This is a genomic window from Chryseobacterium sp. KLBC 52 (genome assembly GCF_003347605.1).
In the GTDB taxonomy this organism is placed as follows: domain Bacteria; phylum Bacteroidota; class Bacteroidia; order Flavobacteriales; family Weeksellaceae; genus Chryseobacterium.
This window is the reverse complement of the sequence record NZ_QDFZ01000002.1, coordinates 57,672-173,014: the sequence shown is the minus strand read 5'-3', so window position 1 is coordinate 173,014 and position 115,343 is coordinate 57,672. Positions and strand designations below refer to the sequence as shown.

The 115,343-nt window shown below is 36.0% G+C and carries 86 protein-coding genes and 1 tRNA gene (2 of these 87 cut by a window edge); 51 read left to right on the top strand and 36 right to left on the bottom strand.

What is annotated here, in order from left to right:
- Position 1, top strand: a 1-nt sliver of a protein-coding gene (locus tag DDF69_RS02335) for a LytR/AlgR family response regulator transcription factor (protein WP_114819364.1). It extends 698 nt beyond the left edge of the window; a 1-nt sliver of its 699-nt coding sequence is all that appears in the window; its start codon lies off the left edge, out of view; its stop codon straddles the left edge of the window (only 1 of its three bases is visible, at position 1).
- Between the two features lie 157 nt (positions 2 to 158).
- Here DDF69_RS02335 and DDF69_RS22375 read toward each other — a convergent pair whose 3' ends face one another.
- The 4 genes from DDF69_RS22375 to DDF69_RS02320 all read right to left on the bottom strand — a co-directional run bounded on the left by DDF69_RS22375 (position 159) and on the right by DDF69_RS02320 (position 3,975).
- The gene (locus DDF69_RS22375) at positions 159 to 293 is read right to left on the bottom strand and encodes a hypothetical protein (RefSeq protein WP_262497574.1); all 135 of its coding nucleotides are present in this window, start codon (positions 291 to 293) and stop codon (positions 159 to 161) included.
- A 234-nt stretch (positions 294 to 527) separates the two neighbouring features.
- Entirely contained in the window at positions 528 to 665 is a 138-nt protein-coding gene (locus DDF69_RS22160) for a hypothetical protein (protein WP_185144305.1), read from the bottom strand.
- A 276-nt stretch (positions 666 to 941) separates the two neighbouring features.
- The gene (locus DDF69_RS02325) at positions 942 to 3,329 is read right to left on the bottom strand and encodes a M1 family metallopeptidase (RefSeq protein WP_114819362.1); all 2,388 of its coding nucleotides are present in this window, start codon (positions 3,327 to 3,329) and stop codon (positions 942 to 944) included.
- A gap of 67 nt (positions 3,330 to 3,396) precedes the next feature.
- Complete coding sequence (locus DDF69_RS02320) at positions 3,397 to 3,975, bottom strand: HupE/UreJ family protein (RefSeq protein ID WP_047435205.1); 579 nt, start codon at positions 3,973 to 3,975, stop codon at positions 3,397 to 3,399.
- Between the two features lie 151 nt (positions 3,976 to 4,126).
- Here DDF69_RS02320 and DDF69_RS02315 point away from each other — a divergent pair, with 151 nt between their 5' ends.
- The 3 genes from DDF69_RS02315 (at position 4,127) to DDF69_RS02300 (ending at position 10,234) form a co-directional block, all read left to right on the top strand.
- Positions 4,127 to 7,345, top strand: coding sequence for a S8/S53 family peptidase (locus DDF69_RS02315; RefSeq protein WP_114819361.1), 3,219 nt, complete (start codon positions 4,127 to 4,129; stop codon positions 7,343 to 7,345).
- Positions 7,346 to 7,423: 78 nt separating this feature from the next.
- Positions 7,424 to 7,939: a DUF6702 family protein gene (locus DDF69_RS02310; protein ID WP_114819360.1), complete on the top strand. Its 516-nt coding sequence runs from the start codon at positions 7,424 to 7,426 to the stop codon at positions 7,937 to 7,939.
- 516 nt (positions 7,940 to 8,455) lie between these two features.
- Positions 8,456 to 10,234, top strand: coding sequence for a hypothetical protein (locus DDF69_RS02300; RefSeq protein ID WP_162800854.1), 1,779 nt, complete (start codon positions 8,456 to 8,458; stop codon positions 10,232 to 10,234).
- A 136-nt stretch (positions 10,235 to 10,370) separates the two neighbouring features.
- Here the strand turns inward: DDF69_RS02300 and DDF69_RS02295 are convergent, their stop codons facing one another.
- Both DDF69_RS02295 and radA read right to left on the bottom strand, forming a co-directional pair.
- The gene (locus tag DDF69_RS02295) at positions 10,371 to 10,964 is read right to left on the bottom strand and encodes an ACP phosphodiesterase (protein ID WP_114819357.1); all 594 of its coding nucleotides are present in this window, start codon (positions 10,962 to 10,964) and stop codon (positions 10,371 to 10,373) included.
- Positions 10,965 to 11,096: 132 nt separating this feature from the next.
- Positions 11,097 to 12,446 carry a DNA repair protein RadA gene (gene radA, locus DDF69_RS02290; protein WP_047435193.1) on the bottom strand — a complete coding sequence of 450 codons (1,350 nt, stop codon included), beginning with the start codon at positions 12,444 to 12,446 and terminating at the stop codon, positions 11,097 to 11,099.
- A 140-nt stretch (positions 12,447 to 12,586) separates the two neighbouring features.
- Between radA and DDF69_RS02285 the strand changes: the two genes are divergently transcribed.
- From DDF69_RS02285 to yidC, 3 genes are all read left to right on the top strand, one after another.
- The gene (locus DDF69_RS02285) at positions 12,587 to 13,156 is read left to right on the top strand and encodes a YceI family protein (RefSeq protein ID WP_114819356.1); all 570 of its coding nucleotides are present in this window, start codon (positions 12,587 to 12,589) and stop codon (positions 13,154 to 13,156) included.
- 226 nt (positions 13,157 to 13,382) lie between these two features.
- Positions 13,383 to 14,990 carry a CTP synthase gene (locus DDF69_RS02280; protein ID WP_079243182.1) on the top strand — a complete coding sequence of 536 codons (1,608 nt, stop codon included), beginning with the start codon at positions 13,383 to 13,385 and terminating at the stop codon, positions 14,988 to 14,990.
- Between the two features lie 178 nt (positions 14,991 to 15,168).
- Entirely contained in the window at positions 15,169 to 16,968 is a 1,800-nt protein-coding gene (gene yidC, locus DDF69_RS02275; RefSeq protein ID WP_114819355.1) for a membrane protein insertase YidC, read from the top strand.
- A gap of 132 nt (positions 16,969 to 17,100) precedes the next feature.
- On the opposite strand, the gene DDF69_RS02270 is transcribed toward yidC, so the two are convergent.
- Positions 17,101 to 17,685 (bottom strand): ribonuclease HII, encoded by a 585-nt coding sequence (locus DDF69_RS02270; RefSeq protein ID WP_114819354.1) that lies wholly within the window; start codon positions 17,683 to 17,685, stop codon positions 17,101 to 17,103.
- A gap of 296 nt (positions 17,686 to 17,981) precedes the next feature.
- On the opposite strand from DDF69_RS02270, the gene DDF69_RS02265 reads away from it, so the two are divergent.
- The 7 genes from DDF69_RS02265 (at position 17,982) to argS (ending at position 30,164) form a co-directional block, all read left to right on the top strand.
- Positions 17,982 to 20,963, top strand: a complete 2,982-nt coding sequence (locus tag DDF69_RS02265) for a SusC/RagA family TonB-linked outer membrane protein (protein WP_114819353.1) — start codon at positions 17,982 to 17,984, stop codon at positions 20,961 to 20,963.
- 13 nt (positions 20,964 to 20,976) lie between these two features.
- Positions 20,977 to 22,590, top strand: a complete 1,614-nt coding sequence (locus DDF69_RS02260; RefSeq protein WP_114819352.1) for a SusD/RagB family nutrient-binding outer membrane lipoprotein — start codon at positions 20,977 to 20,979, stop codon at positions 22,588 to 22,590.
- A gap of 405 nt (positions 22,591 to 22,995) precedes the next feature.
- Positions 22,996 to 25,992, top strand: a complete 2,997-nt coding sequence (locus DDF69_RS02255; RefSeq protein ID WP_114819351.1) for a SusC/RagA family TonB-linked outer membrane protein — start codon at positions 22,996 to 22,998, stop codon at positions 25,990 to 25,992.
- 10 nt (positions 25,993 to 26,002) lie between these two features.
- Complete coding sequence (locus DDF69_RS02250; protein ID WP_114819514.1) at positions 26,003 to 27,430, top strand: SusD/RagB family nutrient-binding outer membrane lipoprotein; 1,428 nt, start codon at positions 26,003 to 26,005, stop codon at positions 27,428 to 27,430.
- Positions 27,431 to 27,616: 186 nt separating this feature from the next.
- Positions 27,617 to 27,916: a lipocalin family protein gene (locus DDF69_RS22470; protein WP_162800853.1), complete on the top strand. Its 300-nt coding sequence runs from the start codon at positions 27,617 to 27,619 to the stop codon at positions 27,914 to 27,916.
- Between the two features lie 181 nt (positions 27,917 to 28,097).
- Positions 28,098 to 28,247: a hypothetical protein gene (locus tag DDF69_RS21985; protein WP_162800852.1), complete on the top strand. Its 150-nt coding sequence runs from the start codon at positions 28,098 to 28,100 to the stop codon at positions 28,245 to 28,247.
- Positions 28,248 to 28,403: 156 nt separating this feature from the next.
- Positions 28,404 to 30,164 carry an arginine--tRNA ligase gene (argS, locus tag DDF69_RS02240; RefSeq protein ID WP_114819349.1) on the top strand — a complete coding sequence of 587 codons (1,761 nt, stop codon included), beginning with the start codon at positions 28,404 to 28,406 and terminating at the stop codon, positions 30,162 to 30,164.
- Positions 30,165 to 30,463: 299 nt separating this feature from the next.
- Here argS and DDF69_RS02235 read toward each other — a convergent pair whose 3' ends face one another.
- The 5 genes from DDF69_RS02235 to ccoN form a co-directional block, all read right to left on the bottom strand.
- Positions 30,464 to 31,405, bottom strand: coding sequence for a YihY/virulence factor BrkB family protein (locus DDF69_RS02235; protein WP_114819348.1), 942 nt, complete (start codon positions 31,403 to 31,405; stop codon positions 30,464 to 30,466).
- 1 nt (position 31,406) lies between these two features.
- The gene (locus DDF69_RS02230) at positions 31,407 to 33,734 is read right to left on the bottom strand and encodes a BamA/TamA family outer membrane protein (protein WP_114819347.1); all 2,328 of its coding nucleotides are present in this window, start codon (positions 33,732 to 33,734) and stop codon (positions 31,407 to 31,409) included.
- A complete protein-coding gene (locus tag DDF69_RS02225; RefSeq protein ID WP_114819346.1) occupies positions 33,734 to 38,761 on the bottom strand; it encodes a translocation/assembly module TamB in 5,028 nt (1,675 codons plus the stop codon). The genes DDF69_RS02230 and DDF69_RS02225 overlap by 1 nt, the downstream gene beginning before the upstream one ends.
- A gap of 290 nt (positions 38,762 to 39,051) precedes the next feature.
- Positions 39,052 to 39,939, bottom strand: a complete 888-nt coding sequence (locus tag DDF69_RS02220) for a cbb3-type cytochrome c oxidase N-terminal domain-containing protein (RefSeq protein WP_114819345.1) — start codon at positions 39,937 to 39,939, stop codon at positions 39,052 to 39,054.
- A 19-nt stretch (positions 39,940 to 39,958) separates the two neighbouring features.
- The gene (ccoN, locus tag DDF69_RS02215) at positions 39,959 to 42,238 is read right to left on the bottom strand and encodes a cytochrome-c oxidase, cbb3-type subunit I (RefSeq protein WP_114819513.1); all 2,280 of its coding nucleotides are present in this window, start codon (positions 42,236 to 42,238) and stop codon (positions 39,959 to 39,961) included.
- Positions 42,239 to 42,422: 184 nt separating this feature from the next.
- Between ccoN and DDF69_RS02210 the strand changes: the two genes are divergently transcribed.
- From DDF69_RS02210 to DDF69_RS02180, 8 genes are all read left to right on the top strand, one after another.
- Entirely contained in the window at positions 42,423 to 42,716 is a 294-nt protein-coding gene (locus DDF69_RS02210) for a helix-turn-helix domain-containing protein (RefSeq protein WP_114819344.1), read from the top strand.
- Positions 42,717 to 43,003: 287 nt separating this feature from the next.
- Entirely contained in the window at positions 43,004 to 45,970 is a 2,967-nt protein-coding gene (locus DDF69_RS02205; protein WP_114819343.1) for a sensor histidine kinase, read from the top strand.
- Positions 45,967 to 46,581, top strand: coding sequence for a response regulator transcription factor (locus tag DDF69_RS02200; RefSeq protein ID WP_114819342.1), 615 nt, complete (start codon positions 45,967 to 45,969; stop codon positions 46,579 to 46,581). The genes DDF69_RS02205 and DDF69_RS02200 overlap by 4 nt, the downstream gene beginning before the upstream one ends.
- Before the next feature lie 193 nt (positions 46,582 to 46,774).
- Positions 46,775 to 47,599 (top strand): hypothetical protein, encoded by an 825-nt coding sequence (locus DDF69_RS02195; RefSeq protein ID WP_114819341.1) that lies wholly within the window; start codon positions 46,775 to 46,777, stop codon positions 47,597 to 47,599.
- A gap of 189 nt (positions 47,600 to 47,788) precedes the next feature.
- Positions 47,789 to 49,207 (top strand): amino acid permease, encoded by a 1,419-nt coding sequence (locus DDF69_RS02190; protein ID WP_114819340.1) that lies wholly within the window; start codon positions 47,789 to 47,791, stop codon positions 49,205 to 49,207.
- A 234-nt stretch (positions 49,208 to 49,441) separates the two neighbouring features.
- Complete coding sequence (locus DDF69_RS21980; protein WP_162800851.1) at positions 49,442 to 49,639, top strand: hypothetical protein; 198 nt, start codon at positions 49,442 to 49,444, stop codon at positions 49,637 to 49,639.
- Positions 49,640 to 49,678: 39 nt separating this feature from the next.
- On the top strand, positions 49,679 to 50,785 hold the full coding sequence (locus DDF69_RS02185; RefSeq protein ID WP_114819339.1) for an agmatine/peptidylarginine deiminase: 1,107 nt from the start codon (positions 49,679 to 49,681) through the stop codon (positions 50,783 to 50,785).
- Between the two features lie 235 nt (positions 50,786 to 51,020).
- The gene (locus DDF69_RS02180) at positions 51,021 to 51,653 is read left to right on the top strand and encodes an HdeD family acid-resistance protein (protein WP_114819512.1); all 633 of its coding nucleotides are present in this window, start codon (positions 51,021 to 51,023) and stop codon (positions 51,651 to 51,653) included.
- A 66-nt stretch (positions 51,654 to 51,719) separates the two neighbouring features.
- On the opposite strand, the gene DDF69_RS02175 is transcribed toward DDF69_RS02180, so the two are convergent.
- Positions 51,720 to 53,144 carry a tetratricopeptide repeat protein gene (locus tag DDF69_RS02175; RefSeq protein ID WP_114819338.1) on the bottom strand — a complete coding sequence of 475 codons (1,425 nt, stop codon included), beginning with the start codon at positions 53,142 to 53,144 and terminating at the stop codon, positions 51,720 to 51,722.
- A 601-nt stretch (positions 53,145 to 53,745) separates the two neighbouring features.
- Between DDF69_RS02175 and DDF69_RS02165 the strand changes: the two genes are divergently transcribed.
- From DDF69_RS02165 to DDF69_RS02155, 3 genes are all read left to right on the top strand, one after another.
- Entirely contained in the window at positions 53,746 to 55,041 is a 1,296-nt protein-coding gene (locus DDF69_RS02165) for a hypothetical protein (protein WP_114819336.1), read from the top strand.
- A gap of 2 nt (positions 55,042 to 55,043) precedes the next feature.
- Entirely contained in the window at positions 55,044 to 55,604 is a 561-nt protein-coding gene (locus DDF69_RS02160) for a hypothetical protein (RefSeq protein WP_114819335.1), read from the top strand.
- 222 nt (positions 55,605 to 55,826) lie between these two features.
- A complete protein-coding gene (locus DDF69_RS02155) occupies positions 55,827 to 56,849 on the top strand; it encodes a hypothetical protein (protein ID WP_114819334.1) in 1,023 nt (340 codons plus the stop codon).
- Between the two features lie 186 nt (positions 56,850 to 57,035).
- Here DDF69_RS02155 and DDF69_RS02150 read toward each other — a convergent pair whose 3' ends face one another.
- Positions 57,036 to 58,574, bottom strand: coding sequence for a T9SS type A sorting domain-containing protein (locus DDF69_RS02150; RefSeq protein ID WP_114819333.1), 1,539 nt, complete (start codon positions 58,572 to 58,574; stop codon positions 57,036 to 57,038).
- Positions 58,575 to 58,664: 90 nt separating this feature from the next.
- Positions 58,665 to 58,735: transfer RNA gene (locus DDF69_RS02145), tRNA-Gln, on the bottom strand.
- 98 nt (positions 58,736 to 58,833) lie between these two features.
- Between DDF69_RS02145 and DDF69_RS02140 the strand changes: the two genes are divergently transcribed.
- From DDF69_RS02140 to DDF69_RS02120, 5 genes are all read left to right on the top strand, one after another.
- Positions 58,834 to 59,862: an AMP-binding protein gene (locus DDF69_RS02140; RefSeq protein WP_114819332.1), complete on the top strand. Its 1,029-nt coding sequence runs from the start codon at positions 58,834 to 58,836 to the stop codon at positions 59,860 to 59,862.
- A 38-nt stretch (positions 59,863 to 59,900) separates the two neighbouring features.
- Positions 59,901 to 60,293, top strand: coding sequence for an alternative ribosome rescue aminoacyl-tRNA hydrolase ArfB (gene arfB, locus DDF69_RS02135; protein ID WP_114819511.1), 393 nt, complete (start codon positions 59,901 to 59,903; stop codon positions 60,291 to 60,293).
- A 48-nt stretch (positions 60,294 to 60,341) separates the two neighbouring features.
- Positions 60,342 to 60,983: an outer membrane beta-barrel protein gene (locus DDF69_RS02130; RefSeq protein ID WP_162800850.1), complete on the top strand. Its 642-nt coding sequence runs from the start codon at positions 60,342 to 60,344 to the stop codon at positions 60,981 to 60,983.
- 296 nt (positions 60,984 to 61,279) lie between these two features.
- Entirely contained in the window at positions 61,280 to 61,660 is a 381-nt protein-coding gene (locus tag DDF69_RS02125; protein ID WP_114819330.1) for a GreA/GreB family elongation factor, read from the top strand.
- Between the two features lie 422 nt (positions 61,661 to 62,082).
- Positions 62,083 to 63,054, top strand: a complete 972-nt coding sequence (locus DDF69_RS02120) for a deoxyhypusine synthase family protein (RefSeq protein ID WP_034673009.1) — start codon at positions 62,083 to 62,085, stop codon at positions 63,052 to 63,054.
- Positions 63,055 to 63,434: 380 nt separating this feature from the next.
- Here the strand turns inward: DDF69_RS02120 and DDF69_RS22155 are convergent, their stop codons facing one another.
- Positions 63,435 to 63,581 (bottom strand): hypothetical protein, encoded by a 147-nt coding sequence (locus tag DDF69_RS22155; RefSeq protein WP_185144304.1) that lies wholly within the window; start codon positions 63,579 to 63,581, stop codon positions 63,435 to 63,437.
- A gap of 73 nt (positions 63,582 to 63,654) precedes the next feature.
- Here DDF69_RS22155 and DDF69_RS02110 point away from each other — a divergent pair, with 73 nt between their 5' ends.
- Entirely contained in the window at positions 63,655 to 63,951 is a 297-nt protein-coding gene (locus DDF69_RS02110; RefSeq protein WP_114819328.1) for an MGMT family protein, read from the top strand.
- A gap of 300 nt (positions 63,952 to 64,251) precedes the next feature.
- Here DDF69_RS02110 and DDF69_RS02105 read toward each other — a convergent pair whose 3' ends face one another.
- On the bottom strand, positions 64,252 to 64,644 hold the full coding sequence (locus tag DDF69_RS02105) for a helix-turn-helix transcriptional regulator (RefSeq protein ID WP_114819327.1): 393 nt from the start codon (positions 64,642 to 64,644) through the stop codon (positions 64,252 to 64,254).
- Between the two features lie 557 nt (positions 64,645 to 65,201).
- A complete protein-coding gene (htpG, locus tag DDF69_RS02095) occupies positions 65,202 to 67,094 on the bottom strand; it encodes a molecular chaperone HtpG (protein WP_114819510.1) in 1,893 nt (630 codons plus the stop codon).
- A 151-nt stretch (positions 67,095 to 67,245) separates the two neighbouring features.
- Between htpG and DDF69_RS02090 the strand changes: the two genes are divergently transcribed.
- Together DDF69_RS02090 and DDF69_RS02085 are read left to right on the top strand one after the other, a co-directional pair.
- Positions 67,246 to 70,140: an alpha/beta hydrolase family protein gene (locus DDF69_RS02090; RefSeq protein WP_114819325.1), complete on the top strand. Its 2,895-nt coding sequence runs from the start codon at positions 67,246 to 67,248 to the stop codon at positions 70,138 to 70,140.
- A 141-nt stretch (positions 70,141 to 70,281) separates the two neighbouring features.
- The gene (locus DDF69_RS02085) at positions 70,282 to 71,715 is read left to right on the top strand and encodes a hypothetical protein (protein WP_114819324.1); all 1,434 of its coding nucleotides are present in this window, start codon (positions 70,282 to 70,284) and stop codon (positions 71,713 to 71,715) included.
- Between the two features lie 272 nt (positions 71,716 to 71,987).
- Here the strand turns inward: DDF69_RS02085 and recA are convergent, their stop codons facing one another.
- The 7 genes from recA to DDF69_RS02050 all read right to left on the bottom strand — a co-directional run bounded on the left by recA (position 71,988) and on the right by DDF69_RS02050 (position 78,857).
- Complete coding sequence (gene recA / locus DDF69_RS02080; RefSeq protein WP_034694853.1) at positions 71,988 to 72,989, bottom strand: recombinase RecA; 1,002 nt, start codon at positions 72,987 to 72,989, stop codon at positions 71,988 to 71,990.
- 465 nt (positions 72,990 to 73,454) lie between these two features.
- A complete protein-coding gene (locus DDF69_RS02075) occupies positions 73,455 to 74,639 on the bottom strand; it encodes an oxygenase MpaB family protein (RefSeq protein ID WP_228411908.1) in 1,185 nt (394 codons plus the stop codon).
- Positions 74,640 to 74,748: 109 nt separating this feature from the next.
- Positions 74,749 to 75,375, bottom strand: a complete 627-nt coding sequence (locus DDF69_RS02070) for a hypothetical protein (protein WP_114819322.1) — start codon at positions 75,373 to 75,375, stop codon at positions 74,749 to 74,751.
- Positions 75,376 to 75,458: 83 nt separating this feature from the next.
- Complete coding sequence (gene gap / locus DDF69_RS02065; RefSeq protein WP_047096698.1) at positions 75,459 to 76,463, bottom strand: type I glyceraldehyde-3-phosphate dehydrogenase; 1,005 nt, start codon at positions 76,461 to 76,463, stop codon at positions 75,459 to 75,461.
- 32 nt (positions 76,464 to 76,495) lie between these two features.
- Positions 76,496 to 77,482 (bottom strand): 6-phosphofructokinase, encoded by a 987-nt coding sequence (gene pfkA, locus DDF69_RS02060; RefSeq protein ID WP_062676282.1) that lies wholly within the window; start codon positions 77,480 to 77,482, stop codon positions 76,496 to 76,498.
- 83 nt (positions 77,483 to 77,565) lie between these two features.
- Positions 77,566 to 78,444: a DUF4846 domain-containing protein gene (locus tag DDF69_RS02055; protein WP_114819321.1), complete on the bottom strand. Its 879-nt coding sequence runs from the start codon at positions 78,442 to 78,444 to the stop codon at positions 77,566 to 77,568.
- A gap of 62 nt (positions 78,445 to 78,506) precedes the next feature.
- Entirely contained in the window at positions 78,507 to 78,857 is a 351-nt protein-coding gene (locus tag DDF69_RS02050) for a winged helix-turn-helix transcriptional regulator (RefSeq protein ID WP_114819320.1), read from the bottom strand.
- Positions 78,858 to 78,951: 94 nt separating this feature from the next.
- On the opposite strand from DDF69_RS02050, the gene DDF69_RS02045 reads away from it, so the two are divergent.
- The gene (locus DDF69_RS02045) at positions 78,952 to 79,752 is read left to right on the top strand and encodes a DNA alkylation repair protein (RefSeq protein ID WP_114819319.1); all 801 of its coding nucleotides are present in this window, start codon (positions 78,952 to 78,954) and stop codon (positions 79,750 to 79,752) included.
- Between the two features lie 424 nt (positions 79,753 to 80,176).
- Here the strand turns inward: DDF69_RS02045 and DDF69_RS02040 are convergent, their stop codons facing one another.
- Together DDF69_RS02040 and DDF69_RS02035 are read right to left on the bottom strand one after the other, a co-directional pair.
- The gene (locus DDF69_RS02040) at positions 80,177 to 80,935 is read right to left on the bottom strand and encodes a TIGR03915 family putative DNA repair protein (protein WP_114819318.1); all 759 of its coding nucleotides are present in this window, start codon (positions 80,933 to 80,935) and stop codon (positions 80,177 to 80,179) included.
- A gap of 357 nt (positions 80,936 to 81,292) precedes the next feature.
- Positions 81,293 to 82,552, bottom strand: a complete 1,260-nt coding sequence (locus tag DDF69_RS02035; RefSeq protein ID WP_114819317.1) for a putative DNA modification/repair radical SAM protein — start codon at positions 82,550 to 82,552, stop codon at positions 81,293 to 81,295.
- Positions 82,553 to 82,708: 156 nt separating this feature from the next.
- Here DDF69_RS02035 and DDF69_RS02030 point away from each other — a divergent pair, with 156 nt between their 5' ends.
- The 5 genes from DDF69_RS02030 (at position 82,709) to sucC (ending at position 88,264) form a co-directional block, all read left to right on the top strand.
- A complete protein-coding gene (locus DDF69_RS02030) occupies positions 82,709 to 84,037 on the top strand; it encodes a hydroxymethylglutaryl-CoA reductase, degradative (RefSeq protein WP_114819316.1) in 1,329 nt (442 codons plus the stop codon).
- Between the two features lie 166 nt (positions 84,038 to 84,203).
- The gene (locus DDF69_RS02025) at positions 84,204 to 85,274 is read left to right on the top strand and encodes a hypothetical protein (protein WP_114819315.1); all 1,071 of its coding nucleotides are present in this window, start codon (positions 84,204 to 84,206) and stop codon (positions 85,272 to 85,274) included.
- A 1-nt stretch (position 85,275) separates the two neighbouring features.
- On the top strand, positions 85,276 to 85,662 hold the full coding sequence (locus DDF69_RS02020; RefSeq protein ID WP_114819314.1) for a DUF423 domain-containing protein: 387 nt from the start codon (positions 85,276 to 85,278) through the stop codon (positions 85,660 to 85,662).
- 2 nt (positions 85,663 to 85,664) lie between these two features.
- Positions 85,665 to 86,942 carry a chloride channel protein gene (locus tag DDF69_RS02015; protein WP_114819313.1) on the top strand — a complete coding sequence of 426 codons (1,278 nt, stop codon included), beginning with the start codon at positions 85,665 to 85,667 and terminating at the stop codon, positions 86,940 to 86,942.
- Between the two features lie 131 nt (positions 86,943 to 87,073).
- Positions 87,074 to 88,264 carry an ADP-forming succinate--CoA ligase subunit beta gene (gene sucC / locus DDF69_RS02010; protein WP_114819312.1) on the top strand — a complete coding sequence of 397 codons (1,191 nt, stop codon included), beginning with the start codon at positions 87,074 to 87,076 and terminating at the stop codon, positions 88,262 to 88,264.
- Positions 88,265 to 88,496: 232 nt separating this feature from the next.
- On the opposite strand, the gene DDF69_RS02005 is transcribed toward sucC, so the two are convergent.
- On the bottom strand, positions 88,497 to 89,384 hold the full coding sequence (locus DDF69_RS02005; RefSeq protein WP_114819311.1) for a mechanosensitive ion channel family protein: 888 nt from the start codon (positions 89,382 to 89,384) through the stop codon (positions 88,497 to 88,499).
- A gap of 94 nt (positions 89,385 to 89,478) precedes the next feature.
- Here DDF69_RS02005 and DDF69_RS02000 point away from each other — a divergent pair, with 94 nt between their 5' ends.
- Positions 89,479 to 90,114 carry a peroxiredoxin gene (locus DDF69_RS02000; RefSeq protein ID WP_114819310.1) on the top strand — a complete coding sequence of 212 codons (636 nt, stop codon included), beginning with the start codon at positions 89,479 to 89,481 and terminating at the stop codon, positions 90,112 to 90,114.
- Between the two features lie 96 nt (positions 90,115 to 90,210).
- Here the strand turns inward: DDF69_RS02000 and DDF69_RS01995 are convergent, their stop codons facing one another.
- From DDF69_RS01995 to DDF69_RS01985, 3 genes are all read right to left on the bottom strand, one after another.
- Entirely contained in the window at positions 90,211 to 90,801 is a 591-nt protein-coding gene (locus tag DDF69_RS01995; RefSeq protein ID WP_047435061.1) for an outer membrane beta-barrel protein, read from the bottom strand.
- 267 nt (positions 90,802 to 91,068) lie between these two features.
- The gene (locus tag DDF69_RS01990) at positions 91,069 to 91,584 is read right to left on the bottom strand and encodes a hypothetical protein (protein WP_062676266.1); all 516 of its coding nucleotides are present in this window, start codon (positions 91,582 to 91,584) and stop codon (positions 91,069 to 91,071) included.
- Between the two features lie 93 nt (positions 91,585 to 91,677).
- Positions 91,678 to 93,963 carry a TonB-dependent siderophore receptor gene (locus DDF69_RS01985; RefSeq protein ID WP_114819309.1) on the bottom strand — a complete coding sequence of 762 codons (2,286 nt, stop codon included), beginning with the start codon at positions 93,961 to 93,963 and terminating at the stop codon, positions 91,678 to 91,680.
- Positions 93,964 to 94,144: 181 nt separating this feature from the next.
- Between DDF69_RS01985 and DDF69_RS01980 the strand changes: the two genes are divergently transcribed.
- Positions 94,145 to 95,200: a Gfo/Idh/MocA family oxidoreductase gene (locus DDF69_RS01980; RefSeq protein ID WP_114819308.1), complete on the top strand. Its 1,056-nt coding sequence runs from the start codon at positions 94,145 to 94,147 to the stop codon at positions 95,198 to 95,200.
- A 158-nt stretch (positions 95,201 to 95,358) separates the two neighbouring features.
- Here the strand turns inward: DDF69_RS01980 and DDF69_RS01975 are convergent, their stop codons facing one another.
- Positions 95,359 to 97,251 (bottom strand): ABC-F family ATP-binding cassette domain-containing protein, encoded by a 1,893-nt coding sequence (locus tag DDF69_RS01975; RefSeq protein ID WP_114819307.1) that lies wholly within the window; start codon positions 97,249 to 97,251, stop codon positions 95,359 to 95,361.
- Positions 97,252 to 97,465: 214 nt separating this feature from the next.
- Here DDF69_RS01975 and DDF69_RS01970 point away from each other — a divergent pair, with 214 nt between their 5' ends.
- Both DDF69_RS01970 and DDF69_RS01965 read left to right on the top strand, forming a co-directional pair.
- On the top strand, positions 97,466 to 97,978 hold the full coding sequence (locus DDF69_RS01970; RefSeq protein ID WP_114819306.1) for a 5' nucleotidase, NT5C type: 513 nt from the start codon (positions 97,466 to 97,468) through the stop codon (positions 97,976 to 97,978).
- Positions 97,979 to 98,099: 121 nt separating this feature from the next.
- A complete protein-coding gene (locus tag DDF69_RS01965; RefSeq protein WP_114819305.1) occupies positions 98,100 to 99,755 on the top strand; it encodes an alpha/beta fold hydrolase in 1,656 nt (551 codons plus the stop codon).
- 114 nt (positions 99,756 to 99,869) lie between these two features.
- On the opposite strand, the gene DDF69_RS01960 is transcribed toward DDF69_RS01965, so the two are convergent.
- Positions 99,870 to 100,733 carry a glycoside hydrolase family 25 protein gene (locus DDF69_RS01960; RefSeq protein ID WP_114819304.1) on the bottom strand — a complete coding sequence of 288 codons (864 nt, stop codon included), beginning with the start codon at positions 100,731 to 100,733 and terminating at the stop codon, positions 99,870 to 99,872.
- A gap of 66 nt (positions 100,734 to 100,799) precedes the next feature.
- Between DDF69_RS01960 and DDF69_RS01955 the strand changes: the two genes are divergently transcribed.
- The 5 genes from DDF69_RS01955 (at position 100,800) to deoC (ending at position 105,295) form a co-directional block, all read left to right on the top strand.
- Complete coding sequence (locus tag DDF69_RS01955) at positions 100,800 to 102,062, top strand: NAD(P)/FAD-dependent oxidoreductase (protein WP_114819303.1); 1,263 nt, start codon at positions 100,800 to 100,802, stop codon at positions 102,060 to 102,062.
- Positions 102,059 to 102,730: a tRNA (guanosine(37)-N1)-methyltransferase TrmD gene (gene trmD / locus DDF69_RS01950; protein ID WP_034694892.1), complete on the top strand. Its 672-nt coding sequence runs from the start codon at positions 102,059 to 102,061 to the stop codon at positions 102,728 to 102,730. The genes DDF69_RS01955 and trmD overlap by 4 nt, the downstream gene beginning before the upstream one ends.
- A 382-nt stretch (positions 102,731 to 103,112) precedes the next feature.
- Positions 103,113 to 104,048: an endonuclease/exonuclease/phosphatase family protein gene (locus DDF69_RS01945; RefSeq protein ID WP_114819302.1), complete on the top strand. Its 936-nt coding sequence runs from the start codon at positions 103,113 to 103,115 to the stop codon at positions 104,046 to 104,048.
- A gap of 28 nt (positions 104,049 to 104,076) precedes the next feature.
- A complete protein-coding gene (locus DDF69_RS01940) occupies positions 104,077 to 104,547 on the top strand; it encodes an Lrp/AsnC ligand binding domain-containing protein (RefSeq protein WP_002976659.1) in 471 nt (156 codons plus the stop codon).
- Positions 104,548 to 104,551: 4 nt separating this feature from the next.
- On the top strand, positions 104,552 to 105,295 hold the full coding sequence (gene deoC, locus DDF69_RS01935; protein ID WP_114819301.1) for a deoxyribose-phosphate aldolase: 744 nt from the start codon (positions 104,552 to 104,554) through the stop codon (positions 105,293 to 105,295).
- 50 nt (positions 105,296 to 105,345) lie between these two features.
- Here deoC and dusB read toward each other — a convergent pair whose 3' ends face one another.
- Complete coding sequence (dusB, locus tag DDF69_RS01930) at positions 105,346 to 106,341, bottom strand: tRNA dihydrouridine synthase DusB (protein WP_114819300.1); 996 nt, start codon at positions 106,339 to 106,341, stop codon at positions 105,346 to 105,348.
- A gap of 198 nt (positions 106,342 to 106,539) precedes the next feature.
- On the opposite strand from dusB, the gene DDF69_RS01925 reads away from it, so the two are divergent.
- Positions 106,540 to 108,510 carry a T9SS type A sorting domain-containing protein gene (locus tag DDF69_RS01925; RefSeq protein WP_114819299.1) on the top strand — a complete coding sequence of 657 codons (1,971 nt, stop codon included), beginning with the start codon at positions 106,540 to 106,542 and terminating at the stop codon, positions 108,508 to 108,510.
- Between the two features lie 77 nt (positions 108,511 to 108,587).
- Here DDF69_RS01925 and DDF69_RS01920 read toward each other — a convergent pair whose 3' ends face one another.
- Positions 108,588 to 111,815, bottom strand: a complete 3,228-nt coding sequence (locus tag DDF69_RS01920) for a hypothetical protein (protein WP_114819298.1) — start codon at positions 111,813 to 111,815, stop codon at positions 108,588 to 108,590.
- A gap of 155 nt (positions 111,816 to 111,970) precedes the next feature.
- Here DDF69_RS01920 and DDF69_RS01915 point away from each other — a divergent pair, with 155 nt between their 5' ends.
- Together DDF69_RS01915 and DDF69_RS01910 are read left to right on the top strand one after the other, a co-directional pair.
- Positions 111,971 to 112,840, top strand: a complete 870-nt coding sequence (locus DDF69_RS01915) for a T9SS type A sorting domain-containing protein (RefSeq protein ID WP_114819297.1) — start codon at positions 111,971 to 111,973, stop codon at positions 112,838 to 112,840.
- 154 nt (positions 112,841 to 112,994) lie between these two features.
- Entirely contained in the window at positions 112,995 to 113,804 is an 810-nt protein-coding gene (locus DDF69_RS01910; protein ID WP_114819509.1) for a T9SS type A sorting domain-containing protein, read from the top strand.
- Positions 113,805 to 113,863: 59 nt separating this feature from the next.
- Here DDF69_RS01910 and DDF69_RS01905 read toward each other — a convergent pair whose 3' ends face one another.
- On the bottom strand, positions 113,864 to 115,343 hold the 3' portion of the coding sequence (locus tag DDF69_RS01905) for an aminopeptidase (protein ID WP_228411907.1). 1,343 nt of this gene lie beyond the right edge of the window; 1,480 of the gene's 2,823 nt are visible here — the last part of the coding sequence; its start codon lies off the right edge, out of view; the stop codon is at positions 113,864 to 113,866.

Below are 115,343 nucleotides of genomic sequence, written 5' to 3'. Positions count from 1 at the left end.
AAAAGAGGTTGTTCCAAAGTGTCATTCTGAACGAAATAAAATGAAGTGAAGAATCTTATATGGTTAGAAGTAAGATTCTTCCTTCGTCAGAATGACAAAAGTCAAATTATTTAACCTTTGAGACAGCCTCTTTTTTTAGTTGTTATCTAAGGATTGAACTATGGGCAATATTGTCCAGGTCCGATCCACAGGATACATTGTCCTTTGTAATTGTACTCACAGCAAACACGTCCTGCTGCTCCGCCATTGATAGATTTCTGAGCATCTCTGCTTAATAATTTAGCGTTTTTCATAGTTAATAATATTTTGTTTGTACGTTCCTGAGCATTTAAAGTCAATCAGGATTTTGACATTTGGTGTAAAAGAAGTGAATCAAAGATACTGTTTTTCCTTATTTAGTGATATAATTTTATTGTATTTTTTTAATAAAATTTTGATAATCAGATAATAATGACAATGAGTTGTGGATATAAACAGAAAAAACCGGAAATTTCCGGCTTTTTCAAGATTGTTATCAGATGACAGAACTAAGGACAATTTTGTCCTGGTCCGATCCATAAAGTACATTTTCCGTTATCGTCGCGTTCGCAGCAAACGAGTCTGGCAGCAAGTCCGCCATCGATGGTTTTCTGAGCATCTCTGCTTAGTAGTTTGGCATTTTTCATAGTTAAAATATTTTGATAGGTACGTCCTGAACATTTAAAGTCAATCAGGTTTTTGACATTTGGTGTTTATGTGATTCAAATATAAATATTTTTAAGTCAGGTTGTTATGCTTTTTTTTAGGTGAAAAACAGGTGTTGTTTTCTTAATGGATTCCTGAATTTTTGGATACACAGATTATAAGCAAAAAAAAACACTACTTCGTAGTAAAAAGTAATCCTTATGATCTTTTAATACGAAGTAGTGGTGTATTTGTTAAAAGTTACAACAGATTGGGTTCTAACTCTTTCCTGCTGCCTGCATTGGGTTAACCTTTCCGGTTGAGCCTCCTCTTACAGAACCTCCTCCCTGTTTTTGTTTGAAAAGCTGGAATTTTGAAGTTTCATTTGCTGCTCCGGCATTGCTCCAGAAGTTATTGCTTGTATCAATATCAGCAGTCTCCCTCATTGGATCCAGCTGAATAGATTTCAATTTCTTATCAAAATAATACGTCTTGGAAACTTTTTGTTCGTTCAGCCTCCAGATTTGTGCAGCAGATTTATCATACAATTTTGATCCGTCTTCAAACGTGAATTCAAGAATGATTGGCATTACCAGACCGCCTTTGTTCACAAAATCGATCTGATATCCTGTAATATTTTTGAATTTCTCTTTATCCTTTGCATCTAAAGGAAGACCTGATTCTGTTTTGATGGTGTATTGCTTATTATTATCAATCTTTTCCTGACCTCTGTCATATCTGTAATAGAAATCCTGAAGATCTTTATCACCATCTACATAGAATTTGATATTCTTATCTTCTCTGTTTCTGATTTTTGAAAGATCTTCAAAACTATTTACCAATGGTTTTTCAACCTGATATTTTACTTCTGCAGCAGCTTTAGGATCACTCTCAAGATCAGGAACAGCAACCGTTACTTTATCAATCGCAATATCTACAGGATCTGTACCGTAGAACCAGCCTCTCCAGAACCAGTCAAGGTCTTCACCGCTGGCATCTTCCATGGTACGGAATAAATCCGCAGGTTCAGGATGCTTGAATGCCCATCTTTTAGCATAGGTTTTAAAAGCTTTGTCGAAAAGCTCTCTTCCCATGATCGTTTCGCGAAGAATATTCAGTCCTGTAGCAGGTTTTGAATAGGCATTCGGCCCATACTGAACAATATTTTCAGAGTTACTCATGATAGGTTCCAGCTGATCTTTCGGGAGTTTCATATAATCTACGATCGTCCATGCCGGTCCTCTTTTGGATGGGAATTTATTATCCCACTTTTCTTCTGTAAGATATTCTGTAAAAGTATTCAGACCTTCGTCCATCCATGCCCATTGTCTTTCATCAGAATTGATGATCATAGGGAAGAAGTTGTGCCCAACTTCGTGGATGATAACTCCGATCATTCCGTTTTTGGTCCCTTCAGAATAGGTTCCGTCTTTCTCGGTTCTTCCGAAGTTGAAACAGATCATTGGATATTCCATTCCGTTCGCTGCTTCTACAGACTGTGCTACCGGATATGGATAAGGAATAGTAAATTCTGAATAGGTTTTAATGGTATGGGCTACCGCTTTTGTAGAAAACTTTCTGTAAAGACCGTAAGATTCTTTTGGATAGAAACTCATTGCCATTACTTTATTGTTGTTTTCAGGAATGGTTACACGCATTCCGTCCCACACAAACTTTCTGGAAGAAGTCCATGCAAAATCACGAACATCTTTCGCTTCGAAAACCCATGTCTTTCTTTGTTTTGAATGATTTTTCTCCGCTTTTTTAGCTTCATCCAACGTTACAATTTCGATAGGCTCAGCTGCGTTTTCAGCTTTTCTGTATCTTGACAGCTGATCAGTTGTCAACACCTGATCGTAATTTTTACATTCTCCTGTTCCACCAACAATATGATCTGAAGGTACATTTACGGAAACCTTAAAGTCTCCGAAAACCAATGCAAATTCACCTCTTCCGGTAAACTGATGATTCTGCCAGCCCTGAAAGTCACTATATACGCACATTCTTGGATACCATTGCGTTATTGTATACAGATCATTGCCGTCTTCAGGGAAGTTTTCATAACCACCGCGGCCTCCCATTTTGATTCTGTTGGGAATATTGTAGTTCCAGTCTACTTTGAAAATGAATTTTTCACCCTTTTTCAAAACTTTGGGAAGATCAATACGCATCATGGTCTTGTTAACGGTATATTTCAGGGGAGTTCCTGAAACATCGGTTACTTTCTCAAGACTTACTCCATAGCCGTTATCTTTTACAGGAAGCTCAGAAACTTTAAGCTGCTGGTCTGTTGTTGAAGAATGAAGTACAGATGAAGTATCATATCCTGCATTTCTAATGCTGGAATGCTCGTTTTCATCAAGCTGGAGCCAGATATAATCCAGATCATCTGGAGAATTGTTGTAATAAGTCACCGTTTCGGAACCTTTCAGATTTCTCTTATCCTCATCCAGATAAGCGGTGATGTTATAATCGGCTCTGTTCTGCCAGTATCCGTGACCGGGAGCTCCTGAAGCCGTTCTGTAGATGTTGGGTGTTGGTAGAATAGTTCCCAGCTGCTCAAACCTGTTACCATGATTGCTGCCTGGGTTATTCTGAATATTTTGTGCGGTGAAACCTGTATATGCAAATACAGAAAGTGAAAGTATAACAACTTTTAGTTTCATAACCGAAATGATTTTTTAATGATCAAAGATAGTAATTACCTGTTGAATTAATGAGAATATTTAACTTTTAAAAAGGAATTCTTTCCAAAGTCATTTTTAAGGATAAAGCAAATACCCCGGAAGAAACAAAGAGTATCCAGTCTTTTTTATTCACTTTGAAAAGGTTGAGTGAAATAAACAGGATGATTAAAATGGCAGCAACAATGACAATCTGGCCAAGTTCCAAACCAATATTAAACCCTAGGAGAGGTAAAGCAATACTTTGGCTTTTAGCAATCATTACTCTTGCCGTGTTGGCGAATCCCATTCCATGAACAAGACCGAAGATCAGTGCAAGATAATAGTTGGCCCGCATCAAAGTCTGTTTCTGATTTTTCATGATAATATTATCCAGTGAAGTCAGAACAATGGTTAAAGGAATTAAAAACTCTACCCAATCAGAAGGAACTCTGAAAACATCCAGAATACTTAAAGCTAATGTAATAGAATGCCCAATGGTGAACGCAGTCACAAGAATCAGGATTTTTTTCCAGTCACTGTAAGAGTAAACTGCAATCAAAGCTAAAACAAAAAGCTGATGATCAAGGGCATCCAGAGAAATAATATGTTCCCATCCAAGGTTTAAATAAAAAAGAAAATCCTGCATTTTGATTAAAAAATTTTATATTTTGAATATATTGTTAAATTGTTGTTGATTTTATTATTTGATTTAATTTTTACGCTTAATGTTTGTTAATATTTTATATTATTTCTTTTTTAAATAAAAATTGTATAATTGTACTGATTAAAAATGAAATATGGATATTAAAAAATTATTTTTTACAAATGTAAACATTTCACATGGAGGAGCGAAGCTTCTTAGAAATGCTACAGCAGCCTTTTTGGGATTGTATTCCTACGCTTTTTACGGGCAGGTACAGAAACTGGATTCCCGGTTTGATATTTTACTGAAAAATAAAGAAAGTATTGCTAACGGAAGAGCTGTAAAAGAACTGGAACGTCCTGATATGAAACTTGACCAGCACCTGGTAGTGACTTCAAAAGGAGCGCAGACTATGTATTCATGTATTGTTTATACTAAAGAGCCTGAAAAATTAAAAGCAGACGGATTTCTTATACAAAGCCAGTTTCCTGCTTTTTCCACAGCTTTAGTTTCTATTGAAGATATTGAAAGACTGACTCAGCTTCCGTATGTAACCTCTGTAATGGGACCTGAGTTTGACGAACTTCATAATGACGTGAGTCGTGCTCAGTCCGGAGCAAGTCTTTTGCAGGATGGTGTTTTCAATAACACAGCTTATAATGGAACAGGAGTGTTAGTAGGAATTTATGACAGTGGAATAGACTGGAAACACCCCGATTTCAGAAAAGCTGATGATCAGACCAAAAGCAGAATTGTTTCCATCTGGGATCAGACATTGACTGCTCAGGCGGGCGAAACCGCCCCGGTAGGGTTTGCTACTGGTGTGGAATACACAAAAGCACAGATCGAAGATGAACTGGATGGTACACCCGCAGGTTTTGTTCGTGAAAATGATACCAATGGCCATGGTACCCATGTTTCAGGTACTGCAGCCGGAAATGGTTCCGCTTTTACCGATAAAAGACATAAAGGGTTTTCATCTGATGCAGATATTGTTTTTGTGAAAGGAGGAAACGGATCTTTTCCTACAACAAATACCATTAATGCTTTAACCTATTTTAAAAATGTGGCAACGGCACTCAATAAACCTATTGTTGTCAATATGAGTATCGGTGGCCAGAGCAGTGCTCACGACGGCACCTCCAGCCATGAAGTAGCGGTTAATAGCTTTACCACTTCAGGAGCGGGAAGAGTTGTTGTTATTTCGGCAGGTAATGATTACGGAGCTAATCTTCACAGAAAAGTTGATATTGCCGCTAATGCTTCTCAGACTTATAATTTTACGGTGGCCAGTAATACTTCGTCAGCTACAGTATTTTCATTTATAATGTATGCCAACGATAACACACCTGTTACGGCAAAGCTAACTACTCCCGATGGCCAGCAATATACTCAGAACATAAGCACCACTACAGCTCACAGTATTCTGGGAGGAGGACTTACAGCAACAATGTATAACTATTGGAGCAATGACAACAACAAAAGATATGTTCAGCTGGTAATTACCAGAACTTCAGGAACCACCAATGTTCAGGGGAATTATACATTGGAAATTACCAATAACGGCACACAGCAGATCACAGCCCACGGTTGGCTGTATAGTCAGGGAGTGCAAACCACCTTACAAAACGGGGATAATGAATATATTGTGGGAAGTCCGGGAAATGCTTCCAATGCGATTACAGTAGCTTCATACATGGGAAGAGCCAGTTGGTACAGCGGAACAAGTGGTTATTTTACCCTTACTCCACAGGAATCCATCTCATCGTTTAGTTCGCAGGGGCCAAGAGTAGATGGTGTCCAGAAACCAGATATTGCAGCTTCAGGGCAGAATGTCATTTCTTCCAGATCGGCTGATTCTGCTCCTGGCGCAACGGATATTATTGCAGGAACCAATTATTATGTGAAAAACCAGGGAACAAGCATGTCTTCACCGGGGGTAGCAGGAGCTGTCGGGTTATTGCTTCAGGCTAATCCTACATTGACGGCAGCACAGGTTAAAGCCCGTCTTACAGCTAATGCAAGAGTGGATGGGGCAACAGGAACCGTTCCAAATATGAGATGGGGGTATGGTAAACTAGATATTTATAAAGCAGTTACTGATGAATTAGGATGTGTGAAATCTAATTTTGAGACTGTAGGGTATGATGAACCATACATTATTGCTAATACAGAATCTAATTATTACTTTGATAATATTGCGCTGGCAGTAAGGTATACGCCCACATTAACAGGGAAGTTGGGAGGTTTTTCATTTTTAACAGGGACTTCACTGCCTTCAGATATTCCGGTTGATATTCAAATCAGAAAAGTCGATGCCAATGGAAACCCCGGAGATATTATAGCGACTAAAACCATTACTTCATGGCTTAATAACGTTCAGAGATTTACCTGGAATTATGTGAATCTTTCAGATCTGAATGTACAAATGGTAACCGGAAAAGAATTTTATATTGTCGTAAACGGATTGGGAGGAAGAATTGCCATGAAAGCCGAGAATGCTGTATTGAATAACAGATCTAAAACTTCTACAGATGGTACAACGTGGACTTCAAGAACATTTGATTTGAAAATGAGAGCTGTAGTCTATGAAAACATTGCTGAAGTAAAGAACTTAGCCACTTCCAACCAAACGAAAGCCAGTACAGTGGCCAATGGTTATAACTATTTTACAAATGCATGTCAGCTTATCTCAAGACTAGAAAAACAAACGGCCAGTACGGTAACAGGAAATGTTACCTCAAAGGTATGGGTAGATAATGCACAGCCCAATTATGTAGCCAGAAGATATGAAATCAATTCGGATGCAAATACTGCTACTGCAACCGGAAAAGTAACTTTATATTTTAAACAGAGTGATTTCGATGCGTATAATCTCACCAATGGAGTGAAATTACCTACTTCTCCTTCTGATGTTGCGAATAAAGCGAATCTTCTTATTGAAAAATACACGGGAACAAGTACTACGGGAACAATTGCTTCTTTTGGAGGAACCGCCACAGTTATTACACCTGATATTGCAGATATTATCTGGAATGACACCTATCAATATTGGGAAGTGAGCTTTCAGACAACAGGTTTCGGTGGTTATTTTGTTAAAACAGGAGCAACATTAGGGACAGCCGATGTAAAAATGAATTCAGAAGTGAATATCACTCCGAATCCTGCTAAGGACTTTGTTAATGTGACGCTGGGCAGATATTCTAAAGGAACGGTAACCATTTATGATGTTTCAGGAAAATTGATTAAAACGGTCAATGTGAATGTCAATTCAGGTAAAATTGATGTGTCAGAGCTGGTAAGAGGTACCTATCTGTTTACTATTGCACTGGATGATAACACAAAAGTTACTAAAAAAGTAATGAAGCAATAATCTTATTAATCTATGATCATAAAAAGCAGCAGTTTTTATAATTGCTGCTTTTTTTATATTTGCTGTAAAATAAGATTCATGTCAGGTAAATTTTTTTGGAGTTTTCTTTTACTATTAACAGTGGCTTTTCAGAGTTTTACGGAGCGTGAAGCTTTTCACCCCTATCACGTAGGCTCTGTAGAAATTAATTATAATTCAAAATCCAGAACATTTGAAGTGACAGGACGGTTTTTTCTTGATGATATGGAAAATGGTCTGGGAAAAAAATATGGAGGCGCTTTTCATTTTAATGACGAAAAATACAAAGCTAAATTGAATGATGCGCTGCAAAAATATTGTTCAGAATATTTTAAACTAAAAGCTGATAGCAAATTTTTGAAGGTAAACTATATCGGTTATGAAGAAGACCAGGAATCTGTAAATGTGTTTATGGAATCGGAACCTGTAGCTGTCCCGAAAAAAGTAGAAACTGCCGTAAGTTTTCTGTATAATCTCTTTGATGATCAGATCAACATTGTGCATATTATTGTGAACGGACACAGGAACAGTGAAAAGTTGTCGTACCCCAATCGGTATATGTTTAAAACATTTTAATTTTTTTATATTAGGATAAGCTAGCAAAGCAGTAATTCATATTACTGCTTTATTTTTTCTTCACTATTTTCTAACAGAAATAGGATTAAATAAATCACTTCATATCGACTAATTTTTTTTCGTTATTAAATTGATAAAATGTTAAAATTTAATTATTAACATTTTATTTTGTTATATTTTTAATATTTTAACTATTTTTATGGAATATTTGCGATTATTGATTAATTTTTGAAATTTAATTTATATATTATTGTATGTTTTTTAATATTATTTTAATAATTTATTACTGTTTTTTTTGAGTTATAATAATTAAATCAATTTTAATATGAAGTGAAATACATTTATTATCTATTCCTTTTACCAATTACAATTTTCTATAGTCAAAACTGATCAGACAATAGTCCACCCAAACTTTACTCTAATTTTTTGATTTTTTCGGATGAAACCCTTTAAATGTTCATGTTTCATCAAAGCAAATCAAAAATTATCCAAATTATTAAACAACTTAATATGAAAATGAAAAGAAAGAACATTACACTAACACTACTATCAATAAGTAGTTTTGTTTTTGCACAAGTAGGGATTAATACAGCTAATCCAACTGCAACATTGGATATTACAGCAAAAAATCCAACAGGAACTTCTAATGCTGTAGATGGCTTTTTAGTAACCCGCGTAGACAGATTGAGAGCCCAAAGCATGACAGCAATTCCAACTTCTACAATGATCTATGTGAATAGTGTGGGAAATGGCTCACAAGCTGGAAATGCAGTAAATATTGATGCTGTAGGCTATTATTATTATAACGGTTCAGCATGGGTTAAGCTTCATAATCCAGGAAATGCCATTGATACTAATATTTATAATACCAATGGAACGTTAACCGGAAATAGAACGGTAACCCAGGGAAGTAACACATTGGCTTTTACTGCAAATGCCACAAATGCTTTTTCTGTGAACGGTAATAACTTTTCAGTAGATGCACTTAACAGAAGAGTAGGAATAGGGACGGCTGCCCCCTCCAGTTTTTTATCCGTACTAAATCCGGTCGCTGGAAATGTAACAGATATTTTGTCTGCAGGGATTGATAATTGTGGGGCTCCCTGTGGTCAGGCAACTCCAAGAAATATTACCCTATACAACAATAATGTCACTAATACCTTATTTGGAGGAATTGAATTTATTCCTTCAACAAGCCCTTCTGGTATTACAGGAGCATCGATTATAGGAATAGACAGGGATGCCGCAAATAATTATGCAGGATTACAGGTTTTCACAAGAAATGCTACAGATTATGCTGCAAGAATGACGATAAAGTCTTCAGGAAATGTGGGAATTGGAACAGCTGTTCCCGATACAAAGTTAGATGTTCAGTCTGCAGGAACACCTGCCGTTCCGGTAGCAGCTATAAAAATTGTAGACGGAAATCAATCTAACGGATATGTCCTTACTTCTGATGCTGCAGGGGTAGGAACCTGGAAAGCTATTCCTGCAACAAGTTCCGTTAATATCTATAATACAGATGGAACTTTAACCGGAAACCGTGCCGTAACACAAGGAAGTAATACGCTTGCTTTTACGGGAACAGCTGTAAATGCTTTTTCTGTAGACGGTACTACTTTATCGGTAGATGCTGCGAATGATAGAGTAGGAGTGGGAACTGCGGCTCCTACCAACAAACTACATATTAATGGCACAGATCCTTTACGTTTACAGGGAACCACAACTGGAAATACAACCACAGACCCACTTATGGTGTTGGATGCTACCGGTGTTGTGAAAACCATTGGTACACTTGGAGCATTATCTATTCCAAATCCAGCTCTTTTCAGACTGGAAACAGCTCAGGCCGATTTCCTTAATGGTTTTGCAGCAGGAAGTTTATCCGTTGTTCCAATGACTGCTATAAAGAATTCAATCTCAGGGATGAGCTATAATGCAGCTACCAGTACTATTACATTTCCGGCAGGAACTTATCAGATCACTTTTGTATATGAAGCGCTTCATAACAATGATAACGGAACTACAGTAGAGGCTGATAAATGTAGAAACAGCTCATACATTGTTGATTTTCCTACAGGAGTTTCCGGTACTCAAAGGATTCATAGTACAGCCTACCATAATTCAGGTATTTTATCCAATCACGGAGGTGCTATCACTTATTCTACTACGGTTCCAGCCGGAAGAACCTGGCCTATTCGTCTGGGAAGAGGGCAGTCCGGAAACTGTTCAGGTACCGGGATGACTCTTGCGGCAGCTTCCACTCAGCTCTTAGTATTCAGAATTGGAGACTAATATTATTATGAAAGAACTTTAATAGAAAAGTGTTCCCAAAAGCTTTTCTATAAAGTATTCAGGCATAAAAAATTCTAATAACACAAATTTATAGAACACTTATCTTTTATTATAAGGTAAGTGTTTTTATTTTAAACTAATTGTCCAGTTGTAAAAGAGCATTAATTCCCTTTACATGGGTTAAAAGATCAGGAAAAAAATCGTCATAACACTGCTGAAGATGGTCTTTGTTCTTCAAAAAAGCTTCAAAAACAGGAATATCTTTATCCAGATATTTCGCTTTATTCAGTACATTCTGAATACTGAATTTAATTCCCCAGTCTTCACGGTAATTATAAAGCCAGTCGTCGTGTTCCATTTTCACCAGCATCTTTTTAAAGTTTTCAGGTAGCCACTGTTCATGGGCATTTAAAACACGATAAACCTTAAGGGAATGCGCTTTCCATTCTGCCAGAGAATGCAGAGAAAGGTCTTTCGCTACAAAATGATCCATCGAGACATCTACAAATGCTCCGGCATAAAGTCTTACCAAAGGAGCGTATACCTTTTTGGCTTCATGAATAGCAGGATGGGAGTCTGTAAAAGTATCAATTGCTCTATGAAGGGTAATTCCGTCCTGAATATCTTTCGGGAAAGTAAAACGATCTCTGTTACGGATAAAGTCTTCAAGAAACTGCCCCACGATCTGACCGTCGGTAAAAGAAAGAAAAGAATGCGCCAGATAATTCATAATTTAAAGGTATGAATTAAATGTGAATGTTTGATAATAGTGAATTGTGAATAGTCAATACGCTTCGCTTGTGAATTTTTTATCCCCATTCTGATTGACGATTGACTTGCGCAGCAAAATTCACCATTCCCATTAGAAAAGCCTCTCATGAAAATCTTCAATCTTACTCACTTCTTCAATCTTGATTCCGAATTTTCTTTTCGGGATTTTATTAAGGTTGGAAACAAATATTTTTTCATAACCCAATTTTTCCGCTTCAGTAATTCTCTGTTCAATCTGGGCTACCGGACGGATTTCACCACTCAGACCAATTTCTCCGGCAAAACAGTAATGTTCAGAAATAGCAATGTCTTCGTTGGATGAAAGAACAGAAGCAATCACTGCAAGATCCAGTGCCGGATCATCTGTTTTTATTCCTCCGGTAATATTCAGGAAGACGTCTTTGGCACCCAATTGAAAACCAGCTCTTTTTTCCAGTACGGCCAAAAGCATATTCAGTCTTTTGGAATCAAAACCGGTGCAGCTTCTTTGAGGAGTACCATAAACAGCTGTACTTACCAGCGCCTGAATCTCCAGAAGCATAGGTCGGTTTCCTTCAAGGGTTACCGCCACAGAGTTTCCGGAAAGTTCTTCAAATTTCTTGGTGATCAGAATTTCAGAAGGGTTTTTAATCTCTTTCAATCCTTGTGAGATCATTTCATAAATTCCAATCTCTGAAGTAGAACCAAAACGGTTTTTATTAGCTCTTAATAATCTGAAAAGGTGATTTCGGTCTCCGTCAAAATTCAGAACAACATCTACCATATGCTCCAGAACCTTTGGTCCGGCAATCTGTCCGTCTTTGGTAATGTGTCCTACAAGAAATACCGGAGTATTATTTTCTTTGGCATATTTAATGATTTCATTGGAGCATTCCCGGATTTGGGATACGGTCCCCGGAGAGCTTTCTATCAGCTGAGACTGCAGGGTCTGGATAGAGTCGATGATCATGAAATCCGGCTCCAGTTTTTTGGCCTCATGAAGAATTTTTTCCAATGATGTTTCCGTGAAAAGGAAACAGTTCGGGTTTTGAATATCGGTAAGTCTGTCTGCTCTCATTTTAATCTGAGAAGCACTTTCTTCACCAGAAACGTAGAAGATTTTCTTCTTCATTTTCAAAGCCAGCTGAAGGAGCAGAGTAGATTTCCCGATGCCCGGTTCACCACCAATCAGAGTCACAGAACCCAAAACAATTCCTCCTCCTAAAACACGGTTCAGTTCTTCGGAAGGGGTTTTTATTCTCGGCTCTTCACTGGTTTCCACTTCAACAATATTGATAACATGTTGTTTCGTTTTTGAAAAAGGAGGAGTTTTGTGAGAAGGTTTTTCTACCACCTCTTCTACTAAAGTGTTCCATTCTCCACAATTTTTACATTGCCCCAGCCATTGAGGATACTGGGTTCCGCAGTTTTGACAGAAATATGCTGTTTTCAGTTTTGCCATACTGCGAAGTTATAAAAAAAGCATTTTTCTTTCAGAATGTAAATGGATTTAATATTAAAAACTAATCTATGAATGGTAGGAATATCTTTCATATCTTAGCTTCATTCAATTAAAATATATTAATGTAAAATATAATTACAATGAAAAAAGTATTTTTATCTTTCGCATTTACGCTTTTAAGTATTGTTGCTTTTGCACAGGGAAGCTGGCAGGTGGACCAGATGCATTCATCAATCAACTTTAATATCAAGCACATGGGAATCAGTTTTGTGCAGGGAAGATTTGATAAATTTGACGGGAAAGCAGCCACTGGTAGTGCTAACCTGGATAATGCCGATTTGAACTTTTCTATCAGTGTTCCTTCTATTAATACAGGAGTGGATATGAGAGACAGGCATCTTATCAGTGAAGAATTTTTCGATGTTGCTAAATATCCTACGATTGAATTTAAAAGTTCTTCCGTTACAAAAGATAAAAACAACAATTATATTGTAAAAGGGAAACTGACGATGAAGGGCGTGGAAAAAGAAATCACTGCTCCGCTTACGTTTGGAGGAATTACAAAAAATAAGGATGGAAAAGAGATAATGGGGATCCACACAAAATTTACCGTGAATCGTCTGGATTATGGAATCAAATATGATCCTTCAGGAGCCGGAATCGCGAAAGATGTTGAAGTAACAGCTTACTTTGAATTGACGAAGCTGTAATATTATAGAATATGAACTATAAAAAGGTTTTCCATGTGAGTGGAAAACCTTTTTTGCTGATAGACGAAAATCCTTTTGGTTATAGCTTTGTTTCATTTGTTTATATCAATATTAATAAAAATTTTTATCTGGTTTTATAGTTGTTTGAAGGGTGTTTTACTATTTTCAAAATCTAAAAGATTGCTTTGTATTTCTTTTTCCCCTAACTTTGCACAAACCTAATCTAATGAGTAAAAAGAATACAAAGTACATCTTTGTGACAGGAGGTGTAACTTCATCTTTGGGAAAGGGAATCGTTTCTGCTTCTCTGGGACTTCTACTAAAATCACGCGGCTTTAATGTAACGATCCAAAAATTAGATCCTTATATCAATATCGACCCAGGAACTTTGAATCCTTATGAGCACGGAGAGTGTTATGTGACTGAAGATGGTGCAGAGACGGATCTGGATTTAGGCCACTACGAGCGTTACCTTGATGCTCCTACATCCCAAAACAACAACGTTACTACAGGAAAAATCTACCAGACTGTAATTGAAAAAGAAAGAAAAGGAGATTTCCTTGGAAAAACAGTTCAGGTAATTCCTCATATTACTAACGAAATCAAACGTAGAATTAAAATCCTTTCAAAACAGAACTACGATATCATCATTACTGAGATCGGTGGAACTGTCGGGGATATTGAATCTTTACCCTACATTGAAACTGTTCGACAGTTGAAATGGGAATTGGGAGAGAGCAATTCTATGGTGATTCACCTTACTTTATTGCCTTATCTGGCTTCAAGTGGAGAATTGAAAACAAAACCATCCCAGCACTCCGTTCGTCAGTTGATGGAAAGCGGAATTATGGCGGATGTTTTAGTTTGTAGAACAGAACATAAAATTCCTAAAGATCAGAGAGCAAAATTAGCTCAGTTCTGTAATGTTCCTTTAGATAACGTTATCGAATGTAAAGATCTTGAAACCATCTATGAAGTTCCAATGTATCTTCAGAAGCAAAATTTTGATGATGTAGTTTTGAAAGAGCTGGATCTGAAAAGTGATAAAGATGCTGATCTTAAAGACTGGAAGAGTTTCCTTAAAAAATTCCAGAACCCTAAGAAAACTGTTGAAATTGCATTGGTTGGAAAATATGTTTCTCTTCAGGATTCGTACATTTCTATTGCTGAAGCATTCAAACATGCAGGAGCTGACCTTGAAACTGAAGTAAAAGTAAGATGGGTATACAGTGGAGATATTACGGAAGAAAATATCAAAGATACACTGAAAGGTGTGAATGGTATTCTTGTAGCTCCAGGTTTCGGAGACAGAGGAATTGAAGGAAAAGTTCTTACTGCAAAATATGCAAGAGAAAATAAAATTCCAATGTTGGGAATCTGTTTAGGAATGCAGATTATGACGATTGAATTTGCAAGAAATGTTTTAGGACATACCAAAGCAAACTCTATGGAATTTGATACCGCTACTCCTGATCCTGTAATTTCTTTGATGGAAGAACAGAAAAATGTAGTAGATAAAGGAGGAACAATGCGTCTTGGTGCATGGAAGTGTACGTTGAAAAACGGATCTAAATTAAACGATATCTACGGAACCAAAAATATTTCTGAAAGACACCGTCACCGTTATGAATTCAACAGTGATTATCTTCAGGAATTTGAAAAGAATGGTTTCCTTGCTACAGGTACCAACCCTGAAACAGGTTTGGTAGAAGCGCTGGAACTTCCTGATCATCCATTCTATGTGGGAGTTCAGTATCACCCGGAATATAAGAGTACGGTAGCAACACCGCATCCTTTATTCAGAGCGTTTATTAAAGCTTGCGAAAAGAAATAAGGTAAAATTTTATCATAAACGTCTACATATAAACTCAGGCTGAGAATAATCAGCCTGAGTTTATTATATAGTAACAACGTAAAGCATAGAGTTTTGATAAAAAAACAGTATTTTTGTCAGCTCAAATTACGTACACCCGTACGTATATTTTAAATTTAAAATTTTAATATAAAATAAAATGCAACAAAACAACGGAATCGATAAGAAGCAAATGATTAGTTTCGCGGTTTTATGCCTTGTTCTCTTCGGTTTTATGTTCTACTTCCAGAACAAACAAACGAAAGAAGCGGAGTTGAAAGCTCAGGAGCAAAAAACGGAACAGGCTAAAAATGCCGTAAAGCAAACTCAGGCAAATAATATCAATCCAAATGTAACTCCTAATGCAATCCAAACGGCAAGCCTTGGAAATAATGAATTGAAACTTGAATTTTCAAGCTTAGGAGGACAGGTTTCCAAAGTAGAGCTTTTAAAATATAAAGCCTACAATCACAAAACAGACAATGCAGATCAGCCACTTTATCTGATCACTAAAAATAACTCAAACTACGGTTTTCAGTTTAAAGATAAAACAGGGAAGATTGTTAATACTAAAGATTTAGTTTTCTTACCTACTGTTAATGGAAATGCGGTAACCTTAACTGCAGATTATAATGGTGCTGTTATTCAATTCATTTACACACTGCTTCCAAAATATACTCTTGATTTTAAAGTAAGAACTCAGGGTCTTTCTAAAATTACTTCTGATAACAAAGCAGATTTCATTTGGGATTATAATGTAAGAAACCTGGAAAAGGGTAGAGCTCAGGAGCAGTCTCACTCCGAGTTTTCTTATGCTTTCAATAATTATAAAGACTATGATTATGATGGAAGAACCACAATGGAAGAGGAAAAAGAAACCCTTAACTGGATTGGTGTAAAGCAGCAGTTTTTCTCTTCAGTAATTGAAGCTAAAAACGGATTTACTCAAAATAAAGGAAACCAGGAAAATGTTGAAGAAGGAGAATATCTGAAGAAATTCAACTATGAAGGTTTCGTTCAGATGACTGGAAGTGAGCTGAACCAGGATTTCACATGGTATTTTATGCCATTGGATTTACCATTGCTTAAATCTTACGATAAGAATTTTGACGAAATCCTTCCGTTAGGTTGGTCATTCATCGGAGCAATGAACCGTTATTTCTTCATGTGGCTATACAGTATTATTGCTGCGTGGGGATTATCAGCAGGTTGGGTAATTTTTGTAATGACAATCATTGTGAAACTGATCCTTTCACCAATTATGTATAAGCAGCACAAGCTAAGTGCAATGATGAAGGTGATCCGTCCTGAAATTGATGAGGTAAATGCTAAATTCAAGGATGCAGACCCGATGAAGAAACAGCAGGCAACGATGGAGGTTTACAGAAAAGCAGGAGTAAATCAGATGGCGGGATGTTTACCGGCATTAGTTCAGATTCCAATCTTCTATGCTTTATTCCGTTTCTTCCCGAACTTTATTGATCTTAGAGGACAAGGGTTCTGGTTTGCAAAAGACTTGACGGCGTATGATGATTTGATCAAACTTCCGTTTAAGGTTCCTTTCCTTGGAGACCACTTAAGTATTTTCGCTTTAGCCTGTACAGTTGTTATTTTGATTTATACTGTTATGACTTCAGGAAACATGCAGCAGCCTCAACAGGAAGGAATGCCAAATATGAAGGTGTTAATGTATATCTTCCCGATTACATTCCTATTTTTCCTTAATACTTCGGCTTCTGGTCTTTCATGGTACTATTTTGTATCGAATGCAATTAACATCTTAATCATCCTTGTTATTAAGTACGTGATTCTGGATGAGAAAAAAATCCATGCTCAGATTCAGTCTAATAAGGAAAAACCGAAAGCAGAAGGTAAATTCCAGAAGAGAATGAGAGAGATGATGGAGAAGGCTCAGGAGCAGCAAAAAACTCAGGAACAACAGAGAAATAAGAAGAAATAAATTTCTTAATGATAAGTTAAAAAGAGAAGCAATTATTCAATTGCTTCTCTTTTTTTATGGGGTATTTTATTTAGAAAGATTTTAAATTTCTAATGGATGTCTACGAATTTAATAATTGAAAATGAGTGCTTTTCAATCATATTTAAGCCTGAAAGATTGTCTGTGATGAGGTGTTGGACCGTATTTTATAAGGGCTTCCTGGTGTTTTTTTGTAGCATAGCCAAAATTGGTGTCCCAGCCATATTCAGGATGTTCTTCATGAAGTTGAATCATAAGCTGATCCCTGTAGTTTTTAGCAAGAATAGAGGCTGCAGCAATGGATAAAACTTTAGAATCTCCCTTAATAATACATTGATGCGGGATGTAGTTATAAGGATGGAATTTATTACCATCCACCAAAATAAGTTCCGGAGTTATTGTAAGTTGATCCAGCGCACGGTGCATGGCGTGAATACTTGCGTTGAGGATATTATATTCATCAATAAAGGAAGGCGGCAGTTCTGCGATAGCATAGTTTTTCACATTATCTTTGATGTAGCTATCCAATTCCATACGAGTTTTGAACGTTAGTTTTTTTGAATCATTAACCAGATTTTGTTTGAAATCATCATCCAAAATTACCGCTGCCGCTACCACCGGACCACTTAAACATCCTCTTCCTACTTCATCACATCCAGCTTCGATGTAAAGGTTCGACCAGTTTTTTATTAGCTCCATAAATTGTTTCTGTCAATGCAAAAATATAAAATTTTGTAGGAAATGATTTTCTATGTTTCTTATTATTTTCACTGTTGTAAAGAGTATAATTCATTGTTTTTATTTTTTTTTGTTGAATTTGTTAATTGATTGTATTTTTCATATTGATGAAATAAAAGAAGTTTCTTTGATAAGTTGTTAGTTTTTGACTGTTTTTAAAATGGTTACTTTTGTTAATTATAAAACTTTAACATTTTTTTTGGTTATTTTAAGAAAGTTTCACATATTTGTAATCTGTAAAAATAATTGAATTTGATATGAAGAAATTAACTGCGAGTGTTTTCGCGGTTGTACTATCGTCATCATTTGTGATGATGTCAGCCCAAAACACAAAAGATACTCTAAAAACCAAAAATATTGAGGAGATCGTTGTCACTGGAGCCTTAGGGATTAAAAAGAAACAAGACGCTGTTACGGCAGCCAGTCAGGTTGTAGGAACTAAGGAACTTAATGCAGCATCAAATCCAAATGCTGTTCAGTCATTGACAGGTAAAGTTGCAGGTTTGCAAATTACAACAACGAATGTGGGAGTAAACTCGAGTAATAGAATTGTATTAAGAGGTACTCGTTCTATAACAAGTGACAATCAAGCTCTTATTGTTATAGATAATGTGATTTCTTCCTCAGCTGTATTTCAACAACTACCTCCTGATGCCATTGAAAATGTGAATGTTATTAAAGGACTTCAGGGAGCTGCTTTATATGGTTCTCAAGGGGTAAATGGGGTTATTGTTGTTACAACAAAAAAAGGAAGTAATAATCAAAAAATTCAGTTCAATCTTACTTCATCGGTTGAACTTTCTTCTGTTTATAAATTGCCAAAAATCCAGACTAAGTATGGGCAAGGTGTTCAGGACGAAACTTTTAGCAGTGTAGATTATAATGGAACCAACCATGTGCCTTGGGAGAATACCTCTTGGGGACCTGCTTTTGATGATCCGAATATTGGAGGGCAATATGTAGAAACTGGTTTGCCACAAGCAGACGGAAAGTTTCTTTTTGCAAAATATTCGCCAGTTAAAGACCATTTTGCAAAATTCTTTAAAACGGGGGTTACTTTTCAGAATGGAATATCTATGAATGTTGGTGGATCTGATGCCTATGCTTATCTTAATTTAAACAGAATGAGCAGTGATTTCATGGTCGAAGGAGATCAAATGCTTAAGAATTCATTTCTATTTAAGGCAGGTAAGAAGTTTGGCAAATTTAGAATAGATGGTGATATTAACTATATTTACAGGTCTACTACTGAGACGAGTCATGATCTATATGGAGAAATGTTACAAATGCCTAGCAATATTGATATTAGAAATTATAGAAATTCTGGATTAGAAGGTAACTATAGTGTTTATGCATTGAACCCATACTGGACAATTCAAAATGAAAGATATAATGCCAAGACTAATTTTATTTCAACAATTATAGGTCTTCAATATGAATTTAATGATCATATTAATGTGACATATAAAGGAGGTTTGCAGAATACGATGGGAGATTTTGATAATTATAATAATGGTTTCAAATTTACTCGTCAGTATAATGGTACAGGAACAGGAATAGACGGAACCTATTTTTCTGACTATGGAACAGGTGATGTTACCTCTCTGTTTAGACAGAGTCTTTCTAAAACTTCAAATTATTATGGGGACTTATTAGTAAACTTCGATTATAATTTAACGGATAATATCGTATTAAAGCTTAATACGGGTATTAATACTCAGGATAATAATTATAGAATTAACGAGGTTGGAGGTGAAAACCTTAAAATAGCCAAATGGTATAATTATGCAAATGTTTTGAATCCATATTTGGCTTACCAGTTAAATAATTACCAACTAAGAAGCCGTGTATTTGCAGTATTAGGGAACTTAGATTTGTCATATAAAAATTATTTATATTTGAATGGTACTTATAGACAAGAGTGGAACTCTGTTTTTTCCGTTCGTCCAACAGGTACTTATGAGCAGGATTTACGAAGCTATGGGTATTTTTCTGCCGGTCTAAGTTTTATACCTACTAATGCTTTCGAAAGCCTAAAAGGAGATATATTGAATTATGCAAAAATATCTCTATCCTACACAAGTGTAGGAAACGCACCAATAGCAGCTTATGCTGTAGACCAGATTGGATCATTCCCTACAGGCTATCCATTTGGAACCAATACTGCTTATATTGCTAATCAAAACCCTACCTCAGAACTTATACGACCTGAAAATGTTTATACAAAAGAAGCAAACTTGTATTTGGGCTTCTTTAAAGATCGATTGACTTTAACAGGTTCTTATTCTCAGTCAGATACAAAAAGGTTGATTACTCGTGTAACATCTAGTTCAACTACAGGTTTAGCAAGTCTTCAGAATAATTTTGGAAGAATGGTTAATAATACATATGAGCTTGAGTTAGGAATTACGCCAATTAAAAGTAAAGATATAGAATTAAACATTCGTGGATTTTATTCCTCTTCAATAGCTAGAATTAAAGAGTTGCCAGAAGGAGTGGATGAGGTGAATTTATTAAGTTATTCAACTCCTGGTGTTGGTATTTTTGCAATTAAAGGTGAAAAAATGCCAATGATAAAAGGAACGAAATACCAGAGAGATCCCAATGGAAATATTATTGTTGACTCAAATGGAAACCCTTTAACAACATCTACTTTTGAAATTTTAGGAAAAGCAAATCCAGACTATATTTTAGGAATGAACCTTAATTTCAGAATTAAAGGCTTTACTCTTTCTGGTACTATGGATTACAGAAAAGGTGCAAGCTTTATTTCAATGTCTAAAAGGCTGTTGATGTTTACTGGTGCAGATCCTATGACTGCTGATTATGATAGAAGTAAAGGTTATGTTATACCTAATTCTGTGCAGCTTGTTAATGGAAATTACGTTACTAATAATACTCCTGTAGGAAATACTCCGGAATATGGAGGTGCGGTGTCTTATTTTACAGGTGCAGGAAGAAATATTGGTGAAAATCTTGTTGTTGATGGAACGGCATTAAAAGTAAGAGAAATAGCTTTAAGCTATAGTTTACCAAAATCACTTTTAGCATCCACTTTTGTCAATTCTGCTACTTTAGGGGTTTTTGCAAGAAATCCATTTATAAAATATGCAGATAATAATTTGAATTATAATGATCCGGAAACAGCTTCCGGTAATGGTAATGCTAATGGAATAGCATTAGATACACAATATCCGAATTATAGAACATTTGGATTTAACTTAAATGTAACTTTTTAATTGGACGAGAATTATGAAAAATATTAAGATAAGTACTTCTTTAATCATTGGAGCGTTGGCTTTAGCCTCTTTTCATTCATGCAATAGATACCTGGATATTAATGAAAATCCAAATGCCATTCATATTGAGGAGGTAACTCCGGATTTATTGTTACCAGGAACAAATACCCAGATATTTAGAACTCAGGCAACTACCATGAATGTTTTCGGTAATTTAATGATGAACTCATGGGCTGGTAATTCATATGTTTATGGTTCTCCTTATGTAAGAGAATTTAACCTTAATACTGTAGATAATAGTTTTTATAATGGCATTTGGGATGGATTATACCGCAACATGGCAAACTATAAACTAATAGAGAACTATCCTAATAGTGATGGAGCTCAGGACTATTATGTGGCGGCAGCTAAAATTATGCGAGCATTTTATATGCAGACAATAGTTGATTTGTATGGAGATGCTCCTTTTTCTGAAGCATTTAATTATCAATCAAATTTGACTCCCAAATATGATGATGATAAGAATATTTATCATGCTGAAATTGAAGATTTGGAAAAAGCTATTTCGTTAATTCAGCATGCAGGATCAAATGTAATAGCTTTGAATCCTTCAACAGATAATATTTTTGGAGGATCAACAACTAAATGGATTCAATTTGCTAATACGATCAAATTGAGATACCTTGTAAGAATGAGTCGACTTACAGGTTCTGAGGCTACTTACAGAGATCAAAAACTAGCATCATTAAATGGTGCTGCTTTTATTAGTGAAGATGTTTTGATAAATCCTGGTTATTCAGCCGCTACAGATGATCAACAAAACCCTTTTTATGGAACATATATCAGAACAACGGCTGGAACTAGAGTAGGACAAGTTGTTACTGTTTCAGAGCATTTCGCTAATGCATTAAATGGTAATCCAAATAATTTAGTATTACCTAATAATCCATCAAATATTTATGATAAATATACGGGGCTTGCTGATCCTAGAAGGGGAAGAGCATTTACATTAGTTTCCGGTGCTTTGAAAGGTATTCGACAAGGTGCTTTAGCTGGTGAACCTGGTGCTCCAACTGGGAATAATTCTGTTTCAAGAATAGGTCTAGGAATTACAAGTGAACTATCTACTGCAAACAATGCTACAAATATTAGTCTTGGTTCTACTAAATCAGGAGTAATCATGTCTAAATCCGAAATTAAGTTTCTTCTTGCAGAAGCATCTTTAAGGTATCCTTCAGTAAACTTAGGGAATGCTCAAACTCATTTTGAAGATGGAATACAAGCTTCATTTGATTATTTAGGAGCAACAGTTGGTACTTATATTACTTCTGCAAACCTAAGACCAGGGTTAGGTTGGACAGGATCGATGGATCAAAAAATCGAAGCAATTATGACACAGTCTTGGATTGCAAATACAAGTATAAATCCTGTTCAGTCATTTATCAACTATAATAGAACAGGTTACCCATACACTCCATTAGCAACAACGACTAATAAACCAAATAAACCATATCGATTGATATATCCTGTATCTGAGTATGTCGCAAACTCATCAAATGTGCCCAATATTTCAAGTGCGGATGCATTCGTAAGAAATCAGTTCACTCCATTCTGGAATCAAAACTAATTTGCAATACAATTTTAATATATTTTTACCGCCTTCGGGCGGTTTTTTTGTTTTTAAGACCAGTTGTTTCTTTAGTTATATCAGTATGTAAAGCATAGTATCTATACGGTTTAAAGTGGTGTTTTTTGTTTGTTTTTATTTCAAGTTGCTGATATTCAAATTGTTTTAGCTCTGGGGAGTGATGATTTAATATAGATAATATCAATTTAAGTGATTGTTATTATTTCTTAAATGAAATTAACATTTAATTACTTGCTTTTTGTTAAATATTTAATTTTTAACTAATTTTAATACTTTTTTTATTGTTTTTATTTGAAAAAAGTGAAACAAATGTATTTTTTTTAATTTTTGCTTTGTTGTATTAAGAAAGTTTTACAAATTTGTAGGGTACAAAATTAATTTGATATGAAGAAACTAACAGCAAGTCTTCTTGTTTTAGTACTATCTTCTTCTATAGCTGTTGCAAATGCCCAGCAAAAGAATGATACTATTAAAACAAAAGAGATCGAGGGCGTTGTCGTAACAGCCCTTGGTATTAAGAGAGAAAAGAAATCTTTGGGATATGCCTCACAGGAGATTAAAGCAAGTGCTCTTTCTGATGGAACCACAAACACAGGTAACATTGGAGCTCAATTATCTGGTAAGGTCGCCGGTCTTAATGTTACTACCAACAATAACTTTGGTGGATCAGCAAATTTGCTTATAAGAGGGGTTAAAACATTAGGAGGAGGAAACCCATTGATTGTAATTGATGGATCACCTGTTAATAATACCTATACACAAGAGAAATCAATTGATTACGGTAATGCCTTATCTGATATTAATCAGGAAGACATAGAATCAATTAACGTATTAAAGGGTGCCGCAGCATCGGCTTTATATGGAGAAAGAGGTTTAAATGGTGTTATTGTTATCACGACTAAAAATGGTAAAGGAAAAGATGATGGTTCATGGGGGGTTACTTTATCATCTTCAGTCAATGTTGGTTTTATTGATAAATCAACATTTCCGGAATATCAGACTAGATATGGAGCTGGATATTCTCAAAAATTTGGATCTCAAGGTCCTGGAGGCTTAAATAATGCCAATTTTGGAGCAGATGCTTCGTGGGGACCAAAATTTGACCCTAATTTATTGGTATATCAATGGGATTCTTTTGATCCAACATCTCCTAATTATGGCAAAGCAACTCCTTGGGTGGCAGCTAAAAATGGACCGATTGAATTCTTTAATAATCCTGCTACATACACGAATACTGTAACATTAGAAAAGGGTGAAAAAGGGAAAAATATCAGTTTTACATATGACAATATGATGTCAGATGGTCTTATACCTAACTCCCATATTAATAAAAATACTTTTTCCCTAAAAGTAAATTATGATCTGACTTCTAAATTACATTCTTCTTTCTATTCTACAATGACATTACAGGATACGAAAGGACGTAGTATAACCGGATATAGCGATAATACAGTTACCGGTTTCAGACAATGGTGGCAAACTAACGTAGATGTAAAGGATCTTGAAAGGGCTTATTTTGCTAATGTTAATCCTAGTATTGCTAGTGCATTGAATAATTATGGGAATGTTACATGGAACAGAAAATCTGCTTCTAATGGGGCTCCTGCATATTGGAATAACCCATATTTCCAAGCATATCAAAATTATACAAGCGATAGAAGACATAGAAATTTTACCTATGCTCAATTAACTTATGATTTATTAGATAATATTTCTGTAACAGGTAAGGTCTCTTATGACAGATCAAATCTTTTTGCAGAGAATAGAGTAGCTGTTGGATCTGTAGCTCAGCCTTTTGGACAATCAGGAAATGACGTATCTTCTGGTTATGCAAGACGTGATGTACTGAGAACTGAAACAAATTATGATTTAATGGTGAATTATAAATTTGATATTACTGATGATATTAATGTTTCAGGAGTTTTAGGTGGAAATATAAGAAGGAACTATTTTAATTCTGTATACGGTTCAACTGAAGGAGGATTAGTTGTTCCTGGAATTTATGCACTTTCAAATTCTAAAAAAGCTCCATTAGCATCAGATGAAAGTGAGTATACAACACAAACTAATTCAGGATATATCACAGCATCATTTGATTTTTTCAAAAAGTTTTACATAGATGGTACATGGAGAGTTGACCAAAGTTCAACGCTACCGGCTGGTAATAATGTATATAACTATCCTTCAGTGACTGGATCTCTAATCATGTCGGAAATTTTGAATACTAAGAGTTGGATGAATTTCTGGAAATTAAGAGCAAACTATGCAGAAGTAGGAGGTACTGCAGATCCTTATATGCTGACAAATAATTATAGATCTGCAGGGATTTTATCAGGTGTAGGAATATATAGTTCAATTTTGAATCAAGCCAATCCAGATCTAAAACCTCAAAGGTCTAAAGAATTTGAAGTAGGTACAGAAGCACATTTCCTAAAGGATAGAATAACAGTTGATTTTGCTTATTATAAAACGAAAACGATTGATCAGATTATAACACTTCCTGTTTCTTCAGGAACAGGGTATACTGGTAAAGTTATTAATGCAGGAAGAATTGATAATACAGGTTTTGAAGTGCAGTTAGGACTGGTGCCAATAAAAACAAAAGATTTTACATGGAATATCGATGCCAACTGGTCTAAAAATAAAAACGAGGTTGTGAGCCTATATCCGGGAATTACTAATCTTCTTCTGAACAGCTTCCAAGGAGGAGTTTCTCTTAATGCCAGAGTAGGGGAAGCTTGGGGAACTCTAATCGGAAGTGATTATGTCTATCTGAATGGACAGAGAGTTATTGATCCTGACACAGGAATTTATCAAACTAATTCAAATCAAATTATAGGTAATACTACTCCTGATTGGATTGGAGGTATCAGAAATACCTTTAGCTATAAAGGCTTCTCTTTAAGTTTCTTAATTGATATGCGTAAAGGTGGAGATATTTTCTCAACTGATATGTATTATGGTATGGATACAGGGCTTTATAAAGAAACTGCTATTGGCGATTACAGAGATAAGGATGTTATACTTCCTGGAGTCTTGCCAGATGGAACTCCTAATAATATAGCATTGTCACAGTTTTCAACTGGAAGTAACTATGGATATGAAACCCAGCCGGCAAAAGAATTTGTCTATGATGGATCTTTTATTAAGCTAAGAGAGGCTAGCATTGGCTATATGCTTCCTAAATCTTTATTGGCTGGAACTAAAATTTATGATGCGAAAATATCTATTGTAGGGCGAAATTTATGGATCATTCACAAAAATCTTCCATATGCTGATCCGGAAGCTATGATTGGTGGAGGAATTAATTCTTATGGATGGTCAATTGGATCTATGCCAACAACAAGAGATATTGGAGTAAATGTTACATTTAAATTTTAAAAAATCAACAATGAAAAATATATTAAAAACTGCCTTATTTGGCATATTTATATCTGCAAGTTTGGTATCATGTCAAAGTGATCTGACCTCGCTGAATGAAGATCCTAAGCACCCATCGATTTTACCTTCAGAAAATTTACTAGCTACGGCATTATTCCAGTCTTCTTATTATATGGACAATCCTAGTGTGAATTTTAATAATTATCGTTTTTTTACTCAGCAATGGGCAGAAGGACAATATCCTCAGGAAACACAATATGATTTGGTAACCAGAAATCAGCCTAGAAATCATTTTAACAGGATGTATGTATACAGCATCAATAATATTAGACAGGCAAAAGAAAATCTGAAAGCAGAAGTGGAAACTAATGATATTCGTACAAACAAATTAGCAACATTAGAAATTGAAGAGATTTTCATTTGGGAGAACTTGGTGAATACTTTTGGTGATGTGCCTTATTCCGAAGCTTTTAAGCCTAATGAGATTCTTACACCAAAATATGATGATGCTAAAAGTATTTATACAGATTTAATTAAAAGAATTGATGCTGTAATTGCAACAGTAAAACCTGCAGCAAAAGGATATGGATCTGGTGATTTAGTTTACTCGGGAAATATGAATAAATGGGTGAAATTTGCCAATTCTGTGAAATTAAGACTGGGAATAAACTTAGCAGATGTTGACCCAACATTGTCAAAAGCAACTGTTGAATCAGCAATTGTAGGAGGCGTAATTTCTTCTGAAGAGGAAGCTTATAAATTTGCCTATGATGGGAATACGTTTTCAAATCCTGTTTTCGATAATCTTGTAGCTTCTAACAGAGATGATTTTGTTCCTAGTGAATTAGTTATCAATACTATGAGTAGCCTTTCGGATCCAAGAATGGATCAATGGTTTACAAAAGTTGGTGGAGTTTATAAAGGAGGTGTTTTTGGTGAATTAAATGACCCATATAGTGATTTTTCTCATCTAAACGATTATTTCAGATCATCTACAACAGCTTCAAATTTATTAAGTTATGCAGAAGTAGCTTTTCTTAAGGCTGAAGCAGCAGCTAGAGGATATTCAGCAGGTGGCACAGCAGCAGATCTTTATGCTACAGCAGTAACAGCATCAATGAAAGAAAATGGTGTTTCAGATGCTAGCATTGCATCATATCTTAGTGCTAACCCTTATAATGCAGCTAACTGGAAACAGTCAATCGGAGTTCAGGCATGGATTGCTATGTTCAATAAAGGATTTGCTGCATGGAATTTTACGAGACGTTTAGATTATCCGGCTCTTGTAAATCCGCCAAAATCTAACTTGTCTTCAGTGCCATATAGAATGCCTTATTCTGATCAGGAATATGTGTTAAATGGTGCAAATGTTAATGCTGCTGCTAGCAAAATCGGTGGTGACAAGGCGACTACAAAACTATTCTGGGATAAATTTTAATTTATCTAAAATAAATTTGTGAATTTGAATCTAATGCATTATATAAAATTTTTTATAGGAGTTTTACTCTTTATGGCTGTTACCTCATGTTCTTCTAGCAATGATAATAATAGTATTATAGAAGAGAGTGTCAATATTATTGGAAATTGGAAACCGTAAAAATATGAATTTAGAGGAAAGACAATTTTGTTAAATGAGTGTGAGAAAAAGGGCCAAATATCAATTAATACAGATTTTTCGGGTGTTTACGAAAGGTACAATCTTGTTAATTCTGGTACTTGTAATCTTACTGAATCTTACAATGGTAAGTGGAGCTTTGATAATAGTAGCTTAACACTAACTTATAGTGAGGCAGGAACTGTAAAAACATTAAAGAGAACTCTTCAGTCATTTGATGATTTTGAGTTAAGAATTTCAGATAATTCTAAAGATTTAGATGATACACCTGGAAATGATAATGCAATTTTAGTTTTTGTTAAACAATAATTCTTATATAAACCGCCTTCGGGCGGTTTTTTTGTTTGTAAATTATAAGGTAAAGGTCAATGATTTCAGTTGAATAGATATATAAGAATATTTTTAAATTGATTTTTTATTTCATATTTAATTATTACCTTGTTCTAAAGAGACTTTTACAGTCTTTACAACTAAATTAAAAAGTATTATTATGAAAAATCTAAAAAAAAAATCGAAATCAGAATTAAAGAAAATTGCAGGTGGATGGGTTCCCCAGCCAGGACAGAGTTGTCCGGAAGGAACTTGTCAGTATACAGAAAATGGACCTTGTAGAATTTACAATCCGGACAAATGTTATTAATAGCTCTATAGCTTAAAAGCTAAAGGAATAACGTTTATGAATTAATAAAAGAGTTCGGTAATTGTTACCGAACTCTTTCCGTATATTTGTACTTCAAAATTTTGAAATGAAATGCGGGCTATTACATGTGGCCTTTGAAAAAATAAGTATGAACACATGAATATTAAAGATATTATAGAAGAAAAACTTTCGGAGGTCATTTTAAATGTATATCAGTTAAAAGACATCAAACTGGAAGTTCAGGAAAATAAAACGGAATTTGAAGGTGATTTTACCATTGTTACTTTTCCGTTGGTAAAACAATTGAAGAAAAACCCTGAAAGTATCGGGGTTGAATTAGGGGAAGCTTTAACAGAACAGACTGATCTTTTTGAAAGCTTTAATGTAGTAAAAGGTTTCCTGAATGTTAAAGTGGAAAACCAGCTGTTTGTGGATAACTTCAGATCTGTAAGCAAGAATTTTTCCACTATAGAAAAGAAAAATGCCACGGTAATGGTAGAATATTCTTCACCGAATACCAATAAACCATTGCATTTAGGGCATATCAGAAATAATTTGTTAGGATTCTCGGTCGCTCAGATTTTAAAAGAAGCTGGATATGATGTAATTAAAACTCAGATCATCAACGACAGAGGGATTCATATCTGTAAATCTATGCTGGCCTGGGAGAAATTCGGGAATGGAGCAACGCCTGAGACGACCAATACGAAAGGAGACAAATTTGTTGGAAACTACTATGTAGAGTTTGACAAAAATTATAAAAAAGAAATTGCAGAACTTGTAGAGCAAGGTGTAGGAGAGGAGCAGGCTAAAAAAGATGCTCCGGTAATGAAAGAAGCTCAGAAAATGCTGTTGGATTGGGAAAATGGAGACAAAACAGTAAGAACACTTTGGGAAGAAATGAACTCATGGGTTTACAAAGGATTCAATGAGACCTATAAAAGATTGGGAGTTGATTTTGACCAGGTTCAATATGAAAGCAATACTTATATTTTAGGAAAAGATCTTATTCAGGCAGGGTTGGATAAAGGCGTTTTGTATCAAAAAGAAGATGGTTCTGTTTGGTGCGATCTTACCGATGAAGGACTTGATCAGAAACTGTTATTACGTTCAGACGGTACCTCAGTGTATATGACTCAGGATCTTGGAACGGCAGTGGAGCGTTTTAAGCAAAATAATATCCAAAAATTAATATATACAGTAGGAAACGAACAGGATTATCACTTCCAGGTTTTATTTAAAATCCTGAAAAAATTAGGATATGAGTGGGCAGATCAGTTGTTCCACCTTTCTTACGGGATGGTAGAGCTTCCTGAAGGTAAAATGAAATCCCGTGAAGGAACTGTTGTAGATGCAGACGACCTGATGCAGGAAATGTATGAAACAGCAAAATCTAAAGCTCAGGAATTAGGAAAACTAGAAAGCCTTTCAGAAGAAGATAAAGAAGCATCTTATGAAACAGTAGGATTAGGAGCATTGAAATATTTCATGCTTAAAGTAGATCCTAAGAAAAAAATGCTTTTCAACCCTGCGGAAAGTATTGATTTCAATGGAAATACAGGGCCGTTTATTCAGTATACCTATGCACGTATTCAGTCATTATTGTCTAAAGCAGGTGCTTTACAGTCCGAAACTGCTGATATTGAATTAAATCAATCTGAAAAAGAATTGATTATGCAGTTGACCAACTTTAAAACTGTTGTAGCCAAGTCAGCGGAAACCTTAAGTCCGGCTTTGGTTGCCAACTATGTTTATGACCTTGTAAAAGCATACAACTCTTTCTATCAGAATAACCCTATTCTGAACCAGGAAGATGAAAATGTAAAACAATTCCGTTTGAATATTTCAGATCTCACAGCAAAAACGATCAAAAAATCGTTAGAATTGCTGGGAATCGGAACCGTAAACAGAATGTAAAAATAGAAAGAAAGCCTCCTGAAATTTTTCAGGAGGCTTTTTTATATATAGGAGTTGTTTAGATTTATAAAAAATGTTGAATATATTGAAACCATAAAGAAGTAGTTAAGAAATAAAGTATAGTTAAGATAAATCATTCAGGTTTTTAGTCTTAAAGCGAAGCTTATCTTAATACTCTTAACACCTTAACAGACTCTTAATGTTTCAAAAATAAAAGTTTAAATAGTTTCATAAAATAATCTCGTATCAGGAATATCCCGGATCTCAAAATCTCGCAACCCGAACCCTGTAACCCGAACCTACGTTTTATCACTACTTTCACCCTGCATCTGTTTCAGACTATCCGCATACAACTTAGCAGGAGTCCATCGTGCATGTTTGGAAAGAACTACTTTATATCCCTTTTTGTAAGTATATACTTTAGTAAATTCTGCGCCAAAGAATATCAGCATACAGGAATAATTGATCCACATCATAATCAGAATGACTGTTCCGGCAGCACCAAAGGCTGAGGTAGGTTTTACCTGATTAAAATAAAGACTTAATAAAAATTTTCCAAGGGTAAATAAAACCGTAGTCAGGAATGCTCCTTTCCATACCGGTTTCCAGCTGACTAAAACATCGGGCAGCACTTTAAACATCAAAGCAAATAACAGCATCACAAGGCCAAAACCGACGGCGAAATTGACAACCTCTACCAACATGTACGTCTCAAAACCAAAATATTGGGTGATAATCGTATTAAAAAGGCTGATCAGAGAAGATAAAATCATGGTGATCATCAGAAGAAATCCCAGAATAAGAATCATTCCCAAAGAATTCGCTCTGTCCAGTAAAAATTTGACTAATGCCTTTTTGGGAGCAGCTTCTACTTCCCAAAGTGTATTTAATGAATGTTGCAGCTGAAAGAAAAGCGTAGTAGAACCGAAAACCAATGATCCAACTCCAACTGCCTTCATAAAAATATTCTTTTTGTCAATAAGAGCACCGGCGAGCATACCTTCGATACTTTTTGCCACATCCGGTCCCATAATACCACTGATCTGTGTGCTGATCTGCCCGCGAATGGCTTCTTCCCCAAAGAAATTTCCAAGTACCCAGATAATAATAATTAATAATCCCGGGATAGAAAAGATGGCATAATACGCAAGACTTGCTGAATCTTTTGATGCAGTAGAATTGTTCCATTCAGTGAATGTATCTTTTAAAACTTCCCAGAAAAATTTAGCGGTTTTGATCATATTAAAAAGGATATCCGATGGCAATATTTAAAACAAGATTGTCTTTTCTCCAGCTTGAGTCTCCGAAATTAATTTTATCGAAGGCCCATCTGTCCCCTTTCTGATAGTAAGGAACTCTCAGTGGCATCGCAAGATCCAGTCTTAAAATCAGGATAGAAAAATCCAGTCTCAGACCTACTCCGGCTCCCACCGCAATTTCATTTAAAAAATCTTTTGAAAACTTAGCCCCGGGTCTGTTTTCATCGTCGTGAAGAAGCCAGATGTTTCCGGCATCTACAAAAACGGCAGCATTTAAGAACTTATAAAGATTGGCACGGTACTCCGCATTTAATTCCAGTTTGATATCTCCGGACTGGTCAAAGTAAGTCCCAGGATCTATCGTTCTCGGGTCAAAACTTCCCGGTCCTAATGTTCTTGCACGGAATGCCCTGATACTGTTACTTCCTCCTGAGAAAAACTGTTTAGAGAAAGGAATATACTCTGAGTTTCCGTATGGATAGGCAATTCCTCCAATAAATCTCGTAGCCAGTGAAGACTTTTCACTGAACTTATGATAGAATCTGAAATCGTTTTCAATCTTTACATATTGGCTGAAAGGAATACCAAATATTTTCTTTTCCTTATCTTTCTTTACATCGGCTCCTGTTACCAACCCTGTAATATTTCCAGCAAGATCAAGCGTACCTTTATAATAAACGGTGTTGGTCTTTGGAAGCATGGTATTGGTATAGGTGTAAGAATAGGTAGGACCGAAAATAAGCTGCTTTGCCACAACTCTTGCCATTGCTGGATTCTTCTTTGATATTGAATCATATTCTGCGGTAACCTTTGCCGGGGACACCAAAGTAATATCAATCACTTTCAGATCATGTTCTTTTCTTGCGTTTTCTTTCCACACATATCCGAATGATCCGGTGAAATTATTTAGGGTATAGTATTGTGTTCTGTTCTGGAATTCATATCCCAATGTGATATTTGTTCTGGGAACAAATTCACTGGAAGAATGAAAACGGAATGGTGCTACAATTCTTGGGATTGAAAGTTGTACGTTTGTTCCTGCACGGAAAATATTATTGGCATTTTGAGCCCCTCCCATCTGGAAATCAAAAGCTCCATAGATGGCTGCTTTAAATTGTTCTGCACCTCTGAAGAAATTTCTGTGGGTCCAGTTCAGGTTCAGCTCACTACCCGCATAGTTGGCGGAATTGGTCCTTCCCAATGCTTCTAGACGAAGCGATTGTACCTGTCTTGGAGTCAATAAATAATAGGCATCAAATTTATGGCTTAAAGAATCAGATACAATAAACTCGTTCTTTACAAATTTGAATACGCCCAGACTGATCAATCGGTTCAGAGTTAAATTGTGGTTCGAACGGTTGTAAAGATCTCCTTTTTTGAAATATAAAGCTCTGTCAAAAATTTTCGGTTTAAATTTATGCTGCGGATCAATGACGTAAATGTCATCAAAACGATATTTGGAAAGAGAATCTTTATCCATCGGGATACTGTATTTACCATCTTTTACATCCTGAATATTGTAATTGGGAAATACAATAACATTATCAATACCGAACTGCTGCGTTGCCAAATCAGGAGTGTTATCTTTTAGTTTTACGTTAAGTTCAACTTTATGATTTTTACTCACCGTACTGTCCGCCTGCACGATAATATTATCAGGATGGAAATAATAAAAACCTCGTTCCTTTAGCCTGTTGTCAATTCTTTCTCTTTCTGCTTTGATGACGTCCAGGTCAAATGGTCTTCCGTTTTTAAGAAGAGTTTTATCCGTAAGGTTTTGAATTTCATGATTGACCAGTGTAGAATCTTTCTGGAATTTTACACCGTCTATCAGATATCTTGAACCAGGCCTTACTGTATAAATAACCTGAGCTTTTTTGTTCTTTGAAACGGTGTCATAAGTAGCTCTGGCATTGAAATATCCTTTGTTTTCAGAATAATTTTCAATGATATCTTTATTGAACTCACGATCTACATCTCCCAATAATACTGGTTTTTCACCCACTTTATATTTAAGCCAGTAATTAAAACCTTTGTCTTTTTTAGGCTCCTTGGCAATATTATAAAAATACAGCTTGGGACGCAGCCCTAAAAATGTGGAATTAGGCTTTGGAGTGAGGTTCGCTTCCAGTGCAGACTCAAGATCTTTTTTTTCTTTTTTGGAAATCGTATCATTTTCAATCTTTACTTTGGCTCCCGTATAGAGCATCTGGCCCTCTTTCAGAAACCTGGTGTTGCTGCACGAGATTACCGTGGATGCCATTCCGGAAACCAACAGATACTTACAATATATATGGAACTTATTATTCATTATTTAAATTCTACCACTTGGTTATTTTGATTTTTTTTCTGCTTTTTCTCTTTAGATTTCTGGAAAATCTCCCGGAATTTGTCATAATCCAATGTAATAATAAATCCGACGCCGGTTTCTATGATCTGTCCCTGAAGAGCTACCTGATATTCATCCTTACGATAAGCACGAAGCATATACCTTCCATCTTTGGAAAGGCTGTAATCTACGGATACATTACCCGCAATATTGGTCATGTTTTCATTCTGGCGTGCCTGGCCTTCCAGTCCGAAGTTACTTCCTACCGTTACTTTCAGTCGGTCATTCAATAATTTTTTACTGATATCTACATTCAGGTCGGTGCGGGTATTTTTCTCTCCGCTGGAATAATCTTCTGAAGAATCAAGTCCAAAATTAAGATCTACTCCTTTAATCAGGCCTGCTGCAAGATTATTTAGCTGCTGAGAAAGGATTTTACTCACACTTTGTCTTGCCATGGTTTCTGCAGACATTCCGGCACCGCTTTCAAACGGATTTTCTCCGATAAAACGGTTCAGAAGCAATAAGGCAAATACCTGTTTGTTCAGCTCAGACTCCTGAGTTCTTATCTGGGCAAGCTTCTGATCTACAACATCTTTTACATTCGTAGATACAGAATTATTTTTCTCATCTGTAGTAATATCGAAAGTAAGCTGAGGTTTCAATAATTCTCCTTTCATTTTCAATAAAGCATTGAAAGGAACCCTCTGCTTAAACTGATTCATCGTTGAGGCACTCTCTCCACTGATCTGCTGCTCCACAAGGTCAATAGGTGGTGCTTCTGTTTTATATACGGCAGTAATATCCATTTGAGCCATAGTAGGTTCACCTGTCCAGGTAATGGTACTGCCTTTCTGAATGTCAAATTTACGTTTCAGGAAACTCACCGAAAGATCATAACTTCCTTTTTCCACTTCATATACTCCTACCAGCGTAGTTTTTCCTGACGGATCTATTCCTCCGGTTAATTCAGCTTCACCCTGAAGCTGTACAAAATCACCATTGGCTTTATCAATGATCAGAGACAGTTTTGCCTCTTTGCTGACTTCAATATTGACACTTACATCCATTCCTTTGATGCGGCTCTGCGCATTAAGAGAATCGGCTTTGATTGTTTTGTTTAAAACCACTTGATCCTGATCCACAAATTCTACAATACCATCTCTCTCCTGTAAAGTAGGGCTGGATTGAGGAAGAACAAAAGTGAAATCAGTGTTGTCTGCCACGCTCAGTCTTCCGTCTACTTTTGGAAGATCAAGGTTTCCACGGATATGAAGCCCGGCATCAATGGCCAGAATACCATACATCATCGCATCATTTGATTTCTCTGAATTGACAACTTTGAAGTCTTTTGCATTCACATCCAGATTAAAGGCAAAATCTCTGTAGGTTTGGGTAAGAACCTGCCCGTCCACCACAAGAGCATTTCCGTCCTTGTCTTTGATTTTGAACTGATCAAACTCAATTCCGCGGCTGGTAAAATCTATTTCATCACTAAGGTGTCTGAAATCACTTCCCGTTTTGGCAATTTCCAATCCGGCATCATTGAATTTCACTTTTCCTAAAATATTCGGTTTATCTGTAGTTCCGGTGATCTTTAAGTTTCCTGATAGATAACCTTCTGTATTGGTAATGGCATTCATAGAGAATCCCTGAATACTCTTCATCTGAAGCTGGTTGATCGCCATATTCAGATCAAAAGTACTGGAAGAGGTATTATAATCTCCAAGGATTTTTACGTCATTGTTATTTCCGGAAAGGGCAATATCTGCATTTAAAACCTTCGGTGAGGCATTATTCACTTTTACAGCAAGGTTTCCGACAGGACTTCCATAGACAATTAAGTCTGAAATATTCAGGTCGGAAATGAATGTCATATTTTTAGTCACATCACGAAGCTGCGCTGTTCCGTTGATCGTTCCTCTTGCCAGAACCGTATCTTTTTTAATAAGTTCCGTAATGGTTTCAATTTTAAAATCTTTCAACGAAATATTCAAAGGGCTGCTTGGATTGTTGCTTTCAGACTGCACAGCAATTTCACTGCTGCCATTAGACAAGATGAAGTTATCCGCCAGAATTCCTTTATTGCTGATCTGAATTTTATTGTTTTCAGCAATATTCCAGTCCGTATAATTCAGTTTCAACCCGTTCGGGTTCAGAGATATTTCGGTAATATCATTCAACGATTTTGCATTTCCTGCAATCAGGAACTGAGTGGCATCTTTCTCATCTTTTGTGGTAACATTATATCGGATGGTATTGTCCGCAACATCTCCTTCAATATTGATTTTATTTAAAGAAAAGCTTGAGCTTTTTAAAGCCGCTACATTCAGACTGTACTGCAATGCCTGATTTTCATTGGTGACTTTTAAAGCTCCTTTTTCAATGGTATTTTCACCATATAATAATCTTGGTATTTGGCCGTCAATTTCAATTTTCTGAGAATCTGCATCATAATTTCCAACAAGATTGATGGTTTCAAAATCTTTCAGATCCGGCACAAACTTTCTGATCAGATCATCATTTTTGATTTTAGCCGTAAAAGTAAAATGTTGTCCCGGATCAATTTTCTGTTTGTTATCCGGCTTCTGGAACTGGTAATACTGATTCACAGTTTTCGTTAAAGCACCAAAAATCTGAGTCAATTTATATTTACCTTTCAGTTCCACATCTGCAATCTGGGAATTGAAAATAATCTGAGTAGAATCTGTTGTGGAAGAAGCCTTCAGATTGACTTCCTGTACAGGATAAACCTCTTTGGTATCCGAGAACGCGAAATTTTTAAGGTTGAGATATCCATTTAAATTATTGGGATCTAAGCTGGTGAAATCTCCATCAATTTTTCCGGCAATAATCATTGGTTTTTCATAGAAGCCAAGTTTATTGACATCCAGTTTGATGACTTCTCCATTCACTTTTACTGTAGGATTTTTTTCATCATAAACTCCCGAAGCAGTCAGTTGTAAACTGGCATTCGGGTCTTTTGAATCTAAAATGACATGATAAGCTCCTTTATTGATCTTTCCGGTAAGATTCATATTTTGATAGCGATATCCTTTGTAGACTGCGGAAGCAACGTGACCTTTTAAATCTGCATTGGCATTTTTAAAATCAAAACTTTCCCCTTTGGCTGCAATTTGTGCAGTGATAGGACCAATATCTTTATTCTGAATAATTTTTCCTACCTGTATACCCTGAAGATTGGCTTTCACATCATACAATTCATGATTTTTTCTTCGCATGTCTACCTGTGCGATGATGGCAGCATTTCCTAAAGTAGAGTACAGGTTTAAGTCTGTATTCACCACTTTTGTCGTTCCTTTTGCATTTCCTTTGATGCTGAAATGGGAAGGAAGCGAAATATTGGAAGGAATTGTATTTTTAGGGACAAGATTGAATATTGTTTTGGCATTGGATGAAAATTCTCCAATTCTCAGATCATAATACAACTGATCTGGGTTCATTGCATTTTTGATCTTTCCGGAAGCCATTACCCTTAGTTGATCCAGCCCTGAAACTTTGAGATCCTGAATTAAAAGATCATTTACGCTTCCTTTTACATTCGCATTTAAGTTTAAAATAGCGTTCGGATATTTGTTGAAGGGAACCGTATTTTTTAAAGTCGGAACCAGATTCAGAATGTCAGAAAACCCTATTTTTGAATCTTTGATATTGGCCGAAATCTTTACTGCACCTAAGTTTTTGCTAAGTTGATCAATGGAATTATAATTTAAAATAACCTCATCACGCAATAGGGTTTTAGGAGTTTGAAGATAAAGATCTTTCAGATATGCTTCCTTTTCTGCGTATACAAAATCCGTATTGAATTTCTGGATATCCAGCCCTCTGCCTTCTTTAATTTCTGCAGAATTTACGGTTCCGGCAAAAGTATTATTCTCCATTTTGAAGCTTCTTACCTCCACATTCATTTTTGAGAAATTAAGGTGATTGAAGTCCATTCCCTGTTTCGTTGGAGCAATGGCAGTATTGTTATAATTGACTTTTACATCGTTCAGAACAAGTTTCCCTAAGAGAAGTTTCATGGCTTTATCCTGATCAGAAACTTTGGAAACTTCAGGTTCTTTTGTTGTTTTCGGATTGGCATTCTGAGCAGGAAGATAAAGGTTGGCATTAATATCTGCCCCGGAAAGAAATACATTGGCTACATTGTAAGCATTGTTTTCAAGATCCAGTTTGTTGACCTTTGTACTCAGTTCTTTGAAGATAACTTTTGCAAATGTTTTGGTGTTTTCATCACCGTAATCAATATCGAAATGAGTAAGCTTGATTCCTCTCAACCCAATATTCATAGGTTTTTTTTCATTCAGAGAATCTACTTTTTTCTCCACTTTTTTAGCAACTTCTTCTACCAGTCCCTGCTTTAACTTTAATTTTAAGCCGTCAAGGTTGATATCATTAACGGCATAATTGTTTTTGCTGAGATCAAAAGTTTTGACTCTGGTATCAAACGATTTAAAGTAGAGTTGAATATCATTCTTAGATTGCTGGTCATTGAAAGTTACCCCAACATCTTTTAAATTAATTTTATCAAGAGAAATAATGAACGGCTTGGATGGGCTTTCTTCCTTATCACTGGACGCAAAAGCATCAATGATATAATCAAAATTGAATTTGCCGTCTGGTTTCCTTACCACATTGGCGCGTGCTCCTTCCATATTGACCGAAGTAATATCTGCCGTAGAATTAAGAAGCTTCAGCATATGTAAACCTACATCCAGCTTTTTCACTGCCAGAAGGGTATCTACATCCTGTCCTTTGAGGTAGAGGTTTTCCATAACAAGACTGTTGGGAAATCCTATATAAACCCTTTCAAGGCTTACAGGAGTTTTGATTTTTTTCTCCAGATAAACAATGAGCTTGTCTTTGATGAAGTTTTGGACGGCAGGAAGCCTTAAGCTTAGGATCAACAGGGTAAGAAGAACCAATATTGAAATAAAGGTTATTGCAATACGCCTTAAAAGTTTGGTGGTGTTGATTTTCAGTTTCAAATGCGATGAGGTTTCTAACAAAGATAATAATACTATTTTATTTGGTCTTTGTTGTGGTACCCTTTTGCGAATGCAAAAATCCTGCCTTGGCTGTCTTTTTATGGAATTTCTAGTTTGTAGTTGTCAAGTGAATAGTTGAGTAAGACAGCCAAAGTAAGGATTGTTATTTGTAAAAAACGCCCCCTTTTATCATTTTTTTAATGTTGAAAAGGTTAGTTAGCAAAAATGAAATTCAAATGTTAGTAGTGTTGAAGGGGGCGTGGCATGGTTTTATGATAGATAATAATAATTTAGTTGTTTCCGTTTTCCCATTTCACTTCTTCTCCCTGGGGAGCAGCACCGCCTTGTGCTGTAGTGATAGGAGCAGTTTCCTGGTTGATGTGATAAATATAAGCGGCAATCTTTTCAGCATCTCTTCCGGTAATGGTTCCTTCCTTGATGAAAGGTCTCATGGTAGGATTATTCGGAGAACCGTTTTCAAGCATCCAGAATACATTTTTAAATAAGCTTTTTTCTTTAATATTGATCCAATGGGTATCGGTAAGGTTGGGACCTATACCACCTTTTCCTCCGTCTCCGTGGCAGGTAACGCAATTTGTTTTAAACAATTCCTGTCCTTCCGCAATATTATCAGCACTGTATTTTGCAGATTCCAGATTAATTTGAGGAGCAGTTTTCTCATACTCCGCAATGGAAGCTAACATCGTTTTTGTTTCTTTGGTGTACTCTGCTTCCGGATGAGCATAATCTGTGAAAGAAAAAGCAAACAGGTACACGGCACAGAAAATACATCCGAACCAGAACAGACCGATCCACCATTTCGGAAGAGAGTTGTCAAGCTCTGTAATTCCGTCAAAACCATGGTCGATGAGAATATCTTTTTCTTCCGTAGCAGTTTGTTTTTTGAAGGCAGAGTTCCACAATTTCTGGTAGTACGGAACTTTCTTTTCTTCCAGATATTGTTTTTTCTCTTCCTCGGATAGTCGGTTGAAACGTTCATTTTCCACCAGGTCTCCAATAGAGTTCATAATCAGCAATAGGATAGTGGCGATTAAGATCAGCGCCCAGAAAAAAGGAGAGGAAAAATATCCTGAATCTCCGGCGAACATTTCAAAGGCCATGATCGTTAAACCTATCGTAGTTGCGATATATATTGAAATGGGGGTTCTCGTTTTCATTGCAGTTTAATTTTAAATGTTACTCTACGCTTGCGGTTTGTACCTGTGTTGTTTTAATGTCTGTACCTAATCTTTGCAGGTAAGCAATCATTGCCACAATTTCTCTTTGTTCAAGCGGTACATAGGCAGAACCTTTTGCTGTTTTTTCTTTTACCATCTGATCTTTTACGTCTGTTGCTTCAGCGTAAATTCTCTGTACAATTGCTTTGGACTGGTTATCCGCCCATTGGTTGGCAGAATCAATCTGAGCTTTTGTATAAGGAACATCGAAGGCATTTTTCATCAGTTTCATTTTGTCCACCATTTGGGTTTTGTCCAGTTTATTGGTAATTAACCATGGGAAACGTGGCATAATAGAACCGGCAGAAGTAATTCTTGGGTTATACATATGTTTGAAGTGCCATGAATCCGGGTTTCTTCCTCCTTCTCTGTGAAGATCCGGTCCTGTTCTTTTAGATCCCCATAAGAATGGTCTGTCGTATACGAATTCTCCCGCTTTGGAATACTGTCCGTTTTTTCCTTCAAATCTTACAACCTCATCACGGAACGGTCTGATCATTTGTGAGTGGCATGAGTTACATCCCTCGCGGATATATAAGTCTCTACCTTCCAGTTCCAGTGGAGTATAAGGTTTTACTGCTGTAATGGTCGGAACACTCTGCTTCAGTGACAGCGTAGGAACAATTTCCACCAATCCACCGATTGCTATCGTGATGAAAGCTAATACAGAAAGGAGAGTAGGCGTTCTTTCCAACCAAAGGTGTACACCTTCGCCTTCTTTTCTTGTGCTTCCGATATTGGCTAATGCAGGAGCCTCTGCAGGAACATTTTTCTGGAATGAACCAGCTTTAATGGTTTTGATAACATTAACTACCATTAAAATTGCCCCCGATAAATAAAGAACACCTCCAAGGAATCTCATTTTAAAGTATGGAATAATTGCCGTTACCGTATCCAGCCAGTTTTTCCACAATAAAGTTCCGTCCGGATTGAATTGCTTCCACATTAATCCCTGTGTAAATCCTGAAATATACATAGGTACCGCGTAGAAGATGATCCCTAAAGTTCCCAACCAGAAGTGCCAGTTGGCTAATTTTTTAGACCAGAGGGATGTTCTCCACATGATCGGAACCAGATAATATACCACTCCGAATGCCATGAAACCATTCCATCCAAGAGCGCCTAAGTGTACGTGGCCGATAACCCAGTCGGTATAGTGACCAATTTTATTTAATGATTTTGTTGCTAATAAAGGTCCTTCGAAAGTAGCCATACCATAACATGTAACTGCTACTACAAAGAATTTTAGAATAGGATTTTCTCTTACTTTATCCCAGGCTCCTCTTAACGTAAGAAGACCATTCAGCATTCCTCCCCATGATGGTGCAATCAACATGATAGAGAATCCTGTTCCTACCGCCTGAGCCCATGCCGGTAAAGCTGTATATTGCAGGTGGTGAGGCCCGGCCCAAAGGTATACGAAGATCAGCGACCAGAAGTGAATGATGGATAATTTGTATGAGAAGACCGGTCGTTGAGCTGCTTTTGGCATAAAGTAATACATCAGACCTAATACAGGGGTGGTTAATACGAATGCTACCGCATTGTGTCCATACCACCATTGTACTAATGCATCTTTTACACCTGCATATACAGAATAAGATTTCCAGCTTGTGAAAGATAACGGAACTTCAAGATTATTGAAGATGTGAAGCATTGCCACAGCAATCCAGGTTGCCAGATAGAACCAGATCGCTACATATAAATGTCTTACTCTTCTCTTAGCAATAGTTCCGAACATATTGATTCCGAAAATGATCCATGAGAATGCAATTAAAATGTCTATAGGCCATTCATGTTCGGCATATTCTTTAGAAGTATTGATTCCCATAAGGAATGTAATAACCACACTTACAATCATCAACTGCCATGACCAGAAGTGAATCCATGAAAGGGTATCACTGTACATTCTGGTTTTAAGAAGTCTCTGCATGCTGTAGTAAGCACCGCAGAAAAAGGAATTACAAACGAAAGCAAAAATTACAGCACTGGTATGAAGCATTCTGATTCTTCCGAAGCCCATCGCTCCCTGAGTATTGATCAGCCCCTGAATATTACCCGAAGCTAAGCTTTTAATAGTTGTATCATCCGTACCGAATAAAAATTCAGGCAATTCAGGATAAAAAAGCATCAGTGCAGCTGTAAGCCCCAGCAGAAATCCTACAAGTCCGAATGCGATAGTCGCATAGAGGAATGCTCTGACAATATTATTGTCATAATTAAATTTTTGCGTCTCCATAAATTCCAATAGTGTTTACCGAAGTGATATTTTCTCTGAAAAAAGTTCTATTTTTAAGTCTTTTTTATGTCGAAAATAAATATCATGTAACGTGTATAATGTTTTGCCAAAGGTATTTATTAACTTTGTTGGAGGCTAATAGCTAATCTTCTAAAATATACCGAAAACTACTAAAACAAAAACGATGAAAGTATGTGGACAAAATATCAGAAAAATACGTAGGAGCAGAGATCTTACGCAGGAGTACATGGCCTTTGAAATGGGCATTTCCCAAAAGGCATATTCCGATATTGAGAATTCCAAGGTGAAGATCAACCTGGAGATACTGACTAAAATATCTGATATTTTAGAAATCAAGCCATCAGACATCTGTAGTATTTCGCATAAGTGTGGAAATGATGAATATGAAGATAAATATCAAAACCTTGTGGAATACATGAAAAAAAATAATATTTCGATTCCGAAGGAACTTTTATAGGATATAAAAATTTCACTTTTACTTACATTGAATTATCATAGAATAATGATCTCCCCGGACAGAAGGAGATCATTTTTTTTGCGAACAAAAAAGACTGTGTTTTCAGTATGCCTGATGACCATGACATTGATGAGGGAACAAATGTTTGGTTTTTCAAATGTATTGTAATGAATCCATTATTCATATTTAATTATGTAGAAAAAAATTCACATAATTGTGGATAAATATTTACAATAAATTTAATTTTCTATAATATATTTGTCTTAAATATAACGCTGCCCTACTGAATGAAGCTTCTTTACTTTATTTCACTTATTTTTTTTCTATGTATCAAAGGGCAAGGTTATACTACCCAATGGTATAACACGGATAATGGTCTTCCTCAAAACAGTATTAAAGATATTGTAAAAGATAGATATGGTTTTATCTGGCTGTCTATGGAAGGCAGAATTGTACGGTATGACGGAAGCAATTTTGTTCAGTATAATAATTTCAAACTTAAAAATTTAAGCTTCGGTGATTTTTTTGGCAACATCAGAAAAGACAGTATTACGATCAGTAATGCAGGAGAAAAAGATTTTTTACTGATCTCTCAGCGAAGGCCTGATATTATTTTACCTGACATGGTTTCTGATTTGGAAGGTACAGTACAACAGAAAATCTATAAGCGACTTGTTAAAAATAATATTACCGTACGATTTATTTCTTATATCGATTCTTATTTTATCCGGATGGGTACTGGTTCTTACTATTTTGAAAATAATGGAATTACTTATGTTGATAAGATAAGTAAGAAAACCACAAACATTGATCTGAAATTTCCACATCGCAAGTTGAGAAGATTATTTATTCATGGAGATTATGTTTTTATCCCTGACGCTGATAATAAAAAGATACTTCAGTTGTATCAGGGGAAATATTCCTATATCAATGCTCCGTCAATGTATACTGATGCTGATACTAAAATCTATTGGCAGCAAATCACCGGACAGGTGTTCATCATCAGGCATGGTAAGATATACAGAAGTGATTTTTCGGATGGAAAGCTGAGGCTGAATTACCTGTTGGATTATAAGGATATTGATAAAGAAATTTCCGGAGCGATGTTTTATGATGAAGCAGCGAAGAAATTATACATCGGGAGTTCTATTAATGGGCTTAAAATTTTAAGCCTGTCCGATTTCTCGGTGTCCAGAAAAAAATTACCTTATCAGGATGAGGTGTGTTATGCCGGGATTTCTTATAGCGGTAATTCCATTCTGACTCAGGAAGGAATAAGATACTATCCGAATACTTCAGAAAGAATATTTCCGGCTTCTCAATCTTATGATAAACGATATATTTTGCAGGATAACACCGGAAATCTGGTTTATCGGGAGAATAATGCTATCCATATAAGGTACAAGAATACAGGATTTACAAAATATGATTCTATTTCTTTTCAAAATAAGGAAATTGATGGTCTGTATAAAAGTGGAGGATTGTATATGGCATCACTTGTCAGTGGAAAAGAATCTTATCTCTATCTGTTTAAGCAAGATCGTTTTAAAGAAATTGAAAGAATTATTCCCTGTAAAGATAATATAGATGCTGTTTTAAGATATAACAAAGATCTGCTTTATCTGGGAAGCAGCGGCGGAATCTACGTTTACTCTCTTACCGGAAATAAAACGGAGAAGCTGATCGGAAAAGGTCTTCCTGTAAAACAAATCATCCGGACCAAAGATGGGAATATCTGGTTTACAACATACAACAGAGGACTTTATTTGATAAAAGATCAAAAAGCGGTCAGAGTTCCATCCGATAAAAATGATTTCCTGGCGAATGCCCATTCTTTGATGGAGGATAAAAATTCCAACGTATGGATTTCTTCCAATAATGGGTTATTTAGAGTCAATAAAAATATTCTTATACAATACATGAAAGCTCCGAAAGGAGACATTACTTATTACCGTTACACCAAAAAGCAGGGACTGTCGAATAATGAGTTCAACGGAAGTGCCAATCCATGTGCTCATGAACTGGAAGATGGGCAGCTTGTGTTTCCTTCTATGGAAGGTTTTGTGTTTTTTAATCCCGAAAATATTAAAACCTATTACCCCGGAAGTGGGGATGTTTATCTTGAAAGGGCAAGAGTGAGGGGAAAAATGGTTCAGTTGAAAAACAAACTTTTTCTGGAATGCGGTTATAAAAATGCAGAAGTTTACATAGATGTTCCTTACTATTCAGATCTGGAAAATATTTATTTGCAGGCTAAACTTGATACTGAAGACAGTTCATGGACAAATATCAAAAATGATAAAACTTTCCGGATAGCAAATATTGAACCTGGTACTTATAATCTTCTCGTTAGATTTATATCTTCTGAAACCGGGAAATTCGTTTATAAAACATTTCCTGTAGAAGTGGAAGCCTATTTTTATCAAACTTTATTCTTTAAAATCCTGATTGCAGGTAGTATTATTTTCATCATCCTGGTTGTTGTTCAGATGAGAACGAATTTTTTAAGACTAAAAAATAAAGTATTAAAAAATACCCTTGATCATAAAGATAAAGAACTGCTTGAAACCAATAATAAGCTGAAAAATGAATCCGATTATCAGAAAAAACTGGTCGAAAGTATCAGTCACGATATAACTACTCCTGTAAAGTTTATTGCTCTTCTTTCACAGGAACTCAACCAGTCGGAAGATCCGAAAACACAGAAAAAATATTTTGACAGCATTTATAAAACCTCAGAACAGCTCTATAAATTTACGTTAAGTCTTAAAGAATATACAGAACTATACAAACAACAAAATAGTGCGGAAGAAGAGTATTCCATCTATGATCTTATTGAAAACAAAAGATTATTATTCGAAGAAATTGCAGCTCAGAAAAATACATTTATTTATAATTTTTGTGACCATCAACTTAAGATTAAACTTAATAAGAATGTTCTCCTCGCAGTTTTCCACAATATCATAGATAATGCGGTGAAAAATACTTCAGACGGAGAAATTACCATCACATCAGCTTTTACAGGAACACATATAGAAATCAATATTGCTGATACCGGTACCGGAATGTCCGATGAACAGAGAATGTATTATTCGGGGTTGTTTAAGAAAAAAGAGAATGAACATATGATTTTTAAAAATTATGGTTTAGGCCTTCATATGGTTGTTCAGCTGCTCATAAAGATGAATTCCGAAATGACTTTCCATCAAAATACTCCGCAAGGAACACTCATTAAAATCCTTATTAAAATATGACAAAAAAAATACTTATTGCAGACGACCATCATGTGGTGAGAATCGGTACAGCCATGATTCTTGAGAAAAATTTTAATCATTTTGAAGTTGATTTTGCAGAAACCTATGGCGAAACAAAAAAGAAAATTGAATCCGAAAAATATGATCTGGTCATTCTTGATATTGAACTTCCGGGAAGTCTTTTCAAATCAATGGTCAAAGAGATTAAAGAAATCTCTGAAAATACTCTTATCCTCATATTCACTTCTTACAAAGAAAATATTGCATTGCAATACATTGAAGAAGGGGCCAACGGGTTCCTGAATAAACAGAGTGATCCCGAAAATTTTGTCAAAGCAATTGAATCTCTTTTTAAAGACGGACATTATTATACACCGGAGCTCATGAATGAATTGCTGAAGGGAAATAAAAAGCGAAAAGCAATTGAAAACCTATCCGAGAGAGAACTGCAGGTTTTTAATCTTCTGGCAAAAGGAAACGGGAATCTTGAAATTGCAAATGCTCTTAATATAGAAGAGTCCACCGTAGGAACTTATAAAAGAAGAGTTTATCAGAAATTAAAAATCGCCAATTTGGTTGAACTGCTGGAGATCTATAGCGAAATTCATTAATATAGTCTCTTTAAAGTCATAATATCACTACTGTGCTGTGGAAAAATACGTACAGAATCTGTTCGTTAAATAAAGGTTTTTAGCGGTAGGTTAGCATCTCATTAACTTCTGTTAAATCAATGAAGCTAGTGGAAAAGCATTGTACAAACTAAAGTGCTTTTTTCAGGAAAAATAACTTTAAAAACCAATTTTAATGAAAAAGATTTATGTTATGATGTTAGGAGCCTTTGCAACCTTCACCTTTGCACAGGTTGGATTGAATACTCCCAATCCCCGGGGAATGTTTCATCTGGATGGAAAGAAAAATAATGAAACCTCAGGCCCTGTAAGCATTGCCAATCAGGCAGATGATGTCGTGATGACTGCCGATGGCCACGTGGGAATTGGGAATAATAACCCGGCGTCGAGTTTAGATATTAAAACTCAAGGAACATTAGCCGCTCCGGTATCAGGAATAAAAATTACAGATGGAGCGCAAAACGAAAATTATGTCCTGACTTCTGACGCCAACGGAAACGGCTTGTGGAAACCTGTAAGGCTTACAGTGGTAAGAGGAACAAACGGAACCGGGATTGATATTCCTTTCACTTCCACCGGAACATTTCAGTATACCGGCTCTTATATTGACCTGCCTCAGGGAAAATGGCTGGTTACAGTACAACAGCTTATTATCCCTACAGGGACGGCATTAACCAGTGATCAATGGATGTGGATAAGGACAAGCTTTTCAGATCAGCCTACTATTAATCCGGGAGATACTGCTAATATTTCAGGAGATATTTTTGAAGCACCTGTGTTAGTAAGCGGGCTTATTCAGGGGCCTACAGCACCTTCACTTACAAGATTTTCCATTATTCAGGGAAGTCTGATTGTGAATAACTCATCTGGTGCAGTCAAAAGATATAAATACATTGCCGGAAATAACGTGATTGGAGGTGCTGTGTCAGCTGGTACTTTTTTTCAGGGTTTTGGAGGTAACTATTCAGAAAATATTATTTATGCTGTACCAACAAACTAAACGATCGATACTGATTTAAAAGCTCTTCCAGAAGAAGATCAATGATTTTATTATTTATGCGCAGAAAAAGCCTTAGCAAACTGTTAAGGTTTTTTCTTGTCTGCCTGACTGCAAATTCTCAATTTACCCCATGGAATGTGAATTTCTCTCAAAAGTTTTTATATATTTAGCGACCGAATAATTCATTCAATGAGCAACGAAAATAAAACAGGACAAAACGAGACTTTAGTTAGAGGATTAACAAACCGACACATACAATTAATTGCCCTTGGAGGTGCCATAGGAACAGGGTTATTTCTGGGAATTGGACCCGCTGCAGTACTGGCAGGACCCTCTGTAATCTTAGGCTATGCATTGGCAGGAATTATTGCCTTTTTTATTATGCGTCAGCTGGGTGAGATGGTAGTTCAGGAACCTGTTTCGGGAAGTTTTAGCTACTTTGCCTACAAATATTGGGGAAATTTCCCAGGATTTGCTTCAGGATGGAATTACTGGATTCTTTATATTCTGGTAAGTATGGCGGAACTTACCGCTATCGGACATTATATTCATTTTTGGTGGCCGGAAATACCACTCTGGGTTTCCAGTTTATTTTTCTTTATAGTCATTAATGCACTTAACCTGGCTTCTGTAAAGGTGTATGGAGAAACAGAATTCTGGTTTTCCATCATCAAGGTAGTCGCTATTATTGCCATGATTGTTTTCGGAGTATACCTTTTAATAAGCGGTACAGGAGGAGAAAAAGCTACCATTACCAATCTTTGGAATGACGGTGGATTTTTTCCAAAGGGATTATTTAATAAAACAGAGAACGGATATTCTGGATTATTTGCAGCCATGGCGATGATCATGTTCTCATTCGGAGGTCTTGAGCTTATTGGAATTACTGCTGCAGAAGCAAAAAATCCGGAGAAAACCATTCCACAGGCAACCAACCAGGTGATCTATAGAATCCTTATTTTCTATGTAGGAGCTTTGGTTATCTTATTTTCATTAAGTCCGTGGAGAGATATTACAGAAGGATCAAGCCCGTTCGTAATGGTATTTCAGAATTTAAATGGTCTTGAATTCAGCCTTTTTGGTAAAGTCATTCAGTTCAATACATTAATTGCAAATGTGCTTAACCTGATTGTTTTAACAGCTGCTTTGTCTGTATACAACAGTAGTGTTTACAGTAACAGCAGAATGCTTTTCGGATTGGCTCAGCAGGGAAATGCACCGAAATTTCTGAAAAAACTGAATAAAAACTCAGTCCCTACCAACGCAATCATTATTTCATCATGCTTTGCAGGGATCTGTATTATCATCAATAAATTAGTTCCGGAAAAAGCTTTTGAATATCTGATGGCTTTAGTGGTGTCTACTTTGATCATCAACTGGCTGATGATATGCTACACCCATTTAAAGTTTAAAAAATCAATCAATGCAGAAGGAATTCAATCCAAATTTCCGTCTATATTTTACCCGATATCCAACTATATCTGTATCGCATTCTTAATCCTGATCTTAGGATTGATGAGCATTACAGGAATGGAAATCCAGGTAATTCTGATTCCTGTATGGATTGGATTTTTGTTCGTGATGTACAAATTATACAAGCCAAAATAAAAATATAAAACAGATCTAAACATGTTTTAAGAGGTGGAAATCAAATGATTTTTCACCTTTTTTGTTTTTATTTTCAGTACATTAGAATAGGAAATAGAACGATCTGTATTGATTTCACTGCATGAAAAGAATGTCAATTTAGGACAAGATTTGTTTTTTTGAGAGACCTAATTTTGTACCCGTCAATCATCACAATGACGAACTTGCAATGTGTAACTTAAAAAGACAAATAGAATGAAGAATGTATTTCTCCTCATCTTATTATTTCCTTTTTGTGCCCATTCACAAATTTCTGTGCAGGCGTATGTTGGAAATAAAGAGACTGAGCTACTGGGAATTTATAATAAAGATTTTAGCAGAAAATGGAATTATTTCGCCTCGGGAACTATTAGCTACGAATATGAATCAAAGAAAATTAATCCTGAATTTTAACCAATTTCGGTGTTTTTATAGGAAAGAAATTTTAATGATATGAAAAAATTATTCACACTCACTTTAGTATTGAGCTCTATATTCTATATGGCACAGACAGACTATCATTTTCCCGAAGAATCTTCAAAACATGAAGGAACGTGGCTTCAATGGCCGCATCATTATCAACACGGAATGACTTACCGTAAAAGGTTAGAGCAGACATGGGTGGACATGACAAAAGCCCTTCAGTCTGGCGAGAAAGTTCACATTATTGCCTACAATAATGAAGAGAAAAACAGAATTATCCGTCTTTTGGAAGAGAACAAAGTTCCAATGAAAAATGTTGATTTCAAAGTGTATCCTACCGATGACGTATGGATCAGAGATAACGGACCTGTTTTCGTAAAAGATAAGAAAGGAAATGTTCTTATTGAAGATTGGGGATTCAATGGCTGGGGCGAAAAATTTGATTTTGAAAACTGTGATGAAATTCCACGAAAGATAGGCTCAGACCTTGGGGTCAAAGTCATCAATCTGAATGAAGAAATGGTAAATGAAGGAGGATCTGTGGAAGCGGATGGAAACGGAGTTTTAATGGCTTGTAAAAGTTCAGTCATCAGTCAGCAAAAAGGAGCTACCAGAAATAAAGATATCACGCAGGAAGAAGCCGAAGAAATGTTTGAAACCTACTACGGAGTATCCAAAGTGATCTGGCTGGATGGAGTAACCGGATTGGATGTTACCGATATGCACATCGATGGTTTTATGAAATTTATCAATCATCAAACCATGATTACCATGAAAGAAGATGAACTTCTTGATCTTGGGCTTTCAGACAAAGATGTCAACACGCTTTATACCGCCACCAATGTAAACGGAAAAGAATATAAAAAAGTTTACGTTCCGGCTACCAAAAACAAAGTGAAAACAGCCTACGGAAAACAACTGGACGAAAAAGGTTCTTATGTAAATTATTACGTAGCAAATACAGTGGTGTTGGTTCCCAACTATGGAGATCCTAATGATGCCATTGCCAACAAGATTATTCAGGATCAGTATCCGGATCGAAAAGTAGTAGGAATAGATGTAAGAAACCTGTATGAAAACGGAGGAATGATTCACTGTGTAACCCAGCAGCAGCCTGCCGGAAATGCAGCACGATAAATTAAAATAACAAAGTATTTTTTTACATCAGTCAGTTAGAATCAATTTAATAAATTAATTCCATCTTATTTTTTTACCATAACAATCACTGAATACGAAGGGTTTTTCGGTTATTTTTCGTATATTGGTAAGAGGTTATATTTCAAATTCAGGTGAATATTATAATCTGTTTGAAATACCTGCGGAGAAGCCGAAAACCGTTACAAAAAGTAGGCAGGACCAAAAAAAGACACCTATGGCCAATTTATTTCAGACCCTTACCAATACCGTAAAACATTGGTATATCCCATTAATCTTCGGAATTATTTTCCTTATCTGTGGATTTTATGTATTCAGTGTGCCTCTGGCAACGTATGTCACTCTTTCCATTTTTTTCAGTGTTTCCTTTTTATTTTCAGGAATTACCGAAATATTCTTTTCCTTACAAAACAGTAAGTCCTTACAGGGCTGGGGCTGGTTTCTGGTAAGTGGATTACTAACAACGGCAATAGGAATTTACCTTATTGCGAATCCTCAGATTTCCATGACAGTACTTCCATTTGTGATCGGGTTTACTTTGTTGTTCCGTTCCTTTCAATTATTAGGATTTGCATTCGACCTGAAAAGCATGAGAATAATGAGCTGGGGAAATGTAGCCATTGCCAGTGTGGGAGGAATTATCTTTTCTTTACTGCTGATATTTAATCCTGTGTTTACAGGATTCTCATTGGTTACCCTTACCGGGGTTGCTTTTATCTTCATGGGAATTGCTTCTATTATGCTGGCCTTAGATCTGAGAAAAATTAAAAAAATTCCAGGAAAGGTAAGCCAGGAATTAAGAGATAAAATTAAGTCTATTCAGGAAGAAATTGATGGGCTTAAAAAATAATATCAATAATTATTTCTAAATAAAAAAGACCTTCAAAAGGTCTTTTTTTATTAAAATATCGCAATATTACAGCTCCAGAATCCATTTTTGAAGTTCCACCTCTTGCGGGAGCTTTAACTTCTTTTTAAGTCTGTATCTTTTGGTTTCTATTCCCCGTAAGCTAATGTTTTCATATTGGCAGATTTCTTTATTTGTAAGATTTAATCTGATATAAGCACTGAATTTTACGTCATGCTCCGTAAGCTCAGGTGTATGTGCTATCAGTTTTTCATAGAATTCAGGATATACTTCTTTGAAACGGATCAAAAATAAAGGGCTCCTGCTTTCCATCAACTGGATAATTTCTTCAAAAGAGTCATTTACTTTTAATTTAAGAACATCCGTTTCCAGAATCTTTTTTTCAATGATTTTATCTTTTTTGAGTTCCTTTTTGATATAGATTTTTCGTATCAAATAGAATAATAGTAAAAATATCGCTGTAATAACCAGAGCTATTATATAAAATGTTTTTCTTTCTTTTTCCTTTTCCTCATGCTTTAATTCAATGAGCTTATTGACAGCGAGATTTATAGCTTCTTTTTCATTTTTATTGATATTATCATTAAGAACAGTATATTTTCTTAGATATTCATTGGATTTGTCAATTTGATGTAAAGCCTTATAGACACTTGAAAGCGTATCGTAAACAGTGAGTAATGAAGTGGGAGTATTTTCTGTTTTCTGGAATACATCAAGAGATTTTAAATAATACTCAAGAGCCTTTTGTTTATTTCCTTTCACATTAAAGAGATCTCCATAACTGAACCATGCGGTTGCTTTTTCAATGTCAGAAGCGTCTGTAGAAAGAACGAGAGCCTTATTCATATAATATTCAGCAGAATCCAAATGAGTTTTTTTAGCAATAAATTGATCTGCTTTCCTTGTATAAGAGATCACGCTAGGCTTTATCCCCAGTATTTTCTTCTTTATAACTTGCAAAGAGTCCAGATTTTTATCTTTGGGAAAATTCTGCTGTTTCCATGAGTAGTTGTAGGCCAGAGCAAATTCTTTCTGTTTAAGATTTGAAATTTTCATTATAGAAGACTTTGCCTCATCAAAAGCAGTATTAGATTGTTGGTAAAGTCCCAGGCGTGTATAGATTCTGCCGTATTCATTGTATAAATTTGCTTTCAGAAATGGATCGTTAATATGAAGCAGTTCTTTTTTTGCTTTGTCAAGATATTCAAGACCATCCTTATCTCTTTCCAATCCACTTAATAGGGTTCCTATATTGGTGTATGCCATAATAATGCCTCTGATATCATTACTTTCTTCATATTGTTTAAGAGCATTAATATTAAATTTTAAAGCTCCTTCGGCATCTAATCTTTTTCTGTATTCTAATGTTGTTTTTATAGGTTCAGGCTGAAAAGAAAAATCCTGAGCATCATAAAATAGTGAGAAAAAAAAGAAAATCAGATAGAGTTTTTTAATTCTAAAATTGGGGAACATATTTTTTAAAATTATTAAAGCAAAAATAACTTTTTTATGAATATGATTAAAAATTTAATTAATTACAGGTAATTCTTATATGTATAGAGCGTAACGATATACGTCAATCTTACTGCATTTGATATATAAAGTATTGTTTTATAATTCATTACTAGGTGAAGTATATTTGACGTAATGATATACATAAATAATATTGATACATTTAAGACGAAATATATTTTTCATTCTTTCATGTTTGAAAAGTGTTTGTGTTTATGAACGGGGATATTCATAATCCCTGCTTTTTAAATAATACATAAGGTAACATTACAAGGCATCTCTATTTCTCCGTTACCCTATTCTCAAATTTCCTTCTGAAAAAGCTAATAATTCACTTTTTTTGCTTACTTCAAAGTTACTTCATTTTAATGGTAAGTATTTATTTTTCAGTGTTTTGAATATTGAAGTGTATTTGGTGTAAGATTTTTTTTGTTTATGAGTCATAAGTTTGTAACATCCAATTCGAACACTGAGAAATTTCGGGCCGGTCATATTTTTCAGTACGATTCTAAATACACACAAGAAAAAAAATTTAACATCAAACCTTTTAAAACGTAAACAAATGAAAAAAATAATCATTTCATCAGGAATGCTTTTCTCAAATTTATTTTTCTCTCAGGTAGGCATAAATACTCCAAATCCTCAAGGCTCTTTTCATGTGGATGGTGCCAAAGATAATGTTTCAACAGGAGTTCCAACTACAGCTCAGCAGGCTAATGATTTTACAGTGCTCAGTAACGGAAATGTCGGAGTAGGAACAGTAAACCCTACCAATAAATTGGATATCCGCTCTACAGCCAATGGAGCTCTAAAAATTGTCGATGGAACACAGGGAAATGCCAAAGTTTTAACATCAGACGCGAATGGTGTTGCGACATGGAAGGACCTTCCTGCAAATACTAATATTTATAATTCAAACGGAACACTTACAGGAGCTCGTACGGTAGTTCAGGGAACCAGTTCTTTAGCCTTTACAAGTACCGCTACTGTAGGAACCAATCACTTTTCAGTGGATGGAAGTACATTTTCGGTAGATGCAGTTACCAACAGGGTGGGTATAGGAACAACAACGCCTAAGAATTTGTTGGATTTGGGAATGGGTAACGGAAAAAAACTGGCATTATGGAACAGTGCCGCAGGAGATGATTTTTATGGATTGGGAAATGCTGCCAATGTATTACAGTTGTTTGCAGGAGCTCCGGCTGCAGGAGACCCGTTAATGACTTTAAATAAAAATGGCAGAGTAGGAATTGGCACAACGGCGCCCACAAATGTACTGGATGTCCGTTCCTCAACGAATGGTGCATTGAAAATTGTAGATGGTACACAAGGGGTCAATAAGATATTAACTTCTGATGCCAATGGAGTGGCAACATGGCAGAGAGCCGCGTCAAATGTTGTTGTAGGAACACTGGGCGGAGGATATGATGTACCATTTTCTCAGTTTTCTGATTTTAGATACACCGGTTCTTCCATTACTTTACCTCCGGGAAGGTGGATGGTTACCATTTCATTATTAATTTTCCCTAGTGGTAATTTTACAGTAAACGACTGGATGTTTGTAAGAAGTACTTTTTCAGAAACGAATCTGACAACAATTGGACAGACAGCAGTCCAGTCTCCTGATGTTATAAGACCTACATTAATGAGTTTCCAGGTGACAGGTCCGTACAATGGAGGACAAAAATATAATGTAGCTACCGGAACTGTACAAATTAATAATACATCCGGAGCTGCTAAAACCTATAGATATATTGTCGGGAATACCCAGGCCAGCGGTACAGTGTCCGGAGCTAAATTAACAGGAGTGGGAGGATCATGGTCTGAAAATGCTATTTATGCTGTTGCAGTAAATTAGTAATGAAGGAAACAGTGATGAGAAGGAATATGACATTATCAAACATAGCGCTTGGTATTATCACCATTACCATGATGATATCTTTAGTTCCTCTTGCAGGTATAATTCTATTTGACAGCAGTGTATCCCTGCTATGTACTTCGTTTTTTTTAATTTTCCTTGAAATTGAATTTTTTATTCTTTGCTTTATTCCAAATTGGAAACTGTTTACTCTTTTAAAGGGTAACATTACAAATAAGCAGTTTAGGCTCACTCACTTTTTAACCGCAATTCCTTTTCTCCTCATAGGAGGGTATATGTCATGGTGGTCTGCATCGAAACTTTATCTTGAAATAAAGGCTGTACTCAAGGATTACAGGGCTGGTATCTTTACTTATTACGAAGAAGGAAAATGCCCGGATTGGGTTACATACAGCATAAATAGTGATGATGCCGAATTTACAGCAGATGCCATTATGAGATGTTTTTTTGCAGGTTCATGGGGATTTTTACTGGAATTTGGAATCCTACTGATAACAGTGGCATTTGCTTTTATCATAAGGCCAACTTTTCGAAATACTTAAAAACACAGGGTATTAGGTATTAATTCTGGAATCCTGACTCGATAATTATTATGATTGTAGTATTGTGGATATGATTTCTATAATGTGTTATTTGTATTAATTTAATATTGTATTGAAGTTGAAAAGTGTAAATTTGATTGAAATATAGTCTTATTTTTTAATGATAAAAAGTACGTATTTCTTTAAACAATACTCAAATTACACAATTTTAAATTTAAAAAAATGAAAAAAAACGTAACTCTGGCAATGATATTTTTTTCTATCATTGCGTTTTCACAGGTTGGGATCAATACTCCTAACCCTCAAGGTACATTTCATGTTGATGGTGCAAAAGACAATCCTGCAACGGGTGTTCCAAATGACGTACAGCAAGCCAATGACTTCACAGTAACCTCTGCTGGAAATGTAGGTATCGGTAATCTCACACCATTGTCGAATCTCCATATAAAAAATAGGGGAACAGCCACAGGTATTGGAGGAGGGGAGGCTACCAATACAGGTTTGCTGATAGAAAATCCTGTCGCCAATAGTTCCATATTATCGATCTTAAGAACTACAGGAACTACGGGAATAAAACAGGCCGTAATGGGAATAAACCCAAATTTTAATGGAAATAATGGATTATTTGCCATTGCGCGGAATCCGGGAGGAGTTGATTTTGCTATGGACTTAAATTCTGGAAATATAGGGATTGCTACAGGGAGTCCCACAAATACTTTAGACGTTGCAGGAAGTACCAGAATAAGAACTATGGATGTGGCTGCTGGAGCCGCCATTGTAACACCGGTATATTCAGATGCAAACGGCGTTTTGAATAAAGCCGTTACTAATGTATATGGTACAGTTATCAATAATACAGTGAATGTAACAGCAGGTGCTACGGCTGCTTTGATTACAGGAATTCCAAATGCAGGAGTATATAAAGCTTTGGTTTCTGTTGGGAACGCCTGTGGAAGAACTACAATTGCTGAATATTATGTAACCAGTAATGCTTTTAACAATGCTTTTTCCATTAAGGGAATAGATGGTCTTCTTAACACAGATACCACTTCTAAAGGTCCTGTATTTACAGAAGTAAACAGATTTACGACTTCAGTAGTTTGGTCTGGTGTTCCCAACTGTGCTGGAGGAACAGGTTCAGCATTAAGTTATACGTTAACAATGTCTTCAGCAGATATCATCAATGTTACTAATAACGGAGATGCGACTCTTGATTATAGAATAATTCTTACCCGCTTTTTTTAGAACACAGAGAATTTATTATAAATAGAAAAGACTGCTTTATGATAGATATATTCTTTTGTACATGAAGGAATGTTGAAGTATTGAAACAAGAAATAATTTGTTTTTTATACTTATTCGATAGTAGTATAAGCAAAAACCATCCTAAAAAGGATGGTTCTTATTTTAAGTAAGGTAAATATCTGTTTTTTATTTCTTAATTAATTTTAAAGATTGCTTGTCTCCTTTTTTAGTTTCAAACCTAATCATATAATTCCCTTTTTCTAATCTTTGAATATCAATTTGTTCATTGAATATCGATGAACCATTTTGAACTATTTTCCCGGACATATCAAAAATACTGTACTCAAAACTTTCATGACCCTGTTTTTTACTTTGTATGCTAATATGATCCCCGGCCGGATTAGGGTAAAGAATAAAAGCATAATTATGATCTTTTGCAGAAACCTCATCCAGTCCTAGGAAACCACTGTTAAACTTTGTCAGAAAAGATTTGGAGCCATGTGTTACACTGCCGCCGGAATATACAAGAACCAGTGAGCCGTCATTCAGGTTAAATAATTTTTTAATATAGTCAGCTCTTAGCGATGTAGTGGGTGGTGCAGCCATAAAATACTGAAAACCGGCACTTGATGTAGTATAATCAATACTTCCATTTGCATTCAGTCTGGTTACAAATAATTGTGCAATAAGATTCGGGGTACCATTGTACATATTCGTTACACCTCCGGTTATTACTATTTTTGAATTGGGTAATACGGTAATTTGTCCCAATGACAATTGCTTTGCGTAGTTAAAGCTATAATCAGGTGTTCTTCCATTGTTGGAAAATCCGGAAACAGAGGCGCCATCTGAAATTTGAATTTTAGACAAAAAGAAAGTACCTCCATATACAGTATTTTTACTATGCAGCACTAAGATGGAATTATCGGTATAATTATATTCAAAATTTCTGGCAACAGAACCTTGTGTATTAGGAATAAAAACAGAACCATTAGTACCAAATGTAGAATCGTATGTGCCGTCAGGCAGTCTTCTTTCGATATAAGAATCTTCTGTGTAGGTTAATGTATTGGTTTTGGTTCCCGCCATTACCAGTTTCCCATCATTCTGAATATAAAACTTTTTGGGATAAAACGTATTAAGCGATAACTTTCCATTGGTTCCGAAATTGTTATCAATGACTCCGTTGGAATCTACTTTTACCATATAAGAACCCATGTTGGAAATAAGAAGGTAGCTGTTTCCATTCTGATCTACTGCAAAATCATCTGCTGTACCGTTTTGACTTACAGATTGAGTGGTAAAACCATTAGTTCCAAAACTCGTGTCTAAAGAACCGTCAAGATTAATTCTGGTTAGAAACCAATCATATAAACTGTGAGTTGGAGTAGCATTTACCCTTCCATAGATCAATATTTTATTATTATTTAAAATAACTTTTTTGATAGATTCGCTTTTATCCAATGAATTGCTGCCCATATCATAATCCTTCTCTCCGAAAGAGCTATCAAGAATTCCGCTTTGGTTTACCTTTCTTATAGTGATAGAGCCCGTGGACGTTGCTGTAATGAATTGGCCATCCGGAAGTATCACAGCATCCGATGTTTCTCTGAAATTATCATACATACAATAACCGCCATTTCCGAAGGTGGGATCCAGGCTAAAGCTTTGGGCATTCAGAAAAATACTGATGATTGAAAAGAATAAGAAATAGTGTTTTTTCATAGTTATAGTTTTAAATTGTTTATTCTGATTTCACTCAGAAATATAGGATAGGAGTAAAAACAAAAACCACCCTTAAAAAAGGATGGTTTGTAGACTCACAGGGATTCGAACCCCAGATGACTGAACCAAAATCAGTAGTGTTACCGCTACACCATGAGTCTGTTTGTTTTAGTGGTGCAAATTTACAGCTTTTTTCTTTATATACAAGAACTTTTTGAAAATTTTTTTAAATTTACTGTAGAATTTATTTACAGAAAACATGCTGATAGACTTCAATAATCTCAATATTAATCAATTATCATTCGATACCGGATTTGAAAAGAAAGTAAAAATTTTTCTGGAAGAATGGTTTTCAGAAAAAACAGGAGTAAATGTCCAGACTTCAGGTTCTACCGGAGTACCTAAAATTTTTGAAATTGAAAAAAAGAAAATGGTCAATTCTGCTATAATGACCTGTAATTTTCTGGGATTAAAAGAAGGTGATACGGCATTGCTTTGCCTGCCTGTGGAATATATTTCTGGGAAAATGATGATTGTGCGATCAATAGAAAGGAAATTACAATTAAAAATTGCTGATCCCTCTTTAAAACCTGTTGAAGATCTGGAAGAAAAAATAGACTTTTGTGCTATGACCCCTCTTCAGGTAGAAAACTCACTGGAAAAGCTCCATCTGATTAAAAACCTGATCATTGGTGGAGCCGCCGTTTCAGAAAGCCTGAAAAATAAAATTCTGCAGATGAATCTTAGCCCTTCAAATCGTATTTTTGAAACCTATGGAATGTCTGAAACCCTTTCCCATATTGGCTTAAAACAATTGATGCCTGAGCAGGAAGATTATTTCACCGTTTTTGAAAATGTATCCATTTCTTTGGATGACAGAGGTTGCCTGAAGATCTTTGCTCCAAATGTAAATGCTGAAGAACTGCAAACTAATGATTTAGTTGATATTAAGAACGGGAAACAGTTTAAATTTCTGGGAAGAATAGACAACGTGATCAATTCCGGAGGGGCAAAAATTTTCCCGGAAACGCTTGAAGCACTTGTGAAAAAAGAGATTTCTAACGAAGCGGTCTTTATTGGATTGCCAGATGAGAGTTTGGGGCAGAAATTGATATTGGTTATAGAAGGAAGTGAATCTGATGAGGTAATGAAAAAAGTTTTGGAAATACCTTTTGAGAAAAATTTTCACAGGCCAAAAGAAATTATTTTCATCAATGAAATTCCAAGAACTCCCAACGGAAAAGTAAATCGGTCAGAATTATATAAAAGTATAAACGTACATTTATAATCTTGACTTTTGATTTTATTATCTCAAAATTTAAAAAAATGAAAGACTTTTCAAAAGAACTCAGCTTTAAAACTTCCCGCAGCAGTGGGGCAGGAGGACAGAATGTTAATAAAGTGGAGACAGCTGTTACCGTACTTTGGAAAGTAGATGCTTCAGAATTTTTTAATGAAGGTGAAAAAATCTTGATTCAGCATAAACTGAAAAACAGAATCAATGCAGATGGCTTTTTATTTCTCTCAGTTTCTGAAAGCAGAACCCAGCTGATGAATAAAAATAAGGCGATTGAAAAAATAATCGAAATTGTAAATAAAGCCCTCATTGTTCCCAAAAAGAGAACCGCAACGAAGCCCTCAAAAGGGCAGAAACAAAAAAGACTGGATAATAAGAAAAAGCTTTCAGACAAAAAAGAAAACAGACGTTTCAGGTTTTAATTGGTTTCTCCAGCAGAAAATTTTATTTTTGCCGGAAACTTTAAAACCATGATAAAAAAATTAATCTTGGCTGGAGTATTCTCAATCTCCACCATGTCTTTCGCTCAGAAATTTTCTATCAGACCTTCCGTAGGATACGCATGGAGAACAGCAAAAACAATTTCAGGACTTAGCAAGGAAGAAAAAGACTATGTAAAAGACCTTAAAAACGGACTGAACTTTGATATCGCTGCCCATTATGAGGTAAATAACGGGTTTGGACTTGGGGTAAAATATTCTCATTACAGTGCATCCAGTGACGGGTTTTTGCTTGGCTATGTAAATGGAATGCCTGTATCTGTTCCTGTGACCACAAAGGATAATATTACTTTTTTTGGAGTTTCCGGACTGATTTCAAATGATAATTCGCCGACCAGACATAAAGTATTTGCAGATATTGCATTGGGAGTACTCTCTTATACTACCAAAACAGGAGATGTAAAAGGTACAGGAAGTACTTTCGGGGCAGAAATCGATTTTGGTTACCGATATCAGATCAGTAAAAACTTCCTTATTGGACCAAAAGTTGGTTTAAGCGGTGGTACTCTGAATAAAATGAAGTTTAACGGGGTAACCTATAAATTTGATGATGATCAAAAAGAAGGTTTACATAGAGTTTCTTTAAGTGCAGCCGCTACATTCCGTTTTTAAGTCGTATATTTGTTAGAATTAATAATAATTGATAATGACAGCAACAATCTTTTTATCTGCAGAACACCGCCGGTCAGGATTGCTGCTGTCTTTACTTTATCTTCATACAGATTCTTTTCTGAAAAGTTCTAAGGACTTCATTATCTAAGCCCTGTCAGGATCCAAGACAGGGAATCAATCCGGATTTTATCTATCACTTTTTTGCAGTTTTCTAGAGAAGAAGGCTGTCATACGTCTGTATTCTACATTGGATCGTCAGAGAATAACTGCATTTTAATTTTAAAAATAATGAAAAAATGTCCAATCATATTATTGTAACTACCGGAATTTATGATGCTATAAAAGATACACTCAGAAGAAAAAAAGTGAGTATCGGAGAAGAGAAAAGATTAGCTGAAGAGCTTAGAAAAGCAAAACAGGTACTGAGAAGAGATCTTCCTGCCGATATTGTAACGGTTGAAAGAAAAGTAACATTAAAAGACCATACATTAGATTTTGAACACGAATATATTTTTGTGGCATCTAGCAAAGAAAAGCTTAAAAAAAATAAACATTCCATCCTGTCGGATATTGCGCTTGCAGTAGTAGGGTATAAAGTAGGAGATATTATCAACTGGCCTTTCAAAGACGGAGAAAGAAAAATCGAGATCCTGAAAGTGGAAAGCTGGGAAGGATAAATCTTTGTTGAATACTATAAGGTTGAATTACAATGAAAGTGCGGCTCATTTCGGGCTGCGCTTTTTTATAGGAGGTCAATATTGGAAAACCTAAAGTCACTATTTTTTTTTTGAATAGTATGTAAGGCGCAAAGATTTTATCTCTCGCAGATTTTGCTGATGACGCAGATCATAAAAATCTGCGTAATCAATTTGATCTGTGGGAATATTTCAATAAAAATGAAGCTACATCCTTGCTAAAAATCTTGGATTTTTTTGCGCCTTAAATATTCACAAAGTTTTAAAACCCTTTGCGCCGTTGCGTTTTCCAACCTATACCTTCCCAATTTAACAAATGATAAAAAAAGACACTCTGCCACACTTTCTTCAAGTGCTTTGATTACATTCCGTTTTTAAGTTTTATCTTTGCAAAAATTTAAAAAATGAGCAAACCGATAACTGAATTCATAGAAAAGTATTACCTGCACTTCAACGCAGCTGCATTGGTGGATGCTTCTAAAGGATATGTTGCACATCTTAAAGATGGCGGAAAAATGATGATTACTTTGGCAGGAGCAATGTCTACTGCTGAATTAGGGAAGATTCTTGCTGAAATGATCCGTCAGGGAAAAGTAGATTTTATCTCTTGTACAGGTGCTAACCTTGAAGAAGATTTAATGAATCTTGTAGCACACTCTCACTATGAAAGAGTTCCTCATTATAGAGATTTAACAGCTCAGGATGAGTGGGATCTTTTGGAAAGAGGTCTGAACAGAGTTACAGATACTTGTATCCCTGAAGAAGAAGCTTTCAGAAGATTACAAAAACATATCGTAGAGATCTGGAAAGATGCAGAAGCTAAAGGAGAAAGATATTTCCCTCACGAATTCATGTACAAAATGATCCTTTCAGGAGTATTGGAGCAGTATTATGAAATTCCTAGAGAAAACTCATGGATGATTGCTGCTGCAGAAGCCAACTTACCAATCGTAGTTCCGGGATGGGAAGATTCTACAATGGGTAACATCTTCGCTTCTTACTGTATCAAAGGAGAGCTTAAAGCGACTACAATGAAATCAGGAATCGAATATATGACTTACCTTGCTGACTGGTATACTAAAAACTCAGGAGGAAAAGGAGTTGGATTCTTCCAGATTGGTGGCGGTATCGCAGGAGATTTCCCTATCTGTGTAGTACCAATGCTATATCAGGATATGGAAATGCACGACATTCCTTTCTGGTCTTATTTCTGCCAGATTTCTGATTCTACAACATCTTACGGTTCATATTCTGGAGCTGTTCCAAATGAAAAGATCACTTGGGGTAAGCTTGATATCACTACACCGAAATTTATCGTTGAAAGTGATGCAACGATCTGTGCACCATTGATGTTCTCTTATATCTTAGAAAACTAAGAACAAAATTCTTGTCAGAGATTACCATATCAGCGCTTCAATTCATTTGGAGCGCTTTTTTATTTTAGGATTGAAAAATAGATTTGTTTTGAAAACTAAAAACGATTTGAATCATTAAGAGTATTCAAGTTTTTCTTAATGGTTGAAAAAGTGGAATATAGTATTCCCACAAATCACACGAATTGCACAGATTTTTATGATCTGCGTCATCAGCAAAATCAGCGGGAGATAAAGAATAAAAACGCAGCCTACAATTTTATCGGAGATAAAATCCTCGCGCTTTAAAGCAGGAGTCATGTAAAAGAACTAGCGCCTTTGCGTTTTCCAAAAGATATACATAAAAATCTGTGGAATCTGTGCAATCCGTGTGAAAATAAAAATCAATCCAAAGAATTCACCAGCACAAAATAACGATACGCCAGAATTCCCTTTTCCATCTTAGTGAGATGATTAGGATCTTTACTACTCAGTTTCGGAAGAACTTTTTTATTAACGGCATTCAACAGCCTGAAAAATGATTTTTTCATATCTTTATTTTTTAATGAAACATCATCGAGTTTAATAGAATTCAAAAATGATGCAAAAATATAGAAAACAGATATGGACGAGATTTTCAAACAGCAGGTTTACGAAGTGGCAAGACTTATTCCCAAAGGAAGAGTATCCACTTATGGTGCTATAGCCAAGGCGGTTGGTTATCCTAATCATTCCAGGCATGTAGGAAAAGCTATGGGAGGGTGTCCAAAGGATGTTCCTGCTCACCGGGTAATTTCCAGTTCAGGAGTTCTGTCTGTTCCGGAATTTCAGTCTAAGCTGGAAGCTGAAGGAATCACTGTGGAAAATCTTAGAATAAAAAATTTCAAAAAACTGTTCTGGGATCCGTTGGAAGAATTGTAAATTTTAAGTTTTGGAAACAATAGGTTTTTAACGCAAATTTTCTATTTATAAAACGTAATATTTTTAAGGGAGCAAAGACATAATCAATTTCATTGATTCTTATTAAGCAAACGCATCATTTACCACAAAGCTTCATCAGTGACAAAGTTGCAATTCTTTGCCTCCTGAAATAAAAACATTCGAATCATTAATTCTTTGCGTCAAAAAAATAGTACTAATTAGAGTCTATCACAAAAAAAATGTCACTCCATACATTAATATGAAGTGACATCAATATTTTATACAGTTTCTCAAGCCATCTTATTTTCTTACTCCTGAGATACCTTTCAGTTCTTCTTTCAGCCTTTCATTTTCCTCTTTTAACAGAGCTATATAGTTTTGTAGATTTTCAATGATAGCTCCCGGAATATTATCATAATTATTCTGGTTAGTAATTACACCTGCAGACGAAGATCTGTCATTGAATACGGGATGATCATTATTGATAATTACTGCAGGTTCATCCTCTTCATAAATATCCTCAAACGGTACATCCAGAAAACGGGCAAGTTTATCCCATTCATCTTTTACAATTCTTACATCACCGCTTTCTTTTCTGCTGTAATTGGATACATCCGTTGCGATAAAGTCAGCTACCTGTTGTTGAGTATAGCCTTTTTGCTTTCTGATGACGCGTAATTTTTCTTTTTGCATGACCGACATTTTATACAAAAATGGCAAAAAAGCAGAAGCTATACAATAAAAAGTAGAAAAAAGTATGCGGTAAAGAATAAGATTAAAGATAAAATGAAACCAGGCTTAAAAACACAAATACTATCTGATGTAATTGTTGAAAATTTTCTTCTTGTTAGTCATTCACTTAATGATAATTTCTGATTGATCAAAGATGATGGTAAGAGCACTTATTTAAACCTGATAGGTTTCTAAAACCTATCAGGTTTTTATTCATTAGGAAAATTTAAAGCCCAAGAACATTTTCGACTTCGCTCAATATTAGAATTTCTGAAAGGATGGAGCTTCATTTTTATTGAAATATTCCCACAGATCACACGAATTGCACAGATTTTTATGATCTGCGTCATCAGCAAAATCAGCGGGAAATAAAAAATAAAACACAGCCTAAAATTTTATCGGAAATAAATCCTTGCGTCTTACAAAACATAGTATTCAAAAAAATTGTGTCTTTGCATTTCTCCAACCTTTCTTCAGATAAAAAAAGACTGCTTCAAATTGAAACAGTCTCGTGTAATTTATTTTTCAAGTTGCTTATAGCTTCTCTGTATAAAATCTGTAAGGTCTTTTCCTTTCAGTAAGTTTTGTGAGAGCTTGGCAAGATCCAGAGCATATTTGATTAAACTTTCCTTCTCTTCAGCATTCTCAGTTTTTAAGATCTGATTGGAAAGCTCACTGTTTGAGTTCACCACAAGATTATACATCTCCGGGAAACCTCCCATTCCGAACATACCGCCTCCGCCTGTCGCCTGCATTTCCTTCATTCTTCTCATAAATTCTGGTTGGGTAATCGTGAACGGAGCATCACTGCTGTCAAGATCTTCAAGCTGAACCGTAAACTTAGTATCCTGAATCGCTTCCTCTACATTCTTCTTCAAAGATTCTTTTTCCGTTTCATTCAGTTTTGAAATTACCGGCTCATCTTTTTTGATCAAATTATTAACATGATCAGCATCTACTCTTGCAAACGAAATATTTTCTTTTGAAGTTTCCAGTTTCTGAATCACGTGTGAAATGATAGGAGAGTCTAATAGCAGAACTTCATATCCTTTATCTCTTGCAGACTGAATGTAGCTATGCTGTTCATCCGCATTGGTAGCGTACAGTACAACCAGTTTGTTATCCTTATCGGTTTGAATTGGCTTGATTTTCTCTACCAATTCATCCCAAAGGAAATATTTACCGTCTGTGGTAGGATATAAGGTGAATTTGTCTGCCTTTTCCGCAAATTTCTCCTCAGTAACGATTCCGTATTCGATTACAACCTTGATATCATTCCATTTTTGTTCATAATCTTCACGGTTTTCATTGATCAGAGAAGCCATTTTGTCGGCTACTTTTTTCGTGATGTAAGATGAAATTTTCTTTACAGCACCGTCTGCCTGAAGATAAGAACGGGAAACGTTCAACGGAATGTCCGGAGAATCAATTACCCCTCTCAGCAACATCAGGAAGTCAGGAACAATCCCTTTTACTTCATCTGTAACGAATACCTGATTTTGATATAATTGAATTTTATCCTTGTCGATATTCAAATTGTTGCTCAGTTTCGGGAAGAACAAAATTCCGGTAAGGTTGAAAGGGTAATCAACATTCAGGTGGATGTTGAATAATGGTTCTTCAAACTGCATTGGATAAAGTTCGTGGTAGAACTTCATATAATCCTCATTGGTCAGTTCGCTTGGTGCAATCGTCCATGCCGGAACCGGATTGTTGATGATATTGTCTACCTCTTCCGTTTCAGCCACAGCATCTTCAGGAGCGTCTTCCGGTAAAGGAAGTGTATGGGTTTTCGTCCCGAATTTAATCGGAACAGGCATAAATTTGTTATATTTTAATAACAGTTCACGGATTTTTGCTTCTTCTAAAAATTCTACAGAATCTTCAGCAATATGAAGGATGATTTCCGTTCCTCTGTCTGTTTTGTCATTAGTTTCTTCAAGGGTAAATTCCGGGCTTCCATCACAGATCCAACGTACTGCCGGCTCATCTTTGTAAGATTTTGTAAGGATTTCCACTTTTTCAGCCACCATAAATGCAGAATAGAATCCAAGACCAAAATGTCCGATAATTCCTGAATCTTTAGCCGAATCTTTATATTTTTCAAGGAATTCTTCAGCCCCTGAGAAAGCAACCTGGTTGATGTATTTTTCAACTTCTTCACCTGTCATCCCAATACCTTGGTCGATGATGCGTAACGTTTTCTGGTCTTTGTCAATTTTAACTTCAAGTTTCGGATTTCCGTATTCCACTTTTGCTTCACCAATGCTTGTTAAATGTTTTAATTTTAAAGTAGCATCAGTGGCATTAGAGATTAGCTCTCTTAAAAATATTTCGTGGTCACTGTAAAGAAATTTTTTGATAAGCGGGAAAATATTTTCCACAGATACATTAATATTTCCTTTAGTCATCATATTTAGATTTTTAATTTTAAAATCTTTCTCAAAAAAAATACCATGCAGCAGAAAGTGACAGAATGGCATTTTTTCAAGCCGAAAGCAATTATGTTATGTGAATTTGTCAAAGAAATACCTTACTTTTAATTCTTAAAATATTTTAAAAATGAAGTTGAAATGTACAGTTTTTATTCTGCTCATCATGACCTGTTTCGTGTATGCACAGAAGAAGCCTTTAGACCATTCTGTTTATGACAGTTGGGAAAATATTGGCGGGAGAAAAATCTCCAATGATGGAAAATGGGTTGCCTATTCTGTGGATGCTCAGGAAGGAAATTCTAACCTTTCTTTATTTTCTGTTAAAAATAAAACAACAAAAAAGTTTGAAAGAGCAACAAAAGTAGATTTTACGAATGATTCCAGGTTTGCTATTTTTCAAATCCGTCCTCAGTATAAAGATATTAAGGCGGTAAAAGATAAAAAACTGAAAAAAAATAAGTTAACAAAAGACAGCCTTGCTATTGTTGATTTTGTCAATGATAAAACAGAGAAAATTCCTAATGTAAAATCGTTTAAAATTCCTGAAAAGGCAGGTTCATATGTTGCTTATCTTCTGGAAAATACAAAAGATAAATCTTCGGATGAATCTTCTGATAAAGATGATGGAGATGAAAATAAAGAAGAAGACAAAAATGTAAAACCATTACAACTGGTAGTGCGAAATCTATTGGACGGGAAAAGTACAACCTATGATAATGTGATACGCTACGAGTTCAGTAAAAATGGAAAACAGCTTGTTTTTGTAACTAAGAAGCCAGACGAAAAAAAGGATAAAAAGGAAGGAAAAGAATCAACAGATGAAAAATCTGCAGATAAAAAAGATACTGACAAATCAAAGCCTAATAAATATGCATTGCAAACCGTGCAGGTAGTTGATCTGCCAAAGGGAACTGTGAATAAAATTTCTGAAATGGAAGGTGATTTTTCCCAGTTATCTTTTGATGAAGATGGAAACCAATTGGCCTATGTAGGTACTTTTTCTGCACAGAATGATCTGGTGAAATTATATCAGTTGTATTACTTTAATTTTAAAGGAAATAAAAAAGAAATTGTCACCAATGAGAATCCTCAGATGAAAAAGAATTGGGTGATTTCTGAAAATAGATTACCTCTGTTCAGTAAAAATGGAAAACAGCTGTATTTTGGTGTTGCTCCAAAGCCTGTGGCAAAAGATACAGCAATGATTGCGAATGACCACGCTGTAGTAGATGTCTGGAATTATAAAGATGACTATTTGCAGACCGTACAATTAAAAGAACTGAAAAATGACCTGAAGAAATCTTACGCTGCGGTAATGCAAACAGAAAAACCAGATTTCTTCAGAAATATTGATGGAGAGGACTTAGATACTTTACGATTAGTGAATGAAGGAAATGCAGAATTTGCATTGGGAATTACCAGTATCAACAACCGTATTTCTTCACAATGGGAAGGCGCGACAAAGAAAACCTATTTTCTGATCGACAATAAAACGGGAGACAGAACAGCAATTATTAAAAATCTGAATGGAGCAGCAGCTATATCCCCGCAAGGAAAATTTGTTGTCATCTTTGACAGAGAAAAGGGGCAGTGGCTGAGTTATAATGTGAAAACAAAACAAACCCTTCCATTAAATACAGACTTACCTGTTTCCTTCGTTGATGAGGAATTTGATATGCCGGATTTCCCAAATTCTTACGGGATAGCATCCTGGACAGATAATGATGAATCTGTGATTATCAGAGACCGTTATGATCTTTGGGAGTTTTTCCTGGACGGTTCAAAAAAGCCGAGGAATATTACCAATGGATTTGGACGTAAGCATAAAATCACATTCGATACTTACGATTTGGATAAAGATATTAAAAGCTTAAGCCGAAAATCGACTATTTATTTATCTGCGTTTGATAATACAACAAAGGCGAATGGTATTTTTAAAACATCCATTCAGAAGAATTCTGATCCTGTAAAAATTCAGATGGAAAATGTCTGGGGATACAGAACTCTTCAAAAAGCAAAAAATGCTGAGGAATATATTTTGGTAAAAGAATCGTATACAGATTCTCCCAATATTTTTGCAACATCAGATTTCTCAGAACAACAAAAACTGAGCAATACCAATCCTCAGCAAAATCAATATAACTGGGGAACAGATGAATTGGTAAACTGGACAACACCCAAAGGAAATACTTCCACAGGAGTTTTATACAAACCGGAAGATTTCAATCCAAATAAAAAATATCCGATGATTGTTTATTTCTACGAAAAGCTTTCGGATAATTTAAATCGTTATGTTGCGCCGGCTCCTACGCCTTCAAGATTAAATATTTCTTATTTTGTGAGCAACGGATATCTGGTTTTCACACCTGATATTTCTTACACAGATGGTTTCCCGGGAGAATCTGCCATGGAATACATTAATTCCGGAGTTGAAAAACTAAAGCAAAATTCCTGGGTAGATGGTACTAAAATAGGAATCCAGGGACAAAGCTGGGGAGGTTATCAGGTAGCCTATCTTATTGCTCATACCAATATGTATGCGGCTGCATGGAGTGGTGCTCCTGTTGTCAACATGACTTCTGCCTATGGAGGAATCCGATGGACCTCAGGAATGAACAGGCAATTCCAGTATGAAAAATCGCAGAGCAGACTAGGAAAGAATTTATGGGAAGCTCCTGAGCTTTATATTAAGAACTCACCGCTTTTTACCATTGATAAAGTACAAACTCCGGTAGTTATTATGAGTAATGATAAAGATGGAGCAGTGCCCTGGTATCAGGGAATTGAAATGTTTACCGCATTACGCCGTCTCGGAAAACCAGTATGGCTTCTGAATTATAATGGTGATGATCATAACCTTATGAAACGCCAGAATAGAAAAGATATTCAAATCCGCGAACAGCAGTTTTTTGATTATTATCTTAAAGGGGCAAAAGCTCCGGTCTGGATGACAAAAGGAATCCCGGCAACCCAAAAAGGAAAAGATTGGGGATTTGAACTGACAGATGATAAACCTAATTAATAAAATTCCGGCGGAGCCAAAGGCTCCGCCGGAATTTTTTATTATAAAAACAATGAAGAAGAAACTGACACAATGGCATTTTTTTTATGATGGGTCTGTTGAGCACTTTTATTATATTTACCGCCAATTATAAATAACAGTATGGGAATCTTTGATTTTTTTAAGAAGAAAAATAACAGTCAGGAAAATGTGAGTACTCCGGTTCAGGAAATGGAAATGCCAGAGGAAAAAATAGTAGAGGAAGTGGTGGAAGAAGTTGTGGAAACAATACCGGAAATTCCTTCGCAGCCGGTAGAAGAGCCGAAAGTAAATGAAGAATATGAAAAAATCAGGATTTATAATGATTATATCGTGTATTCTATAGCCCTTCAGCTAAGAGGAGAATATACGCCTCTTTCTGCTTTTGAAAAAGAAAACGGGGATGTAGAAGGTTTTGCCTATATGGTTACTGAAGATGCTTATGCACTTTCTCCACAACAGGCGATTGCACAAATGGAAGAAAAGTTCGAAAGTGAACTTCAGGAAGGAAAGATTAAATCTTATGTGATCCTGTATCATTCTCAGTTTGATCATAACGGTAATCATACTCCGGCTATTCAGGAAGGAGAATTTAAGGGAATTTCACTTGCTTATCACTTTGCCGGTGATGAAAAGAAGAAAACAGGATTGCCTTATGTTTTCGAAAACCAAAATATTACTTATAAAGGTTTTGCAGAGTTTTCTCATGAAGAAAATAATGCGATCATGAACCATCAGTTGATTGAGGGACAAAATTATTTCCAGAATACGGAGGGAATTGCAGCGCCTGAAACAACCAATGAAGCAGGAATTATCATCAGAAAGTCCAATGTTCATAATCTTATGAATACATGGAGTGGGATTTTTGGTCATCAGAATTTTCAAACTAAAGATTACGGTCAGTATCTGAATGCTATTCTTACACAGACAGAGTCTTCTGATCCATCAATGGATATTAAGAGCAAAACAGAATTTGATGGGGTAAGGTTTAAAACTATTGTAACACCGGAATTAAGTATGATCGTTCCGGAAGTAACAACGGATTATACATTGGATTTTGAAACAAGATCAATCAGAGAATGGGAAAATGCATTGAATTTACAGGCAATTGTAGCAGGACCTGCCAGAGATACTTTTGGGGTTTGGTTTTTTGCAACAGATTATGCTGAAAACAGAAACACCTACATGACTCAGCCTCATCTGAAAGTAAATATCAGCGGAATTGTTTTCATCCTTGATGTTCACACCAATACTGATGTACCGGATGGAACCAAAATGAGTGACGATTTCACTACCTATGCACCAAGTCAGGACTTGCCTAATTATGCATGTTTCGATTTTATTGGTCAGGTAGTAGACTTTAAAGAAACAGAATTGCTTGAAGACGGAAGTGTTAAAGGGTATATTCTGAAACTGAAATTGATCACGAATGAAGAGCGTGAAGATTTCTTTACCATTGATGCTTTTGTTAACAAGGAGAATATGAGATTTGAAACTCCAACAAAAGGAATGAAAGTGACCGGAGCACTTCAATTGCAAGGTAAAATTGCTGAATAATTTTTTTAAATATAAAATCTCAAAGAGGTTGTTCTACGGAATGACCTCTTTTTTATTTTCTGATCCTTTATTTATTTATTTATTTATTTATTTAAACGCATCGTTGATGAAGCTTTGTGATAAATGATGCGTTTGCTTAGTAAGAATCAATTTATTGATTCCATCTTTTGGCCCCTCAAAATTGTACCGCCTATAAATAAAACTTTGCGTTAAAAAAAATGACAACAAAAAAGGCAATCCGAAGACTGCCTTTTCAATATTGTTCTGAAAAATTATTTGTTTTTCATTTCTTCTTTGATCTTACCTTCCAATTCTTCAGCAAGATCCGGGTTATCTCTTAAAACATCTTTTACAGCATCACGTCCCTGACCCAATTTAGTCTCTTCGTAGCTGAACCAAGAACCACTTTTCTTTACAATTCCCATATCTACAGCAGTATCAAGAATTTCTCCTACTTTAGAAACTCCTTCTCCATACATGATATCAAATTCTGCCTGTTTGAAAGGAGGTGCTACTTTGTTTTTCACAATCTTCACTTTCACACGGCTACCGATAGCTTCGTCACCTTGCTTGATTGGCGCACTTGCTTTTCTGATATCAATTCTTACAGATGCGTAGAACTTAAGAGCATTACCTCCGGTAGTGGTTTCAGGGTTTCCGAACATAACACCGATCTTTTCTCTCAACTGGTTGATGAAAATCACGGTACATTTTGTTCTTGAAATAGTAGCGGTAAGCTTTCTTAATGCCTGAGACATTAATCTTGCATGAAGACCCATTTTGGAATCTCCCATTTCACCTTCGATTTCTGCTTTTGGGGTAAGAGCGGCTACAGAGTCAATAACAACGATATCAATAGCTCCTGAACGGATTAAGTTATCTGCAATTTCCAACGCTTGTTCACCATTGTCCGGTTGAGAAATGATCAGGTTTTCAAGATCAATTCCTAATTTCGCAGCATACGTTCTGTCGAAAGCGTGCTCTGCATCAATGAATGCTGCAATACCACCTGCTTTTTGAGCTTCAGCAATAGCGTGAAGGGTTAATGTTGTTTTACCTGAAGATTCAGGCCCATATATTTCAATGATTCTTCCTTTTGGATATCCGCCTATTCCTAAAGCAATATCTAACCCTAAAGAACCGGAAGGAATTACCTCAATAGTATTGTCTATAGATTCGTCACCTAAAGTCATTACCGTTCCCTTTCCATATGTTTTATCTAGCTTGTCAAGCACTAAAGCGAGTGCTTTTTTCTTATCATCAATGTTACTCATCTCTATTAAAATAATTTCTCAAAAATACATAATTTATAGATCAAAAGCTAATATTATTTGTCTCTGAAAGCTATTTTTAAAGTTAAAAAATGATAAAATTTTACAGCTGATCTCATTCATTACGAAGCACATGCGGAATGTGGTATCTAAAGTGTTTTTAAATGTTTTTTTACTTTATTAAGATGAGTTGTTTTTTTGTTTGAAATCGCAAAGGCGCAATTCTTTTGCTTTAAGGCGCAAAGATTTTATCTCCAATAAAATTGAGTAGTGTATATGTTTTTTACCTCACGCTGATTTTGCAGATAACGCAGATGTTAATGGAAAACTGTATCGTTTGGTTGATTGCAAGAATTTTACCTGAAATTATATAATTCCCATGCTGAAAATCTTCGATTTTCTTGCGTCCTAAAAAACTTTTGCAATGTCTTGAAATCTTTGCGCCTTGGCGATCTCCAACAATTACTTTTAATGAAAATTTGAGTTTTTAGTGATGGCAAGATAATCTTCCAGTACTTTCAGCTGATCCTTATTTCCTCTTTGTATTCTCTTTTCACGACTGACCAGTTGATCATAAATTTTATTGAAAAGTATTTTCGATTTTGGAAACAGATTTCTGAAAGGAACTTCCGGAATTTGTAATCTTTTACATACTTCGTCATCCAACAAAAACCAGGTACAGCAGACGTGCAGATATTTTAAATTCTTTCTTTGAAATTCATATTTTAAAATAGGATTTTCCAGTGATTCATCCAGAAGAGAGTGAGCCAGCAGAACAGAATCTTTATCCGAAGGGGGCTGAACAGAAGTCCATAAATAAAAATATTCCGTTGCATGTTTTTTATCATCAGGAAGAAGCTGTTCCGGAATTCCCAGAAGATACCCTACATATTTCCAGAGATGAAAAATTCCCTGTTCCTCTTCAACAGAAAAACGATTTCCCAATTTCTGAAGACTATGAAGGAATACCAGACTGAACCCAATATACGTTGCCATCATATCCCATGAATTGATGGGTTCTCCCCAGTTTTCGGTATCCCAGTCTTTATAATGTTTTTTAATGGAAAGTCTTGCATAGGAGTGGATCAAACGGGTTTTTATGGCAAATTCATATCCTTTTGCATGAATTTCCAATGCGTTGTATCGGGTAGCATTTACCCAAAAATCCAATGTTTCAGAAAGACGTTTTACCGCTCCTTTTTTCAGGGCTTCTGTGACAATAAGCGGTTTGTTGAGGTAAGCATAATCATAACCGCCGATCAGACAATAATCTCTCAGCGAGATCAAAGAATCCAGGTTACTTCTCATGCATAGTTCAGCACCGCTTTTAAGCAGATTATAATCCAGCCAGTCCGGAACTTTTTGAGTCTGACTGAAAAGCTTTTTTACACTTTCAGGAACATCATCAGTTTCCGAAACTCCATTTCTGATATAGTGTTCAATCTCTCTTGAAGCCTCATGAAATTTTTTAGTGAAATAAACATCTTGTACCACCTCATCACCAATTTTATCCACATGATGAAAATAGGGAGCAAATTTTTCAAAGTTTTTAAAACTTACCTCTGCTCCGGAAAATTCAATAAGCTGCTTTCCGTTACCATGTTCCCAAAAATCTCTGAAATGGGGGGCGTTTTTAAAACGGGGTTGTATCATGTTCATTCCTTTACCTATAAAAGTACAAGTTTTATGCTGAAATATTCTGGTGAGATTTATCAGGGTTGAATTAAATTTAATGATGATTGGAGCTCATTTTTACGTTTTATCAATATCTGTCAGGTCCACGATAACCAAATAATTCATATATGTAAAAACCTAAAATCAAAGCATAAACCACCGATAGTATGGTAATGATGAATACCGCAATATTATTTCTGCTCTGTTTAGTGAAAAATTTTATAAAACCGTAAGAAATTATTCCCAGACCTATAGCAAAAATATAAAAGATGCGACCGGAATATATAATTTGTAATCCCCATAATATCCCACCAATAGTTCCACCGATAATTCCTCCTAAGATACTCCCGATGATGGTGCTGGGTTTAATTTCTAAATCCCTTTTTGTTGCTTCTATTTCTGTAGAAGTAGTTTCTATGATCTGTTGTATTTCATCTGAGGCTAGTATTTCTGAATTCAAAGCATGATTGATGTCATTTTTTGTCATCCCGTTTAAATACAATTCCGTAGCATCATTCTTTATTCTTGATTTTTCCAATTCCTTCGCTACAGTTGTATCATACCGGACGGTCAGAGATTGTATTCCACCTTTATTTTCTATGACGATATCTAAAGCTTGTTTGGCATCATTTGTATATCTGTCTTTATTTGAATATACTTCCATTAATTCCACATCAGAATATTGAGAATATCTTTCAATAAGTTCATTGAGCATGGTATAAATTTTGGGAGTTAATTTAAACAAAAAAACCTTCCCATCGGGAAGGTTTTATATTATTGCTTATCGCTCATTATTGATTATAAAGAAGCAGCGTGTACAAGCATATCAACTAACTTGTTTGAGTAACCCATTTCGTTGTCATACCAAGAAACAAGTTTCACGAAGTTAGGAGAAAGCATGATACCAGCATCTTTATCGAAGATAGAAGTTCTCTTATCTCCTACGAAGTCCTGAGATACTACAGCCTCTTCAGTATATCCTAGAATTCCTTTCAATTCACCTTCAGACGCAGCTTTGATTACTGAACAGATTTCTTCATAAGAAGCAGCTTTTTCAATTCTCACTGTTAAGTCTACTACAGAAACGTCAACAGTTGGTACTCTGAAAGACATACCTGTTAATTTTCCGTTTAGTGAAGGAATTACTTTTCCTACTGCTTTAGCAGCACCTGTAGAAGAAGGGATGATGTTGTTCAGAGCAGCTCTACCACCTCTCCAGTCTTTCATTGAAGGACCGTCAACAGTTTTCTGAGTAGCTGTTGTAGCGTGTACAGTGGTCATCAAACCTTCTACGATTCCAAAGTTATCGTGGATTACTTTAGCTAAAGGAGCTAAACAGTTTGTAGTACAAGAAGCGTTTGATAAAATTTTGATATCATCAGTAAGTTCCTTGTGGTTTACCCCCATTACGAACATTGGAGTATCATCTTTAGAAGGAGCAGAAAGGATTACTTTCTTAGCACCTGCAGTAATATGTTTTGCAGCGCTTTCTTTATCTAAGAATAAACCAGTAGATTCTACTACGTAGTCTGCACCGATTTCATTCCACTTTAGGTTGCTTGGATCTTTTTCAGCAGTTACTCTGATCTTTTTCCCGTTTACTACAAGATCATTTCCTTCTACAGAAACTTCACCTGGGAAAATACCGTGTACAGAGTCATATTTTAACATGTAAGCCATGTATTCTGCATTGATTAGGTCATTGATTCCTACAACTTCAATGTTGTCTCTTTCAGTCATTGCTCTGAAAACAAGACGTCCAATTCTACCAAAACCGTTGATACCTACTTTAATTGTTGACATAATAGTTTGTTTTTATTAGATTATAAAAATAATTAGATTGCTAAAATTTCTGAAATCAGTAAAAGATCTTTATTGATTTCGTTATGTTTTTTAATGGCTTCTTCTATTGGTGTATACGTCAAATCATTGGAACGCATTCCTGCCATTACGTTGGTTTGTCCTTCCATAAGCCCTGTTACAGCACCGTATCCCAGTCTGCTGGCCAAAACTCTGTCTGCACAGCTTGGAGAACCTCCTCTCTGCATATGTCCCAAAATGGCTACACGAATATCATAATCAGGGAAGGTTTGTTTGGTTTTTTCTGCAAGCTCATAAACGTTGGCTAGTTTTTCACCTTCTGCAACCACCACAATACTTGATGCCTTTCCGGTTTTTTCCGCATCCCTGAATTTTGTGAAAAGCTCATCAATACTGTCTTTTTTCTCAGGAATTAAAATATCCAGAGCTCCTGTTGCCAATCCACTGTTTAAAGCAATAAAACCAGCATCACGTCCCATCACCTCTACAAAGAAAACTCTGTTGTGGGAAGTAGCCGTGTCACGGATCTTGTCAATAGCATCCATGGCAGTATTCAAGGCAGTGTCGTAACCGATGGTATTATCAGTACCGAAAATATCGTTATCAATAGTTCCCGGGATACCGATTACTCTGATTCCGAATTCTTCATTAAAGATTTTGGCACCGGTAAAAGTTCCATCTCCTCCAATACATACCAATCCGTCTATTCCAAGTTTTACGCAATTATCGTAAGCTTTCTGACGGCCTTCTTTTGTTCTGAACTCAGTGGATCTGGCAGACTTTAGAATAGTTCCACCCTGGTTGATTATATTTTTTACGGAACGAGCCCCCATTTTCAGGAAATCATTGTTGATAAGACCGTTGTAGCCTTCTCTTACTCCGTAGCATTCGATATTATAGTAATTGGCGGTTCTTACTACCGCTCTTAACGCCGCATTCATACCCGGAGAGTCACCTCCTGAAGTAAGAACTGCAATTTTTTTTACAGCACTCTCTTTCATCAAGTAAAAAATTTCGAACACAAATTTACAAAAACAAGTTCAGATTATCGTAGTAAGTTTCCAATAGTTTTGAATATAAATGATTAAAAGCTTCTGAAGTTTGTAGGTTTAAAAAAATATCGTGCAGTTTTCGTTTCCTCAGAATGGATATCGAGATCGTACCAAGGTGTAAAATAGGGATTAAACGGGTTGGAAAGCACATGAACAGACTGTGCCGGCGTAAATCCCTCGCTCAGTAAAAATAATCTTTCCCCTTTCTCATTTTTACAGACCCCGGAAATAAAAACAATATGTCCCGGGCTTCCCGGTGTGATCAGAATATCTCCTGTTTTAAGATTAGAATTTCTTGTGACCGGCTTTGTTTCTCTGTTCAATGAAATTGTTCCTGCATAATTGAAAATCAGATCCAGATAATTTCTGAAACTCTGGTAAGAATCATCATACCCAGCTGTTTTTCTGAAGCTGACTGAATTTCCATTCACAAAAGCTCTCGTTCCATTTTTATAATCATTCCAGCTGAGGAGGTCGCCACTGGTAAAATGAAATTTAATTTCATCAAACTTTTTCGATTTGTAAAGATATTCCGCTCTCATACGGATAGCGGCATCAGCACATTGCTGCAGGTCTTTATTTCCGGTATCAATATCAAAAACAGCTTCATGAAGATGTTGGGTAGAAATAGGTGTTCCGTCATATTTTACAATCCGGCTGCCATAAGGTTTCAGCTTAAAATTTTCGATAAAATGTCCGAAAGAACCAGGTTTTTCTTCCATCCACTCATAGCCTTCCGGAGGTGAAAATCTTTCCCGGATGGTATTTTTTTCTTTATTGATTTTCAAAGCATTTTCTGAAATTAAATGCTCATTTTTATCTGGTTCAGGTAATAAACGGTCTGATATTTTTTCTTTTGTACAGCCAACGAAAATGAGAGCAGCTGTGATTCCTGTGATAACTCTTTTCATGTGTTTTAGTGAACACAAATATCATTTTTTTTCACCTATCTGCCAATATATTATATGAAAACTTATGGGTTCAATAGCTCATCTTTTTCAGGAATCAATAGTTTTCCCCAGTCATTCAGCTGCCAGAGGATCTTCACAAGTTGTTCCCCAAGCTCTGTCAATGTGTATTCAACCCTTGGAGGAAGTTCATTAAAAGATTGTTTTGTTAAAATACCGTCTTCCACCATTTCACTCAGCTGCTGATTCAAAACTCTGCGGTCCACTTTTGCAATCCCACGTAAAAACTCACTGGGACGTTTTTTCCCTTCATTGATCTGCCACACGATAGGAATTTTCCATTTCCCACTAATGGTATTGACAGCAACTTCCAACGGACAAATTTTATTTTCTTCAGCTCTTTCCTTTGTTTCCATAAAATTGATTTTTTTATCCCTATGGGTGAAAAATATGCGGTATTGTTTTTCTCCGCCCACTTTCAGACTTTTGTAAAGGTAATCATTAAATAGTATGACAGAAAAGCGAAAAGGAGCCCGCTCCATTAAAGATATTCCAACTGATATTCTGGAAAAGCTGAACAGGGGAGAAATTGAAACCGCCAATCTTACAGAATGGCTGGCTGTAGATCAAAGGTTGCTGCTGGAAAATCTGCTTTTGCAAAATGATCGTAAAGAATATCTGATGCCTGTTTTAGAAATTGTAAATCAGCTGAAAAAACAAACCGTCAATTCGATTAATGAAACAATTGGTGTTGGGCTTCTTAATCAGGCTTTGAAAAATAAGGATGATGAATTTCTTTGGAAATTATCAGTTCATCCGGCAGATCTAGTACGTTGCTGGGCAGCTTATACGATTGGAAGAAACCATAATTTAAAACTGAAGGAAAAATTAGACAGTATACAGTCATTTGCTGCTGACTCTCATTTTGGAGTGAGGGAAATCTGTTGGATGACGGTACGCCCGGATATTTCCAGAAACCTCGAAGAAAGTTTATCTATATTATCAACGTGGACAACGCATGACAATGAGAACGTAAGACGTTTTGCCAGCGAATCCACAAGGCCAAGAGGAGTTTGGTGCGAACATATTGATGCTTTAAAACAAAATCCGGGGATTGGACTGGAAATACTGGAACCTTTACGATCGGATTCCTCCAGATATGTACAGGACAGCGTAGGCAACTGGCTGAATGATGCCAGTAAATCACAACCCGAATTTGTAGTGGAAATCTGCGATGAATGGCTTCGGGAAAGTCCGACAAAAGAAACACAGTATATTGTAAAGAAAGCGCTGCGAACCCTTAAAAAGTAAAAGTTATCCACAAAACTAAAATGTTGATGTAATTATTAACTCCGTATACTGCAGATTTTCATGTTTTTAAATGGTATTTTGAAACCCCTTATTCTCATTGGGTAGGTTATTTTCTACTCAATTTTCTTAAAAAAGTGACATTGAAAAAATTTCAATATTAACGGAATGTTAACTTGAAAAAGTTATCCACAATATGAGTTTTCGATGAATGTGGATTATATCTTTCATAAAATGAGTTGATTAAATAATGCTCTTGAAAAACAGACCTGAAATCACATGTTTTTTGACCAAAATAAAAAGTTATCCACAATATGGAATTATTGATTCAAGTTTGGGCGTATGTACCATGGAATCTCAGAATCGTTTTATTGATAAAAATCTGCGTTATCTGCTCAATCAGCGAGAAATAATATTGAGAGTGCAGTTACCATTTCTCAGTCAGATATTTCCAGTATCTTCTCGGAACATGCTGAATATGGAGTTTCATATTTTTTCTTTCCACGATATTGGTTTTCGTGAAATAACGCTGCCAAAGTACCTGATAACTCTTTTCTTCATCATGGAATTTTTGCTGGTAATTATTTAGATTAATCTTTTCGTCAGGATAGAAGAATTCGCAGGTGTCCAGATCATACAGAAGTCCATAGTTTCTTCGAAGGTCATAGATCATCCATTTCTGATCCTGATATCGGTCTTTAAAATGTTTTCTGATTAAAGGAAGAACATTGAAGTCAGGATCTATTTTGGAGAAAAAAACACCATCCTGCATTTTTTCAAAACGAACAAAAGCAGTCATTCTGTGCCTTTCCCGATCTACTGATTTACAGATTTTTGAAATTTTTAAAACATCAGCATCAGCAAAATTTTCAAGAATATTTTTTTCAGAATTTTTCACGGATTGCCTTACTGCAGATAAGATGAGGTTTTCCAGCTCCGGATCTTCAGATAAAAAAACTTTTAAAAGTTTGTAAACGCCCTGTTTTCCTATACTAAGCTCCAGTTTATTCAAAACCCTTTCAGATTTATCCGGTTGAGTAATGACTTCATGAATCTCTGCAAAAATATTTTCCTGATGAAATCTTTCTCTGCTGGTAATTTCCACCTCTTGATAACGGTATTCGAAAACTTCAAATACTGCAGTGAAAAGACCATCAAAACTTCCATCGTAGAGTAGGGTTGTCATGGGTTGAGTTTAATAATTTAAAGTTCAGTTGGTCTGTCATTCTGAACACAGACTGAAAGTCTGCGAACGAAGTTCATAAATGAAGTGAAGAATCTGGTTTATTGAAGAGATTCTTCCTTCGTCAGAATGACAGTCGTATTGTATTATAAATTAGTGTCCATCCGTGAAAATATTAGTGTTATTTGTGTTTATTGAAACTGTTCAAAAAATATTACAACCATTAAGAAGGATTTAAGAAATAAAGTATAGTTAAGATAAATCATTCTGATTTTTAAGCTTAAAGTGAAGCTCATCTTAATACTCTCAACACCTTAATAGAATCTTAATGTTTCAAAAAATAAACATTTAAACAGATCATTAAAACAAACTCAGCTGTTGCGAAAACTGGTTATGGAATTTGGATGAACTTCCACCAATCAGTAGCTTTCTGAAGTTTTTATCCGTTAAATATTTCAGGTACGCATTTCCCGCATTAAAATCGATAAAGTATTTTGCCCGGTTGACAGCTGCACCCAGTTTTTTCAAATGATCCATCGTTAAAATCTGAAAACGTCTTGCACTTATAATTTTCTGAGCTGTTTTTACTCCAATTCCCGGAATTCTTAAAATCGTCCGGTATTCGGCAGTCTGGAGATTCACCGGAAATTGATCCAGATTCCGTAATGCCCAGCTTAATTTCGGATCTACTTCCAGATCAAGGAAAGGCATATTGGGATCTAAAATTTCTTCCGCTTTAAAGCCATAAAATCTCATCAGCCAGTCCGACTGATACAATCGGTTTTCCCTAAGCATTGGAACTTCTGTGGTTAAAGAGGGCAGTCTCTGATCTTCCAACACCGGAACATATCCGGAATAATACACCCTTCTCAGATTAAAATTTTTATAAAAATGATCAGCAACTTTAATGATCTGAAGATCGTTTTCATTAGTTGCCCCTACAATCATCTGTGTTGATTGTCCGGCAGGCGCAAACTTGGGAACTTTTTTCAGAATTTTCTTTTCATCCTTATATTGAATAATTCCTTTTTGAATATACCGCATCGGACTGATCATATCCTGCCTGTTTTTTTCAGGGGCCAGCAATTTTAATCCGCTTTCTGTAGGAATTTCAATATTTACCGATAACCGGTCTGCATACAATGCAGCTTCCTGCATCAGATCATCACTTGCCCCGGGAATAGATTTTAAATGAATATATCCGTTAAAGTTCTCCTCCAATCGCAGCTTTTTCGCAACTCTTACAAGCCTTTCCATCGTAGTGTCTGCATTTTTGAATATTCCCGAGCTCAGAAATAACCCTTCAATATAATTCCTTCGATAAAAATTGATGGTAAGATCTACCACTTCTTCTACCGTAAATGCTGCTCTCTTAATATCGTTGGAACTTCTGGAAACACAATAAGCACAATCATAAATACAATGATTGGTCAATAAAATTTTAAGCAGAGAAACACATCTTCCGTCTTCCGTATAGGTATGACAAATCCCGCTTGCAGAACTGTCTCCTAAAGCTCCTTTTTTATTCTTCCTCGTGCCTCCGCTTGATGAACAGGAAACATCATATTTCGCTGCATCAGCAAGGATTTCAAGCTTTTCTTTAAGGCGGTCAAAATTCATATTGTAAAATGATTGATCTGTTTTGTATCAATAATGTATTTTAATTTTGTTCAAATTTAGTTCCAAAATTGATAAAAGTCAATCTTTTTTCATAGAAGTTATCAACAAAAAAGAGTCTCAAAATCATTATATTTACGGCTCATTAAAGTTTATATCATGAATCATAAACCAATCGAAGGTTTTTCCAAGCTGCCAAAGCAGGGGAAAATCGAATGGCTCGTAAACGAATATCTTGAAGGAAACCAGGAATATCAAAATATATTAAAACAATATTGGAACGATGATGCGGATCTTCAGAAACTCCACGAAGAATTTTCTGAAAACACCATCTCTAATTTCTATATGCCTTACGGAATTGCTCCGAATTTTTTAATCGACGGAAAACTGTTGGCCCTTCCAATGGCTGTTGAAGAAAGTTCTGTAGTTGCTGCTGCTTCCAAAGCTGCGAAATTCTGGATCGACAAAGGAGGTTTTAAAACAACCATTATCAATACAGAAAAGCTGGGACATACCCACTTTATTTTTAATGTAGAACCTCATAAATTATTACATTTCTTTAATTTCAGTTTAAAGAAAAAACTATTTGAAACTACTGAGGATATTACCTCCAACATGAGAAAACGTGGTGGTGGTATTTTAAATATCAGTGTGGTGGATAAGACAGCAGAAATGCCGAATTACTACCAGTTGAAAGCAAGCTTTGATACAGTAGATTCAATGGGAGCGAACTTTATCAATTCATGTCTTGAGCAGTTTGGAAAAACATTGAGACAGGAAGTGGCTACCAGCGAAGATTTTACTCAGGAAGAAAAGAATTCACTACAGATTGTGATGAATATTCTTTCCAACTTTACGCCTGACTGTATCGTAAGAGCTGAGGTTTCGTGTAAAATGGAAGATTTAAAAGATGACAGTGGAATTTCTCCTGAAGAATTTGCTTCTAAATTCAAGCAGGCCGTTACCATTGCAGAAATAGAACCTTACCGTGCGACTACTCATAATAAAGGAGTAATGAACGGAGTAGATGCTGTTGTAATAGCTACCGGAAATGATTTCCGGGCTACAGAAGCCTGCGCACACGCATATGCTGCAAGAGACGGACAATACAAGTCTTTAACTCACTGTACAACAGATAACGGAATTTTCAGATTCTGGATTGATCTTCCTATTTCTGTAGGAGTAGTAGGAGGGCTTACCAATCTTCACCCTTTGGTAAAATTCTCTCTGGCCCTTCTTGGAAAACCTTCTGCACAGGAGTTGATGAGTATTCTTGCTGTTTCTGGTCTTGCTCAGAATTTTGGAGCGTTACGTTCTCTGGTAACCACAGGAATTCAGAAAGGACATATGAAAATGCACTTATTGAATATTCTGAACCAGTTGGGAGCTACTGAAGAAGAAAAACAGCATTTTGTTACCTATTTTAAAGATAAGACGGTGAGCCACCATGAGGTGATCAACGAGTTTAACAGAATGAGAGGAAACTGATGTTACAGATCATTTTGCCTATAGTATTCCTTCTTTTTGGATTTTTTCTGAAGAAAACCAACAATGAAGGTTTCAAAAGTTCCAAGAAATTTGCCAATATGTTTATCATCCTGGGGATTTCTACATTGGTGGCCAAGTTCATTTTAATGTACTTAAAATCAAAATAGTGAAAAGGAGTATTGTATTTTTCTTACTGATTTCGGGGTTAAGTTTTTCACAACAGCAAAAAGTGAAAATAAGTAATCTGCAGCCGAAAACTGAAGATACCGTTTTTCCGGTTGTTTCGTATTCGGAAAATCCTCGGGTAGAAAATAAAATCAATACATTTCTGCAGGTAGATCAGCTGGAATATGTTCCGGGATCTGGCGGAAATCCTTTTAAACTGGCTTCTACAGCCACCAATTCCTATTCCAACTATCTTTATTTTTATAGTTGGGATAAGATTGAAACGCCTAAGAATATTCTGAGTATTGCCATAGATGGTGAAGCTTCAGGCGCTTATCCGGAAGGATTTCTGATCTGGAAGAATTTTGATCTGAGAACAGGGAATTTTATCAATGCCAAAGATTTATTTCAACCAAGCTCAGTGAAGACTGTTGAGGGAATTATTCAGAAAAGAGTAAAGAAAAGAATTTCTGATTTTCTTGTTACACTGAAAGCTGAGAAAAATCCTGCAGAGGAAACTCAGGATCAGATCGCTATGTATGAAGACTGTTTTACGGAACATACTTTGGAAGGGATCAGATATTTCTTTGGAAAAGATAAACTGACTTTTGTTGCCGGAAGATGTTCCAACCATGCGATGAGAGCTTTGGATGACCTGGGCAGTCATGACATAGAGTTTTCCTACAAAGAGCTGGAAAAATACTGGAGTCCTTATGCGAGAAATTTAATTTCCGGTTCTGAAAAAACAGAGATAACCAGTCTTACTCATAAATTGTATAAGGGAAAGATCGATGGAAAGTACCCCATTACTGTTCTGATCAATGAGGTATACAATGATGGTTCTTTTTCTGCAAAATACTGGTATGATAAAAATAAAAAGCTGATTGAGTGGAACGGAAAGCTAAAAGGTAATCATATCTCTATCATAGAAAACGATTATTATAGTGAAGAAACCAACCAGTGGATTTTCAAAGCCTTGGTGGAAGCTGATTTGCAAGGCAGGAAAATTATAGGAACCTGGCAGGATCATAAAACAAAAAAATATTTAACCCTAGAATTAGAAGAGTTATAAAATGAAAACAATTACTTTAGTTTTTGGAGCAGTTTACGGAATGGTTTCTGTCATCCTGGGTGCATTCGGAGCACACGCTTTAAAGAAAATATTAGCTGTGGAAAGACTGGAAAGTTTTGAAACAGGCGTAAGATACCAGATGTATGCAGCTTTTTTCCTGCTGATCATCGGGTATATCTTAAAATTCGAAACCTCTGCTGAAAAATGGACTTCCATTTTAATGATTGCAGGAACTCTTTTATTCTCAGTAAGTATCTATTTTCTGAGCATGCAGGATTATTGGGGAATGAATCTTAAATTCTTAGGCCCCATCACTCCGCTTGGAGGTCTGATGATGATCTTAAGCTGGGGAATGCTGATCTTATATTTTGCTAAAAACAGAATATAAGAATGAAAATTAACAGAAGAAGACGGTTAATACGAACATTCAATCTCTTGGATCAACCTATCAGATTTAATCCGTTTGTGTTCAGCCGTACTTTTTTTATTTGGGCGGTTACAGGTCTGGTGGGCGGTAGTATTGCCGGAGGATATTGGATTGTGCTGGAGTATTTTACAGAATTTTTAGCAGAATTTCAGGGCTGGCAGGTGATTCCCACGATGGCGATCTGTGGTTTGCTGGCAGGACTGGTAATTCATTTTATTGGTGATCCGGGAGAAATTCACCTGATCGTTAATAATATCAGATTCAATAAAGGGAAACTGGAACCAAAGAATAATCCTTCGATGATTCTTTCTTCTCTTTTCTGTGTAGCATCGGGAGGAAGTTTAGGTCCTGAAGCACCATTGGTACAGGTCACCGGATCTACAGGAACCTGGCTTGGGAAGATTTTCAGACTGAAAGGGGAAGAGCTGAGGTCTCTGAGCATTGCGGGTATGGCTTCCGGTTTTACAGCATTATTCGGGGCTCCGCTTGGAGGAAGTCTTTTTTCTTTGGAAATTTTACATCATAAACATGCGGTAGAATATTATAAAGCCATTATTCCTGCATTGGTAGCAAGTTGTTTCAGTTACCTGATGTTTGCTTTGATTATCCATTTAGGAATTGGGGCAACATGGGATTTGAAAGCTTACCATTATACAGGAGTCTATGATTTTGCTTATGCGACGGCATTTGGAATTGTAGGAACTTTATTTGGCTGGATTTTCATTTTTGTAGTCAAATTTTTTAAAAAGATTTTTGAGTACAGAAGATTGCCGATTTATATTAAAACCTTAGCAGGTGGGATTATTTTAGGAGTTATCGCCTACAATTTCCCAATTACAAGATACTTCGGGCACAACGAGATCAATCAGTTGATCGGAGGTAATTTCGGACTGAATTTTTTAATTCTGATTCTGGTTTTTAAAATACTTGCGATTGCCATTACAGTAACTTCAGGATGGAGAGGAGGATTTATCATTCCTTTGTTTTTTGTCGGAACAACGTTGGGATTAATTATTCACAATTTGTTTCCAACGGTTGATACCACGCTGGCCATTGTAAGCTGTATGGCAGCCATCAATGCCTGCGTGACAAGAACTCCGATGAGTACAACGATTATTTTGGGGACGCTTACCGGATTTACGTATTTTGTACCAATATTATTTGCGAGTCTTACGGGATATTTCCTTGCTCCGAAAATTCCGTTTATCGGATCTCAGTCTGAGAAATTAGCGGAAGAATAGGGGAAAATAGATAGATATGTTAAAAATCAAGTCCATCAGACTTTAATTTTTAAGTCAATAAACTTGAACTTCCGTGTCTTTTTAGTAAATTTGTCAACCTTTAAATATTAAAATAAAATAATAAAAATAATATGAATCTTCACGAGTATCAATCAAAAGAGATTTTATCAAAGTATGGAGTAGCTATCCAACGTGGTTTCGTTGCAAACAACGTAGATGAAGCTGTAGCAGCTGCTGAAAAATTGACTGCTGAAACCGGAGCACAGGCTTGGGTTGTAAAAGCACAGATTCACGCAGGTGGTCGTGGTAAAGGTGGGGGTGTTAAGTTTTCTCCAAACATGGATAAACTTAAAGAGAACGCTCAGAATATCATCGGAATGCAGTTGGTAACTCCGCAAACTTCTGCTGAAGGTAAAAAAGTAAACTCTGTTTTGATTGCAGAAGATGTTTATTATCCTGGAGAATCTGAAACTAAAGAATTTTATGTTTCTATTCTTTTAGATAGAGCTGAAGGAAAAAATACGATCGTATATTCTACTGAAGGAGGTATGGATATTGAGCACGTTGCTGAAGTAACTCCTCATTTGATCCACAACGAATTGATTGATCCTGCTATCGGTCTTCAAGGATTCCAGGCTAGAAAAATTGCTTTCAACCTAGGTCTTGAAGGAAATGCATTCAAAGAATTTGTGAAATTTATTTCATCTCTTTACAATGCTTACACAGGAATTGATGCTTCTCTTTTCGAAATCAACCCTGTATTAAAAACTTCTGATAACAAAATTATTGCTGTAGATGCTAAAGTAACTTTAGATGACAACTCATTGTTCCGTCACAAAGACTTAGCTGAGCTTAGAGATACAAGAGAAGAAGATCCAATGGATGTTGAAGCTGGTGAAGCGGGTCTTAACTTCGTAAAATTAGACGGTAACGTTGCTTGTATGGTAAACGGAGCTGGTCTTGCAATGGCAACTATGGATATCATCAAATTATCAGGTGGTAACCCTGCTAACTTCCTTGACGTAGGGGGTACTGCTGATGCTCAGAGAGTACAGACAGCTTTCGGAATCATCTTAAGAGATCCAAACGTAAAAGCTATTTTGATCAACATCTTCGGAGGTATCGTAAGATGTGACAGAGTTGCTCAGGGTGTTGTAGATGCTTACAAAGCTATGGGTAGCCTTCCGGTTCCATTGATCGTAAGATTACAGGGAACTAACGCTGTAGAAGCTAAAAAATTAATTGACGAGTCTGGTCTTCCGGTACACTCTGCAATTACTTTAGAAGAAGCTGCAAACAAAGTAAAAGAAGTTTTAGCATAATCTAAAATTTTCAGATAAATAAGAAAACCGTTCCTTTTGGAGCGGTTTTTTTGTTAGCATGTGAAGGTAAAGTTTTGTAATAACTTCATCGGAAATGTACTACTGTAAATCTAGCATACTGTAAACCTAACAGGTTTTTAAAACCTGTTAGGTTTAAACATATTTTATTTAATCAATCATCATAAAAAAGACCACATCAACATTTGAAATGGCCTTTATATTTTATATTTTTTTACTTATCCTGATGGCTTTCCGGCAAGTTAGTCTCTCCACTCGTAATACTGATACTTGTAGGCGTTACCAACTGAACTTTATCCGTATCAAAGCGTTCTTTAATCCCTAAATAGGCTTTACTTCTTACCTGTGCAAGATTAGCCCCAACCTTTATCCAGAACTTCACCTGGAGATTAAAAGCTCCCTGTTTAAGGTCTGTGAAGATTACCTCTACAGTGTCTAACTTATCCACATTATCAAGATTTTTAATCACATCAAGAATTCCCTTTTGTGCTTTGGTAATATCTTCATCAGCCGGAATTTCAAAATTTAAAATAATTCTGCGCTGTGGGGAAGCCGTAATATTGTAGAAAGGTGCATTGAAAACAACCTGATTCGGAATATATGCCTTCTTGCCATCATCAGTAAGAAGTTTTGTCGTTAAAAAACCAATTTCCTGTACCGTTCCTGAATGGGTTCCGATGGTAATATAATCTCCTACTTTGTAGGCTTTATCAATTCCAATCAGCATTCCTGAGAAAATACTTGAAACAAGATCTTTTAGAGCTACCCCTGCAATAACCCCTGCAACTCCTAAACTTCCGATAAACTTCCAGAGAAAACCACTGAAACCCATTATTTCAAGTGCAATAAAGGTTCCCATCAGCATAATCAGGAACCTGAATATACTGATTAAAGTGACTAATGAACTCTCTTTTTGACTTTTCGGGAAAAATTTGTGAAATAACTTTACCGCCCCTTTGCTTAAATATTTACTGCTAATAAGGAAGAATGTAAATACTAAAATCCCGACAATCAGCTTTGGGGTGAGCGCGGCAAAGGTTACATACCAACTTTCCAATACCTTATAAACAACATCTAGATACCTTAATCCGGTTTTCTCCATGGATAAAATTTTAGTTAAATATATAAATTTTCATCAAAAAATTTGCCAGTTCCAAAAAGTCTACTAAATTTGTAGACTATAAAGAAGGAACATTATGTCAATCAAACTAGGAGATACAGCACCCAACTTTCAGGCAGAGTCATCGGTAGGTGACATCAATTTTTATAATTATCTGGGAGATTCCTGGGGAATTTTATTTTCTCATCCTGCAGATTATACGCCGGTATGCACTACAGAACTGGGGTATACTGCAAAACTGCAGTCTGAGTTTGAGGCCAGAGATACAAAGGTGATTGCTCTGAGTGTAGATGGAGTAGAAGATCATCAAAACTGGGTGAAAGATATTAATGAAACTCAGAATACCACTGTGAAGTTTCCCATTATTGCTGATAAAGACAGAAAAGTTTCTGAGCTGTATGATTTTATTCATCCCAATGCTTCAGCTACAGCTACAGTGCGTTCTCTTCTGATTATTGATCCTTCCAAAAAAGTAAGACTGATTATTACCTATCCGGCCTCTACGGGAAGGAATTTTAAAGAGATCCTTAGAGTGCTGGATTCTTTACAGCTGGTGGATAATTATCGTGTAGCGACTCCTGTAAACTGGGAAACCGGAGAAGATGTTATTGTACCTCCAACCATTTCTACAGAAGATGCACGAAAGATATTCCCAAAAGGGGTGACGGAAATAAAACCATATTTAAGGTACACGCCTCAACCCAATACATGATTTATTTGATTTTTTATAGTTTAGTTTTAATTTGTACGAAAAGCGCCCCGAAAATAAATTTCGGGGCGCTTTCATTTTTTATAAGTATTTCAGTGATTACTTAACGTCGTTGATGATTTGTTTTGCTTTAGACGTTGGAAGATAAATCTGGAAACCTAAACCAAAAGTAATTTTGTTAGTGTATCCACCGCTTCCGAACCCAGCGTTTGCATCATATTTCACTAAACCTTCCAATCCGATGTTTGGAGTGATGAAGTAAGAATAACCAGGTCCGAATCCGAAGTTAAGACCGTTAGAAGAAGAACCTCCTTTAGAGATTGACATTCCTCCAACCCCTACGTTACCTTCGAAGAACCATCTTCCGTGGTGTAGTAAGTTGTTTACTCCCTGCTCTCCCGGATTAAGATAGTAACGTCCTAATGCTCCTACATTATATGTAAAAGTAGTGGGTGCATCTTTGGCTCCTTTGAAACCTAAATCTACATATCCCCCAACTGCGATATTATCTTCAATGAAATAGGCTCCTTTAGGCTGAATTGCAAAGTTGTATCCTGCTCCTTCATTTAAACCAAAATTTGCCCCTACAAGGTTACCACCTACCATCCAATTACCTTTCTGAATCTGAGCGTTGGCAGTTGCTGTTAAGCCTGCTACGGCTAATATTCCTGTTAAAATAAGTTTTTTCATAATTTATTATTTTAATAATTAAATGTTTATTATTCACGAATTATAGAAAAAACAATAAATGTGCCAGACTCTTAATTTTACGTAATTTTTCTAAATAAACGTTAAGATTGTCAGGAAGATATAATTTACTTTTTTAACATATTAACTGCGGATATCGTAATGATAAATAAAATGAAACAAGCGTTTTGAAATGAAAATGATAAAAACAGATGTTATATTATTAATGTTCCAAATTGCTGTTTTTTTTCAAATTGCCCTTGTATTATATTAAATAAATAAAAGAATGATGGAAATGATCAATCCGGCAATCGTAAACTTGATTCCACGTTTGAATGCTTTTGTCTTAGGATTAAACATCCAGAAACTTGATATAACGAAAAAGAACAGGGAAACTCCGAAGAATACGCTCAGAGGAGATATAGCATCTTTAGATTGTGATTTGTGAAGAGAAACCATTTTATCCAATACAAAAGGGAGTTCTTTTTTAGTGTACTTGGCTTTTCCGGTAGCACTGTCATAAGTTCCCTGTTTAAAATAAAGAACACTTCCTTCTGTTTTTTCTACTTCCAGGCCTTTCATCTTCAGTTCTTTTTTCAGTTCTTTCTCTGAAAGATTGGCAGCGATATTTTTTTCATATTTCTTTTCGCTTTTCAGAAAATCTGTGTCTCTGTACACCAAAAGAATTCCACTTAACGAATATACAGCCATAATTCCGGCAAGGAAATAGCCCAGATAACGGTGTGTAATTCTCATAAAACTTCTTGTGTCTTTAATCTTATCCATATCTTTTTGTTTGTTTTTGTTAAAAATTTTAAAAGTGGAAACTGCAAAAATGCAATCTCCACTTTTAATGAAAGAATTATTATATAAAGAATTCTATAGTCTGTATGTCAATGTGAAATAGTAGTTTCTAGGCGTAATAGGATTCACTGAATAATTCTCGTGAACATTGTAGTTTACAACATCAAACAGGTTGCCCACTTTCCCCTGGATAGAGAATTTTTTCCATTCGTAGCCTACTGAAAGAGAAACTGTTGTATAGTCTTTCAGATCAAACATTCTGCTTACATTGTTTCTGCTTGCGTTCGTAGATTTTGAATCATTCCATCCCGCGATTCTGTCTCCGATGTAGTATACTCCGGCTCCGATTTTTAGACCTTTTACATAGTTTGTAAATTTATAGAAAACAGAAGCATTGGCTGTTGTAGCTGGTGTTCTTACCAGTCTTTGATTTTCAACATATCCTTTTTCAGGTGTATCAATATAAACGGAATTATTATAAGAAAAACCTCCGATTATAGACAGGTTTTCTGTTGGATTTCCTGTAATGTCTAATTCCAGACCTCGGCTTCTCATATTCCCTGCAAATTCTTTAAGATTGGTATCAGTGGAATTCACCGGTACTCCGTTCGGAGCAGAAGCAAACCAGTAGGTTTGATAATAATTATTGTACATAATCTGGTACGCCGTTAAGTTAACAGCTAAAGCATTATTCCAGAAATTCTTTTTAATACCAATTTCATATTGATCAACCGTTGATGGCTTTATGCTTTGTTTTGATAGAGCATTTAACTGAGCTTGAACATCTGAAGCAGATTGGTTGGTATTTACCGTACCAAATTGATCTGAAGTATATCCTGCATTGGAAGCAAACGAATTAGTATAAGTTGCAAATACAGAAAGGTTTTCATTTGGAGCATACACCAAACCAACTTTTGGGGAAAATGCATTGTCAGAAGTCGATGAATTAGCTACCTCAATTTTATCATTTAAGGTGAAGCGGGTTGTCAGCGTAGGCATATTTTCTATATAAGACCATCTTAAACCTGCAATTACTTTTAATTGCTTTGTTACACTTATAAAATCCTGTGCATAGATCCCGATTCTTCTGGTATTGATTCTGTTTCTTGTACTAAGAGTAGAATTGGGCATATCGATACTTCCCCATGTTGAAGGATCATCTAAATACAGAAGATTTTTTGGAGCTGTAACATTATAAGCATAAGCATCTGCCTGGCTGTAATCAGCATCTGAACCAATTAAAACTTTGTGGTTGATTTTTCCTGTATTGAATTCACCATTGATGTTTACCTGTGCTGAAGTATAATTTTGTTCGTTATAAGTTTTTCCAAAAGGTCTTTTCCATGACAATCTGTTAGGATCTACAGAGGCATCTTTAGTATCGTATATCCATTGTACTCTTTCAGAAGAAAAATAATCTTTCGTATAGTTTTGGTACGAAGCAGTCGCGTTCAAAGACCATCTTTCGTTGAATTGGTGGTTAAAAGTTACATTCGTAGACGCTTGCTGTACATTTTGATATTGCCAGTCTGTTCCGTAGAAAGTATTTCTGGAAACGGCATCATTCAATCTGTAGCTTTGGTCTCTTTCTGTAATAGACCCAAGACCGAAATCCGGAGTAAAATTTGTTTTAAGATAATCAGCCTCCACAATTAACTGAGATTTATCACTTAAATTAAATAGAAATGAAGGATTGAAATAATACTTCTCTGATTCTACAACATCTCTGAAGCTTTCTGCATGCTCGTAGGCTCCATTGATTCTGAAAGCAATATTCTTGGATAAAGGTCCGTAAATATCAACTGTTGGTTTATAGGAATTCCAGCTTCCGCCATTGAGTCCTACGCTTCCCCCAAAGTTGAATTTAGGTTTTTTTGTAATCATATTGATAACACCACCAGCTGCAGTATTTCCAAAAAGCATCGCATTTGCCCCCTTTAAAACCTCTACTCTTTCCAGACCACTTACTTCAGGGAAAACACCGCTGTTTATTCTTGAACCATTCTTAAAAATGTTATCATTTCCTAAAATGAAACCACGCCCACCAAAACTATCCTGAGAATTTCCTCGGGATGAAGTGATATACAGCCCGTTTACATTCTGAAGAACATCACTCAGCTGTTTTGCCTGCTGCTGCTCAATGATTTCATGAGTAACAATAGCAATAGGCTGAGGGTTTTCCATTATCGTCAGATTTGATTTTGTCGATAATGGTCTTGCCTGGTTAGGATTTCCTGTTTTGTGAAGATTAATATCCTCAATAGTCTGAGTTCTGATGGTGTCTGCTTCCGCATTTTTCATCTGTGAACTCGCTGAAACAGCGATCAGTAGAAGACCTAAAGAAAGTAGTTGTCTTTTCATTTTATTTTTATGTAGAACAGTTTTAAATAAGGCGCAAATGTAAGTATTTGTTTAGAATAGATAAAAATAATTTTATGATTTAAATCATATTTTTACAGTTCATGAGATGGATTATTTCTATAGCTCCTTTAGGCTAAGGGATAGAGAAATTTTTATGAATATATTTGTTAAAAATTATAATATGCAATTGGTAAAAGCAGGGCTTTGTGCCTTTGGAATGAGCGGAAAAGTATTCCACGCGCCTTTTTTAAAGGAACATCCGGGATTCTTTATGTCTGCTGTGGTGGAAAGAAGCAAGGAAGAATCGAAGGAAAAGTATCCGGATGCAACCATCTACCGCTCTGTGGAAGAAATGCTTCAGCAGGCAGATATAGAACTGGTGATTATCAATACTCCGGTTCAGACCCATTATGAGTACGCCAAAAAAGCACTGGAAGCGGGAAAAAACATTATTGTGGAAAAGCCTTTTACAGTAAATGTTGCTGAAGCAGAGGAGCTGGTACAATTGGCAGAAGAAAAGGGATTGTTTTTGAGTGTCTATCAAAACAGAAGATTCGACCGCGATTTTTTACAGGTTCAAAAGATTCTTGATGCTAAGAAAACAGGGAATATTAAAGAAGCTGAAATCCGTTTTGACAGATTCCGTACCACTGCCAGTGGAAAACAGCATAAAGAAAGCCCGGATCAGGTGGGATCAGGATCACTTCACGATCTGGGGGCACATCTTGTAGATCAGGCAGTGCAGTACTTTGGATATCCTGAAAAATTGTTTGCAGACGTGTTTTCTATGAAAGGAGCTGAGTTTGCTAACGATTATTTTGAAATTCTCTTATTCTATAAAGATAATCTGAGAGTAAGACTGAAATCGTCTGTTTTCAGCAAAGAAGGCCATTATGCTTACACAATTCATGGAGACCGAGGTACTTTCCTGCAGGAAAGAACCGATAATCAGGAAAATGAACTGGTAGCAGGTGCTATTCCTGAATATGGTAAAGAATGGACGCAGCCTCTGAAAGGACCGGACGGAATTTTAAACTTCCTGAACGATCATTCCGAAACAGAAAGAATTCTTACTTCAAGTGAAGCCGGAAATTATATGAATTATTATCAGCAGATCTATGAACACATCGTTTTTGGATATGCTTTACCCTCTCCCGGAAAAGAAGTTATTCAGAATATGAAAATTATAGATGCTTCGCTGGAAAGTGCAAAAGAAGAAAGAATAGTAAAATTATAAATGATGAGTTATGAATTATGAATGAGTCAGAGCGTTTGAGAGTTTTAGGGTTTGAGTGTAAACGAGTTGGGAACCTCTAATCACGACTGCTATCAACCTTGAACTTTAAACTTTGAACCTTGAATTCATTCATAATTCATAATTTTAATTCATCATTATTAAAGGATTTCCTGAAGTTCCAGCCATCTCATTTCATGGTTCTCCAGTTTTTCTGAAACGGCTTCCAGTTCTGAAGAAAGTGTGGCTATCTTTTCGTAATCAGCCTCGTTGTTGAGCTTATCCAGAATTTTAGTGCGCTGTTCTTCCAGTTCAGGCATTTCTTTTTCAATGGTTTCCAGTTCCCTTTGTTCTTTAAAAGTGAGTTTTCTTTTAGAACTGGAAGACTGAGTACTTTCTGTTGAAGAAACAATTTCTTTTACAGGCTCAGGTTTTACCACTGCATTTTTTTCTAAAGCTTCTTCACGGCTTCTAGCTTCTCTGTATTCTGAGAAGTTTCCTACGAAATCTCTGATTTTTCCGTTTCCTTCAAAAGCCAGAACATGGTCTACAATTCTATCCATGAAATATCTGTCGTGGGAAACAATAATTAAAGATCCCTGAAATTGCTGAAGGAAATTTTCCAGAACGGTTAATGTAGGAAGATCCAGGTCATTTGTAGGTTCATCAAAAATCAGGAAGTTAGGATTCTGATACAAAATATACATCAGATGAAGTCTTCTCTTTTCACCTCCGGAAAGTTTGGAAATAGGAGAATATTGTGTCTGATCGTCAAATAAAAATAATCTTAAGAACTGTGATGCTGATAAACTTTTGCCATTAGCTAAAGGATAAAATTCTGCAATTTCTTTGATGAAATCAATCACACGTTCATCTTCTTTATAAGTAAGGCCTTTTTGTGAGAAATAACCGAAAGAAATAGTTTCTCCCGTTTCAATTTCTCCCTTGTCGGCTTTTTCAAAACCTTGAATAATATTAAGCAGGGTAGATTTTCCAGCACCATTTTTTCCAATGATTCCCACTTTTTCTCCACGTTGAAACTGGTAGCTGAAATCTTTCAGTAAAACTTTAGGTCCAAAACTTTTATCAATATGTTTAAGTTCAAGAATTTTATTTCCCAAACGTTTCATTTCAAAATCCAGTTCCAGTCCGTCCTTTCTGGTATCGGTTTTGGCTACTTTTTCAGTCTCGTAGAAAGCATCAATTCTGCTTTTTGATTTTGTGGTTCTGGCTTTTGGCTGTCTTCGCATCCATTCCAGTTCCTTTCTGTAAAGGTTATTGGCCTTGTCAATTGTGGCATTAAGATTTTCCTCGCGAATCATCTTGTTCTCAAGGTAAGTTGCATAAGAACCGTTGTGAACATACAGATTCTGATCCTCCATTTCCCAGATACTGTCACAAACACTGTCGAGGAAATATCGGTCGTGGGTGACAAGCAATAAAGTGATTTTTGCTTTGTTCAGATAGTTTTCAAGCCATTCTACCATATCCACATCCAGGTGGTTGGTAGGTTCGTCCATGATAAGAAGGGTATGCCTGTGCTCAGCTCTTGTTTCTGTTAAAAGTTTAGCTAACGCTACACGTTTGATCTGTCCTCCGGAAAGAGTGCCCATTTTAGCATCCAGATCAGTGATTTTAAGCTGGGAAAGAATCTGTTTCATTTCATTCTCCAGATCCCAGGCTTTATGAACTTCCATATCAGCCAATGCTTTCTCAATAAAATCATTATCTGTAGAATGGAGCGATTTGTGATAATTTTTAAGTGCGAGGATAGGCTCGGAATCAAGGGTCATCATAAATTCTTCAATGCTCAGCTTAGGATCATAATCAATTTCCTGATCAAATAATACCACCTGAATATCTTTATTGATGACCACAGTTCCGCTGTCTGCAATTTCTTTACCCATTAATATTTTCAGAAGCGTAGATTTTCCACTTCCGTTTTTGGCAACAATCGCTATTTTATCTCCCTCATTGATGTGGAAAGCAATATTTTTAAACAAAACTTTGATGCCGTAAGATTTGGTAAGATTTTCTGCAGAAACGTAATTCATTGGGAATTAATAGTTTGATTTTAAATTTCAATTGAAACGCAAAAATACGAAAATGTAGCCTAAAACTTCCCGCAAGCTCTTTTATAAAAATGAATATTTATAATTTTTTAATAAACTGTGCCCCTTATCTGAAAAAACTAATCAGTAAATTTGATCAACACAATGAAATGTACATTGTAAATAGGAATATATAATACAAAATCTGATTGAAGTAATGAAAAAAGTTATTGTCGATATGGACGGGGTAATGGCGGATGTATATCATCAGCTGGCGCAATTTGAAAAAAGAGATACAGGAAGAGAAATTGAAATCAGTGATTTGGCTGGTAAGCCTGAGATAGAGTCTTTTCCCAATGGAAAAAAACACGTGAATGAAGTCGGTTTTTTCAGAACCTTACCTGTCATGAAAGGAAGCCGTGAGGCAATGGAATATCTGAATAATAAATATGAACTCTATATTGTTTCTGCCGGAATGGAATTTCCGAACAGTTTAAGAGAAAAATACGATTGGCTGGCAGAGCATTTTCCATTCATTACCTGGGAACAGATTGTGCTTTGTGGAAGCAAAAAAGTAGTGTCCGGAGATATCATGATTGATGATTATCCTAAAAATTTAGATCATTTTTCAGGGCAGAGACTGATATTTACCCAGCCTCATAATGAGCTGATAGAAAATGATACTTACAAAAGAGTGCATTCGTGGGAAGAAATTATGAGTATCCTTTAAGTAGGAAATATTTAAAATCAGGAAATATTTAAAACAACTTTAACTAAAGGGAGAATAATTTTAATATAGTATTGGGATATTGGGCTGTTGAAAATAAATAAGTTTGCTTTAAACTTTTAACATGAAAATAGATCATACTTTATTCTTCCTTTTCACTGCTTCTGCTTTCCATGCCCAGGTTATTTCCGGAACCATTATTTCAAAAAATGAGAACCATCCGATTCCCTATGTGAAAATTGGAATTGAAAAACAATCAATAGGAACAATCTCTGATGAAAAAGGAAATTTTTCAATTGATCTTTCCAATACAGATCCCCGGCAAAAAATAAAAATAGAAGTACCGGGATTTGACCCTTACCAGGAAACAATTCAGAATTTTAAAAAATATGATCAGCAAAAAATATTTTTAACAGAGAAAACTAAAAATATTAAAGAGATTACTATTAAGCCTAAGAAGCTTGTTGATAAAAACTGGGGAGTCAATACCAGGACAAAAAGCGTTATGTATTCTGTAAATCCACAACTCAGAAAAGAAGATTTTCTTGGTGAAACCGCATTGGCTTTTAATGCTAAAAAGAAATCAAAGATTAAGAATATTAACCTGAATATTGCCAGCTATACTTCTGATAAGCCTGTCATCATGCGGTATACTATTTATAGTGAAAAAGATGGTTTTCCGGATAAAAATATTCTTGATGAAGAAATTACCGTTGAACTTACCAGCGATATGATTAAAGACGGAACTTATACCTTGGATGTTAATGACCATAATATCTGGGTACAGGGAAGGTTTTTTATAGGAATTCAGTTTTTAAAAGAATTTGAAGGGAGAGTCAATATAAGTGCAGCGTTATTCAAAACAGGATTTATAAGAAAATTTTACGGGGAGTGGACAAAAATGACTCTCGCCGCACCTGCCATTAATATCGATGTGAAAATGGATAAAAACGGAGACCAAAATACGGATGATGAAAACGGTTTTGCAGATGATAGCGCAGAAGCACTGATGCCTGATGTATCAAAATATATTCAGGAATCGGAGCAAACCGTGTATGGGCAAAATAAAGCCGTGGGAAACTATCTGAAACTTCAGGATACCAACCTTTATTATGAGGTCTATGGTGAAGGAGAACCATTGATGCTGCTTCATGGCAATGCCGGAAGTATTAAAGATTTCTATCAGCAGATTCCTGTTTTATCAAAGCAGTATAAAGTAATTGCTATAGATACAAGAGGACAAGGGAAAAGTGTAGATTCCTCTAAAAAGGATTTTACCTACAAAATGTTTGCTGATGATGTAAAAGCAGTCGCAGATCAATTAAAACTCAATAAAGTGAATATCGCTGGCTGGAGTGATGGTGGAAATACCGGACTGGAATTTGCCCTGAAATATCCTGAAAAACTGAATAAGCTGATTGTAATTGGAGCTAATGCATTTCCTGATGGAGTAGATGACAGGCTTACTGATCATTTTGAAAATAAAATGCTGGTGATGAAGGAGCTGAAAAATCCTGAAAAGTTTAATGAGCAAAGGCTTTTAAAAATTATGCTGACACAGCCGCGCATTGCAAAGAAAGATTTAAATAAAATTGAAAGTAGAGTATTGGTTATTGCCGGTGAGAATGATGTGATCAAACGTGATCATACCGAACTTATTGCTCAAGAAATACCCCATGCTGAACTTAAAATCTACAACAAGGCCACCCATATGATTCCTTTTGAAAATGCAGATCAGCTCAATACAGATATTCTGAATTTTTTAGGAAAAAGTAATTAGTAAAGGCTGGAAGCAGGGAGATGGAGGATGGAAGTGATATCCGTCAGCTCATTTTAAAAATTGACTCCTTAAAATTGTATCAATTCCTATTTTTCTGCTTTCGTTTCCTTTCTTTTAATCCAGTGTCAACCTTTTTAACGACCATGAATTACCATTGTAAATATCAAGATCCACTTTAGCATTGATACCATGAACAATTCCGTTTTCTGTAAACTGCCAGAAGTCCCACTCATCGTCAGGTGAAGGAGACGGAACATCATTGTAATTGGCAAGCCATAAAGGGTAACCTTCAAACTCGCCTTTCAGAAAATCTTTATAATAATGGTAGTAAGTATAGATAATCGGCTTTTCTCCATAGGCATCTTCTACAATTTTACACCATACTTTCAGATCTTCAATCAGCTTTTTGTTGGTTTTACGCTTCGGAATTTTTTCAATATCGAGAATAGGAGGAAGATCTCCGCTTTCAAGTTTTACATTTTCTAAAAAATTATTAGCCTGGATCACAGGATCTTCATCGGCTCTGTAAAAATGATAGGCACCACGGATCAGATCATGCTTTTTAGCACTTTCCCAGAATTCGTCAAAATGTTTATCGGCACTTCGGTTTCCCATCGTGGCGCGCATGACAACAAATTCCAAAGGAATCGTTTTATTTCCGATGCTGAGACTGTCCCATTTGATGTCTTCCCGGTTCTGATAATGAGAAACATCAAAACCATAGGTTTTATCAAGGTTGCTGGCTAATATTCTTTGGATTCTTGATGCTTCCTTTTCACTGTTATGAAGCTTTTTATGCTTAAATTTATTAAAGTACAATGCATAATAATAGCTGACGGACTGCTTTAAATAAAAACCCGTTCCTATCAATGCTGCAGTTAATATTGCCAATATCACCCATCTTCGGAAAAAATACTTCTTCCGTCTCGTTTTATGGACTTGTTTGGCAGTTTTTTTGGTGTACTTTTTAGGTGTCATAAAGTTTTGCAAAACTAACTTTTTTCACTGCTAAATGCTAAAATAAAATCAGTAAATTTGTGTATTATGGAAACACGCGAAAAAATCATCATTATTGGAGGAGGATTTGCGGGGCTGCAGCTTGCAAAAACATTGAATAACAAGAACAAAAAGGTCATTGTTCTCGATCGGATGAACCACCATATGTTTCAGCCGCTTTTTTATCAGGTAGCCTCAGGAAGGATAGAACCTTCCAACATTTCTTTTCCCTTCAGAAAGATTTTTCAGCAGTCCAGAAACACACAGTTCCGTATGACGGAAGTTAAAGAAATAGATCCTGCCAGCAATAAAGTTATTACCGACGAGGCAGAATTTACTTATGATAAACTCATCATTGCAACGGGCTGTAAAACTAATTTTTTCGGGAATAAAGAATTGGAAGGGAAAGCTTTCGGGATGAAAAATACCCAGGAAGCCATCAGTATCAGAAATCATGTTCTGATGACCTTTGAAAAACTGATTATTGAAAAAAGCCGAAGCGATGACGGAAACTGGAATATTGTCATCGTAGGAAGCGGTCCTACAGGAGTAGAACTGGCCGGTGCTTTTGCTGAAATGAAAAAAGACATCCTTCCGAGAGATTATCCTTATATGAACTTTGATCATCTGAAGATTATTCTGGTGAGTTCTACCGAAAAACCGCTTGCAGTAATGAGCAGTGAGGCTCAGGAGAAGTCCGAAAAATACCTTAAAGATCTTGGGGTAACTTTTATGAGTGGAGAAGTGGTAACGGATTATGACGGAGATAAAGTTCATTTGAAAAGTGGAAAAGAAATTCCATCCAATAATGTGATCTGGGCAGCCGGAGTTACAGGAAATGTAGTAGGAGGTTTTCCGGAAGAAAAATTAGTAAGAAACAGATATATAGTAGATCGATATAATAAAATACAAGGTTACGATAATATTTATGCGATCGGAGATATTGCCTATATGGAAACACCAAAATATCCGCATGGACATCCTCAGGTAGCCAATGTAGCCATTAATCAGGCAAAAAATTTAGGTAAAAATCTTTTAAAGAAAAGCCGGGAAGAATGGAAGGAATACGAGTATGATGATAAAGGCTCATTAGCGACCATTGGGAAGCACAGAGCCGTTGTTGATCTGCCGTTTATAAAATTTCAGGGATTTCTGGCCTGGTATTTCTGGATGTTTCTCCATTTAATGCTAATTTTGAGCGTTCGAAATAAACTGGCCATATTCTTCAACTGGATGTGGAGTTATATCAACAAAGATTCTTCTTTAAGATTAATTATTATACCTACTAAGAAAAACGGAACATTACAATGAGAATTGACATAATAAGCGTACTTCCGGAATTGATGGAAAGTCCGTTCCAGACTTCTATTTTGAAAAGAGCGATGGATAAAGGGCTGGTAGAAGTACATTTTCATCATTTGAGAGACTGGGCAATCAATAAGCACAGACAAATTGATGATGAGCCTTACGGAGGCGGAGCAGGAATGGTCATGATGGTAGAACCATTGGATAAATGCATTTCAGAGCTTAAATCTCAAAGAAATTATGACGAAGTGATCTATCTGACTCCGGATGGGGTGACTTTGAATCAAAAAATTGCCAATTCATTATCGATCAAAGAGAATTTAATTTTTCTTTGCGGCCATTACAAAGGAATAGACCAAAGGGTAAGAGACCTTCATATCACCAAAGAAATTTCAATTGGAGATTACGTTCTTACAGGGGGAGAACTGGCTGCATGTGTTTTGGCAGACTCAATTATCAGATTGCTTCCCGGAGTTCTGAACGATGAGCAGAGCGCCTTAACAGACAGTTTTCAGGATGATCTTCTTTCACCGCCGATCTATACAAGACCTGAAAGCTATAAAGGTCTGGATGTTCCTAAAATCCTGTTGAGTGGGAACTTCGGCAAAATTGAAGAATGGCGTCACGATGAAGCGGTAAGAATCACAAAAGAAAAACGTCCCGATTTACTATAAGCGAAAATTGTCAGAACTTATCTGATTTTTACTTCAATATTTTAATTCCATTTGTTATAGACAAATGGAATAATATTTGTTGTAATTTAAAAAAGCGCGAAAAATATTAACAGTAACGTTTTTAAATCTAAGGTTTATTTCGATTTTTCCGGTTTTTTTATATTGTCTCAATTTTGATTAATATATTGAAACTGTCGAATAATTGAAAAATTAATTTATAATGATTTATTTCGTTAGTATTTTTTACTATATTTGAATTGTTTTTTATTGGAAATTGATTTACTGTTTTGAGAGTAAATCACAAAAATTTGAAAAAAAATAATAAATTTACACCTTAAAGTAAAAAGAACATATTAAATTAAAAGTATAGAAATTAGTGTAGATGGAGCTGTTCTCTTTTTATAATGTTGAAAATTTATTTTTACCCGATCCGAAACCTGTCCACAAATTAGATCCTACCCGGTCAGGATTAAGGAATTGGGATGAAAAGAGATATAGAAATAAGCTTTTCAAAATCTCGCACGTATTTCAGCTGATGAAGGAGGAAAATGATGTACTACCATTTTTAATAGGATTATCTGAAGTTTCCGGAAGGAAAGTTTTAGAAGATCTTGTAGAGATGGAACCCTTTAATTCTGAATATGGAATTGTACATTACAATTCTATGGATGAAAGAAAAGTGGATGTAGCCATGTTATATGATAAAAATAAAGTAGAGGTAATCGATTCTGAAACCATTACTTTCTTTTTTGAAATAATAAATAAAAACACAGAAAATTACGACACAACCAGAGACGTACTTTTTTCAAAAATTAAATATAAAGGGGAAATTATTAATGTCTTTATCGCCCATCTTCCCTCTAAGCGAGAAAAAGATATTAATAAACCTAAAAGAACCTTTATATTGAATGAAGTACGACAACGGATTATGAAAATTGTAAATGCTGAAAAAGAGCATGTTATATTGTGTGGTGATTTTAACGAAAACCCGGATGATGAAAATTTAGTACAGATTCTCTATGACAATGACCATGAGAAGGTGTTAGTGAACCCTTTTCAACAATTGTTTTCTACAAGAAATTATTCTACTTTTCATTATAAATCTGGATTGCTGTATGATCAGATCATTATGTCAAGATCTTTGCTTGATAATAAGATGCTGGTTTTTCAGGATGCCCATGTATTTAATTCTGAAAAAATCCGCAGCAGAACCAGGAATTTTGAAGGACGGCCCTTCCGAACGTATGCCGGTACACGGTATTTAGGCGGATATAGCGATCACTTTCCGGTTTTTGTAAAATTTAAAAATTTACAGTAAAAAACATAAATAATAAAAAAAGTAGAAAATGAAAAATTCGAGCAACACAAGCTACCATTTAGATTCTATTGACAAAGAAATCATCTACATGTTGATGGATAATGCTAAAACTTCTTTAGCCCACATTTCAAAAAATGTTGGAATTTCCACCACGGCAGTGCATCAAAGAATCAAAAAACTCGAACATGCAGGAGTTATTGAAAATTCAATATCATTTCTTAACCCTAAGAAAATTGGATATAAAGTAATCTCCTACATCGGTGTATTTTTGGATCAGCCAAGTCATTATCCGGAAGTGGTAAAGTCTTTGCATGATATCAACGAAGTAGTGGAAGCCCACTATACGACAGGAAATTATACCATTTTCCTTAAAGTGCTTTGTAAAGACAATGATCACTTAATGCAGATTCTTAGTAAGCTTCAAAAACTGAAAGGAGTAACAAGAACAGAAACTTTTATATCTTTAGAACAAGGTATTTACAGACAATTGAAAGTATAATAATATGAACATAGCCCAATATTTGGATTCAACTTACCTGAAAACACCAGAACAGTCAGGTATTTCCCACGAAGAAACACTTCAAAAAGATAAAGAACTTGCTCAGGAAGCAATAGACAATGGTATTTTTGCCGTGATGATTCGACCGGAGTATGTATCTGAGATCAAAAAATTTATTCAGGAAAGACATTCAAATGTTGTAGTTGGAACCGTAATAGGTTTCCACGAAGGAACGTATTCTATTGATGAAAAACTTACAGAAGCTTCAAAAGCAATAGAAGACGGAGCAGATGAATTAGATTTTGTCATTAATTATACGGCTTATCTGCAGGGAAATACAGAACTGGTAAGAGAGGAATTTGTAAAATGTACCCAGTTATCTCTTGAGCATCATAAAATTGCAAAATGGATTATTGAAATTGCAGCATTAACTGATGAACAGATTGCCGATCTTACTAAAAAGATTTCTACCTGGGCAGAAGAGAATTTTTCTGAAAATGAGTTGTCGAAAATTTTTGTCAAGTCATCCACAGGATTTTATCAGACTGCCGAAGGAAAGCCTAACGGAGCAACCTTTGAAGGAATAACAATTATGCTCAGCAACGCTGGGAAACTTCCTGTAAAAGCAGCAGGTGGAGTAAGAACTCCCGAAGATGCTGAAAAAATGATCAAAATGGGAGTTAAAAGAATTGGAACCTCTTCAGCTCTGGGATTACTTAAAAACGAATCTTCATCAGAAGGATATTAAATGAGATTCTTACTATAAAAAAACCATCAGTTTTGCTGATGGTTTTATTTTTATAGCTGTGCCTGATATTCTTCGTAAAACTGTTGGGTTTCTTTGATCAAGCTATTCATTTCTTCCATTGTGAATACTTCCAGGAACTTTTTTCTGAACTCCTTGAAATGAGGAATTCCCCGGAAATAGTTGCTGTAATGCTGTCTCATTTCAACCAGTCCTAATCTTTCTCCTTTCCACTCTGCACTCCATTCTGCATGCTGACGCACTGCCAGTAACCGGTCTGAAATTGTCGGTTCAGGTAAATGCTCTCCTGTTGCAAAGAAATGTTTGATTTCATTAAAAATCCATGGATATCCAATAGCAGCACGTCCGATCATAATACCGTCACATGCATACTTTTGTTTATATGCTAATGCTTTTTCAGCTGAATCTATATCACCGTTTCCAAAAATCGGAATCTCGATATTAGGATTTTGTTTAATTCTTGAAATATGTTCCCAGTCTGCTTCACCCTTGTACATTTGAGCACGGGTTCTCGCATGTATCGTAAGCGCTTTAATTCCTGTTTCCTGCAGGCGTTCTGCCACTTCATCAATATTAATACTGGTGCTGTCCCAACCCAGACGGGTTTTTACCGTAACAGGAAGATGAGTAGAGCTTACAACAGCTTTTGTAAGACGTACCATAAGGTCGATATCTTTCAAAACACCAGCTCCTGCTCCTTTGCAGACAACTTTTTTTACAGGACATCCGAAATTAATATCTACCAGATCCGGATTTACCGTTTCAACAATTCTTGCAGACATAGCCATAGCTTCTTCGTCACCACCAAAAATCTGTATCCCAACGGGTCTTTCATAATCGAAAATATCCAGCTTTTTACGACTCTTGATAGCGTCACGAATTAACCCTTCGGAAGAAATAAATTCCGAATACATTAAATCTGCACCATGCATTTTACACAAACGTCTGAACGGAGGATCACTTACGTCTTCCATCGGAGCCAGCAAAAGTGGAAATTCCGGCAGTTCTATGTTGCCTATTTTTATCATGGTGCAAATTTACGAAATTCTAAAAAAACAAATTTTTATAAATTAAAATGTGGTATTGTGTTTTGTTGAAGTGATGTTGTTTAAAGGATTTTATGATATTATGTTTAATTTTTATTTAATATATTTAATTGATTATCAGTATTTATTGAATTTTATTGATAATTATTTTTTATATTTAGTGTAATAAAAATTAATGTCATGAGAAAAATTCTATTTTGTTTGATGGCAATTTTGGTTTCATCAAATTTTTATTCACAAGTGAATATTTCTGCGACGGCAGGAACAGCTACAGGAACCTATACCACATTAAAGGGAGCATTCGATGCTATTAATGCGGGAACACACCAGGGAGCAATTACAATCAGTATCACAGCAAACACAACAGAAACAGCAACCGCGAGTCTGAATGCCAGTGGCGGAGCAACAAGCTATACTTCTGTTGCCATAAAACCTGCAACAGGAGTTACAGCTTCTATTTCCGGTGATATTGCCAGTGCACCCTTAGTAAGAATACTGGGTAGTAATATTACCCTGGATGGAAGCAATGCAGCTTCAGGAACGACAAGAGATCTTACCCTTACCAATACTTCTACTACAGCACCGCAGGTACTTACCTTTATTGCGGCTTCTGCCGCTGCTGCCAATACTAATATTATGGTTAAAAACCTGAATATTGTAAATGGTATGAATAATTCTTCAGCTTTAGTGATGTATGACGGAGCCACAACGCCTACAGGAGGCTTCTTTAATAATGTTACGATCCAGAATAATGCAGTGAAGAAAGCATACATGGGAATTTATTTATTTGCTGCTACAGCTGCGGGTAATGGAGCTAATACATTGGTTACAGGTAATGATATAAGTGCCACGGGAGCAGATGCCAACCGCCTTGGAGGAATTTATGTTCAGGGTGCAGATGGAGTAACGGTAAGCAATAACACGATTGGTAATTTCGAGACTACCATTGCTGAAATCAAGAGAGGAGTCTGGTTTGCAACTGCTACAGTTAATTCCTCAATTATTTCAAATACCATTACCAATATTGGGTATACAGGAACAGGTGCGGGAGGTGCCTCGGGAATAACAATTACCTCTGGTAGTACTGGAGCCTCTGCAGCCGCCAATATTATAGTAAGAGGAAATACAATTTCCAATTTTAATTCCAGCGGAACTGGTTCTCTGTTTGCGGGTATCTATGCAGGAGGAACAATGACAAGTGCAATGACTATTATCAATAATAAAATAACAGGGATCAAAAATACCAATACATCCGGATATGGGGCGCAGGGAATTTATTTAGCCACATCAAGCCTTACTTCCAATACCCTGGTTGCCAATAATACCGTAAGCGGAGTTGCCGGTTATGGATATGCAACCACCGGAGGTGTCAATGACAATGGAAACGGAATTATCATTACCTCAGGAGGAGGATATAAACTGTATTACAATACAGTTGTGATGGATGTAAGCCAAACTGTTGCAGGAAGGCCATCCGCTTTAAATATTACAAGCGGGGTAACCGGTGCAGGAGGTATTGATGTGAGAAACAATCTTTTTGTCAATACTCAAACACAAGCGGGTGAAAAATATGCTGTTTATGCAGGAGCAGCCAGCAGTGTTTTCTCTACGATTAACTATAATAATTTTTATTCTGCAGGAACAAATCTGGGCTATATCGGAGGATTGGCAAAAGCTACTCTTGCTGATATCCAGGCGGGATTCGGAGGAAATGTGAATTCGTTGAATGTTCTGCCAGTGTTTATGTCAGCAACCGATTTCCACTTGTCTGCTACAGGAAATGCTGCTCTTGACAACAAAGGAACTCCGGTAGCCGAAGTAACATTAGATGCAGATGGTAATACAAGAAATGCTCTGACACCGGATCTTGGCAGTTTTGAATTTACAGCAGCAGTATTGGCGGTAAATGAAGCCATGAAAAAGAATACGGTAAGCGTTTATCCAAACCCGGTTGTGGACTACCTTTATATCGATACTGATAATAAAATCAAAGATGTTGAAGTGTATAATGTTTCAGGCCAGAGAATTCTCAGCGAAACAATTAATGCTGAAAAAGGTTCTGTAGACATGAGACGTGCTACAGCAGGAGTTTATCTTGTAAAAGTAAATACCGAAAAAGGATCACAGTCCGTGAAAATCATTAAAAAATAACTGTTAAACTAATAACCAAAGGAAATCCCCGATAACGATATTGGGGATTTCTTTATTGTAAAAAATAATAGTCACTATTAGAAACTTGCTTTTACCTGCATACTTCCGATATGAATGGTACGGTCGCCGGAATTTCTTCCTTCGTAATTAAGATTCAGCTGGATAAACGAGTTGATAGCTTGCTGGATAAACACACTCCATACCTGGTTTTTTCCCGGTTTAAGCCCGTCCAGCATCTGGTTTCCTACAATACTGAAATTGTTTCCTGTAAAATTGTTATTGATGAATGAGAAGTTTCCACGGATAGACGTTTTTCTTCGCTCCCACTGGATCGTTCCCGTAATATCAAAAGCTTTAAGAAGTTCTTCACCATCCAGTCTTTGTTTCTGACGGAAAGCAGAAGATAATTCGGCCTGAATGGCATCTGTAAATTTATATGTTGCTTTAGGCTTGGTTTCAAAATTATTGAGACGATAATCTCTGGTTTTAAATAATTGTGAAGAGTTCTGTATATCATGCACAGAGTTTTCCCAATCCACTCTGAATTCTTTATTGAACCAATATCCTATATTCAGGAAATGGGAAGTCTGTTCACGTTCTTCATTACTGAAATTCGCATTGATGAGATTATCATTGGTGATAAATCTGTAATTTCCGTTCCACCCTGATTTGTCCGTTGGATTAAACTGCACGGAAGCAAGAATGTTCTGATTTTTAAGAATCTGATCACTGTTCTTTTCAAAAGGATTCAGAACGAGTACTTTTTCCTTTTTGTAGAATGAGTTTTGAGAATTTAATGAAATATTGAAATTCCAACGTTTTAGAAATCCATTTTCAGAGTTGAAAACAATGGCCGGATTGACAAATAGGGCCAACTGTAGTTTATTTTTATTGGAAGGAATATATCGTACAGAATTTGTATAGACACGGATGTATTGGGCAAGATCAGAATACTCGGCAATTTCAAATTCGTCCAGCTGCTGAACGCCGTCTCCGTTATAATCGGTCCATTTATAAACACCTTGTCCGTCTGTTACTTTAATGTACTGAAATTCCCTCTGCGCTTCCTGCCCGTTGCCCAGTTCATAGAAAGCCTGAAGACGCATCCCGTTTCTGAACAGCTGTTGGTTGTATAAGATGTTTCCAACAACAAAATCATTATTACGGGTTACTTCACCTTCTGCACCTGCGTAGAAGAATTTTCGGTAGTGAATCAGGGCATTTAAACTGGTTCTTTCGGTCTTGATAATCTGACTTTCAGCCATGATCCCCAAAATATTGTTCATATTCTGCAGCCTGTTATCACGTACTGAGTCATTATCTCTCATATATACTTTCGCTAATAATTTGGTTCTTGTACTGTCACCGATTTTCTTTTGCAAAAAGATTTCTTTCCAGCTGAAACTAGTGACATCCATTAGCTGAGTATCGTTGTACTTCTTCTCATTATGTTCCATGCTTCCACCGATGGCCCAGCTTCCTTTTTTACCGGTAAATTCTGTTGAAACTCCACCACGGATGAACTTTGTATCCTGAAGGGTTGCATTGGTACTCAGATAAGACAGATTCCCTTTCGTAAAGAATTTTCCTGTCAGCCAGCCGAAGTCAAGATCATTTTTAATCCCTTTGTAAGAATCCTGTTCATTCAGATAATTGATGCGGTAATTCAGCGTAGATTTATTATTCCATTTGTTTAAAAAGCTGAAGATAAATCTGTTTTGGGTCTTTTTATTGAATTCCTGGGTAAGGTTGAAGTCTCTGGAGAATTCCACATCATTGATACGGTCAAGAATATGAAACTGTCTGTCTATATATTGATATTCAAAGCTTGGAGTTCCTCTCCATGTGTTCTTTGTGAAGCTTTTATTTCCAAAAATACGCCATGCATACCCCATATTCTGATCAGAATCTTTTGATGAAAATAAATTGACGTCATAGTTACTCAGAGAGATATCAGCTCCTATTTTTCCTTCATTTAAAAGGTATTCAGAATTCAGAGAGTATACCTGTGATTTCTGGGGAGAAGGAAGTTTTCTTACGGCTCTGTAATCTCCGCCATTAGGGCCTACATATTCAAAAACACGTCCGTTGTTGGTGGTTTGTGCTATTTTATAGTCTCCCTGATTAGCTCCGAAGTAAGTAAAAGAAACCTGATAAAGTGTTAAGCTCGAATCCGTAGAATATTCATAGAAATTACCTGCGGGACTTAGTTTGTATAAAATTTTATTGACATCATATTCCGTTATCACTCCTGAAGGAGCATACATCAGGTCAGGATTATTTCCGGCTTCCGCAAGAATCTGCTCATCTTCCTTAGAAAGGTTTAAAGAAAGAGGTGCATTCTTGTTATCATTTTCCATAAACCAGTTGAATCCTACTTTGAATTTCTCTCTCTGATGCTCAAGCTTTCCTGTAAACAAATATCTTGAATAATTTCTGTTGGCATAGTTATAGGAAATGGTAATGAAATTCTGTTGGAAAATAGGACGGAAACTGGTAAAAGTAACTTCACCGGTATTATAATTGATGGTATAATCCTGGTTTTCACCACGCTTCATTAAAATTCCATCAATAAAAACCTGTTCAGAACCGGAGATTAGTGTGATAAACTGTTCACCGTTCTTACCCGTCAGCCGGTAAGGCCCCTGATTTCCTTCCACTCCCTGAAAACGGATTCTGTGGAATTCACTTCGTGCAACCCCTGCAGAGATATCTAAGAATGTCTTGTTTTCCTTCCCAAATTCTGTCTGAAACTGAAGTCCCATACTTCTTCTCTGGTATTTGGCAAAATAATTCTTGGCTTCTACAAGATCAAGATGTCCCGCTCTGAGGATAGACTTATCTTTAATATTAAGCTGCATATAGATTTTATCAAACTCCTCCAAAGTTTGGGTATAACCATCAGCCTGAATCGGCAGGTTGTGATCTGAAATACTCGCTAAAATCGTCACATCTTTTGACAAACGTCCTGAAATCTGCAGATCCATAGAGCTTTGTACAGATTGTCCCTGATTATTACCAAAAGTAATTCCCCGGATAATAGAACCTTTTGAATTAAGCTCTCCTAAAAATCTCTTTTTATCATTCTTGGCCAATACGGCTTCATCAATAATGATCTTATTGTGCGTTCTTATGAAATCAAGAGTATCCTTTGCAAAGATATCCTGTTCCAGCTTTGCGGCCAGAATACTATCCCTTTTAATACTGTCTTCAGGAACGTTGGGATTCTTCCACGAAAAGACCTGAGCATTTCCTGAAAATATGCCTAAGAAGAATAAAACGAATAGAATGACAAAATTCCGCAACTTTTAAAAATAATTCGTAAAAATAATTAAAAAATGTTAACATTAAGAGGTCAACTATAATTAACAAAAACTTAACCTCTTTATTGTCCCCAAAAAAAAATTAGAATGTAGTTTTGTTATGCAAAGAAAATTATTAACAGTAAAAAAATTAAATCATGAAAAAACTTTATTCTCTTTTTGCAACAGTTGTGATGAGCGCAGTTGCTTTTGCACAAACAACTTACCTTTGGGATGGAAGTTCTGTAACTCCGATTTCCGGTACCAATGCTAATATTTCAAGTGTAGCATTTGCGGCAACTCAGGGAAATAATAATGGTACAACCAATTTAATAACTACTTCATCAGTATCTTCAGGGTATACGGGGGCAAGTGGGTCCAGTAATTTTGGAGCAGCAGCTTTTAAAGAGGCTCTTTCAACTACCACAAGTACTTATTTTAGTGTTACTGTTACTCCTCTTGCGGGTAATAAAGTAACTTTAAATTCTTTGAATTTCGGGTCGAGAGGGACATCTACCGGTCCGGGAAAGATTACTGTATATTCCAGCATTGATAACTATGCAACAGCGATAGGTACTGTAAATGTTAATAATAACAGTACATGGACATTGAATAGCATCACTTTTTCAGGTTCTAATTTAGTAGGGGCAGAATCAGCGCCGGTTACTTTGAGAATCTATGGAAGCGACAGCCCTGGTACAGGAACTCCATCTTTGGGTACTGCCAACTGGAGAATAGACGATATTTCTCTAACGGTCACTTCGTCCAGTGCCACTTTAGCTGTTATTGATTCTAAAAACCTAAAGTCAGGAAACTTCGTAAAGAATTCTTTCGTTAAAAATAATCAGATCATTTTTGGAGCTGATGTAAAAGACGTAAAAGTTTTCAATATGTTCGGACAGCTTGTAAAAGAAGCTTCAGTAAAACAAAACGAATCTGTAAGTGTTGCTGAACTGGTAAAAGGAAACTACATCGTGACAGGTACCATAAACAACCAGCCGGTTTCTCAGAAGGTTCTTAAAGACTAATCTTTTTTTTATAACAATATAAACAGCCGCTTCAACGAAGCGGCTGTTTTTGCGATTGTTTCCTGATTTTTAAGTTTTTGTATCCCATATATTTCTTAATTTGGTGGTATTGTTTTTGATGTTTTATGTTTATTCCATTTCTAAAATTATTACGATGAAAAAAATCTTTACTCTTGTTGGACTTACATTATTAACTTCCTTTTCCAATGCCCAGATTGTGATTAATGAGATCTATGGTGGTAATGCCAACTCAGGGGCTGTATTGAAGAATAATTATATCGTCCTTAAAAATATCGGAACTACTTTGGTATCTTTAACGGGAGCAAGTATTCAATATGCTCCGGCAATAGGTGCTTTCACGGAATATCATACACTGCCGGACCTCACTTTAGGACCGGAAGAAACCTATTTAATTCAGGAATCAGCAATTGAAGGAGGTATTGAAAATCTGCCAGCACCGGATTTTATTGCCACTTCCATAATTAATTTCGACGGAACACCTAATAAATCTTCAGGGCTGAAAATCTCCAGTGTGTCTGGCAAAGTGGCTTTAGCCGGAAATATCGTGCAGGTGACAGGACCTTCTGCATCCAATGTACTGGATTTTGTAGGGTACGGATCCAATGCTGATCAGTTTAAAGGTGATGGACCAGCTCCTTCTCCCACGACCACCACAGCTATCAAAAGAACTTTGGTTGGTAGTAATGATAACATGGCAGACTTTTCTCTTGAAGGAAGTGTGAAATCGGGTTTTGTGCAGAATCCTTTTATAAAAGACAGTAAAGTAGTGTTCGGAACTGAGGTTAAAGATGTGAAAGTATACGATACTTTCAGACAGGTTGTTAAAAAATCACCGACTAAACTGGCCTCCACACTTGATATTGCAGAGCTTCCAAAAGGAACTTACATTGTCACAGGAACGATTAACAATATTCCGATCTCGCAGAAAATTATAAAAGATTAATTTTAAATAAGAAAGGACAACCGATAACAGGCTGTCCTTATTTTTTATTTTTCAGAATCTTAATACCAGCCTCTTCTCGCTGCATTAATGATGGATCCGAGATTAAGGATCAAAGTATATCTGATACGTTTTCCATAATCTTTGAATGAAGGTTCAAAACCTAAAGAAGATTGTATCGGGAAATAAACTTCCAGAAAATCGGGGATGATTCTTACTTTAACTCCTGTGTCCCATATGAATTTGGCAGGAAGATCTTTGTTTTTATAAACTCCGGCATCCGCATATACATGGAATATTTTCCACACACTTGAATCTACGTTGGCAGAAGTGATCCATTGGTTCACTGTTCCCGGAAGAAAAGATTTAAAACCGCCATCGGCTAATATAAACTGCTGAGAAAGAAGACCGCTGCTGGCACTTTCTCCTAAAAGCGTATAGGAGAATGAATAGTTTGAAACCCTGGAAATCCCGTAGTCGAAGAGGTTATTTCGGGTGTTGTTTCTTAAGAAGTATCCGGCAAATAAACGTAAGCTCAGCTTTTGTTTAGGAGCAAATTCCCATCTGTAGAAACCTTCAGCTGTTATTTTATTGAAATCTTCCATTCCCTGGGTACTTAGGCTGAAGCTTTTCTCATGAATCATCTGGCTGTCGCTATAACCATATCCGATACTCCAGAGGTTATATTTGCTGTAATCATTATTGGCGATCATTGCAGGGCTCAGATCCCTTTCAAAATAATTATAGGAAACTCCAAGACTTCTGCTTACTGTACTTCTTGGGTTCTTTCTGAAGTTAATCGAAGATGATATTGAGGTTTTTCTGTAGGCCAGATCATAATCATAATGGAAATAAGAGCCTGAAAGTCCGAATGTCAGACTTCGGATAATGCTTTCTGCAGGCAGAATAGAGTAGGAGACTGCTCCTGAACCGGTCAGTTTGCCTGTTCCTGTACTATAGGTCGGCGTTACCGAATACAAAAATTTCTGATCAAAGAAAGACTGATTTTTAAAATTGGCTCCCAAAAGAAATTTATCATACGTATTGTTGAAACGTACCCTTGGGCTGAAGTAAATTTCGTTGTATTCCGGGTTCGGAATGTCTTTTATTAGTTTAAGTTTAATTTTTTTTGCATTGGAAAATAGTCCTTTCGCATACAGGAAGTTGTCTCTGTAATTGGATTCAGGGAAGATATAGCCACTATTTAGGGTGGTTTTATAAATATTCTCTGATGCAGGAAGTGACAGGCTGGTGGTACGTTCATTTTCCTCCGTATCTATCCAGTACGTTTTCTTTTCTCCTTCTCTGGTTTCTGTTTCCAGTTTTACAGGAATAGAAATGTCTGTATTTCTTACAATTTTTATTTGCAGAGAGTCATTGTCTTTTCTAATATTTTTCAATTTAAAATCAACCCTGTTCTTCTGTTTGAAGAAGTTGGAGAGATAGGCTGTTGACTTATTGTTTTCAGCAAGAGATGAAAGGAATTCATCAGGATTAATCTTTTTTCCGGAATTCTGAGCAATATAATTTTTTAGAATCCCA

Bases quoted from the DNA above. Each gene is read 5' to 3' on its own strand.
- htpG (WP_114819510.1), bottom strand. From the start codon at position 67,094: ATGACTAAAGGAAATATTAATGTATCTGTGGAAAATATTTTCCCGCTT.
- DDF69_RS02020 (WP_114819314.1), top strand. From the start codon at position 85,276: ATGAAAACAATTACTTTAGTTTTTGGAGCAGTTTACGGAATGGTTTCT.
- DDF69_RS02030 (WP_114819316.1), top strand. From the start codon at position 82,709: ATGAATCATAAACCAATCGAAGGTTTTTCCAAGCTGCCAAAGCAGGGG.
- DDF69_RS21980 (WP_162800851.1), top strand. From the start codon at position 49,442: ATGAAGAATGTATTTCTCCTCATCTTATTATTTCCTTTTTGTGCCCAT.
- DDF69_RS02270 (WP_114819354.1), bottom strand. From the start codon at position 17,685: ATGGAGCTAATAAAAAACTGGTCGAACCTTTACATCGAAGCTGGATGT.
- DDF69_RS22375 (WP_262497574.1), bottom strand. From the start codon at position 293: ATGAAAAACGCTAAATTATTAAGCAGAGATGCTCAGAAATCTATCAAT.
- DDF69_RS02185 (WP_114819339.1), top strand. From the start codon at position 49,679: ATGAAAAAATTATTCACACTCACTTTAGTATTGAGCTCTATATTCTAT.
- DDF69_RS02015 (WP_114819313.1), top strand. From the start codon at position 85,665: ATGAAAATTAACAGAAGAAGACGGTTAATACGAACATTCAATCTCTTG.
- DDF69_RS02295 (WP_114819357.1), bottom strand. From the start codon at position 10,964: ATGAATTATCTGGCGCATTCTTTTCTTTCTTTTACCGACGGTCAGATC.
- DDF69_RS01975 (WP_114819307.1), bottom strand. From the start codon at position 97,251: ATGAATTACGTTTCTGCAGAAAATCTTACCAAATCTTACGGCATCAAA.
- DDF69_RS01945 (WP_114819302.1), top strand. From the start codon at position 103,113: ATGGAGCTGTTCTCTTTTTATAATGTTGAAAATTTATTTTTACCCGAT.
- DDF69_RS02180 (WP_114819512.1), top strand. From the start codon at position 51,021: ATGGCCAATTTATTTCAGACCCTTACCAATACCGTAAAACATTGGTAT.
- DDF69_RS02150 (WP_114819333.1), bottom strand. From the start codon at position 58,574: ATGAAAAAACACTATTTCTTATTCTTTTCAATCATCAGTATTTTTCTG.
- DDF69_RS01990 (WP_062676266.1), bottom strand. From the start codon at position 91,584: ATGGATAAGATTAAAGACACAAGAAGTTTTATGAGAATTACACACCGT.
- DDF69_RS01965 (WP_114819305.1), top strand. From the start codon at position 98,100: ATGAAAATAGATCATACTTTATTCTTCCTTTTCACTGCTTCTGCTTTC.
- DDF69_RS02005 (WP_114819311.1), bottom strand. From the start codon at position 89,384: ATGGAGAAAACCGGATTAAGGTATCTAGATGTTGTTTATAAGGTATTG.
- DDF69_RS01910 (WP_114819509.1), top strand. From the start codon at position 112,995: ATGAAAAAAATCTTTACTCTTGTTGGACTTACATTATTAACTTCCTTT.
- DDF69_RS01925 (WP_114819299.1), top strand. From the start codon at position 106,540: ATGAGAAAAATTCTATTTTGTTTGATGGCAATTTTGGTTTCATCAAAT.
- pfkA (WP_062676282.1), bottom strand. From the start codon at position 77,482: ATGAAAGAGAGTGCTGTAAAAAAAATTGCAGTTCTTACTTCAGGAGGT.
- DDF69_RS02280 (WP_079243182.1), top strand. From the start codon at position 13,383: ATGAGTAAAAAGAATACAAAGTACATCTTTGTGACAGGAGGTGTAACT.
- DDF69_RS02130 (WP_162800850.1), top strand. From the start codon at position 60,342: ATGATAAAAAAATTAATCTTGGCTGGAGTATTCTCAATCTCCACCATG.
- gap (WP_047096698.1), bottom strand. From the start codon at position 76,463: ATGTCAACAATTAAAGTAGGTATCAACGGTTTTGGTAGAATTGGACGT.
- DDF69_RS02200 (WP_114819342.1), top strand. From the start codon at position 45,967: ATGACAAAAAAAATACTTATTGCAGACGACCATCATGTGGTGAGAATC.
- DDF69_RS02230 (WP_114819347.1), bottom strand. From the start codon at position 33,734: ATGAATAATAAGTTCCATATATATTGTAAGTATCTGTTGGTTTCCGGA.
- DDF69_RS02165 (WP_114819336.1), top strand. From the start codon at position 53,746: ATGAAAAAAATAATCATTTCATCAGGAATGCTTTTCTCAAATTTATTT.
- DDF69_RS02035 (WP_114819317.1), bottom strand. From the start codon at position 82,552: ATGAATTTTGACCGCCTTAAAGAAAAGCTTGAAATCCTTGCTGATGCA.
- DDF69_RS02265 (WP_114819353.1), top strand. From the start codon at position 17,982: ATGAAGAAATTAACTGCGAGTGTTTTCGCGGTTGTACTATCGTCATCA.
- ccoN (WP_114819513.1), bottom strand. From the start codon at position 42,238: ATGGAGACGCAAAAATTTAATTATGACAATAATATTGTCAGAGCATTC.
- DDF69_RS01915 (WP_114819297.1), top strand. From the start codon at position 111,971: ATGAAAAAACTTTATTCTCTTTTTGCAACAGTTGTGATGAGCGCAGTT.
- DDF69_RS02320 (WP_047435205.1), bottom strand. From the start codon at position 3,975: ATGCAGGATTTTCTTTTTTATTTAAACCTTGGATGGGAACATATTATT.
- DDF69_RS02310 (WP_114819360.1), top strand. From the start codon at position 7,424: ATGTCAGGTAAATTTTTTTGGAGTTTTCTTTTACTATTAACAGTGGCT.
- DDF69_RS02195 (WP_114819341.1), top strand. From the start codon at position 46,775: ATGAAAAAGATTTATGTTATGATGTTAGGAGCCTTTGCAACCTTCACC.
- DDF69_RS02155 (WP_114819334.1), top strand. From the start codon at position 55,827: ATGAAAAAAAACGTAACTCTGGCAATGATATTTTTTTCTATCATTGCG.
- argS (WP_114819349.1), top strand. From the start codon at position 28,404: ATGAATATTAAAGATATTATAGAAGAAAAACTTTCGGAGGTCATTTTA.
- arfB (WP_114819511.1), top strand. From the start codon at position 59,901: ATGAAAGACTTTTCAAAAGAACTCAGCTTTAAAACTTCCCGCAGCAGT.
- DDF69_RS02205 (WP_114819343.1), top strand. From the start codon at position 43,004: ATGAAGCTTCTTTACTTTATTTCACTTATTTTTTTTCTATGTATCAAA.
- trmD (WP_034694892.1), top strand. From the start codon at position 102,059: ATGAGAATTGACATAATAAGCGTACTTCCGGAATTGATGGAAAGTCCG.
- DDF69_RS02090 (WP_114819325.1), top strand. From the start codon at position 67,246: ATGAAGTTGAAATGTACAGTTTTTATTCTGCTCATCATGACCTGTTTC.
- DDF69_RS02235 (WP_114819348.1), bottom strand. From the start codon at position 31,405: ATGATCAAAACCGCTAAATTTTTCTGGGAAGTTTTAAAAGATACATTC.
- DDF69_RS02040 (WP_114819318.1), bottom strand. From the start codon at position 80,935: ATGACAACCCTACTCTACGATGGAAGTTTTGATGGTCTTTTCACTGCA.
- DDF69_RS21985 (WP_162800852.1), top strand. From the start codon at position 28,098: ATGAAAAATCTAAAAAAAAAATCGAAATCAGAATTAAAGAAAATTGCA.
- DDF69_RS02315 (WP_114819361.1), top strand. From the start codon at position 4,127: ATGGATATTAAAAAATTATTTTTTACAAATGTAAACATTTCACATGGA.
- DDF69_RS01985 (WP_114819309.1), bottom strand. From the start codon at position 93,963: ATGAAAAGACAACTACTTTCTTTAGGTCTTCTACTGATCGCTGTTTCA.
- DDF69_RS02000 (WP_114819310.1), top strand. From the start codon at position 89,479: ATGTCAATCAAACTAGGAGATACAGCACCCAACTTTCAGGCAGAGTCA.
- deoC (WP_114819301.1), top strand. From the start codon at position 104,552: ATGAACATAGCCCAATATTTGGATTCAACTTACCTGAAAACACCAGAA.
- DDF69_RS02110 (WP_114819328.1), top strand. From the start codon at position 63,655: ATGGACGAGATTTTCAAACAGCAGGTTTACGAAGTGGCAAGACTTATT.
- yidC (WP_114819355.1), top strand. From the start codon at position 15,169: ATGCAACAAAACAACGGAATCGATAAGAAGCAAATGATTAGTTTCGCG.
- DDF69_RS02210 (WP_114819344.1), top strand. From the start codon at position 42,423: ATGAAAGTATGTGGACAAAATATCAGAAAAATACGTAGGAGCAGAGAT.
- DDF69_RS02260 (WP_114819352.1), top strand. From the start codon at position 20,977: ATGAAAAATATTAAGATAAGTACTTCTTTAATCATTGGAGCGTTGGCT.
- DDF69_RS02075 (WP_228411908.1), bottom strand. From the start codon at position 74,639: ATGATACAACCCCGTTTTAAAAACGCCCCCCATTTCAGAGATTTTTGG.
- DDF69_RS02085 (WP_114819324.1), top strand. From the start codon at position 70,282: ATGGGAATCTTTGATTTTTTTAAGAAGAAAAATAACAGTCAGGAAAAT.
- DDF69_RS01970 (WP_114819306.1), top strand. From the start codon at position 97,466: ATGAAAAAAGTTATTGTCGATATGGACGGGGTAATGGCGGATGTATAT.
- radA (WP_047435193.1), bottom strand. From the start codon at position 12,446: ATGGCAAAACTGAAAACAGCATATTTCTGTCAAAACTGCGGAACCCAG.
- DDF69_RS02105 (WP_114819327.1), bottom strand. From the start codon at position 64,644: ATGCAAAAAGAAAAATTACGCGTCATCAGAAAGCAAAAAGGCTATACT.
- DDF69_RS01980 (WP_114819308.1), top strand. From the start codon at position 94,145: ATGCAATTGGTAAAAGCAGGGCTTTGTGCCTTTGGAATGAGCGGAAAA.
- DDF69_RS02050 (WP_114819320.1), bottom strand. From the start codon at position 78,857: ATGGAAACAAAGGAAAGAGCTGAAGAAAATAAAATTTGTCCGTTGGAA.
- DDF69_RS02160 (WP_114819335.1), top strand. From the start codon at position 55,044: ATGAAGGAAACAGTGATGAGAAGGAATATGACATTATCAAACATAGCG.
- sucC (WP_114819312.1), top strand. From the start codon at position 87,074: ATGAATCTTCACGAGTATCAATCAAAAGAGATTTTATCAAAGTATGGA.
- DDF69_RS02125 (WP_114819330.1), top strand. From the start codon at position 61,280: ATGTCCAATCATATTATTGTAACTACCGGAATTTATGATGCTATAAAA.
- DDF69_RS02140 (WP_114819332.1), top strand. From the start codon at position 58,834: ATGCTGATAGACTTCAATAATCTCAATATTAATCAATTATCATTCGAT.
- DDF69_RS02220 (WP_114819345.1), bottom strand. From the start codon at position 39,939: ATGAAAACGAGAACCCCCATTTCAATATATATCGCAACTACGATAGGT.
- recA (WP_034694853.1), bottom strand. From the start codon at position 72,989: ATGAGTAACATTGATGATAAGAAAAAAGCACTCGCTTTAGTGCTTGAC.
- DDF69_RS02285 (WP_114819356.1), top strand. From the start codon at position 12,587: ATGAAAAAAGTATTTTTATCTTTCGCATTTACGCTTTTAAGTATTGTT.
- DDF69_RS02250 (WP_114819514.1), top strand. From the start codon at position 26,003: ATGAAAAATATATTAAAAACTGCCTTATTTGGCATATTTATATCTGCA.
- DDF69_RS22155 (WP_185144304.1), bottom strand. From the start codon at position 63,581: ATGAAAAAATCATTTTTCAGGCTGTTGAATGCCGTTAATAAAAAAGTT.
- DDF69_RS01940 (WP_002976659.1), top strand. From the start codon at position 104,077: ATGAAAAATTCGAGCAACACAAGCTACCATTTAGATTCTATTGACAAA.
- DDF69_RS02255 (WP_114819351.1), top strand. From the start codon at position 22,996: ATGAAGAAACTAACAGCAAGTCTTCTTGTTTTAGTACTATCTTCTTCT.
- DDF69_RS01995 (WP_047435061.1), bottom strand. From the start codon at position 90,801: ATGAAAAAACTTATTTTAACAGGAATATTAGCCGTAGCAGGCTTAACA.
- DDF69_RS02045 (WP_114819319.1), top strand. From the start codon at position 78,952: ATGACAGAAAAGCGAAAAGGAGCCCGCTCCATTAAAGATATTCCAACT.
- DDF69_RS01960 (WP_114819304.1), bottom strand. From the start codon at position 100,733: ATGACACCTAAAAAGTACACCAAAAAAACTGCCAAACAAGTCCATAAA.
- DDF69_RS02325 (WP_114819362.1), bottom strand. From the start codon at position 3,329: ATGAAACTAAAAGTTGTTATACTTTCACTTTCTGTATTTGCATATACA.
- DDF69_RS02300 (WP_162800854.1), top strand. From the start codon at position 8,456: ATGAAAAGAAAGAACATTACACTAACACTACTATCAATAAGTAGTTTT.
- DDF69_RS02190 (WP_114819340.1), top strand. From the start codon at position 47,789: ATGAGCAACGAAAATAAAACAGGACAAAACGAGACTTTAGTTAGAGGA.
- DDF69_RS01955 (WP_114819303.1), top strand. From the start codon at position 100,800: ATGGAAACACGCGAAAAAATCATCATTATTGGAGGAGGATTTGCGGGG.
- dusB (WP_114819300.1), bottom strand. From the start codon at position 106,341: ATGATAAAAATAGGCAACATAGAACTGCCGGAATTTCCACTTTTGCTG.
- DDF69_RS02055 (WP_114819321.1), bottom strand. From the start codon at position 78,444: ATGAAAAGAGTTATCACAGGAATCACAGCTGCTCTCATTTTCGTTGGC.
- DDF69_RS02120 (WP_034673009.1), top strand. From the start codon at position 62,083: ATGAGCAAACCGATAACTGAATTCATAGAAAAGTATTACCTGCACTTC.
- DDF69_RS02070 (WP_114819322.1), bottom strand. From the start codon at position 75,375: ATGCTCAATGAACTTATTGAAAGATATTCTCAATATTCTGATGTGGAA.
- DDF69_RS02175 (WP_114819338.1), bottom strand. From the start codon at position 53,144: ATGTTCCCCAATTTTAGAATTAAAAAACTCTATCTGATTTTCTTTTTT.
- DDF69_RS22160 (WP_185144305.1), bottom strand. From the start codon at position 665: ATGAAAAATGCCAAACTACTAAGCAGAGATGCTCAGAAAACCATCGAT.